A 113,757-nucleotide genomic window follows, 5' to 3' on the forward strand; every position below is an offset into this window, starting at 1 on the left:
GTGGCGACGATCAAGCGCAGCGATTTCGGCGTCGGTGCGTACGCGCCGAACGTCAGCGACGACGTCGAACTGCGCATCACCACCGAGGCCGTCGTCGCCGAGGGCGCCGCCCCGGCCGCGCCTGCCGCACAGTAAGATTCCGCGTCACGACGCCGGCGCACGGGTCTCCTGTGCGCCGGCGTTTTCGTTTCCGCGTTCCGGATCCACCGTCATGAAAGTCCATCGTCCCGCCGACCAGCGCGGCCGCACCACGCTCGGCGCCCGCACGCGCCTGTGCACGTTCTCCAGCGGCGATTTCCACGATCCCGAGTGGCTGGGGTTCGGCGCGCTGCGCCAGCTCAACGAGGAACACCTGCCGCCCGGCGCGACCGTGCCCGCGCAGCGCGTGGCGAACATGGAACTGCTCACCCTGGTGCTCGAGGGCACGCTGGTCCGCGAGGGTGTCGCGCTCGAACCCGGCGCGCTGGCGTGGACCGGCGCCGGCCACGCCAGCGACACGCCGATGGAGACCGCCGGCGTGGACGGGGCACGCGTGCTGCGCATCGCGATCCAGCCAGGCCGGGTCAATCTGCCGCCCGCAACCGACATCACCCGCGCCGCCGGCGCCGAGGGCTGGACACTGCTGGCCGCGCCCGAAGCTGGAGGAAACGGCCTGCCGATCCGCCAGCAGGCCTGGCTGCGCCGTGCGCGTCTCGCGCCCGGCGCGCATCTGGACCTGACGCTCGACGCCACGCAGCGGCACTGGCTGCAGATCCTGCGCGGTGGCGTCACCGTCGACGGTCACGCGCTGGCGGCCGGCGATGCGCTCGGCGTCTACGACGCCGGCATCCACGCCGAGCTCGTCGCCACGGCCGCGGGCGCCGAAGCGCTGCTGATCACCCTGCCGGGCTGAGCCCGTCCTGCACGGCCGCGCGGTAGAATGGCGGCCTCCACGTTGATGAAACCCGCCGTCATGACCGCAGCCCCGACGCAAGCCAACGCCGCCCAGCGCTACGAAGTGCGCCGCGCCGATCTGCCGCTGAGCTGCCCGCTGCCGTCGATGGCGCTGTGGAACTCGCATCCGCGCGTCTACCTGCCGATCGAAGCCGAGAACGGCGAGTCCGACTGCCCGTACTGCGGCGCGCACTTCGTCCTCGTCGACTGATCCCGGCGCGTCAGGCGCCCGCATGCGTCGACCGCTGACCGTCATCCAGCTGCTGCCCGCGCTGTCGTCGGGTGGCGTCGAGCGCTCCACGATCGAGATCGCGCAGGCGCTGGTCGCGGCGGGCCACCGCGCGATCGTCGTCTCCGCCGGCGGTCGCCTCGTGCCTGCGCTGGAGGCGACCGGCGCAACCCACGTCACGCTCGACATCGGCGCGAAATCGCTCCGGGTGCTGCGCCATGTGCGACGCCTGCGCCGCCTGTTCGCCGAGACCGGCGCCGACATCGTGCACGCCCGCTCGCGCCTGCCGGCCTGGATCGGCTGGTGGGCGTTGCGCGGCATGCCCGCGGCGCGCCGTCCGCATTTCGTCACCACGATGCACGGGCTCAATTCGCCGTCGCGCTACAGCGCGATCATGGCGCGCGGCGAACGGGTGATCTGCGTGTCGGACACCGTGCGCGATTACCTGCTGCGGCATTACCCGGCGACGCCGCGCGAACGCCTGCGGGTGATCCCGCGTGGCATCGATCCCGCGCAGTTTCCGCCCGCGCCGCGCCCCGATGTGGCGGCGCGGGCCGACGTCTCCGCGCGCTGGCCGCAGCTCGGCGGTGACGGCCCGCTGTTGCTGTTGCCGGGGCGCGGCACGCGTCTGAAGGGCCATCACGATGCGATCGCGCTGCTCGCCGACCTGCGCGCCGGCGGTCTCGATGCGCGGTTGTGGATGCCCGGCGCACGCGAGGCGGGTCGGGAACCTTACATCGCCGAGCTCGAACGCGAAGCGCAGGCGCTGGGCTGCGGCGATGCGCTGGCGATGACCGCGCCCACCGACGCGATCGCACGCGCCTACGCGGCCAGCGATCTGGTGCTGCAACTCTCGCGCAAACCCGAAGCCTTCGGCCGCACCGTGCTCGAGGCGCTGTCGTGTGCGCGGCCGGTGGTGGGCTGGGCGCATGGCGGCGTCGGCGAACTGCTCGCGCAGCTGCAGCCCGAAGGCGCGGTGCCACCGTTCGATCGCGCCGCGCTGGCGCACGCCGCACGCGCGCTGGTCACGCGAGCGCCGGCGCGAGCCGGTACGATGCCCGACACGCTGCGTACGATGCAGGAGGCGACCCTCGCGGTCTATGACGAGTTCGACGACGACAACTGAGCCGACGACCGGCGCGCAGGCACCGCGGCCCGTCGGCTGGCGCTGGGCGCCGCACTGGGTGCTGGCCTTCGTGATCCTGTGGCCTGCGCCCGGTTACGCCGAGGGCGTGATGGTGCTGGGCGCGCTGGCCGCGATCATCCATCTGCTCGCGGCCCGATTCCGTGGCGGCGCGGCGTTGCTGAGCGCGCCCGCGTGGGCGCTGACCAGCGTGCTGTTCTTCGCCTACTGGCTGCCGCAACTGCTGTCGGCGGTGGATTCGGTCGATGTCGGACGCGCGCTGCGCGAGGCGCTGGTCGATCTGCGTTATCTGCCGTTTTTGTGGCTGGTGGCATCCGCGGTCGCGACGCGTCGTGGTCGGCGCATCACGCTCGGCGGGCTCGCCGTGATCGTCGCGGTGTGGACGCTCGACGGCCTGGCCGAAGTCGTGTTCGGCACCAGTCCGCTGTTCTTCGGCATCGACCAGCTCAAGCAGCTGATCAGCAACCGGCCGATGTGCACGCTCGAACAGGTTGCCGCCGCAGACCGGCTCGGCGGCGTGCTCGGCCCCTGCAATCTCAAACTCGGCGTGGTGCTGGCGAGCCTGTCGCCATTCGGTCTGTACTGGGCCGGTCGCCGCTTCGGCGCCAGCGGCTGGGTGATCGCGAGCGCGGCAATCGGCATCGTGCTGCTGTTCGCCGGTTCGCGCGCGTCGTGGCTGACCTATGCGCTGGTGCTGCTGCTGTCGGGCTGGCGCCTGCTCGGCTGGCGCCGCCTGCTGGCGGTGTTCGCAGCCGGTGTCGTCGTCGCCGTGGTGGCGGCACTCGTTTCGCCGCAGGTCCGCGAGCGTGTCGAGCGCACCGCGATGGGACTCTCGACCGATGCCTCCGCCGTCGACGACGCACTCGCGGGCCGCGCCCGTATCTGGGACGCGTCGCTGTGCATGATTCGCGAGAACCCGATCAACGGTGTCGGCGCACGCGGCTTCCGCGAAGCGTTCCCCGGATGCGATCCACGTCCCGACGAGATGGCCGCCTGGGGCGACGGGCCTGCGTTTCACGCCCACCAGATCGTGCTCGAGATCGGCAGCGAGACCGGACTCATCGGTCTGCTGATGTGGCTGGCCGGCGTCGCGATGGCCTGGCGCGCCTGGCGCTTCGCCACGCCCGAGGCGCGCGAACAGGCACGCCCGGCGATGCTCGCGCTGGTGGTCACGGTGTTCCCGCTCAACACCCATCTCGCGTTCTATTCGACGTTCTGGGGCGGCTTCACGCTGCTGCTGTCGGCCCTCTACGCCGGCAGTCTGCTGGCACGCGTGGAACCGGTGCGGCCGGAAGACGGCGTGCTGCGCTGAGCCAGTCCGTAGGACGGGTCGAGCGCAGCGAACCCCTCTCGGTGATGCGCGCGCTCGCGACCGCAGTCGTCGAAGCGGACGCGCGCATCTGCAGGCGATGGTCTGTCGGTTCGTGACGCTGGGTGTCGCTGCGCGCGACCCGTCTTCCGAGTAGTGAAGCCCTCGCCTCAGTACAGCGATCCACCGTCCGGCTGCCGCTTGAAGCGCCGGTGGATCCACAGGTACTGGTCGGGCGCGGCGCGGGCCATGTCTTCGATGCCGGCCATCACCGTCGCGGTGTCCGCGGTCGCGTCCGCGGTCGGATACGGCTCGGGCGCCGGCGACAGCGTCAGCGTGTAGCCGCCATCGTCGCGGCGCACGTGGCGGTAGAACACCACCGCCGCGCCGGACAGGCGCGCGAGCGAATGGGTCGAGGTCAGGCTGTGCGCGGGGCGGCCGAAGAACGGCACGTAGACCGCATCGCCGCCGCTGGGATCCTGGTCGGGGGCGTACCACAGCAAGCCGCCGCGCTTGAGATGCCGCACCACGCCGCGCACGTCGCGCTTGGGGAACATCGCCGCGGCGTACCGCGCGCGGCCACGGCGCACCGCCCACTCCATCGCCGGCGCCGTGTGCGGGCGATACATGCCGGCCAGCGGCACGTAGTCGCACATCAGACGGCCGCAGACTTCCAGCGTGGTGAAGTGACCGGACACGACGATCACGCCGCGTCCTGCCGCGCGCGCGGCTTCGACGTGCTCGACGCCTTCGACGATCAGCCCGCGCTGCAACGGTGCGATCGAGCCCCACCAGGCGCGCGCGAACTCGAACAGCCCGATGCCCAGCGCATGGAAGTGCCGACGCAGCAGCGCCTCGCGCGCAGACGCATCGAGATCCGGGAAACACAGTTCGAGATTGCGCGCGGCCACGCGGCGACGGCTCGCCAGCGCAATGCGCAAGGCATTGCCGAGACCGCGACCGAGCGCGCGCTGCAGCGGCCACGGAATCCGCGCGGCCAGCGCCATCAGGCCGATGCCGATCCACGCCGGCCAATGACGGGGTGCGAGCGGCGGGCGGGGCAGGGGCGTCGTCGACATCGGTCCATTGTAGAAGGTGGCGCCGTGCAGGCATCCGCTATCCTGTGCGGATGCGGGCCGACACCACAGAACGACTGCTGCGCGGCCTCTACTCGGCCCTGCTCGTCGTGCTCGCGCCGATCACGGTCTATCACCTGATCTGGCGCGGCTTCCGGCAGTCGGCGTACCTGCTGCGCTGGGACGAGCGTTACGGCATCTATCGCACGCCGCCGCTGACCGCGCCGGTGTGGGTGCACGCGGTCTCGGTCGGCGAGGTCAACGCGGCCGCGCCGCTGATCAATGCACTGCTCGCGCGCGATCCCGCGCGCCGTCTGCTGGTGACCACGATCACGCCGACCGGTTCGGAGCGCGTACGCGCGCTGTGGGGCGATCGCGTCGAGCACGTGTATCTGCCGTATGACCTGTCGGGCGCGGTGCGGCGTTTCCTGCGCCATTTCCGCCCGCAGATCGGCCTGATCGTCGAGACGGAGCTGTGGCCGAACCTGCTGTTCTGCTGCCGCGATGCCGGCGTGCCGACGGTGATCGTCAACGCGCGGCTGTCGGCGCGCTCGCTGCGCGGCTATCGCGTGCTGCGCCCGCTGGTCGGGCGTGCGCTGCGCACGGTGCGCCGCGTCGCCACGCAATCGGCCGACGACGGCAAACGCTTCGTGAAGCTCGGCGCGCTGCGCGAGGCGGTGATCGATACCGGCAACCTGAAATTCGACATCACCCTCGACGAGGCGAAGATCGCGACGCTGGTCGCGGATTTCCGTGGCCGTGCGGGCGCGCGGCCGGTGTGGATCGCGGCGAGCACGCATCCCGAGGAGGAAGCCGCGGTTATCGACATCCACCGCCGTTTGCGCACGCGCTGGCCCGACCTGCTGCTGATCTGGGCGCCGCGCCATCCCGAGCGTTTCCGCAGCGCGATGCAGCTCGGCGTCGACGCGGGCTGGCGCGTGGCCACGCGCGCGCTGACCACCTGGCCCGATGCCGGCGACGATGTTTTCGTGCTCGACACGCTCGGCGAACTCGGCCTGTTCTTCGCCTGCGCCGATGTCGCCTTCGTCGGCGGCAGCCTGCAGGACATCGGCGGCCACAACCTGCTCGAGCCGGCCGCGGTGGGTACGCCCGTGGTCACCGGTCCGCATCTGCAGAACTTCGCCGACATCGCGAAGCAGCTCGGCCGCGCGGAGGCGCTGCGCATCGGCGCGGACGCCGACGCGGTGCACGATCACATCGCCGCGTTGCTGGCCGATGCGCACGCGCGCGAGGCGATGGCCGCGGCCGGCCGTGCGCTCGTCGCCAATGGCCGCGGCGCACTGGCGCGCACGCTGGCGTTGATCGAGTCCGATCTGCCGGTGCCGGATACGAAAACGGCGCGGATCCTGCGATCCGCGCCGTCGTCGATCTGACCGGACCGCTTACTGCGGCGGCGGAGTCGCCGCGCCGGCGCCGGTGGACGCACCGACGCTGTTGACGTCGACGGTCAGCTGGCGGTTCACGTCCTGCAGGTTGCCGATGTCCAGCGTGCCCGCGGCCTGCTCGAGCAGCAGACGGCTCTGCAGGAAGTTGTACTTCGCGAAGGCATAGGCCTGACGCGCCGAGAACAGGTTCTGCTGGTTGATCAACACGTCGATGACCGTACGCGTCCCGACTTCCAGGCCGACCTGCGAGGCCTCGTAGGCGCTGTTGGCCGAGACCAGGGCGAGACGGCGCGCCTCGACCTCGGTGATGCCGGCGACGAGGTTCTGGTAGGCGCTGCGGGTGTTGCGTTCGATCGCGCGACGCTGCGCTTCGTACTGGTCACCGGCAATGTCGCGCTGGGCGATCGACTGGCGCACGCGCGACTGGGTGATGCCACCGCTGAAGATCGGCACGGTCAGCGTCAGGCCGATGCTGTTGGTCTCGCCTTCGCGACCAACGGAGAACTCGTTGGTCCGGCCCCAGCTGTCACTGCGTCCATAGCTGGCGCCCAGATCGAGCGTCGGCAGGTGGGCCGACTTCGCTGCGGTGACGTTGTACTCGGAGGCCGTCACCTGATACCGCAGCGCCTGCAGCTGCGGGTTCTGGTCGATCGCGGTGGCGACCCAGGCCTCCGCATCGCGGCCTTCCGGCAGCTGCGGGGTGAAATCGTCGGGCAGGCCGCGCAGGTCGCGGATTTCCGAGCCGGTGATCTCGGCCAGCGCCTGGTAGGCATCCTGCAGCGCGTTGCGCTGGACGATCGTGTTCGCGCGCGCGCTGTCGTACTGGGCGCGGGCTTCATGCACGTCGGTGATCGGGGCCAGGCCCACTTCGAGGCGCTTGTCGGCGAAGTCGAACTGGCGCTTGAACGCGGTCTCGGCGGCTTCGGCAGCGGCCAGCGTCTCGTTCGCGACCAGCACGTCGAAATAGGCCGCGGCAGTGCGCGTGATCAGCGAGTCGTTGTCGGCGTCGAGCTGGAAGTCGGCCGCCGTGCTCAGCGCGCGCTGCGAACGCAGCGTCGCGATCTGGCCCCAGTCGAACAGCACCTGGCCGGCATTGATACCGTAGCTGCGCGTGCGTGCCTTGCCGGACTGGCCAGCGACGCGGCTGTCGGTCAGCGACGCGCTGCCGTTGATCTGCGGCAGCAATGCGCCCCGGGCCTGGACCGCGCCTTCCTTGGTCGACAGGCGCTGCGATTCGGCGATCGACAGCGTCGGGTCATTGGTACGGGCCAGCTCGTAGGTCTGGACGAGATCGGCGGCCAGCAGCGGGCTGGACGTCAGCGCGAGTGCGAGCGACAGGAACAGGGGGCGGCGGAACATGGAGGATCCTTGGACGATCAGAGAGAGAACTGCGGCACCGGCGCGGCGCCTGCGAGGTAGGTGAGTCCGGTCTCGAACAACGATTCGATGCGCGTCGCGTTGACAGCCTCGCCTTCGCGGCGCGCCAGCACGGCTTCCATCGCGGGCGCGCGACCGCGGACGATGAACATGCGGCCGCCGGGACGCAGCCACTGCACGAAACGCTCGGGGATCACGTCGACCGCGCCGCACACGCAGATCGCGTCGAAGCGGCGGTCCGTGTTCCAGGCAAAGGCGTCGGCGGTGATCACCTCGACATTCGCGATGCCCTGCGCCTGCAGACGGCCGCGGGCGGCGTCGGCGAGGTCGTCGTGACGCTCGAGGCTGACGACGTCACGGGCCAAGTAACCCATGCACGCGGCGAGATAGCCACTGCCGGTGCCGATCTGCAGCACTTCATCGCCCTGTTCGAGCTTCAGCGCCTGCAGCGCACGGCCTTCGACCACGGGCTTGAGCATCAGCTCGCCGTGGCCGAGCGGGAGTTCGAGGTCGGCATAGGCCAGTGCGCGGCGCGACTCGGCCACGAAGGACTCGCGCGGCAGGCGCGAGATCGTTTCGAGCACGCGCGCATCGAGCACGTCCCAGGGCCGGACCTGTTGTTCCACCATCGCCGCACGGGCCTTGGCGTAGTCGATCGTCATTATTGCGGGTTCCTTCGTTCGCCAGCCCGCAATTCTAGCGGTGCGGGGGCGGGTTCATCATCGCGGGGGTGTTGCAGTGGACGCAGTGCCGGAAGTCATCGGCCCAGACGGCATGCAGCGGGCACGTGTGACCGCGTTCAGCGACGCCCGTAGGCGCGCAGGAACATGTCCACCGAGGCTTCCAGGTGCGCGCGCCGTTGGCCGGCGCACTGGCCGGCGTCGTCGCAGTCGAACACCATGCGCTGGTGGAGGTCGCCCTTGAGCAGCACGAAGAACTGCGCCGCCGCCGTCGGCACGAGGGCCTCGTCGAGATCGAGATCGCCGGTTTCGATCCGGCGCCGGAGCATCGCCGCGAACGACGACTGCACGCGCTCGGGACCGCCCTTCCAGAACCGCTGCGGCAGGCGCTTTTCGACCATCTGCGGGGTGCACAGCAGGCGGTGGCCGGCGACGGCTTCGGGCGAGGACACCATCGCGAAGAACGCTTCGGCGACTTCCAGCAGGCGCTGGCGCAGCGGCGTGGCCGGTGCGGGCTCGAACACCGAATCGGGCATCTGCTGCTCGCAGTAGCGCGCCGCGGCCTCGGTGAACAGGGTGTCCTTGTCGCCGAAATGGCTGTAAACGGTCAGCTTGGACACGCCGGCCTCGGCCGCGATCTGGTCCATGCTCACGCCTTCGAAGCCCTGCTGCAGGAACATGCGCTCGGCGGCTTCGAGGATCGCCGCGCGCTTGGCCAGATCCTTCGGGCGGCCGGGACCCGCCGGCGCCTTTTCGGGCGTCGGGGCAGGGGGCAGCGAGGACGGACGCGTCGACATGGCGGGGAATACTATACCAATCAGTTCTGAAAATATACGATACGGCTCCGTATCCCCACTGCTGGACGGTCGCCATGCGCCGCCTGACCCCGATCCGCCCCTCCCGCCTCGCGCTGCCGGTGCTCGCCGTCTGCACGCTGATCCTGGCTGCCTGCGGTGACAGCACGGCGCCCGAGCCGGCGGCGCGTCCGGTGCTCGTGGTCACGCCGGCATCGGCGGCCGACAGCGGCGCGTCCGCGTTCCCTGGCGAGATCCGCGCTCGCGAGGAAAGCGCGCTGGCCTTCCAGGTGGGCGGACAACTGCTGCGGCGCGATGTCGATGCCGGCGCGCACGTGCGGCGCGGCCAGGTGCTGGCCGAGATCGATCCCGGCGATCTGCGCCTGCAGCAGCAGTCGGCGCAGGCGCAGGTCGCCTCGGCCGAGGCGGAATATGCGCGTACCCGCACCGATCGTGCGCGCTACGCCGCGCTCGTGGACCAGCAGCTGATCAGCCGCTCGCAGATGGACGCACAGGACGCGGCCTACACCGCGGCGCAGGCACAGCTGCGCGCCGCACGCGCGCAGGCGGACGTCGCCGGCAACCAGGCGGGCTACACGCAACTGCGCGCACCGCGCGATGGCGTCATCGCCAGCCGTGAGGCCGAAGCCGGACAGGTGGTCGCCGCGGGCCAGGTGATCTTCATGCTCGCCGGCGACGACGGCCGCGAAGTCGCGATCGCGTTGCCGGAATCGCGCATCGCCGGCTTCGCGATCGGCCAGCCGGCGGAGATCGAACTGTGGAACCGGCCGGGCGTCCGCGTGCCGGGCACGATCCGCGAGATCGCCGCGGCCGCCGATCCGCAGGCGCGCACCTACGCCGCGCGCGTGGCGATCGCCGACGATGCGGTCGGAGGCCTCGAACTCGGGCAGAGCGCCCGCGTGTATATCGCCGCGGCGACAGCTGACGCCGATCTGCAGGTGCCGCTGACCGCGATCCAGCCGGGCGCGGATGGCGGCAAGGCGGTCTGGGTGGTCGATCGTGCCGAGGGCATCGTGCGTTCGGTGCCGGTCGAGACCGGTCCCTACGGCGCACGCAGCGTGCCGGTGCTGTCGGGGCTCGCGGCCGATGCACTGGTGGTTGCGGCCGGCGGCCATCTGCTGCGCGAGGGCCAGCGGGTGACGCCGGTGGATCGCGAGAACCGGCCTGTGCAGGTGCAGGCGGCGCATCCGGCGGCAGCCGAATGAACCGGCTTGCGTTCGCAGAACGCGCGTCGCACATGCAGGCGGCGCAGCGATGAGCCGTTTCAACCTGTCCGAATGGGCGCTCGGCAACCGCACGCTGGTGCTCTACATGATGCTGGTCGTCGCGGTGGCCGGCATTTTCTCGTACGGCCGCTTGGGCCAGTCCGAGGATCCGCCGTTCACCTTCAAGGCGATGGTCATCCAGACCCAGTGGCCGGGCGCGACCGCCGAGCAGGTCTCGCAGCAGGTCACCGAGCGCATCGAGCGCAAGCTGATGGAGACCGGCGACTACGAGTTCGTGAGCTCTTATTCGCGCCCCGGGGAATCGCAGATCGTGTTTCATGCGCGCGATGACATGCGCTCGGCCGACATTCCCGATCTCTGGTACCAGGTACGCAAGAAGGTCGCCGATCTGCGTCCGTCGCTGCCGCAGGACATCGTCGGCCCGTTCTTCAACGACGAGTTCGGCGACACCTTCGGCAACATCTACGCGCTGACCGGCGAGGGCTTCGACTACGCGATCAAGAAGGACTACGCCGACCGCATCCAGCGCGAGCTGCAGCTGGTCGACGATGTGGGCAAGGTCGAACTGGTCGGGCTGCAGGACGAGAAGGTCTGGATCGAGGTCAGCAATACACGCCTGGCGACGCTCGGCATCCCGATGGCGGCGGTGCAGCAGTCATTGGCGGAACAGAATGCGCTGGCGTCGGCGGGCTTCTTCGAAACCGACAGTGTGCGCGTGCAGTTGCGCGTCGATGGCCCCTTCGATTCGGTCGATGCGATCCGCGATTTTCCGATCCGCGCGGGTGATCGCACCGTGCGCCTGGGCGATATTGCGACCGTCGAGCGCGGCTTCGCCGATCCGGCCGCGCCGCGCATGCGCTTCATGGGCCAGGACGCGATCGGCATCGCGGTCGCGATGCACGAGGGCGGCGACATCCTCGAACTCGGCAAGCGTCTGGAAACCGAGTTCGCGCAACTGCAGGAGACGCTGCCGGCCGGCATGGCGCTGCGCAAGGTGTCCGACCAGCCACGCGCGGTGCGCGATTCCGTCGGCGAGTTCGTCAAGGTGCTGGCCGAAGCGGTGATCATCGTGCTGCTGGTGAGCTTCGTGTCGCTGGGCCTGCGCACCGGTCTGGTGGTCGCGGTGTCGATTCCGCTGGTGCTGGCGATGACCTTCATCGCGATGGACCAGTTCGACATCGGCCTGCACAAGATTTCGCTCGGCGCGCTGGTGCTCGCGCTGGGACTGATGGTGGACGACGCGATCATCGCGGTGGAGATGATGGCCGTGCGCATGGAGCAGGGCGACAGCCGGCTCGCGGCGGCGAGCTACGCATGGACGCACACCGCGTTCCCGATGCTGACCGGCACCCTGATCACCGCGGCCGGCTTCCTGCCGATCGCGACGGCCGCGTCGAGCACCGGCGAGTACACGCGCTCGCTGTTCGAAGTGGTGACGATCGCGCTGGTGGTGTCGTGGATCGCGGCGGTGCTGTTCATTCCGCTGCTCGGCGAGAAGATGCTGCCCGATCTCGCCAATCCACAGCCGCCGCGCCCCGGTTCGCTGCCCGCGCGCTGGCGCGACACGCGCAGCCGCATGGCCACGCGCTGGCCGCGGTTCGCATTCGCACTCGCGCCGAAGGATCCGCAGACACATGACCACGATCCCTACCAGCGTCCGTTCTATCGGCGCTTCCGCGGGTTGCTGGACTGGTCGTTGACCCATCGCTGGATCGTCATCGGCGCGACGGCGGCGTTGTTCGTCGCATCGCTGTTGCTGTTCCGCTTCGTGCCGCAGCAGTTCTTTCCGGATTCGACGCGGCTGGAGCTGATGGTCGACGTGGAACTCGCTGAAGGCAGTTCGCTGCGCGCGACCGAAGCCGCCGCCGCGCGGCTCGACGCGCTGCTCGAGGCGCGCGCGGGCATCGAGTCCCGCGTGTCCTATGTCGGCAGCGGCTCGCCGCGTTTCTATCTCCCGCTGGATCAGAAACTGCCGCAGGCGAACTTCGCGCAGTTCGTCGTCACGACGACCGATGTCGCGGCGCGCGAGCAGGTCCGCGTCTGGCTCACCGACGAGGTCGCGCCGCATTTCCCCGCACTGCAATTACGCGTGACGCGGCTCGAGACCGGGCCACCGGTCGGCTACCCGGTGCAGCTGCGTGTGTCGGGCGAGCACGTCGAGCGTGTGCGCGGCATCGCCGATGCAATCGCCAACCAGGTGCGCACGAATCCGAACGTCGCCAACGTCAATCTGGACTGGGACGAACCCAGCCGCATCGTGCGTCTGGTGGTCGATCAGGAGCGCGCGCGCGTGCTCGGCGTGAGTTCGCAGAACCTCGCGCAGTTCCTGTCGAGCTCGCTGTCAGGCCTGCAGGTCAGCACCTATCGCGAAGGCAACGAACTGATCGGCATCGTGATGCGCGGGCCGGACGACGAACGCGGCCAGCTCGACATGCTTGAAAGCCTGGCGATCCCGACCTCGAACGGGCAGTCGGTGCCGCTCGGCCAGATCGCCCGGCTGGAGCCGACGTTCGAGGACGGCATCATCTGGCACCGCGACCGGCTGCCGACGATCACCGTGCGCGCCGACATCCGCGGCGACGTGACGGCGCCGACGGTCGTCGCGCAGATCCTGCCGACGCTCGACGGCATCCGCGCGTCGATGCCGGACGGGTATCGCCTGGAAACCGGCGGCACCGTCGAGGATTCGGGCAAAGGCCAGGATTCGATCAAGGCCGGTCTGCCGCTGTTCCTGTTCGTCGTCGTCTCGCTGCTGATGCTGCAGCTGCGCAGCTTTTCGCGCACCGCGCTGGTGCTGCTGACCGCGCCGCTGGGCATGATCGGCGTGACCCTGTTCCTGCTGGTGTTCCGCGTGCCGTTCGGCTTCGTCGCGATGCTCGGCACGATCGCGCTGGCCGGCATGATCATGCGCAACTCGATCATCCTCGTGGACCAGATCGAGCAGGACATCGCCGCCGGCCACGCGCGCTGGGATGCGGTGATCGACGCGACGGTGCGCCGCTTCCGCCCGATCGTGCTGACCGCGCTCGCGGCGATCCTGGCGATGATCCCACTGTCGCGCAGCGTGTTCTTCGGCCCGATGGCCGTCGCCATCATGGGCGGCCTCACCGTGGCCACGCTGCTGACACTGACCTTCCTGCCGGCGCTGTACGCGGCGTGGTTCAAGGTGAAGCGGGACGACGACGCACGCGCCTGACCGGCGCGCGCGTCTGCAGATCAGCGCCCGCCGGCGGCCTTGCGCACTTCGGACGCGACGCGCGCCCTGATCGCATCGGTGGCGCGGCTGTCGAGAGCGCCGTAGTCGAAGGCCTGGATCACGAACGCGCTGTGGTCGTCGGCGCTCAGGCAATACGACACCAGCGCGCGTCCATCGTCGATCGAACTGCGGCGGGCAAGTGTCACTCAGTCGCCGAGCATCGCAAGATTGCGCACCGCGCCCTTGTCGGCGCTGGTCGCGAGCAATGCATACGCCTTCAGCGCGGCAGTGACCTTGCGTGGACGCGCCTCCGCAGGTTTCCAGCCGAGTGCGTCCTGTTCGGCGCGACGCGCGGCGAGGGTGGCATCGTCGACCAGCAGCTCGATGCGCCGTTGCGGAATGTCGATCCGGATACGGTCGCCATCGCGCACCAGTCCGATCGTGCCGCCGGCCGCGGCTTCCGGGGATGCGTGTCCGATCGACAGGCCCGAGGTGCCGCCGGAGAAGCGTCCGTCGGTCAGCAGCGCACATTGTTTGCCGAGGCCTTTCGACTTCAGATAACTCGTCGGATACAGCATCTCCTGCATGCCCGGCCCGCCCTTCGGGCCTTCGTAGCGGATCACCACCACGTCGCCCGCCTGCACATCGTCGGCGAGGATGCCCTTTACCGCGGCGTCCTGGCTTTCGAACACTTTTGCCGTGCCCTCGAACACGTGGATCGACGCATCCACGCCCGCGGTCTTGACCACGCAGCCATCGGGCGCGAGGTTGCCGCGCAGCACGGCGAGGCCGCCTTCCTGCGAGTACGCATGCGCCACATCGCGGATGCAGCCGCTCGCGCGGTCGTCGTCGAGCGTGTCCCAGCGCGTCGCCTGGCTGAAGGCGGTCTGGGTCGGAATGCCGGCGGGGCCGGCCTTGAAGAACGTGCGCACCGCGTCGTCACCGGTGACGGTGATGTCCCATCGCGCGATGGCATCGCGCAGCGTGCGGCTATGCACCGTCGGCTGGTCGACATGCAGCAGCCCGCCCCGTGCGAGTTCGCCGAGGATCGAGACGATGCCGCCGGCGCGATGCACGTCTTCCATGTGATAGGTCTGGATGTTCGGCGCGACCTTGCACAGCTGCGGCACGCGGCGCGACAGGCGGTCGATGTCGTGCAGATCGAAGTCGACTTCGGCCTCCTGCGCGGCGGCGAGCAGATGCAGGATGGTGTTGGTTGAGCCGCCCATCGCGATGTCGAGCGTCATCGCGTTCTCGAATGCCTCGAAGGTCGCGATGCCGCGCGGCAACGCGGTGGGATCCTCGGCGCCGTACCAGCGATGACACAGCTCGACGACGGTACGCGCGGCCTGTAGGAACAGCTGCTCGCGATCGGCGTGCGTCGCCAGCATCGAGCCGTTGCCGGGCAGCGCCAGCCCCAGTGCTTCGGTCAGGCAGTTCATCGAGTTGGCGGTGAACATGCCGCTGCAGGAACCGCAGGTCGGACACGCGCTGCGCTCGTAGGCCGCGACCTTCTCATCCGAAGCCTCCGGGTCGGCGGCGACGACCATCGCATCGACCAGGTCGAGCCCGTGTTCGGCCAGCTTCGTCTTGCCGGCTTCCATCGGTCCGCCGGACACGAACACCACCGGAATATTCAAGCGCAGCGCGGCCATCAGCATGCCGGGCGTGATCTTGTCGCAGTTCGAGATGCACACCAGCGCGTCGGCGCAATGCGCATTGACCATGTACTCGACGGAATCGGCGATGATCTCGCGGCTCGGCAGCGAGTACAGCATGCCGTCGTGGCCCATCGCGATGCCGTCGTCGACGGCGATGGTGTTGAACTCCTTCGCCACACCGCCGACGCGCTCGATCTCGCGCGCGACCAGCTGGCCGATGTCCTTGAGATGCACGTGACCCGGCACGAACTGGGTGAACGAATTCGCGACCGCGACGATCGGCTTGTGGAAGTCGTCGTCCTGCATGCCGGTCGCGCGCCACAGCGCGCGGGCGCCGGCCATGTTGCGGCCGTGGGTGGAGGTTCTGGAACGGTACTCGGGCATCGATGACTCGCAGGTGCGGCGGGCGCGGGGCTGGCGGCGTGTGTGTGGGGGTGTACGCGATCGAGCGCGGCGCGCTATCCGGCGATCTGCGCGGGCGCCGCGATGCGAGCGAGCACCGCGGCGGCGGCATCGCGTGTCGACACCGAGGTGCCGTCGGATGCCAGGTCGGCCGTGAACACACCGGCCTCCAGCGCCTCGTCCACAGCCTGTTCGATGCATGCGGCTTCCTGCGACAGGCCCAGCGAATAGCGCAGCAGCAGCGCGGCGCTGAGGATCGTGCCGTAGGGATTGGCGATGCCCTTGCCGGCGATGTCCGGCGCCGAACCGTGGATCGGCTCGTACATGCCGACGCAGCCTTCGCCCAGCGATGCGGAGGGCAGCAGGCCGAGCGAGCCGGCCAGCATCGAGGCTTCGTCGGTCAGGATGTCGCCGAACATGTTCTCGGTCACGATCACGTCGTAGGCGCGCGGCTTCGACAGCAGGTGCATCGCCATCGAATCGACCAGCTGGTGTTCGATGGTGATGTCGGGAAACTCATCGCGCGCGATGCGGCTGGCGACATCGCGCCACAGCCGCGAGGTCTCGAGCACGTTGGCCTTGTCGACGGATGTCACGTGACCGCGGCGGCCGCGCGCCAGCAGACACGCACGGCGCACGACGCGTTCGATCTCGCTCACGGTGTAGCGGCACAGATCGCTGGCGCTGTCGGCATCGCGGGTCTTGTCGCCGAAATAGATGCCACCGGTCAGTTCGCGCACCACCAGCAGGTCCACGCCGGCCAGCAGATGCGGCTTGATCGGCGAGGCGCCCATCGCGGCTGGATGCGGCCTGGTGGGACGCAGATTCGCGTACAGGCCCAGCGCCTTGCGGATCGCCAGCAGGCCCTGTTCGGGGCGCACGCTCGCGTTGGGATCGGACCACTTCGGCCCGCCCACCGCGCCCAGCAACACGGCATCGGCGTCGCGCGCGGCGGCCAATGTGTCGTCGGGCAGCGGCTTGCCGGTGGCGTCGATCGCGGCGCCACCGATCAGATGTTCGTGCAGCGAGAAGCGATGGCCGAAACGCTGGGCGATCGCCTGCAGCACGTCGACCGCGGCCGCGGTCACTTCGGGGCCGATGCCGTCTCCGGGCAGAACGACGATGTCAGCGTGCATGGTGCGTGTCCTCGTAGTTGCGGATGTCGGCGCCGCGCGCCAGCAGAAAGCCCATTTCGTCGACGCCTTCGAGCAGGCAGGTGCGTGCGAACGCCTCGAGCGGGAAGGCGTGGACGGTGCCGTCCGGTGTGCGCAATTCGCGGGCGACGATGTCGAACGTCAGCACGTCGTCGGGACGCGTCATCAGATCCTGCACCACCGCCTCGGGCAGCACGACCGGCAGCACGCCGTTCTTCAACGCGTTGTTGCGGAAGATGTCGGCGATCTCGCTGCTGACCACGACCTGCAGGCCGAGATCGCGCAGTGCCCACGGCGCGTGTTCGCGCGAGGAGCCACAGCCGAAATTGCGCCCGGCCAGCAGCACCACACGGCCGACATTGTGCGGCTGGTTGAAAGCGAAGTCCGGATTCGCGCTGCCGTCGTCGCGCCAGCGCCAGTCGTTGAATGCGTGCTTGCCCAGGCCATTGCGCTCGGTCGTCGACAGGAAGCGCGCGGGAATGATCTGGTCGGTGTCGATATTGCTCTGGGCCAGCACCACGCTGGCCGAGCGCACCGGGAACTCGGGAATGTGCGCGGCGGACATCAGGCCACCTCCCGGCGGTCGTCGAACAGTTCGCGTGGATCGGCCACGACGCCGCGCACCGCAGCCCAGGCCGCCGTCGTCGGCGAGGCCAGCAGCGTGCGCGCACCCGGGCCCTGACGGCCCTCGAAATTGCGGTTGCTGGTGCTCACGGCCAACTGGCCGGGCGCCACCAGATCGCCGTTCATCGCGATGCACATCGAACACCCCGGCTCGCGCCATTCGGCGCCGGCCTCACGGACGATCGCATCGATGCCTTCGGCCTCGGCCTCGCGCTTGACGATCTCCGAGCCCGGCACGACCAGCATGCGCACGCCTGGCGAGACGCGGCGGCCACGCAGCACGTCCGCCACCTCGCGCATGTCGCGCAGGCGGCCGTTGGTGCACGAGCCGACGAACACCACATCGACCGGCATGCCGGCCAGCGACTGTCCGGCGACGACGCGCATGTAGTCCTGTCCCTTCTGTTCGGCTGCATCGATCGCGGCCGGCACCGGCACGTCGACGCCGATCGCGGTGCCCGGATGCGTGCCCCAGGTCAGCGTCGGGCGGATGTCGGCAGCATCGATGCGGACTTCGGTGTCGAAACGCGCGCCGTCGTCGGTGCGCAGTTCGCGCCAGCGCGCGACCGCGGCGTCGAAGTCGGCGCCTTTGGGACCACGCGGCGTGCGCGCGATCCAGGCGAACGTGGTGTCGTCCGGCGCGACCATGCCGGCGCGCGCGCCGGCTTCGATCGACATGTTGCACAGGGTCATGCGCTGCTCCATGTCCATCGCCTCGATGGTGGAGCCGCGGTACTCGATGACGTGTCCGGTGCCGCCATTGACGCCGATGACGCCGATCGCGTGCAGGGTCACGTCCTTGGCGCCGACGCCGGGCGCGAGCGGGCCGTCGACGGTGATCGACATCGTCTTCGGCCGCCGCTGCAGCAGGCACTGCGTCGCCAGCACGTTGCCGACTTCGCTGGTGCCGATGCCGAACGCCAGCGCGCCGAACGCGCCGTGCGTGGAGGTGTGGCTGTCGCCGCACACGATGGTCATGCCGGGCAGGGTGAAGCCCTGTTCGGGCGCGATCACGTGGACGATACCGCGCTGGTCGGATGACATGTCGAACAGCTCGATGCCGAACTGCGCGCAGTTGCGTGCCAGGGTGTCGACCTGCTTTTCCGACGCTTCGCTGGCATAGGGCAGTCGGCCATCAGGGCCAGCCGGCAGCGTCGGCGTGGAGTGGTCCATCGTCGCCTTGGTGCGGTCCGGGCGGCGCGGGACGAGGCCACGCGCGCGCAGTTCGGTGAAGGCCTGCGGCGAGGTGACTTCGTGGATCAGGTGCAGATCGATGTACAGCACGGCGGGCGCGGCGTCGGACTCGGGGGTCACGATGTGCGCGTCCCACAGCTTGTCGAACAGGGTGCGTGGCGGTCTGGCAGTCATTGCTGGCGGTGTGTCCGGAATGCGAAAGGGAATGCGTGGTGCGTCAGGCGTGCGCGGCCTGCGGCGCCGGCGCGGCGCGCGCGCTGCGCAGGATACGGTTGGCAACGTCCAGCCAGGCGAGCGCGCTGGCTTCGATGATGTCGCGGCTGGTGCCGGTGCCTTCGTGGATCTCGTCGCCGTGGCGCACGCTGACGCTGGCTTCGCCGCGCGCGTCGCGGCCCATGCCGACGCTGTGGACCTGGTAGCTCTCCAGCGCCAGCTCGACGCCGGTCGCAGTGGCCAATGCGGCGAACAGCGCATCGACCGGGCCATCGCCCAGAGCGCTCTCGCTGACCTTGCCGCCTTCGGGATCCGACAGTTCGACCTGGGCGCTCGCGCGCTGGCCGCGGTCGCTGACGGTCATCGACGCCAGACGCCAGCCCTGGCCGTCGACGTCGCCGTGCATCAGCGCTTCCAGATCGTCGTCCTCGACCACGCGCTGGCGCTCGCACAGATCCTTGAACGCGGCGAAGACCTGTTCCAGCTGCGCTTCTTCCAGCGTGTACCCCAGCGCGCGCAGGCGATGGCCGACCGCGGCGCGACCACTGTGGCGGCCCAGCACCAGCTTCGAATCGGGCCAGCCGACGTCGGACGGATTCATGATCTCGTAGGTGCCACGGTGGCGCAGCATGCCGTGCTGGTGGATGCCGGATTCGTGGGCAAATGCGTTCTCGCCGACGATGGCCTTGTTGCGCTGGACGGCCATGCCGGTCAGGCGACGCAGCAGCTGGGAGGTCGGGACCAGGCGGCGCGTGTCGATCTGCGTGTCGAGGGTGTAGAACGCGTTGCGGACCTTCAGCGCCATCGCCAGTTCCTCGACCGCGCAGTTGCCGGCGCGCTCGCCGATGCCGTTGATCGTGCACTCGACTTGGCGCGCGCCGCCTTCGATCGCGGCCAGCGAATTGGCGACGGCCAGTCCCAGATCGTTGTGGCAGTGCGCGCTGAAGATCACGTCGCGTGCGCCGGGAATCGTCTCGATCAGACGCTGGAACAGCGCGCGGGTTTCCTCCGGCGTCGCATAGCCCAGCGTGTCGGGCACGTTGATCGTGGTCGCACCGTTGGCGATCGCGACGGCGATCACCTCGGCCAGGAAATCGTCTTCGGTGCGGGTCGCGTCCTCGGCCGAGAACTCGACATCGCCGATCAGCCGACGCGCGTGGGCGACGCTGGTCGCGGTCATGTCCAGCACTTGCTGCCGGCTCATGCGCAGCTTGTGCTCGCGGTGCAGCGGACTGGTCGAGATGAAGACGTGCAGGCGCGGATTCGCGGTGCCGTCCAGGGCGCGCGCCGAGGCTTCGATGTCGGCGGGCAGGCAGCGCGACAGCACGGCCAGCGTCGGCCGGCGGACCTCGCGCGCGATCAGCCGTGCGGCTTCGCGGTCGGATTCGGAGCTGGCCGGAAAGCCGGTTTCGATGATGTCGACGCCCAGCGCATCGAGCGCGCGCGCCATCACCACCTTCTGCTGCGGGGTCATGCTGCAGCCGGGCGACTGTTCGCCGTCGCGCAGGGTGGTGTCGAAAATCCGGATGGTGTCGGAAGCGGTCATGCGGGGAGTTCCTCGGGAATTGCGTGTGGCGTGCGTTCGATGCGGGCGGCGGTCGCGCGTCGAAGTCGCGGTTCGCCGCCTCCGGACGGCGCGGATGCGGCGAGGTCGTTGCGGCGACGCGGCGTCGCCATGTGCGCGGCGGGTGCGAAGGCCGCAATGGCCGGCACCTCGGGCGCGGTTTCGCGAATGCGACGGCGCGGCTTGCGCGGCGGGCGCGGACGCACGTCCGACAGCAGCTGCGCCAGCACACCGGCATCGACGTTGCCGCCCGAGACCACCGCGACCTTGCGCTTGCCGGCGACGCGGCGGCCGGCGGCCAGTGCCAGCGCGCCGGCGCCCTCGGCGATCACGTGTTCTTCCAGCGCCAGACGCACCAGCGTTTCACGCAGTTCGGCCTCGCGCACGATCACCACGTCGTCGAGCAGATCGGCCAGCAGCGCGCACGTCAGCAGGCCGGGATCCTTGACCCGCACGCCGTCGGCCAGCGTCGCCGCGGGCGAGAACGGCGAATGATCGCCGCGCAGCACGCGCGCCATCGCATCCACGCCTTCGACCTGTGCGCCGACGATGCGCACGCCCTGCGACTTCAGTGCCAGCGCGACGCCCGAGGCCAGGCCACCACCACCGATCGGCACGATGACCACGTCCGGCATCAGCACCGAGGCGATCTCCAGCCCGACGGTGCCCTGACCGGCGATCACGTCGACATCGTCGAACGCCGACAGCAGACGGAAGCCGTTTTGCGCGGCCAGTTCGGCGGCGAAGGCCTTGGCTTCGTCGTAGGTCTCGCCATGCAGGCGCACGGTCGCGCCCCAGTGGGCGACGCCGGCGACCTTGGTCGCGGGTGCGTTCTTCGGCATCACCGTGATCGCCGGCACGCCCAGGCGATACGCCGCCCACGCCATACCCTGCGCGTGGTTGCCGGCCGAGGCGGTGATCACCGTGCGGTCGTCGCCGCGCTCGCGCGCGGCCATCAATGCGTTCAGTGCGCCGCGCACCTTGTAGGAGCCGGTGCGCTGCAGGTTCTCGAGCTTCAGCCAGCAGCCGAAGCGTTCGGCGTAATGCATCGGCGTCACGTCGAGATGCCGACGCAGCCGCGCCTGCGCCGCCAGCACATCACTGGCGGTCGCTCGCGGGGCGCGGCCTACGTCGGGTTCGGACATGCTCAGACTGCCGTCAGCCAGCCGCGCGCGACTTCCGCCTCGCCGCGCACGACGCGCGCATACAGCGCGGCCAGTTCGCGGGTGACCGGGTTGTCGCCGTAGCTGCGGTCCTCGACGCCGTGTACCGGCGCCACTTCGGCTGCGGTGCCGCAGGCGAAGACTTCGTCGGCGTCGTACAGCTCGTCGATGGTGACAGCGCGCGACTCGGCGCCGCTCAGCGTCACCAGCGTGTCGCGGGTGATGCCCGGCAGCGCGTCGCGATGCTGGACCGCGGTGACGCGGCCCGCCTTGACGATGAAGACGTTGGCGCCGGTGCATTCGACGACGTAGCCGTCGGCATCGGTGAACAGTGCCTCGTCGAAACCGCGCGACTTGCTCTCGCGCTTGGCCAGAATGGAATTGACGTAGGCGCCGCACAGCTTCAGCGGCGGCAGCGAATCGGCGGGATTGCGCCGCCACGTGCTGATGCCCAGTCGAGCGCGGGTGCCGCCCAGGTGCACCTGGGTCGCGGTGGTCGCGACCATCAGATGTTCGGTGTGGCCCTCGACATCCAGGCCGAAACCGCCTTCGCCGAACCAGGCCAGCGGGCGGATATAGGCATCGCGATGGCCATTCGCGCGCAGCGTCGCCAGCACCGCCTCGGTAGCCTGCGCGGGATCGAAGCGCATGCCCAGCAGCGCCGCGCCTTCGCGCATGCGCGCCATGTGTTCGGGCAGGCGGAACACCGCGGCGCCGTCGGCGGTCGCGTAGCTGCGGATGCCCTCGAACACGCCGCTGCCGTAATGCATCGCATGCGTGGTCAGGCCGGCCTGCAGCGCGTCGATGTCGCACAGCGCGCCGTCGAACCAGGCCTGCGGACGCGCGGACGTTGCGGTCTCCGCGATCGACGGTGCCTGCGCCGGTGCCGCCTCGGCGGTGGCGTTCAACGACACGGCGACACCTCCACCGACAGGCAGTCATAGAGCTTGGCCAGCTGGCCCTGCAGGGCGATCGCGGCGCGGTCACCCTCGACGGTCATGCGCAGGTTCCATCGGTCGCCGTCCGCGTGCGCGTCGCCCTCGAACGACACCGGGCGGAAGCCGCGACGTTCGGTAGTGCCCAGCACGCGCACCAATGCGCCTTCGGCGCGGCGCAGGGTCATTTCAAACTGGTAACGCATGGCTCGATTCCTTGGCGGACGTGGCGGCAGCGGGTTCGGTGACAGGCGCGACGGCGTCGCCGACATCGAGCGAGGTGGCCTCGTCGGCATCGAGCATCTGCGCGTTGTTGTGGTTGGGCGGCACCAGCGGCCAGACGTTGGCGGCGGTGTCGATGGCGACGTGCAGCAGCGCCGGGCCGTCGGCGGCCAGCAGCGCGGCCAGGGCGGATTCGACATCGGCGGCCTTGTCGACCGACAACGCCTGGATGCCGAACGCGCGCGCGACCTGCGCGAAGTCCGGGTTGTCGGACAGGTCGATCTCGGAATAGCGGCGCTCGAAGAACAGCTCCTGCCACTGGCGCACCATGCCCAGCGCCGAGTTGTCGAGCAGGATGATCTTCACCGGCACGCGGTAGCGCTTGAGCGTCGCCAGCTCCTGCACGTTCATCATGAAAGATCCGTCCCCGCTGACGCAGACCACGCGCCGCGACGGGTCTTCCATCTGCGCGCCGATCGCGGCCGGCAGGCCGAAGCCCATCGCACCCAGCGCGCCGCTGGTCAGGTGCTTGCGCGGATGGTCGAAGCGCCAGTGCTGCGCGACCCACATCTGGTGCTGGCCGACGTCGCAGGCGACGGTCGCATCGGGCGCCAGTTCGCTCATGCGCTTCAGCAGCGCGGGCGCGAAGACCTTGTCGCCGGGTGCGTCGTAACGCGCGGCGAACTTCTCGCGGCGCTGCGCGCACAGATCACGCCACGCGGTGCGCGCCGCCGCATGTCGGCCCTGCATCTGCGCCGCGCACGGCGCGCCCAGGCGCGACAGGCTGGTGGCGACATCGCCGCACACCGACACGTCCGCCGCGCGCAGCTTGCCGACCTCGCAGCTGTCGCCGTCCAGATGCACGATGCGCGCCAGCGGCGCGAACTCCGCCAGCTTGCCGGTCGCACGATCGTCGAAGCGCGCACCGACGACGATCAGCAGATCCGATTCCTGCACTGCCAGATTCGCCGCGCGCGAACCGTGCATGCCCAGCATGCCCAGATTCGCCGGATGCGCCGGCGGCAGCGCGCCCAGTGCGCGCAGCGTCAGCACGGTCGGGATCTGGGTCAGATCGGCGAACTCGCGAAACGCGTCCAACGCGTCGCCCAGGATGATGCCGCCGCCGCCGTAGACCACCGGCCGCTCGGCCTGCGAGATCAGCGCGGCTGCTTCGTGCAGCGCGTGATCGGCGCAGGCCGGCATGACATCGGCCGTCGAGGGAATGTGCGCGCCCAGATGCGCGGCATCACCGATCTGCACGTCCTTCGGCAGATCGATCAGCACCGGGCCGGGACGGCCGGACCGCGCGATGCGGAAGGCTTCGGCGACGACGTTGGGCAATTCGTCGACGCTGCGCAGCAGAAAGCTGTGCTTGACGATCGGCAGGGTCATGCCGAACACGTCCAGTTCCTGGAACGCATCGGTGCCCATCAGCGGTGTCGCCACTTGGCCGGTGATGATGACCATCGGCACCGAGTCCAGCATCGCGTCGGCGATGCCGGTCACCAGATTGGAGGCGCCCGGGCCGGACGTGGCCACGCAGACACCGACGCGCCCGCTGGCCCGCGCGAACCCGTTCGCGGCGAACGCCGCGCCCTGTTCGTGGCGGACCAGTACGTGCTTCAACGATGCGCCGTGCAGCGCGTCGTAGAACGGCATGATCGCGCCGCCCGGATAGCCGAAGATCGTGTCGACCCCCTCGGCTTCCAGCGCCTGCACCAGCCAGCGGGCGCCGTTCATCAGGCGGCCTCGCTCTGCGGTTGTGCCGGCGCGCCGGTCTGCTCGCCCAGCCAGGTCATCTTGGCGCGCAGCTGCTTGCCGACCTGCTCGATCGGATGGTCCTTGTCGGCCTGCTGGAACTTCTTGTAATTCGGCAGGCCGGCGTCGTATTCGGCCTGCCAGTTGCGGGTGAAGGTGCCGTTCTGGATGTCGGTCAGCACGTCCTTCATGCGCGCCTTGACGCTCGCATCGATGACGCGCGGGCCGCTGACGAAGTCGCCGTACTGCGCGGTCTCGGAGATGAATTCCAGCATGCGGGTGATGCCGCCCTCGTAGAACAGGTCGACGATCAGCTTCAGCTCGTGCAGCACTTCGTAGTACGCGATCTCGGGCTGGTAACCGGCTTCGACCAGCGTCTCGAAACCGGCCTGCACCAGCGACGACGCGCCGCCGCACAGCACCGCCTGTTCGCCGAACAGATCGGTCTCGGTTTCTTCCTTGAACGTGGTCTTGATGATGTTGGCGCGCGCGCCGCCCAGGCCCGCGGCATAGGTCAGTGCCAGCTGTTCGGCCTTGCCGGTGGGGTCCTGGTGCACGGCGTAGATGCAGGGCACGCCGCGACCGATCTCGTACTCGCGACGCACCAGCGCGCCCGGGCCCTTCGGCGCGACCAGCACCACGTCCAGATCGGCACGCGGCGCGATCATGTCGAAGTGCACGTTGAGGCCGTGCGCGAACAGCAGGCAGGCGCCCTGCTTCATGTGCGGCGCCAGTACGTCGGCATACAGCTGCTTCTGCACCATGTCGGGCGTCAGCACGGCGACCAGGTCGGCATCGGCGACCGCGTCGGCAGGCGCTTTGACGGTGAAGCCGTCGGCCTTCGCCTTCTGCTCGGTCGGGCCGCCGGGACGCAGGCCGACGACGACGTCGAAGCCGGAATCGCGCAGGTTCAGTGCGTGCGCGCGGCCCTGGCTGCCGTAGCCGACGATGGCGATAGTGGGGTTGGCATTGCTCATGGGTAGTGGTGTCCGATCTGCGGGTGGAAAGGGGGAGGGCGGGCGGCTCACGCGGCAATGCGTGAGGCCCGGATGTGGAAAAGGCCGGCGGGCGAGGGCGTTGCCCCGTCCCGACCGGCCGTCGCATGCACCGCGTCTGCGGTCGCGGAGGCGGTGGCGCCGCATGCCTCCGGACACGCGGCCGACGCACGCGCTGCGCTTTTCGGCGTGGCTTGCTGGTGGTTGCGGGCGTCGGCGGGATGGCGATGCATGGCGGGACGGGCTCTGGTGCGGGAGGTTTTGCGAGGGGCCAAACAAAAACCCCGCGCCTTTCGGCGCGGGGTTCAGGTTCTTTCGACCTTGTGGGGTGTCGTCTTGCTACACGAACCCCATCCCCGCGCCATTCCGGACGGTAATAAGGAGTACGAGTACGAGGAGAATGGCCGAGGTGAGCGCGACCGGCAGGCGCACGTCGCGCACGCGGAGGCGTGCGGCGATGGCGGTCTGGCGGGGGTTGTTGCGCTGCGTCATGGAGTCGAGAAAAACACGCCCGTGTCGGACGTGTCAACAGTTACTTCGACAACGGTTTGCCCGCCGGACGCTTGCGATGCCGCTGACGCAACAGCTTCAGCGCGGCCGCTTCCCACTGGCGTTCGCCGCGCGCGTTGCCCGACGCGCGCTGCAGTCCGCCATCGCGCCAGGCCTCGTAGAGCACCGGATCGATGTAGGCCTTGCGGCACACCGCGACCGTATTGCCGAGCGCATCGGCGACGTCGGCGATGACGATCTTCTCCTGCGTCGCCAGTGCACGCTCGCTGGGCTCGCCGCCCTTCCGGCCTTCGGGCAGCGGCATCGCCGCGAACCGGCGGAACGCCATCAGCGTGCCGCCCCAGGTGCGGAAATCCTTGGCCGTGAACGCGCCGCCCATCGCCTCGCGCAGATAGTCGTTGACCATGCCGGAATCGACGCCGTGGCGTTCGCCGTCGTCGTCGACGTACTGGAACAAGGCCTGGCCCGGCAGCTGCTGCACCTTGCGCACCAGCGCGGTCAGCTTCGCGTCGTCGAGTTCGATCTCCTGCTCCTGTCCGCTCTTGCCGCGGAACTTCAGACGCGCACGCCCGCCACGCACGAGTTCGAAATGGCGGTTGCGCAGCGTCGTCAGACCGAACGACCCATTGCTGCGCGTGTAGCTGTCGTTGCCGACGCGCACGAAGGTCTGCGCCATCAGCGAGACGACGATCGCCAGCACCTTGTCGCGCGGCATGCCCGGCAGTTTGAGATCGCGCCCCAGTGCACGGCGCAAACGCGGCAGCGCGGTCGCGAACGCGACGATGCGATCGAACTTGCCGTGGCCGCGCACTTCGCTCCAGTCCGGGTGATAGCGGTACTGCTTGCGTCCGCGCGCGTCGCGACCGGTGGCCTGCAGATGTCCGTTCTCGAGTGCGCAGATCCACACGTTGCGATACGCGGGCGGGATCGCGAGCATGCGCACGCGGTCGAGCGTTGCGCGATCGCGCACGGCCTTGCCATCGGGATCGCGATAGCTGAATCCCTTGCCTGCGCGGCGCCGGCTCAGTCCTGGCAGGTCGTCGCTGACCCAGCGCAGTCCTGCGAGGCGCGCAGCGCGCACGTTGTCGTCGTCGTTCACGGATTTGCCCGTCAGCTTCATGAGCGGCTGATAACAAGCGCGGGATCAGTACCTCGTGAACAGGCCGCGCTTCACCCCCTCGGCACGCAGGCGTTCGCACACTCCAGCTACACGAATGCACGAGGAACACGCCATGAAGACGATGCACAGGACCCTGATGGGCGCCGCGATTGCCGGCGCGATGCTGATCTCGGGCACGGCTGCTGCGCAGCAGATGCAGGAACGCGGCGACCAGACCGTCGCTGCGAAGACCGATTCCGATCAGCCCGTGTCCGATACGTGGATCACCACCAAGGTCAAGGCCGATCTGCTCGCGTCGAGCGACGTTGCCGGCCTCGACATCGGTGTCGAGACCGCCAACGGCATCGTGAGCCTGTCGGGCGACGTCGAGTCGCAGGCGCAGATCGATCGCGCCAAGGCGATCGCCGGGGAGATCGAAGGCGTCCAGCGCGTCGACAGCGCGCAGCTGAAGGTCGGGCACGCCGACCACAAGAACTGACTTCGGTTCCGTAAAGCACTGCAACCGGAGGGCCTCCCATGTGGAGGCCCTTCTTCATGCGTCGGCCGCGGGCATCGCCGCTCAGGAGCGGCCCGTGTCTCCGACCAGCACGCGGGTGAGTGCGTCGTAGGTGTTGCGCAGGTCGACGCCATGCGCCGGGCGCGCCAGGCATTCGGCCAATGCCGGCGGCAGGTCGACCCGGCGCGCCACCAGCGGCTCGACGATGGTGTCGAACTTGGCGGGGTGCGCAGTCGCCACGACCGCCCAGTCGCGCGTATCGCCGTCCGCGCGCAGGGTTTCGAGCAGATGCAGGCCCGTGGCGGTGTGCGGGCACGGCACGATGCCGTGGCGCCCAGGCGCTTCGTGGATCGTCGTACGGATGGTCGCGTCGTCCACCGAGCGCGCGACGAACGCGGTGCGCAATGCGGCGTCGTCGGCATGCCAGTGGCGCAGCCGTTCGAAGTTGCTCGGTGCGCCGACATCCATCGCGTTCGCGAGCGTGGCGCGCGTGGGTTGGGCGTCATAGTCCGCGCCGTCGAAGAACCGTGGCAGCGTGTCGTTCGCATTGCAGGCCAAGCGGATCTCGCCCAGCGGCGCGCCCATCGCCCGCGCCACGAACGCGGCGGACGCATTGCCCAGATTGCCGGTCGGCACGATCTGATTGAGCGCCTCGCCGGTCGCGGCATTGTGGTGCGCGGCGGCATGCGCGTAGTACGCGGCCTGCGGCAACAGGCGGCCGAGGCTGATGCTGTTGGCGGTGCCCAGCTTGATGCGCGCGCGCAGCGCCGGATCCGACAGCGCCTGCTTCGCGAGTCGCTGGCAGTCGTCGAAACTGCCGTCGACGCGGTATGCATGCACGTTGTCGCCCCAGCATTCCAGACCGTGCGCCTGTCGCGGCGACACGCGTCCGTCCGGGTACAGGATCACGACCGAGAAACCGGGCCGGCGATGGAATGCGGAGGCGACGGCTGCGCCGGTATCGCCTGATGTCGCCACGAGAATCGTCGTGTCCGGCGCCGCGGGATCGCGCAGTGCGCCGAGCGCGCCGGCGAGGAAGCGGGCGGCGTAATCCTTGAATGCCGCGGTCGGACCGTGGAACAGCTCGAGCAGATGGTCGCCCGGACCTGCGAGCGGACGCAGCGGCGCGTCGAATGCGAACGCCGTCGCGCAGAGCTCGGTGAGTTGCGACTCGATCCGCGAACCGGTGAACCACGGCGCGAGGGTGGTGACGGCGGTGTCGACGAGGGTCGCACGCGGGGTGACGAGATCGATCGTCGGAATCGATTCGGGCACGTACAGGCCACCATCCGGCGCCAGACCGGCGACGAGCGCATCGTCGATGCCGACGGCGGGTGCGTCGCCGCGGGTGCTGACGAACTTCATGCGGCGTCTCCATCGAGCAGATCGGCGCGCGGACCTGCGACCGGCGAGACATAGGCCTGCGCTTCGATGCCGGCACCGGTGAAGCCGGCGCGCATTGCAGGGGCAGCGCGTTCGGCCGCTTCGCGCGAATCGAACCACGCGAACACGCTGGGTCCGCCGCCGGAAATGCTCGCGCCCAGCGCGCCATGCGCAAGTGCTGCGGCCTTGACCGCAGCGAATCCGGGAATCAGCGGCGCGCGGCGGGGTTCGACCAGCACGTCGTGCAGGCCGGCGCGGATGAGGTCGCGATCACCGCGCTGCAGGCCGGTCAGGAACAGCGCGAGATGCGTGGTGTGGTTCACCACGTCGTGGAGTGCGTACGGGTCCGCCAGCACCGCGCGCGAGCGGCGCGTTTCCAGCACCTGGTCCGGATGCACGACCACGGCGAACAGCCAGTCGGGCACGTCGAGTGCGATGAGCCGATCGGCGGTCGACAGCGTGACGGCGCCGAGCAGCATCGGCGCGACGTTGTCGCCGTGCCGCGCGCCGGACGCGACCGATTCACCGTCAAGCGCGAACGGATACAGCGCCTCGCGCGACAGCGGGGCGTCCAGCAATGCATTCGCCGCGACCAGCGCCGCGACGCAGGACGCGGCCGAGCCACCGAGCCCCGAGCCGAGCGGAATACCTTTCTCCAGCGTCAGCGCGAAGCCGAACGGCAGCGACAGCGCCGCGCGCAGCGATTGCAACGCGCGGCCGGCGGTGTTGTCGGCAGCTGCCAGAGGCAGGCGATCGGCGCCTTCGACCGCGCCGCCGATCGAATCGATGCGCACCTCGGGCGTGTCGATGCGACGCACGTGGGCGACGTCGCGCGGGCCGTCGATCACATGGCCGAGCACGTCGAAGCCCACGCCGATGTTGCCGACGCTCGCGGGTGCGAACGCGCGCGCGGATGCAGGCCTGTCGCTCATGCGTGGCGCCATCCGGTGCGCGCACCGAGTGCGTGGGCGATCGCGAGCACGTCGCCGAACACGCCGGCGGCGGTGACCTGCGGGCCGGCGCCCGGGCCCTGCACGACCAGCGGATTCTCGGCGTAGCGGGCGGTGGTGAACTGGACGAGGTTGTCGGTCAGGCGTGTATGCATACACGCATGATCGGCGGGAAGTGCGCGCACGCCAACACTCGCGTCGCTGCCGGCGCCGAGCCGGGCGATGTGGCGCAGCCCGCACCCGTCCGCGCGCGCGGCATCCAGACGCGCCTGCATCGGCGCATCGAGTTCGGACAGTCGATCGAGGAACACGTCCAGCGGCACCTCGCGCAGCGCTTCGGGCACCAGGCTTTCGACGTCGACATCGGCCAGCGACAGCGGCCGGCCGGCTTCGCGGGCGAGGATCACCAGCTTACGGGCGACATCCAGCCCCGACAGATCGTCGCGCGGGTCCGGCTCGGTGTAGCCGAGCGCGCGCGCCTCGCGTACGAGGTCGGAGAACGGCCGGCTGCCGTCGAAACTATTGAACAGCCACGCCAGGGTGCCCGACAGCATGCCGTCGATCGCGTGCAGCGTGTCGCCCGTATCGAGCAGATTGCGCAGCGTCACGATCACCGGCAGGCCGGCGCCGACCGTCGCTTCGTACAGAAAGCGGCTGTGACCGGCGACGCGTGCCTCGGCGATCCGTGTATAGCGCTGCCAGTCGCCGCTGCCGGCGTGCTTGTTCGGGGTGACGACATGGATGCCGGCGGCGAGCCAGTCCGCGTACTTCGCCGCGACGCCATCACTGGCACTGCAGTCGACGATCATCGCGTGCGGCAGATGGTCGGCGCGGACGTGCGCGGCGAAGGCGTCGAGATCACAGGCGTGCGCGTGGTCGTCGAGCAGCGCGCCTGCGGCGTCCGGATCGAGTGCGGCATCGCTCAGATGCATGTGCCGGCTGCTGGCGACCGCGCGCAAGCGCAGATCGACTCCGGCACGCGCACGCAGCGACGGGATCACCTCGGCCAGCTGCGCCAGCAGCGCGCGGCCGACGTTGCCGGGGCCGATGACGCCCACCGAGACCGTCTGCGGCGACAGCCAGAACGCGGCGTGCGCGGCGCGCAAGGCGCGTGTGGCGTCGTCTTGGGCGATGGCGACCGAGATGTTGCGCTCGCTCGCGCCCTGGGCGATGGCGCGGATGTTGACGCGGGCCTGCGCGAGTCCATCGAACAGGCGCGCCGCGACGCCTTGGCTGCCGACCATGCCGTCGCCGACTGCTGCGAGCACGCACAGGTCCGTCGTCACCGCGACCCCTTGCGCCTGGCCTTCGGCGATCGCATCGGCGAAGGCTGCGGTGATCGCGTCATGGCCGCGCGTCGCCTGCTCGGCGCGCACCACGCAGCAGATCGAATGCTCGGACGAGCCCTGCGAGATCATCGTCACCGACACGCCGGCGCCGTGCAGCGCCGCGAACATGCGCTCGGCCATGCCGGGCACACCGACGAGCCCATTGCCGACGAGTTCGAGGACGGCGACATCGCGCACCAGGCTCAGGCCCTTGACCGGCGACGCCGCGGGGGCGGCCTCCAGCGCGATCAAGGTGCCCGGCGCTGCGGGATTGCGACTGTTGCGGATGCGCACCGGCGTGCCGCGCGACTGCACCGGCGCCAGCGTCTGCGGGTGCAGCACCTTGGCGCCGAAATAGGCGAGTTCGCAGGCCTCCGCGTAGGACATCGCGTCGAGGCACACGGCGTCGGGGACCAGGCGCGGATCGGCGGACAGCACGCCGTCGACGTCGGTCCAGATCGTCAGCGCGTCGGCATCGAACAGGTTGGCGAAGATCGCCGCGGAGTAATCGCTGCCGTTGCGGCCCAGCGTGGTGTCGCGGCCGTCGGCATCTCGCGCGACGAAGCCGGTGATGACGACATCGCGTGCGCCGTGAGCGAGCCGCCAGGTCGCGAGCCGTGCGCGGCTGGCATCCCAGTCGACGACGGCGCCCATCTCGGCGGCGTGGACGACCAGCACCTCGCGCGCGTCGAGCCGGTGCCAGTCCGGGCCGAGTGCGGCTTGGGCGAGCCGCGACGAAAGCTGTTCGCCGCAGCCGTGGATGCGCGCGAGGCGCGCGTCGTGCGCGTGCGGATCGACACCGGAAGCGTGGTCCTGCAGATCGCGCGCCAGCGCAGCGAACTCCATCTCCAGCGTGACGTGCAGCGGGCCACCCGCTTCGGATTCGAACGCGTCCGCCGTCTCGAGATGGCGCTGGCGCAGTGCCTCCCAGCCCGGCTTCCAGTCCACCCCGGCAGCGGCCGCATCGCCGAGTGCGACCAGCGCATTCGTCGTGCCGGCCATCGCCGAGACCACGACCGGCCGCAGGCGCGCGTCGGCGGGCACGAGCGCGGCGAGCCTGCCGATATGCGCGGCATCGGCCAGGCTGCTGCCGCCGAACTTGTGCACGTGGCAGGCGAGCGCGGCCGATGCCGCGGGGGCAGGTGAAGCGAGTGGCGCGACAGCGGACATCGGAGAACTCCTCATGGAGCTCCGCAGCCGGCAGGGCGCGGGACGTGGCGTCCGCACCCCGGGTCGGGATGCGGAGCGGGCGGTCAGATCAACTGGCGGCGCGCGTCCACATCCCGTGGCCGGTGGTACCGGTGCCGGTAATGGTGCCGCGCGTGGTGATGGACGCCGCGCCCGCACGCACGGCGACGGTCGCCGGGGTGGCGATCAGGCGGGCAGTGCGGTGGTTGGTGCGGTGCGTCATTTCTGCAGGGAATCACGGCGTCGCGCGGAGTGTCAACGGTTTTCGCGGTAACGATCGGCGCGTGCACACGCGCCGGACGCTGCGTGATGCCCGAAAGCCGACCGACGCTATTGGGGCAGGCGCGCGCGTCATGCTCTAATCCGCACCGAAGCGGGGGTACCGGCATCAGTCGGTTGAGACAGTCCCTTCGAACCTGATCCGGCTGATACCGGCGTAGGGAAGCTTCGCAGGACCTGCCGCAAAACCGTCTTCCGCATGTGTAAGCGGGCGTGGGTGCGTCGGGCCCGCGCCGCCGCTTCGTCCGCGAGAAGGAGAGCCCGCCCTCGGGTTCCCGTCGCCACCACAGGACGAATGCCATGAATGCCGTGCCTTCCACGCTGCTGCAGCAGACCGATCAGCTCTCCGGATCGGTGACGCGCCCGATCCCCGGCTCGCGCAAGATCCACGTCGAGGGCTCGCGCCCGGACCTGCGCGTGGCGATGCGCGAGATCGTGCAGACGCGCACGCCGACGCTGTTCGGCGGCGAGGAGAATCCGCCGATCACCGTCTACGACCCGTCGGGTCCGTACACCGATCCGGACGTCACGATCGATCTCGCCGCGGGCCTCGCGCCGCTGCGCGCACGCTGGATCGAGGAACGCGGCGATACCGAAGCGCTGTCGGCATTGACTTCGGCATTCGGCCGTGGCCGCGAGCACGATCTGAAGCTCGCCCACGTACGGTTTCCGTCGCGCACGTTGCCGCGCGTGGCGAAGGCGGGCGCCAACGTCACCCAGATGCATTACGCACGCCGCGGCATCGTGACGCCGGAGATGGAATACGTCGCGATCCGCGAGAACCAGCGCCTCGAACTGGTGCGCGATGCCCTGCTGCGCCAGCAGCATCCGGGCGAGGCCTTCGGCGCGCACATCCAGCAGGTGATCACGCCGGAGTTCGTGCGCGACGAGATCGCACGCGGCCGCGCGATCCTGCCCAACAACATCAACCATCCCGAAAGCGAGCCGATGATCATCGGCCGCAACTTCCTGACCAAGATCAACGCCAACATCGGCAACAGCGCGGTGAGTTCCGGCATCGCCGAGGAAGTGGAGAAGCTGGTGTGGTCGATCCGCTGGGGCGGCGACACGGTGATGGATCTGTCGACCGGCAAGCACATCCACGAAACGCGCGAGTGGATCATCCGCAACTCGCCGGTGCCGATCGGCACGGTGCCGATCTACCAGGCGCTGGAAAAAGTAGACGGCCGCGCCGAGGAGCTGACGTGGGAGATCTTCCGCGACACGCTGATCGAGCAGGCCGAGCAGGGCGTCGACTACTTCACGATCCATGCCGGCGTGCTGCTGCGCTACGTGCCGCTGACCGCGAAGCGCGTGACCGGCATCGTGTCGCGCGGCGGTTCGATCATGGCCAAGTGGTGCCTCGCGCATCACCGCGAGAGCTTCCTCTACGAGCACTTCGAGGACATCTGCGAGATCATGAAGGCCTACGACGTGGCCTTCTCGCTCGGTGACGGCCTGCGCCCGGGTTGCATCGCCGACGCCAACGACGCCGCGCAGTTCGGCGAGCTGGAGACGCTGGGCGAGCTCACGAAGATCGCGTGGAAGCACGACATCCAGACCATGATCGAAGGCCCCGGTCATGTGCCGATGCAGCTGATCAAGGAGAACATGGACAAGCAGCTGCGCGAGTGCGGCGAGGCGCCGTTCTACACGCTCGGCCCGCTGACCACCGACATCGCGCCGGGCTACGACCACATCACCAGCGCGATCGGCGCGGCGATGATCGGCTGGTACGGCACGGCGATGCTCTGCTACGTGACGCCGAAGGAGCACCTGGGCCTGCCGAACCGCGAAGACGTGCGCGACGGGATCATGGCCTACAAGATCGCCGCGCACGCGGCCGATCTCGCCAAGGGCCATCCCGGCGCGCAGGTGCGCGACAATGCGCTCAGCAAGGCGCGCTTCGAGTTCCGCTGGCAGGACCAGTTCCATCTCGGCCTCGATCCCGAGAAGGCCGAAGCCTTCCACGATGAAACCCTGCCCAAAGACGCGCACAAGGCCGCGCACTTCTGCTCCATGTGCGGCCCGAATTTCTGCTCGATGAAGATCACCCAGGACGTGCGCGAGTACGCGGCCGAGCACGGCGTCGACACCGGGGATGCGCTGGCGGCCGGCATGGCGGAAAAGTCCGAGGAGTTCCGCGCGCAGGGCGCCGAGGTCTATCGCCCGGGCTGAATGCACCACGGCCGGATGAATCGTTCCTTCGGCCGTCGCATCCGCGCGACACGCCGCCGCGTATGTTCAGTAACGGTATCGGGACAGCGCGTCACGATCCGCCCCAGAACAGGGAGATCCGATATGAAGACTTCGACGTCCCGCGTCGCCGCCTGGCTCGTGGCGCTGTGCGGCCTCGTGCTGCTCGCCGGTTGTGCCACCGGCCCGCGCATCACCACCGAGGCCGATCCGCGCGCCGACTTCTCGGCGTACCGCACCTGGTCCTTCTACACGCCGCTGGCGATCGAGAAGGAAGGCTACGAAACCCAGACCAGCGAGATCGCCAAGGCGGCGGTGCGCGCCGAGATGGAACGCCGTGGCTACCGCTACAGCGAGGCCAATCCGGACCTGTGGGTGAACATCAATGCCTACATGGAACGCCGCACCGACGTCAGCAGCTATCCGACGGTCGACTACGCCTACTACTACAGCTACCGCGCGCGCGGCTACTTCGCGGTGCCGTACTGGAACGAGCGCACCAGCGTGTACCGCTACACCGAGGGCACGATGAACATCGACCTGGTCGATGCGCGCGCGAAGCGTCTGGTGTGGGAAGGCATCGCGGTCGGCCGCGTCTCCAACAACAAGCCGGATCAGCGTGCCCAGCGGATCAACTCGACGATTGCCGAGATCTTCGCGAACTATCCGCACCAGGCCGGCGCACGCGCCCAGGCGATGTAAGCGGGGCGCATTTCTGCAGTGAAAAAGAACGGGCCTTGCGGCCCGTTTTTTTGTGCGTGCAATGCAAGCTTCAGTACGCGTCGGTGCGATCCGCGCCCAGGTCCTGTGCGAGCCGCTGCAGCCAGCCGCGCCAGGTGGCGCCGTCGCGGGTCGGATCGTACTCGCTGCCCAGCGCGGCGATCCGCTGGCCCAACGCGTCTTCGTCGAGCCCTTCGCCGAGCAGCGCCTCTGCCTCGGCGCGCGCGCGGGACACCTGCTCCGGTGCTTCGCTGCCGCGGTAATAGGCGATCACCGCTTCCGGCGTGTCGTGCTCCATCGCCCAGTCCTGGTGGAAGTAGGCGGCGAAGAAGTTTTCCAGCGTCGGATAGGCGCTCATCGGGACGTCGACTCGTCAGGGCTTGTTGGGATAGCCGGTCACGATTCTATAGTCGATGTCGAGCTGGTTCGAACGCTCCAGGACCAGGCGTACCGAGAACACATCGACTGCGCTGGTGTCGCCACGGCTGACCGAAATCCCGGTGCTGGCGTCGAACGTGGTGTCGATGACCAGACGGTTGCCGCCGCTGCCGTCGGCCCAGGCATCGACGCGGGCCTGGTGGTCGGCGATCGTCGCGGATACGAAACGCTCCGCCTCCGGCAGATCGCGGAAGCTGGACGCCGCGCTGATGTTGTCGCGGCTCACCCGGTCGAGCAGCCACTGCTCGCTCTTGCCGACGTGACGCTCGATCAGGTGCCCGCCGGCCTCCTCATGTGCCTCGAGTCCGCCGCCCGGGACTTCGGCAGGCGCATCGGGGCCATCGGGCGACTCGACGCTGCCCAGATAGGTCTCGATCCGGCCGACCGTCGCCTTGACCGCGTCCCGCTCGACGCGCGACAGCGCCTGCGCCGGCAACGCATTCAGCGCATCCCGGATGTCACCGAGCAACGGAGCGAGCTCGTCGGCGAACACCGGGCTGCGTTCGGCGAGGGTGACCGCGTCACCGGTCTCGGCCAGGAAGCCGGTCAGCTCGCCGGCATCCAAGCGGGCGGTGATGTGGCTGTCGAGGGCATCGCGGCCCATTGCAGCGAGTCCGCCCGAAGCGCCAGCGCCCTCGGGCCGTGGGGCCGTTGCCGACCAGCTGGCCTGGGACGGGGCGAACGATGTGGCGGTCACATCCATCGGAATTGATGTCCTGTCATGGGATCGAAGGACACTAGAGTGCCGCCGCGCTGCCGACAGCCTCGGGCGGACCCGAGGTCGCGGGGACCGTCCATGACCTGTGGCCCGCGCGTTGTGCGGAATCTGGCTCCAGACTGCACTTCATTCAGCCTGCCTTGGCTACCCTCGCTCACCTGCAAACTGGTGGTCCGATGCCAAACCCGATGTCGCCCGACGAGCCGACGCCCCTGCGTCTTCGCGTGGGCGACGGCGTCGTCGATCTCGCGACGCGCGAAATCCTCATGTCCGGTGCGCGTGGTCCGCGCCGCGTCACGCCGAAAGCGATCGGTGTGCTGCGGATGCTGGCCCGCGTGCCGGGTGCTGTCGTCGGTCGGTCGGAACTGCTCTCCGAGGTCTGGCGCGACACGCTGCCGACCGATGACGTACTGACGCAGGCGATCACCCAGCTCCGCAAGGCATTCGGTACGGGCATCGCTGGCCCCGAGGCCGGCAAGCGTTACATCGAGACGATCGCGAAGGGCGGCTATCGCCTGACAGTCTCCGTCGACGTCATTCCTGAACCTGGATCAGTCCCGTCTTCGCATGCGTCGATGCCCGGAAACGACACTGGCGAAACGATGCTGCCTGCATCGGAGAAACATCCGCGGCCGGTCGGCACTCGGCGTCGCTGGTTGCTGACGGTCGCTGCTATGGTGGTGCTGCTCATCAGTGCGCTTGGTCTCTGGACGACCTTCGAAGCAATGCGGGTGGCCGGCGATGTCGTGGCCGGCAGTCCCGGGCCATCGCCGGTCAGTCTGCCTTATCGACTGATCACCAATGCGGCGGGATTCGAGCTGTCGCCCTCGCTCTCGCCAGACGCTTCGATGATCGCCTACTCTGCCTCCGGTGTAGGGGACGCCACGCGACAGTCGACGATCATGGTGCAGACGACGTCGAGCGCCGCGCCGCGGCCGCTGTCGCGACCGCCGCCGGGCGCGCGCGACGATCTGCCTGCCTGGTCTCCGGACGGGCGCGAGATCGCGTTTGCACGCTGGGAAGCAAACGGCGCCTGCCGGGTTCTCCTGGCGCCTGCCGCCGGCATAGGTGATGAGCGGGAGATCGCAAGATGCGATGGCAGCGATCTGCTCAGCTTCAGCTGGCTGCCGGATGGCAGAGGGCTTTTGTTCGGCACCATGACCTGGGCGGGCAGTGAGACGCGTCTGCGCATTCTCGATCCGACCAGCGGCCGTTGGCGAAGTCTCGATTATCCTGGCACGGCGGGTGACCTCGACTATGCGCCACAGGTTTCACCGGACGGCCGCTGGATCGGATTCATCCGCAACCCCCAGATGGGCGATCTCTGGCGCGTTCCGTTCGAAGGGGGCATCCCCGAGCAGATTACCCATCTGGGCGCGGAGTTCCGCGGGTGGAGCTGGGCGCCGGACGGGAATGCGATGGTGTTCGGCCTGCGGGTGGACAGCGAAGCGCGTCTGTATCTCGCGCAGATCGAAGATGGCACCGTCCTGGATCTCGGTATCGAAGACGCGCAGACGCCATCCATTTCGCCGGCCAACGGCATGATGGCATTCGTCCATCGCAGGCCGGAGTTCGGTCTGTATCGCGTGGATTCGGAAAGCGCAGCGTGGCACCGGCTGTTTCCATCCTCAGGCCGGGATTCGCAACCGACGCTTTCGCCGGACGGTCGGCAGATGGTGTTCACCTCCGATCGAGCAGGGCGGTTCGAGTTGTGGTGGGCACGTCTGGATGCACCGGACTCGCTCCGGCCGATAGAAGGCGTGCGTCCCGACACCCGGCAGCCGCCCATCTGGTCGCCCGACGGGCGTCACCTTCTGGTGACCGCGCTCGACAACGCCAACGCGCCGATGATTCTCGAGATCGAGCCGGCCAGCGGCAGCGTTGAACGCCTAGACATCCCGACGGATCGGCCTGCCCAGGCGGAGTATGGGCCCGGCTCGACGCTCTTCGTGATCGAGGGCGCAGTTGGCGAAGGTGGGACGGCACTGGTTGCGTACGATCGCGAGACGTGGGCCGCGAAGGGACGCATCGCCGACGTGTCGCAGATCCGATTTGACCGTGCAAACGGGAGGCTGTTCTACACACGGCTCGATGCAAATGGGCTGTGGGCGATTCCACCGTCCCTTGACGCGACCTCGATCGTGCGTCTGAGCGGTGCCATACCATCGCGCTGGCGCTATCGGAGCTGGTCGCTGAACGAGCGCGGCAGCATCTCGTACCTGGACGTACAGCCCTCCTGTCGCTCTCGGATGTCGCAGTTCGATGTTGTGGGAGACCAGCTCATCGAAACCGACAGCATGTGCGTGGACCCCGTGGTCTACAGCGCCACCAACGGCTTCTCTGTTGACCGTGGCGTTTGGCTCCTGTCGCTGGCCTCCGAAGACGGGAGCGACATCGGGTTCATGGCGTTGCCGTCCTCACGGACAACGCACGCGGGTCTTCTCAAGTGGTTGATAGGACTAAGAAAAAAAGCGTCGTAACTAATTCGTGAATTCATTCGCCACGATTTCGGCAAACTCTAGTGGCGATTTCGGGCAAAGGTTCTTTGTACACGGCAAAAGGTGCGCATCCATCATGAGGATGCACCTATGTCGAATAGTCTTTGGGCCGCGCGCGGTCAGATGCTGGCATTTGAAGGGCTGGACCAGGCGTCGCAGTGCCTGGGAACTTCGAGACTGGGTGGCATCCAGATGTCCGCGCCCGCATTCAATCTTTGGATTCAGGTGAGAGGCGATGGCTGGATCGAATCCCGAGAGGGCCGTTTCCGCATGCGTCGGGGCGACTGGATGGCGTTCGAAAAGGAATCGGCGCCCATGGTCCAGAGTGGTCCCCAAGGGCTATGCATTGGTATCGTGCTCGACAGCAGCGCACTCGAATCACTGCAGTCGCTGAGTGACGGCAGCCTGTACGCGGGACGAGGGCGTCTACCTACGCGCGAGCTGCGGACACTGTTCCGACTGTGGAGAGAAGCCGCACATTCCGACGGCGGCGTGCTGACGGTTCGCCCGCTGTTGCTTCAGCTGGCCTACGTCCAGCGTGATCTCGCTGCACGCGTGCGTCGCTGCCCGGGCCGCTCTCGGAGCCGCAAGCGCCAAGTGTTCGGCCGCATGCAGCGCGCGCATCTGTATCTGGAGGGCAACGCGGATCGGGTAGTCCGGATCAGCGAGCTCGCCGATCTCACCAGTTTCTCGAGCTGGTACTTTTCCAAGGCCTTTCACGCGCTGTACGACGAAAGCCCGCAGACCCTATCGGTACGCCTACGTCTTGAACGCGCTGCCCTGCTTCTGCGGACGACCTCGATGATGGTCGGCGAGGTGGCGGCCGCTACCGGTTTCGACAACTGCTGCAGCTTTGCCAGAGCGTTCAAGAACCACCATGGAACACCGGCGAGCCGCTACCGCGTTGCTGAGCGCACTGCGCGGGCGCGGACCACCAACGAGATCGATGCATCGGCTTAACACTTGGGTGTGAAGCCAACTCGCTAGCAGGCGGCCTGTCCAGACCAAACGACAGATTCGGCAAAGCGAGAGGTTGGCAGCGGCAAGGCGTTAGAAGTCGTTCCAGACGTAACGTGCGAATGGCGTCTTAACGCCTCAGTAACACACACACTCTGGAGAGAGACTTTGAAGAATTTTCGCACTCCCGCACTGCGGAAGGGCTTGCTGCCAGCCGCGATCCTGACCGCGATCGTGCCGGGTGCCGCTTTCGCTCAGGCGCAGACCTCGGAAGCCCCGACCACCCTCGATCGCATCGAAGTCACCGGCTCGCGCATCCGCCAGGTCGATCTGGAAACCGCCCAGCCGGTGTTGCAGATCACCCGTCAGGATCTCGAGACCCAGGGTTACAGCTCGGTTGCCGACATCCTCGAGAACATCACCTCGGCGGGTTCGCCGGCCATCAGCCGCGCCGCGCCGCTGAGCTCCGGTGAGAACGTGGGTGGTACCTACATCGATCTGCGCAACTTGGGCCCGCAGCGCACGCTGGTGCTGGTCAACGGTCGCCGTCTGGGCATCACCACGAGCGGTCTGCAGGACGTTTCGGGCATCCCGACCTCGATGGTCGAGCGCATCGAAATCCTGAAGGACGGCGCCTCGACCATTTACGGTTCGGACGCGGTCGCCGGCGTGATCAACATCATCACCCGCCGCAACTTCGACGGTGCCGAAGTCGGCGCGTACTACGGCCAGTGGGGCGAGGGTGACGGCGCGGTCGAGCGTTACGACATCGTCGTCGGTTCGAAGGGCGAGCGCACCTCGCTGACCTTCGGCGCCGAGTATGCGAAGGAAGACCCGGTGTTCGCGCCGGACCGCTGGTTCTCGCGGGATACGTTCCCGACCGGTCCGAAGAGCGACCCGATCCCGGGTGGCGCATCGGGCACCCGCAAGGAAGGTCAGTTCACCTTCGGCGGGCAGAACTACACGCTGCGCCGTGATGTCCCCAATCTCAATCCCGCTCTGTTCTCCAGCTACCGTCTGGTGGATCCGGCGCGCGACGTGACGTTCCCGAGCGAGCAGTCGACCGTCTACAGTGGCATCGAGCGCAAGTCGGCGTTCCTCAACTCCATCATCGACGTCACCGACAACATCACGCTCGAAACCGACGTGCTGTACTCGGACCGCGATTCGTTCGCGCGTAACGCCGGCTATCCGTTCCGCAGCGCCGACTTCGCGAACTCTTCGGTCGCAGGCGGTTCGGGTCTGTCCGCCGGCAGCGTGTTCAACCCGGTCGGCGTCGCGGTGAACTACGCGCGTCGTGGTTGGGAGCAGCCGCGCGAAGTGCGCAACAGCCTGACGACGTTCCGCATCAGCAACGCGCTGAAGGGTTCGTTCGAATTTGGCGACAACCGCGTGTTCGATTGGGACGTCGGCCATCTGTACAACCAGAACAAGGGTGTCCAGATCAGCACGGGTAATCTCAACACGCTGAATGTCCGTCGTGCCACCGGCCCGTCGTTCCGCAACGCGGACGGCGTCGTCCAGTGCGGTACCGCAGCCAACCCGATCACCCTCGGCACCGGTCCCAACGCCTGTACGCCGTGGAACCCGCTGATCCCGTTCGGTTATGCCGCCGAGAACAGCCTCGCCGATCCGAATGTGCAGGCCTATCTGTACAAGCCGGGCCAGGCGCTGTCGGAAACCGAAACCCGTGCCTACTTCGCCAACCTCAGCGGTTCGATCTTCGAGCTGCCGGCCGGCGACCTGGGCTTCGCGGTCGGCGTGGAGCATCGCCAGGAACGCGGTTCGTTCTCGCCCGACGCGCTCGCGCAGACGGGTGACTCGACGGATCTGGCCGCTGGCCCGACCGGCGGTTCCTACAGCCTCGACGAAATCTACGGCGAGCTGCAGATCCCGCTGCTGTCGGACGTCCCGTTCGCGCAGGAACTGAGCATCAACCTCGCGTCGCGTTACTCCGATTACGACACCTTCGGTGACACCACCAACAGCAAGGCCGGCTTCACCTGGAAGCCGTTCGAAGCGTTGCTGGTCCGCGGCACCTGGTCGCAGGGCTTCCGCGCGCCGACCATCAACGATCTGTTCGGTGGCGAATCGCAGTCGTTCGAAACCTACTCGGATCCCTGCGATACGCGCTTCGGTATCGCTGCAGGCAGCGCCCGCTGTCTGGCCGACGTGCCGGCGAACTTCCGTCAGCGCGCCAATTCGGCGAGCGGTTTCTCGGAAACGCCGGCCGCGCAGTCCGACCGTGCCTTCACGTCCGGCTCGAACCCTGGTCTGACGCCGGAAGAGTCGGTCAGCAAGACACTCGGCCTGGTGTACAGCCCGTCGCAGGTCGAAGGCCTGAACGTCGCGCTCGACTGGTGGAACATCCGCATCGACAACACGATCGTGGGCGATGCGCCGACGACCGTGCTCGACGACTGCTACGCCCGTGGCATCGAGTCGCGCTGTTCCGATCCGACCGGCTCGCGCTTCACGCGTGATGCGAACGGCGTGATCACCTCGTTCTTCTACGCTGGTATCAACGCCGGCTTCGTGGAAACGGAAGGTTACGACCTCGACGTCAACTACGCGCTGTCGACCGACTACGGCAACTTCCGCGCGTCGTGGCTCAACACCTACGTGTCGAAGAACGAGATCAAGACCGACAGCGATGCGGCGACGCCGCCGTCGCAGTCCAACGGCTTCTCGGGCGGCGGCGGCATCAACTTCCGCCTTCGCTCGAACCTGAGCCTGGGCTGGGAGCTGGGCGACTTCGGCATGACGTGGACCACGCGTTACTACTCCGGCGTCAAGGAAAGCTGCCTCGACGGTGACAGCCTGCCGGAACTGTGCAGCCTGCCGAACTACACCGCACCTGATCTGTCCGGCAACATCTCGCCGCAGAACGAGATCGGCTCCAACACGTTCCACGACGTCCAGTTCCGCTGGACCGCGCCGTGGAATGCGACGGTCTCGGTCGGTGCGAACAACGTGTTCGAGCACTACTCGGCGCCGATGTACTCGAACCCGGCTTCGGGCTCGGCCTACTACGGCGGTTACGACATCGGTCGTTTCCTGTACATGCAGTACAACCAGCGCTTCTGATCCATCGAAGCCCTGTGTGATCCGCTACGGCCCCGAAAGGGGCCGTAGTTCTGTGGGGCGCTGTCGCTCTGCGGACCGCTCTTCCAGCTGAAAAAAAGCCGCCCGAGGGCGGCTTTTTCTGTTTCGATGCAAGCCGGTCGACGCGCGGATTCGAGCGCAAGCGGGCGCCGCGTCGATGTGCCGACCCTCGAATGCCGGCTGTGCGCCGCCTCAGGTCACATCCTGGCGGCGAGGGCAGGGACACGCGCCGATCAAATCGCTCTGCGTTCCGATCCGAACGCCTCGCTGCCGATTGTCAGACGGCCTGCGCCTGCCCCAGGCCCCGCAACCGGTCGGCATGCGCGCGCCAGTCGTCGAGCCTGTCGAGGACGCCGGTGCGCTGCAGGTACTCCTCGCGTACCGGCTCGCCCGAGGCGAGTGCGGTCGCGACGTGGACGGCGCCGGTGATCCAGAAACTGCGCGTGCCGGCGCGGACCGGGTCGCGCTGGAATGCCACCGCCTCGATGATCGGCATCGGCAGTCCCCAGAGCCCGAGCAGATAGGCGCCCGCTTCGGTGTGGCCCGATGCGTCGGACGGCTGGCTGTCGACGGGCGCGCGCTCGTCGCGGACGCCCGGCAACAGCAGGCCGATGTCGGCCAGCAGGGCCGCGGTGGCGCCGAGTTCGGTGCTCGATTCCGGCAGCATGCGGCGCGCGAGCTGCGATGCCATCAATGCACGTTGCTGCATCGCCGGGCGATCCAGGTCGCTGCGCGCGGCATAGGCGAACACTTCGCTGGTCAGCACCAGATCGCGCATCGTCACCATGCCCAGCCGGGTCACGGCCGAGCGCAGGTCGGTGATGGTGCGGCCGAACGAGAAGTACGCCGAGTTGCACAGCTGCAGGACGCGGGCCGCGATGGCGGGATCGCCCGAAATCAGCTGCGCGATGTCGGCGGCACTGGTGTCGTCGGAGTCGAGCGCGTTCGCCAGCGCGAGATAGGTCTGCGGTGGTGACGGGAGCCTGTCGATCCGGCCAATGCGCTCGCGCAGCATCGGGTTGTCGAGCAACTCGCGCAGTTCTTCTAGGCTGGCGATCGCTTCGAGCAGCTGGGCCTCGCCGACCGGCATGGGCAGGAAGCGGTGCGCGAGCGACAGCAGGCGCGCTGGCGGCTGACCGCTGACGACCGCGATGCGCGAGGCTTCCGGGTGCAGCGTGCGGATCCGGCCGAGCAGGGTGTCGACCGGCATGTCGGGCAGCATCGGCGCGACCAGCACCACGTCCGGTGACGCCTCTGCGATCGACGCCAGGGCGGTCGCGCCATCGAACGCGCGCTGCACCTGCCACGTCGCATCCATGTCCGCGACGAGCGCAACGAGATCGGACGGCAGGCCGTCCTCGCCACCCACGAAAAGAATGCGCACGCAGGACGTCCCCGGATGGCCGCAGCACCCCCGTGGCGTCGGCTCGCGGCGATGTTAGCAACCACGCCGCGCGGGTTTCGGCGGCGTGTCGCAAACTGTGACGGCGGAAACGCCGTCGCAGCGATTACTCGGCCTTGTAGGCGGCGATGGCGTCGTTGAGCAACGCCTTGGCTTCCGCCGCGTCGCCCCAGCCGCTGATCTTCACCCACTTGCCCTTCTCGAGATCCTTGTAGTGCTCGAAGAAGTGGCCGATGCGCTCGAGCCAGTGGGCCGACACCTTGTCGAGGTCGTCGACGTGGGCATAACCGCCGAACACCTTGTCCACCGGCACGGCGAGGATCTTCTCGTCGCTGCCCGCCTCGTCGGTCATCTTCAGCACGCCGACCGGACGGCAGCGGATCACCGAACCCGGGATCAGCGGCAGCGGCAGCACCACCAGCACGTCGGCCGGGTCGCCATCGCCGCAGACGGTGTTCGGCACGTAGCCATAGTTGCAGGGGTAGCGCATCGGCGTGGACAGGATGCGGTCGACAAAGATCGCGCCGCTTTCCTTGTCGACCTCGTACTTGACCGGCTCGGCGTCCTTCGGGATTTCGATGATGACGTTGATTTCGTCCGGCGGGTTCTTGCCGGTGGAGACGGAGCCAAGGCCCATAGCGATGCATTTCCAGTGGTCGATAAGGACGCCCATTTTACGGCCAACGATGTTGCGGCGCAGCGCTGATCGCGGGCGATGGTTTCCGATGCAACGTCGGGCGCGGACACCGACCAAGGGTACGCCCCAGTATGGTCGTGCCATACGGGGGCGTACATATGGACACCGACTTCCGCAGACGCAGGCCCGTTCCGATGACCACGCTCGATTCGCTGTCCCCGACCGCCACCGCCGCGCAAGGCTACTGGCAGAACCCGCTGGCCCCGAACGACACGCATACGCATGACGGTCCGGCTGCCGGCGGCGTCGACGACCATGCCGACATCGGGGGTCTGGACGACGGTCCGGACATCGCCACGCGGGAAGCGCCCGAGCGCGCGCCCAATGGTGCGATCGGCATCGACGGGGGCAGCACCAACTCCACCGGACGCACCACCGGCAGCACGCCGGACGGCAAGCCGGTCGTCAGCGACAAGCTGCACAGCGACGCCCAGGTCGACGTGACCCGCGAGCGCACCCAGGCGCAGGGCTACATCAGCCGCGACCAAGTGGTGTTCACCACCGGCACCGGCGACGACAACGTCGGCGTGAGCCAGCGCGACGACGGCACGCTGGACGTGTCGGTCAACGGCGAGAGCTACGAAGTGCGTCTGGCCGAAGGCCAGGAGCTGACCCTGCGGACCGGGGCCGGCAACGACACCATCCAGGTCGCGCCGAACGTCCAGGTCAACGTCGTCGTGGATGCCGGCGACGGCAACAACGACATCAACGTCGAAGGCGACGGCGACAACCGCATCAGCAGCGGAGACGGCGACGACACCATCCGCGCCACCGGCAGCGGCCGCAACGACATCCACACCACCGGCGGCACCAACGAGATCTTCGGCGGCAGCGGCGTCAACGTGATCTACGGCGGCGACGGCAGCGACACCATCCACGCCGGCAGCGGCACCAACTACATCGAAGGCGGCCGCGGTGACGACGTGATCCACGGCGGCGGCACGTTCGACATTCTCTCCGCCGGTGGCGGCGACGATGTGGTCAACGTCGGCGACGGGCGCACGACGGTCTATGCCGGCGCCGGCAGCGACACGATCGAAGGCGCGAACGCGCAGACCACGATTTATTCGGAAGCCAGCGACATCGTCAACGCGGCGACGGGCGCGCGTCCGACCGTCGTGAATGTCGAGATCGACAACACCGTCGGCGATCGCGGCGTGCGCGTGCAGGGCTCCGATGCCTTCGTGCAGCGCATGCAGTCCGAACTGGATTTCCTGCGCGCCTCGCCGAACGGCCAGCAGATGATGGCGGAATTCGACAAGGCCGCCGAGGCCAAGGGCAACACCGTGACGATCCAGGAACTGTCGAACGAGGACAACGGCTACGCCCAGACCTTCAGCAATGACGCCGACATCGTCAACGGCCGCCCGGGCGCCGGCGGTGACGTGACGATCAGCTACAACCCGTCCTTCCACATGGATGCGTTCCCGGCGCCGTCGGTGGTGCTGTTCCACGAGATGTCGCATGCCTACAACGGCGTCAACGGCACCTTCCTGCAGGGCACGTATCGCGGCACCGGTCCTGACAATGGCCAGGTGCCCAATGCCGAACGACAGGCCGTGGGACTGGAGACCAGCGCCAGGCCGTACGACTTCGACGGCACCGGTGCGATCACCCACAACCCGATCCACCTGACCGAGAACGGCATCCGCCGCGAGCTGGGCATGCCCGACCGTCCGAGCTACGCGCTCTGACATCTGACAATGATGCGGGGGCGGTGCATGCGTGCACCGCCCCTTTTCTTTCAGGGCGCCTGCATCGGGCGTCGTGAAACGCCGACGGGATCAACGCGCCGATGATCGAGACACCTCGCGCGCGCATCAGTGCGCCGCCCTCACGCTTGCGGGACCATGCTGCGGTCCGCAGCGCCGTTGCCGTCGCGTGTTTTGCCTGCGCCGTACTGCCGGCACCGGCGGTGTCCAGCGAGTCCCCAAGTCCTGCCTCGAGGTCTGCAATGCCCCCCAGCGATTCCGCGCGCGCCCACGTCGATGCCGAAGGCGTCGTGCTGGAGGCGGTGTTCGCGCGCGACGGCGAGGGTGTGCGTGTCGACTACCGGATCCGCAACACGGGCACGGTGCCGCTGGTCGTGTTCGACCGTGGCGATCGCCATGCGGTGCTGACGAAGCGCCAGACACCCGGCGCTGTCGGTGTGCCGTCATTGCGCGAATATGCCGGCACGCGCGCAACGCTTTCGCACGTCGCACGCGCGTTGCCGACACCTGCGCCGACCGTGCCGCCCACGCCGCTCGCGCGCCGCGTCGAGCCGGGCGCGAGCGTCGATGCCACCTTCCGCTTCTCCAACTGGCTCGCCTCGACGCCCGCGCAGGTGCAGTGGTGCGTCGGTGTCGGCATCGCCGACGACGCGCGTCTGTTCGCGTCAGAAGACAGTGGCGACGTGCAGGTCTGGCAGGCCGACTTCGGCTACGCCGAGGACCAGCAGGTGCTTTGCACGCCGTGGTTCGATATGGCGACAGGGACGTTCGAGAAATAGCCGGCGAGCGATGGAGCCGTGGGACGCATCAATCGGATACATCGCCGGATCACCGCGTCTGTGTTGCTGATCACGCTTCGCAGGATGGGTAGAGCGCAGCGAAACCCATCAACGTGTGGACGCGTGGGTGCCACGTGTTTTTTCGCGGGCTCGCTTAGACGCGCTCGGGGCGGGCCCTCACCCCAACCCCTCTCCCGAAGGGAGAGGGGTCAGATGCAATGCGAAGTGAGGCGCTCGGTTAAAGCAGCGGCACCAGCAACAACGCGACGATATTGATGATCTTGATCAACGGATTGATCGCCGGCCCCGCGGTGTCCTTGTAGGGATCGCCGACGGTATCGCCGGTCACCGCGGCCTTGTGCGCTTCGCTGCCCTTGCCACCGTGGTGGCCGTCCTCGATGTACTTCTTGGCGTTGTCCCAGGCGCCGCCGCCTGTGGTCATCGAGATCGCGACGAACAGACCTGTGACGATCGTGCCGATCAGCAGGCCCCCGAGTGCGCGGATGCCGGCGCCCGGTCCCATCAGCGCGTTCATGCCGAGCGCGACGACCACCGGCACCAGCACCGGCAGCAGCGAGGGCACAATCATTTCCTTGATCGCCGATTTCGTCAGCATGTCGACCGCGCGCGAGTAGTCGGGCTTCGCGGTGCCGGCCATGATGCCGGGGATCTCGCGGAACTGCCGGCGCACCTCCTCGACCACCGCGCCTGCCGCGCGGCCCACCGCTTCCATCGCCATCGCGCCGAACAGATACGGAATCAGCCCGCCGATGAACAGGCCGATGATCACCGCGGGATCCGCGAGATCGAAGCGGAACTCGGTGCCCGGATACTTCGCTTCCAGGTTGTGGGTGAAGTCGGCGAACAGCACCAGCGCCGCGAGCGCGGCCGAGCCGATCGCATAGCCCTTGGTCACCGCCTTGGTGGTGTTGCCCACCGCGTCCAGCGGGTCGGTGATGTCGCGGATCTCCGATGGCAGCTCGGCCATCTCGGCGATGCCGCCGGCGTTGTCGGTGATCGGCCCGTAGGCATCGAGGGCCACGATCATGCCGGCCATCGACAGCATCGCCGTCGCCGCGATCGCGATGCCGTACAGACCCGCGAACGAGAAGCACGCCCAGATCGCGAAGCACACCGCGATCACCGGCATCGCGGTCGATCTCATCGACACGCCCAGGCCCGCGATGATGTTGGTGCCGTGCCCCGTCGTCGACGCCTGCGCGATGTGCTTGACCGGTGCGTACTGCGTGCCGGTGTAGTACTCGGTGATCCAGACGATCGCGCCGGTCAGCACCAGGCCGATCAGCGCGCACAGATAGAGGTTGGTCGCGCCGTGCGTGTTGTCGGCCATCAGCTGCGTGGTGATCGGCCAGAACAGCGCCGCGGCGATGACGCCCGAGACGATCACGCCCTTGTACAGCGCGCCCATGATCGAGCCGCCCGCCTGCACCTTGACGAAGAACGTGCCGACGATCGATGCCAGGATCGACGCGCCGCCGAGCACCAGCGGATACAGCACGCCGTTCGCACCGACGGTCGGGGCCATCAGGAAACCGAGCAGCATCGTCGCGATGACGGTGACCGCATAGGTCTCGAACAGATCGGCCGCCATGCCTGCGCAGTCGCCCACATTGTCGCCCACGTTGTCGGCGATCACCGCCGGATTGCGCGGATCGTCCTCGGGAATGCCGGCCTCGACCTTGCCGACCAGATCGGCGCCGACGTCGGCGCCCTTGGTGAAGATGCCGCCGCCCAGACGCGCGAAGATCGAGATCAGCGAACTGCCGAACGCCAGGCCCACCAGCGCATGCAACGCGGCCTCACCGGCGATGCCGAAGTGCGGCAGCAGCATCCAGTAGCCGGCCACGCCGAGCAGGCCCAGGCCCACGACCAGCATGCCGGTGATCGCGCCGCCGCGGAATGCGACGTCCATCGCCGGTCCGATGCCGCGGCGCGCGGCTTCGGCCGTGCGCACGTTCGCCTTCACCGACACGTTCATGCCGATGTAGCCGGCCGCGCCCGACAGCACCGCGCCGAGCAGGAAGCCGATGCCGGTCGCCCAGCCCAGGAACACGCCGATCAGCACGAACAGCACGACGCCGACGATGGAGATCGTCAGATACTGTCGATTGAGATACGCGCGGGCGCCTTCCTGGATCGCGCCTGCGATTTCCTGCATCCGTGCGTTGCCGGCAGGTTGCCGGTTGATCCAGCCGGCGGAAATCACGCCGTAGAGAATCGCGATGGCGGCACAGCCCAGTGCCAGCCACAAACCGTGTTGCTCGAGCATGGAAACCCCTCCCAGAGTCGGTATGCCAAGACGGACAGCGGTGATGCGGTGATGCGCGCCGACTATCGCACAGCGCGCGCGGACCGGTGCACTGGGGTGAGACCGGATGCCCCGGGGCAAGCGATGCGCGCGATGGGCGACCAGTGCTGGTCGCGGTGATGCCTAGCCGGCCATCGTCAGCGCGAGCGTGCCGTCGGCATCGGTGCGGATGCGCACCGGTGCGTCGTAGGCCTGCGACAGCAGCGCGTCGGTCAAGACCTGCTCGCGCGGGCCGTCGGCGAGTACGCGGCCCGCGCGCAGCAGCACAACGTGGCCGATCTCCGGGACCAGTTCTTCGAGATGATGGGTGACCAGCACCAGCGTGGTGCCGGCGCGCGCGATCGCGCCGATCCGCGTCATCAACTGCGCGCGGGCCACGACGTCGAGTCCGCTCGAAGGCTCGTCGAGCAGCAGGGCGGCCGGCGCGTGGAACAGTGCACGTGCCAGCAGCACGCGGCGCGCTTCACCTGCAGACAGCGTGGCGTAGCGACGCCGGGCGAGATGCGCCGCCTGCATCTGCTGCAGCGCCGCGAGTGCCCGTGCATGCAGCGCCGGATCGGCTGCGTTGGCGTCGGCGATCGCACCGAGGCGCGCGCCGGCGACGACCGCGCCCGCGGTCAGCGACGGCAGCGTGCGCAGATCTTCGTGCAGGCGCTGGGTCACGATGCCGAGCTGTCCGCGCAGGCTGCGCACGTCCCACCGATGCGCGCCAAGCACGCGCACCGGCGCGCGACCGTCCGCATGGGCGAGCGGATGCACCTCGCGGGTCAACAGCTGCATCAGCGTGGACTTGCCGCTGCCGTTCGCGCCGAGGATCGCGGTATGCCGGCCGAGCGGGATTGTCAGATCGAGCGCATCCAGGGCGGCGCGGGTGCCACGACGCACCGTGGCGCGATCCAGCTCCAGCAGGTGCGCAGGGCTCCGATTCATGCGGATGCGCGCTGCACCGTCGCATGAATGCGACACGCGTAGCGAGTCTGAATCGCGAGGTCATCCATACGTTGTCGGAGGGATGGAAAGGGGGCAGCGATGCCGCCATGATGCATGGGTTCACGCCTTTTTGACGCGCCCATGTCTTCTACGACTCTCGAGTTCCTGTCCGGTGGCCTGCTGCAGTTCGGCTGGGGGGCGATGCTCGTCTACCTGCTGGTGGTGACGCAGCTGACGATCTTCGCGGTGACCCTGTATCTGCATCGCAGCCAGGCGCATCGCGGTGTCGACTTCCACCCCGTGATCGCGCATTTCTTCCGCTTCTGGACGTGGCTCACCACGTCGATGATCACGCGCGAGTGGGTGGCGATCCATCGCAAGCACCATGCGAAGTGCGAGACCGAGGACGACCCGCACAGCCCGCGCTTCAAGGGCATCAAGACCGTGTTCTGGCAGGGCGTGGAGCTCTACCGCGAAGCCCGCGCGCAGCGCGCCGACATCGAGCAGTACGGCAAGGGCGCACCCAGCGACTGGATCGAGCGCAGGCTCTACACGCCGCACGCCAATCTCGGTCCGACCTTCCTGCTGCTGTTGAGCGTCGTGCTGTTCGGCTTCAAGGGTGTCGCGGTGTGGGCGATCCAGATGGCGTGGATTCCGTTCTGGGCCGCGGGTGTCGTCAACGGCCTCGGTCACTGGTGGGGCTACCGCAATTTCGAGACCACCGACACCGCGACCAATCTGACGCCGTGGGGCGTGTGGATCGGTGGCGAGGAACTGCACAACAACCACCACGCATTCCCGAGTTCGGCGAAGTTCGCGCTGCGCAAGTGGGAGTTCGACATCGGCTGGGCGGTCATCCAGGGCCTGGCGTCGGTGCGTCTGGCGAAGGTGCTGCGCGTCGCGCCGTCGCTCGACATCCGTCCCAATATCCACGTGCCGGATACCGATACGATGCGCGCGCTGCTCGCGCACCGCTTCCAGGCGATGACCGATTACCAGCGCAATGTGCTCAAGCCCGCGCTGCGCGAAGAGGCGCAGGCCGCCGGCGCGCGTCTGCGCGCGCTGTTGCCGCGCAAGCTGCGCAAGGGCCTGGTCGACGACGGTCGCTGGCTGCAGCCCGACGCGCGCCAGCAACTACAGCAATGGGTCGACCAGCGTCCGCGCATCCGCACGCTGGTCGAACATCGCGCGCGCCTGACCGCGCTGCTCGAAGCACGTTCGCAGAACGCCAGCGAAGCGCTGCACAACCTGCAGGTGTGGTGCCGCGAGGCCGAGGCCAGCGGCATCCGCGCGCTGCAGGAGTATTCGGCCCGGCTCAAGGGCTATTCGCTGCAGAGCGCGCACGCCTGAAACCGCACGCTGTGATCGCGAGACGACGGCCGGTCCTGCCACGGACCGGCCGCCTGCTATGTGCGGTGTGCGCGCTCGTCGCCGTCACCGCCGGCGCGCAGGTCACGCGTACGTCCGAGTATCTCGAGCACATGGACACCGACGGCGATGGCCGCGTTTCGCTCGCCGATTACCAGGCGTGGATGCGTTACGGCTTCGACCAGATGGATCGCAACGGCGATGGCGTACTGACGGCCGACGAACTGCCGGGCGGCAAGGGCCGGCCGGTGACGCTGGCCGAGCACATGGCCCGGATTGCCGCGACGTTCAACCGGCAGGACACGAATCGCGACGGTTATCTCGACGCACGCGAGCTGGCGGCACCGCCGCAGAAATAGCGGCGCGTTCTCCCGCGTGATCGCGCGATGGATGCGAGCGGCGTGCGCTCGATGGCGCCTGCGCACTATTTGCGTCCTGGCGCCCGGAACCGACGTTGCTATCCTCGGGCGGTGATCGATCCGGTCCGCTTCAGGGAGGAAGACATGACGCATCTCGCGCATCTGCGCCGCGCCGTCGGCTGGTTGCTCGTCGCGCTGCTCGCCACGGTGCTGCTGGTGAATCTGATCGGATTCCTCAGTCCGTTCTGGGGCCACATGCGACATCCCGGCGACGCCTCGCAGTCGCGCGTCCTGCTGGACGCGGTGGCGCCGTGGACGGCCGTGCTGTCGTTGCTGTACCTGCTGCCCGCTTGGCATCTGTCGCGCTCGCTCGCGTCCCCGTTTGCGCGGAGCGTCGTGCTGGTGATGGGCGCGCTCGTCGTGGTTGCGGATGTGTGGGTGCTGTCGCTCGCACCGTTGCGCGACGACTCCCTCGTCGCGCAACTGGTCTCGAGCGTGGCGGCGGCCTATCCATTCGCCGCGTTGCTCATGTTCATCGGGCTGGTCTGGCGCGCGCTGCGCATCGAAATTGCGCCGGTCGAACGCTGATCGGACCGCATTGCGCCGGTTTCAATCCAGCGGCATCTCCGTTTCGATCCAGCGCGTCACCGAGTCGTGGCGCGGTGCCCAGCCCAGTTCGCGGCGCGCGCGCGGGCCGCGGACGCGGCTGTTGGAGCCGAACGAGTAGCGCGCATGGCCTTCGCCCCAGACCTGCGCGGCCTGCGCGACGGTCCAGGATTCGACCGGTCCCAGTCCGAGCCGCGTCGCGATCGCCGCGCCCAGTTCCGCGTAGGACGCCTCGCCGTTCTCGACGAAGTAGAACGCGCCAGCGGGTGCGTTCGCGAGCGCGAGGCGGTACAGCGCGACGACATCCTCGATGTGCACGTTCGACCAGCGGTTGACGCCGCTGCCGACGATACGCACCACGCCGCTGGCCTGCGCCTGCTGCACCAGCGGCGGAATCTGCACGCTGTCGCGCGCCAGGCCCGTGCCGCTGCCGTAGATCATCGTGTTGCACAGCACGACGCTGCGGACACCGTCGCCGGCGGCGGCACGGATCGCGGTGTCGACCGCATGACGCGCCTGCTTGCCGGCTTCGACGATCAGCGGCGTGTCCTCGTCGAAGACGTGCGGCGACAGCGCGTTGCCCGCGACGTCGTCGCCGATGACGCTGGACCCGCTGGTGTGCAGGAAGGCTTTGCCGGAGCCGCGCAGTCCGTCGAGCAGCGCGTCGACCGCGCCGCGGTGATCGCTGCTGGCGGCGTTGATGACCGCGTCCGCGCGCTGCGCCTCGGTGTTCAGGAGTTCGCGGTCGTCGAGCGTGCCGAGCACCGGCACGATGCCGAGCGCTTCGACCCGCGCCGCGGCGTCCGGTGATCTGACCAGGCCGCGGACCGTGTGGCCATCCTGCAGCAGGGCGGTGGCGAGCGAGCCGCCGATGAAGCCGGTCACGCCGGTGATGAAGAGGTCCATGGGTGATCTCGATGTGGGGAAGGCGGCCAGTCTGCGCGTGTCGATTGCGGTCAGAAACCGGCGATTCGGGAGATGTCTTTTGATTTCTGGTCAATAATCGGGGCCAGATCCGCTGCGGCACATCGCCATGAAGACCACGCTGGACGAACTGCAGGCATTCGTGACCGTCGTCGACAGCGGCTCGATCACCGCGGCCGCACGCCAGCTCGAACAGACGGTTTCGGGCATCAGCCGGGCACTGGGTCGACTGGAAGACAAGCTCGGCACGACGCTGCTGCAGCGGACCACGCGGCGGATCGCGCTCAGCGAGGAAGGGCGCGCGTTCCTCGACGACGCACGCGACGTGCTCGCGCGCATGGACGCTGCCGAGGACCGCATGCGCGGATTGCGCGACGGACCGTCGGGTGTGCTGCGCGTCGATGCGGCGACGTCGTTCCTGTTGCACGTGCTGGTGCCCCGCGTCGCCGCATTCCGTGCCGCCTATCCGAAGATCACGCTGGAACTCACCAGCAGCGATCGCACCATCGATCTGCTCGAGCATCGGACCGACATCGCGATCCGCGTCGGTGCGCTGAAGGATTCGAGTCTCGTCGCGCGGCATCTGATGGACAGCCGGCTGCGGGTGCTCGCCGCGCCGGACTACCTCGATGCGCACGGCACGCCGGCATCGGTCGCGGCACTGGCCGATCACGCCGTGCTGGGCTTCACCGGCCTGCCGCATCTCAATGTCTGGCCGCTGCACGGCCCCGATGCCGAGGCCCTGACGATCGTGCCGACGATCGCCGGATCCAGTGGCGAGACCGTGCGCGCGCTCGCGGTGTCGGGCGCGGGCATCGCCTGCCTGTCCGATTTCACCACCGAGGACGATCGACGCGCAGGGCGGCTGGTGGAGGTGCTCGCGAGCGAGACACTCGACGTGCGCCAGCAGGTGCACGCCGTGTACTACCGCAACTCCGGCGTGTCGTCGCGGATCCGTGCGTTCGTCGAGCATCTGGCCGCGTCGCTGGCCGATGCGTCGCGGCCGTCGGATCGCTGAAACGAAGAACGCCGGCCCTTGCGGGCCGGCGTCCGGGTGGAACGCGCGGGAGACGTGGTCCCGCGCGGGTGCCGCACTTACTTGGTGATGTCGACGTCCTTCGTCTCGCGCAGGAAGATCGTGCCGATCACCAGCGACATCAGTGCGATGCCGATCGGGTACCACAGGCCGTAGTAGATGTTGCCGGTGGCCGCGACCAGGGCGAACGAGATCGCCGGCAGGAAGCCGCCGAACCAGCCGTTACCGATGTGGTACGGCAGCGACATCGAGGTGTAGCGGATGCGGGTCGGGAACAGCTCGACCAGATACGCCGCGATCGGGCCGTAGACCATCGTCACGAAGATCACCAGGATCCACAGCAGGAAGATCGTCATCGGGATGTTGATCCGATCGGTGTCCGCCTTCTCCGGATAACCCGCGGCATTGAGCGCGCCGCGCAGTTCGGTGCCGAAGCTGCCCTGCTGGGTCTTGAGCGCATCGCCGGCCAGGCCTTCGGCCTCGTACGACGCGACAGTATTGCTGCCCACGCGCACTTCGGCCAGCGAGCCCGCCGGTGCGGCTTCCACGCTGTAGGGCACACCGGCATTCGCGAGCGCGGCGGTCGCCACGTCGCAGGAGCTAGTGAACTTGCGCGTACCCGTCGGATTGAACTGGAAGCTGCAGGTGCTGGGATCAGCCACCACCAGGGCCGGAGACGTGGCCACGGCTTCTTCGATCGCCGGATTGGCGAAGTGGGTCAGGCCCTTGAAGATCGGGAAGTAGGAGATCGCGGCGATCAGACAGCCCGCCATGATGATCTTCTTGCGGCCGATCTTGTCCGACAGCCAGCCGAAGAACAGGAAGAACGGCGTGCCGAGCAGCAGTGCTGCCGCGATCAGCAGGTAGGACACCGTCAGATCGACTTTGAGCATGCTCTGCAGATAGAACAGCGCGTAGAACTGGCCGGCGTACCAGACCACGGCCTGGCCGGCGGTGGCGCCGAACAGCACCAGCAGCATCAGCTTGAGGTTGCCGCCCTTGACCGAATCACGGAACGGCTGCTTGGAGCCCTTGCCCTCGGCCTTCATCTGCTGGAACAACGGCGACTCGGCCAGCTGCAGGCGGATCCACACCGAGACGCCGAGCAGCACGATCGAACCCAGGAACGGCAGACGCCAGCCCCAGTCCTCGAACGCTTCGACGCCCAGAAGCCAGCGGCACAGCAGGATCACGGCCAGCGACAGGAACAGACCGAGCGTCGCCGTGGTCTGGATGAAGGCCGTGTACAGACCGCGCTTGCCCGGCGGGGCGTGTTCGGCGACGTAGGTGGCTGCGCCGCCGTACTCGCCGCCCATCGCCAGGCCCTGGGCCAGACGCAGCACGATCAGCATGATCGGCGCCGCGATACCGATCGTCGCGTAACTGGGCAATACGCCGACCAGGAACGTCGACACGCCCATGATGATGATCGTGACCAGGAACGTGTACTTGCGGCCGATGCGGTCGCCGAGGCTGCCGAAGAAGGCTGCGCCGAACGGACGCACGAAGAAGCCGGCCGCGAACGCCAGCAGGGTGAAGATCATGCCCGTGGTCGGATTGACGCCACTGAAGAACTGGCGCGACAGGATGATCGCGAGCGAGCCGTACAGATAGAAGTCGTACCACTCGAAGACGGTGCCGAGGCTGGACGCGAAGATGACCTTCTTGTGGCCCTTCGTCAGCGCGGGCTTGGGTGCCGGGTTGGCGGTCGTGCTGGACATGGGAAGCTTCCCCTCCGAAGCGTTCGTGATGTGTGCGGGGCCGGCGGAATGCCGGCGACCCGGTCAGGCGTGCTGCATGCGGTCGCGGAACAGACGGTGGTGCGGGTGGGGGCCGCTCGCACGCGGCGGTGAAACGCAACAGGGACGGCGCGTGGCCGTCCCTGTCGGGTGGATCAGAACGAGTAGCGGGCCATCGTGTGCAGGCGCATCAGCTCGCCGTCGGCGCCGGATTCGAGCGTGCGCTCGCCCCAGATCGCCTCGACGCCGAAGTCGAGCTTGGGCACCGGCGACCAGATCATGTTCGCGTGCACCGAATGCACCTTGCGGGTCACGCCCAGGCCGGTCCATGCAGTGTCGTTGTCCCACTGCGAGCGCGAATAGAACAGGTTGCCGCGGACCTTCGGGGTGAACACCTGGCGCAGGCCGAAGTAGCCCGCCCAGCCGCCCAGCGCATTGATGTTGCCGGCGCCGTCTGCGATCACGTCCTGCTGCACCGTAGCCAGACCGATGTAACGCCCGATGCCTTCGCCGCCGCTGACCTGGTAGCGGATGTCGGTGCTGTCACCTAACTTGACCAGGCCACTGACCTGCGCGCCGAAGCCGGTGTCGGTGTTGTCGTTGCCGATGACGGGTTCGTACTTGAGCTGCCGCGCCATGCCCGCGAAGCTGACATGGCCCCAGTCGCCCTTGTGGGTGTAGCGGGCGATGACGTCGGGAATCGCACTGTTGTCGCCGGCGATCACGCGCGCGCCGCCGCCGAAGGGCTGCACGGTGGTTTCCGGGCTTTCGAGCGACACCACCCACGGGCCGCTGGTGTAACGCAGCTGCGGCTGGCGCACGAAGGCGACGCCGTCGGTCGGGCCGACGAAATCGACCGCGTCGAGCAGCGCGTTGGTGTCCATGAAGTTCGACCACGTCTGACCGACCAGCCAGTTGTTGTAGGTCAGGTAGGCGTGGCGCAGCGTCGCACCGTAGGTATTGGTGGCCGCCGAATTGCCGAGCGCGCCGCCGAAGAAATCGAGTTCGACGCGCGCGCCGAGCTTGTCGCCCGAATCGAGCACCGTGCTGGCGTCGAACCACAGGCGCGAGAACTTCAGATGCGCATCGGAATACGTGTCGGGCGCATTGCCGCCGACCGGGATCGCGCCGGGCACGTAGAAATCGCGGCCCGCGGTGCCCTTGGCGATGTCGCCGTCGGTGGTCTTGGTGACCATCGCATCGGTGCGGATCATGCCGCCCACGGTGAACTTGGTGCCGGGATTGGCGGTCGGCGTGATCGTCGTCGTCTGGATCGGCGCGGCGGCGCCGGTGCCGGCAACGGGGGCGGCGGGCTGCGCGGCCTGGGCCGTGCGGACCTCGGTCACCACGGTTTCGGTCTGCTGCTGTTGCGTGACCAGCTGCTGGACCATCGCTTCGAGCTGGGCGACGCGCGCTTCGAGCTCGCGTTCCTTGGCGCTCTGCGCGAAGGCGACGCCGGGCAGGGTGAGCGCGGCGAGTACGGCGGCTGCCAGAAGGCGCGGACGTACCTGTTTGATCTGTGTCATCGGGTCTCCCCTCCCAAGGGATGGCGTGAGCAAGTGGTGCAAGGCGGAACGGGTGGAGCGCCCAGTGCGGCACGATCCATTTCACGCAGACTGCACGTTGCAGCGGAGCACGCCCATTCCCCATTGGTCGATACTCCGCCGCGCGCCGGTTAGACCAAGGTCTAGCGTGGCGCTCCGGTGAATCCGGCACACTGGCCGGACGTGTTCCCGGAGGCTTCCCGATGTCCAACCCCGCAGAAATCCATCCGGCGCCGGCCGGTTTCGCCGGTCCCGACACCATCACCGCCGAGGCCTATGCGCGCGACTACGCGCGCTCGGTGCAGGACCCGGACGCGTTCTGGGGCGAGGCCGCCAAGCGCCTCGACTGGTTCAAGGCACCGACGAAGATCCGCAACGTCAGCTACGACCTGCAGGACTTCCGCATCCGCTGGTTCGAGGACGGCGAGCTCAACGTCAGCGTCAACTGCCTCGACCGGCACCTGGCGACGAAGGGCGACAAGACCGCGCTGATCTGGGAAGGCGACAGTCCCGACACCGCAGCGCTGCACGTCAGCTACCGCGATCTCCATGCGCGCGTGTGCAAGCTCGCCAATGCGCTGCGCAATCTCGGCGTCGGCAAGGGCGACCGCGTCACCATCTATCTGCCGATGATCGTCGAGGCGGCCGTCGCGATGCTCGCGTGCGCGCGCATCGGCGCAGTGCATTGCGTGGTCTTCGGCGGCTTCTCGCCGAATTCGATCGCCGATCGCGTCGCCGATTGCGGCAGCAAGCTCATCATCACCGCCGACGAAGGCCTGCGCGGCGGCAAGTCGGTGCCGCTGAAGGCGAACGTCGATGCGGCGCTGAAACTGCCGGGCACCAATACCGTCGAGACCGTGCTGGTCGTGCGCCACACCGGTGGCGCGGTCGACATGCAGATGCCGCGCGACCGCTGGTACGACGCCGTCGTCGACGACCAGCCCGACACCTGCGAACCCGAGCGCATGAACGCGGAAGACCCGCTCTTCATCCTCTACACCTCCGGTTCCACCGGCAAGCCGAAGGGCGTGCTGCACACGACCGGTGGCTACCTGCTGTTCGCCAGCTACACGCACGAGGCGATCTTCGACCTGCGCGACGAGGACGTGTACTGGTGCACGGCCGACGTCGGCTGGGTGACCGGCCACAGCTACATCGTCTACGGCCCGCTGGCGAACGCCGCGACCTCGCTGATCTTCGAAGGCGTACCGAACTATCCCGACGTCTCGCGCTTCTGGAACGTCATCGACAAGCACCAGGTCACGATCTTCTACACCGCGCCCACGGCGATCCGCGCGCTGATGCGCGAGGGCGAAGCGCCGGTCAAGAAGACCTCGCGCAAGTCGCTGCGCCTGCTCGGCAGCGTCGGCGAGCCGATCAATCCCGAAGCCTGGCGCTGGTATTACGAAGTGGTCGGCGACAGCCGCTGCCCGATCGTCGATACCTGGTGGCAGACCGAAACCGGCGGCATTCTGATTTCGCCGCTGCCCGGCGCGATCGACACCAAGCCCGGTTCGGCGACCAAACCGTTCTTCGGCGTGCAGCCGGCGCTGGTCGACGCCAACGGCGTCGTCCTCGAAGGCGCGGCCGAGGGCAACCTCGTTATCACCGATTCCTGGCCCGGCCAGATGCGCAGCGTCTACGGCGACCACCAGCGCTTCATCGACACCTACTTCAAGGCGTATCCGGGCAGCTACTTCACCGGTGACGGCTGCCGCCGCGACGAGGACGGCTATTACTGGATCACCGGCCGCGTCGACGATGTCATCAACGTCTCCGGTCACCGCATCGGCACCGCGGAACTGGAGAGCGCGCTGGTCGCGCATCCGAAGGTCGCCGAGGCCGCGGTCGTCGGCTTCCCGCACGACATCAAGGGCCAGGGCATCTATGCCTACGTGACGCTCAAGGCCGGCGAGGAGTACAGCGAAGAGTTGCGCAAGGAACTGGTCAAGCACGTGCGCAGCGAAATCGGCCCGACCGCATCGCCGGACCACATCCAGTGGGCGCCGGGTCTGCCGAAGACACGCTCGGGCAAGATCATGCGTCGCATCCTGCGCAAGATCGCCGAGAACGCACCCGACCAGCTCGGCGACACCAGTACGCTGGCCGATCCGTCGGTCGTCGACGCCCTGGTCAAGGAGCGGTACATCCCGCAGGCATGATGGTGGAGCGGGTGATGCCCTTGGATATGCGCGCGAAGCAGGGCGGCGCCCTGCTTCCCTCCGGGTGGACCGCCGGTGGCGCGGGGCGTGCACCGCGCGCCTTGCCCTGGCGGTCGGCCAGGGCGGCGTCACGCGATACCCGCCGCACGCCACCGACGACCTACGCATCACATCTCCAAAGGCATCACACGCTCCAATGACCACCCTGCTGATTGCCGACGATCACCCGCTGTTCCGCGAGGCACTGCGCGGCGCGATCTCCCGCGCCGTGCCGAACGCGCGCCTGCGTGAAGCGCACAACGTCGATGCGCTGTACGCCATGGTCGAATCCGAACCGGATGCCGACCTGCTGATGCTCGATCTCAACATGCCCGGCGTGCACGGTTTCAGCGCGCTGGTGCATCTGCGCGCGCAGTTCCCGCAACTGCCGGTGCTGATGGTGTCCGCGCGCGAGGAGCCGGCGGTGATGCGCCGTGCACTCGATCACGGCGCATCTGGCTTCGTGCCCAAATCCGCCGATGCCGAAACGCTGGCCCGCGCCGTCGCGCAGGTCCTCGACGGCGACCGTTTCGTGCCGGAAGCCGCCGCGTCCGCCGCCGGCGTGTCCCCGGGCGAACACGACGTCGCCGCGCGCCTGCGCGATCTCACCCCGCAACAGTTCCGTGTGTTGCAGATGCTCGGCGACGGCATGCTCAACAAGCAGATCGCCTACGAGCTCGGCGTGTCCGAAGCGACGGTGAAAGCGCACATGACCGCCGTGCTGCGCAAGCTCGGCGCGTCCAACCGCACGCAGGCGGTGCTGATCGCCGGCAAGCTCGCGGTCGATCCGGATCTGGACGGGATTCCGGCGGACGCGCGCTGAGGTCCACGCGCGCCGAAGCAGGCGCTCGCCAGAATCCGAGCCCCGTCATCCCAGCGAAGGCTGGGATCCATTTTCGCGATCAAGCGTAGCGACGAAGGTCATGCTGCCTGTCGCGGTGTCGGCTTGATCGCGAAAATCGAAATGGGCCCCAGCTTGACCGGACCTTCGTACGTTGAAAGCCGCTGGGGCGACGGGCAACAGCGGCGCTCCCATGAGGAGCGCCCCAAGCATCAACGCTTCCGATACGCCCGCGGCAACCCACCCTCGTTCGCCGGCGTTGCCGGACGCAGATAGCGATCCCGCAGTTCCGTCTGACGCGAGCGCATTTCGATCGCGCGGCCGTCGAACCACACCTGGTCGGCGGTGCTGGTGACGTCGAGCGGATCGCCCGACCACAGCACGAGATCCGCGGTGCGACCGACCGCGATCGTGCCGATGGAGTCGCCGACACCGAACGTCTCCGCCGGCACCCGCGTCAGGCCCGCGAGGCCTGCATCCCACGGCAGACCGTGCGCGACGGCGTTGCCGGCGAGCTGACGCAGCTTGCGCGCGTTGTGCGAGGCGTCGCTAGCCTGGGCGAAGCCGACGCGCACGCCGGCGGCCTGCAGGCGCGCGGCGTTCTCGAGCGTCGCGCCGATCTGATCGAAGTCCGACGGCAGGTTCACCAGCGGGTCGACGAACACCGGCACGTTCGCCGCGGCGAGGTCCGATGCGACGCGCCAGCCTTCGGCACCGCCGCGGATCGCGATGCGCAGGTTGTGGCGCTTCGACCAGCGCAGCAGCTGGCGGATGTCGGCCGCGCGATTGACGCCGACGACGATCGTGCCGCGTCCATCGAGATAGGGCGCCAGTGCGCGCTTGCCGGCCGGCGTCAGCGCGGCGACGTGCGAGTCGGCCGGCAGGCGGCCACGCGCTTCGTCGATCAGCTGGTCGAGCAGCATCCATTGCGCCGCGCGCGAGGATCCGCTCTGCTCCGCGCCGTCGGCGCCGAGCGAGAGATACAGCACCTTCGGGCCGGCGGGATCGACGCTGCCGTCAAGACGCATCACCGCGCCCTGGCCGCCGATGATCGAACTCGCACTGCCGGCCGAGATCAGCGTGAAGCCGATGCCTTCGACGCGCGCGACCGGAATCACGATCGAATCGGGATTGAACGCCAGCGTGACGTCGAACTCGGGCCGCACGGCCATGTCGCTGGCCTCGCCGAGCGACAGGCGATCGTCGCGCGTGCCGCGCTCGCCGGAGACTTCCTCGATACCGACGCCGGTCACGCCGCCGAACAGCGTCGGCGTCAGCGGACGGCCGTTGGCTTCGACGACCTGCGCGTCACCCGCGGCCAGGCCCGTGCCGACCGCGGCCACGCGGCCATTGCGCACCAGCACGTCGGTGTTCTGCAACGAACCCTGCGGACCGGCGGTGTGCACGGTCGCGCCGCGGATCAGCACCGACTGCGCGGCGACCGGCAGGGTGGCGGCGAGCAGCGCGCCGGTGACGATCAGGCGCGCCACGGCGCGCGGCAGACGGCGGCTCATCGGGCACCTCCATTGGCGGCGGCGCCCTGGCCGAGCATGAAATCCGACACCGGCTGACGCGCCGGATCGAAGCGGTCGTAGACGTGCGCGCCGTCGATCCACACCTGTTCGGCCAGCGCGTAGACGGTGAACGGGTTGCCGTTCCACAGCACCGCGTCGCCCATCTTGCCGGCGGTCAGCGTGCCGGTCTGATCGAGCACGCCCAGCGACTTCGCGGCGTTCTCGGTGAGCCAGCGAATCGCGTGTTCGGGCGTGATCTCGATGCCCGCGCGGTGTGCGCTGGCGATGACCTTGGCCGCTTCCTGGTTGAGTCGCTGGATGCCCTCGTCGGAATCGGAATGCACGATCGCGCAGCCACCCGGCGCGCGGTCGACGATCGCGATGTTCTCCTGGATGCCGTCGAAGGCTTCCATCTTGAAGCCCCACCAGTCGGCCCACAGCGCGCCGCAGACGCCCTCGGCGCCGAGACGGTCGGCGATCTTGTAGGCCTCCACGCCGTGGTGGAACGCGGCGACCTTGAAGTCGAATTCCTTCGCGAGATCGAGCATCTGCGCCATTTCGTCGGCGCGGTAGCAATGGATGTGCACGAGGATGTCGCCATCCATCGCACCGGCCATCGTCTCGACCTTGAGGTCGCGCTTGCCCGGCGAATCGCCGGCCTGCTTGCGGCGGTATTCGGCCGCGTCGATCAGCGCCGCGCGATAGCCCGCGACGTTGCCCATGCGCGTCGCCGGGCCGCCCTTCTGGCCGTAGACGCGCTTGGGGTTCTCGCCGCAGGCCATCTTCAGGCCGTAGGGCGCGCCGGGAAACTTCATGTCGGTGACCATCGTCGCGGCGACGTTCTTGAGCGTCACGCCGCGGCCGCCGATCAGATTCGCCGAGCCGGGCAGGATCTGCAGGGACGTCACGCCCCCCGCGAGCGCCGCGCCGAAGCCCGGATCCTGCGGCCACACCGAATGCTCGGCCCAGACCTGCGCGGTGTTGGGCGCGGTCATCTCGTTGCCGTCGCTGTGCGCGCTGGCGCCGGGGCTCGGATACACGCCCAGATGCGAGTGCACGTCGATGATGCCCGGCGTGACCCACTTGCCGGTGCCGTCGACGCGCTGCGCGTTCGCCGGTGCATCGAGGCCGATGCCGACCGCGGCGATACGCCCGTCCTGCAGCAGCACGTCCGCGCCCTCCAGGCGCTGGCCGTCGCCGACCAGCACGGTGGCGTTGGTGATCAGCACAGGCGCCGATGCGATCGGCGCATAGGTGCTGGCGTAGGCGGTCGCACCGACGTGCGAGGTATCGGACGACGCGGCAGGTTTGCCGGACGTGGACGTGGTGGCGCAGCCACCGAAAAGCGCGACCGCGAGCGCGGCAGACAACAGGCGGGACATCGGTAACTCCCCGAAAGCGTGTGGACGGATGGATTTCCCCGGCACGCCGGCGAGGCGGCGTGCGACAGCGTCCGAGTGTACCCGCGGCCGTGCGGCGCGCGCTGGGACCGGCGGCGTGTTCCGCGAAGCGCCGCGGGCCACATGCGAGAATGGCCGCGTACACGGAGAAGAAGACGATGAAAGAAAAAGAACAGATCGTCGAGAACTGGCTGCCGCGCTACACCGGCGTGCCGCTGGACCAGTTCGGCGAACACATCCTGCTGACCAATTTCAGCGGCTACCTGCATCACTTCGCCCGGCTCACCGGCGCCCAGGTGGTCGGTCTCGACCGGCCGATGCCCAGCGCCACGGCGGACGGCATCACGATGATCAACTTCGGCATGGGCAGCCCCAATGCCGCGACGATGATGGATCTGCTGTCGGCGATCATGCCCAAGGCCGTGCTGTTTCTCGGCAAGTGCGGCGGTCTGAAGCGCAAGAACCAGCTCGGCGATCTGGTGCTGCCGATCGCGGCGATCCGCGGCGAAGGCACCAGCAGCGATTACCTGCTGCCCGAAGTGCCGGCGTTGCCCGCGTTCGCCCTGCAGCGTGCGGTCTCGACGATGATCCGCGACCTCGGCCACGACTACTGGACCGGCACCGTCTACACGACCAATCGCCGCGTCTGGGAACACGACGCCGCGTTCAAGGAACGCCTGCGCGCGATGCGCTGCATGGCGATCGACATGGAGACGGCGACTGTGTTCGCGGCCGGCTTCGCCAATCGCATTCCGTCGGGTGCGCTGCTGCTGGTCAGCGACCAGCCGATGATTCCCGAAGGCGTCAAGACCGAAGCGTCGGACGCACTGGTGAGCGCGGACTTCGTCGAGCGGCACATCAACATCGGTATCGAGGCACTGAAGCTGATCCGCCGGCACGGCAAGTCGGTGCGGCATCTGCGGTTCGACGAGTAGCGCCGGGCAGCGTCTCCAGAGGGTGAGATCGTTCGAGCATCGAGCACCTCTCCCTCCGGGAGAGAGCCTGCCCCGGACCTGATCCGGGGTCGACGCGCAAAGTGTGTCGGGTGAGGGCATGTAGTGAGGTACATCGAAAAGCGCCCTCACCCCCATCCCTCTCCCGGAGGGAGAGGGACTCGACACAATGATCGAACGCGCGCCCACGAAAAAGCCCGGCATTCGCCGGGCTTTTTCGTACCACCACCGCGACTCACTCAGTTCGCCGCGGGGCGCTTCACCGCGTAGATCAGACCATCGGCGTGCGCCTTGATCAGATCGGCCTTGGCGATCTGGATCTGCTCGCTCTCGTCGAACTCGATCGTCGAGAGATCGCCCTTGATGTCGCTGCGTGACACCGACTTCTCGGCCGAGGCCGCGTTCTCGGTGATCACCACCACGCCAGCGGCATCGGCGGAGACGACCTTCATCAGGCCGTAGGCCGGATCGATCGGCTTCTCGGCGTCGTCGGTGAATTCGTAATCGGAGAACTCGCTGAGCTGCGCGGCGTAGAGGTCGCCGACGGCTGGCGCTTCGAGCAGCGCCTTGTCGGCGTCTCCACGCTGGCAGGCGGCCAGCAGCATCACACCGGACAGGACGAGCAGGGCAGGCAGCAGCAGGCGGATCGGGCGACGCGTCATGGAGCACTCCGATGGATGGGATGGATGATCGCGCCGAGTATAGGGCGCCGTGGCGGCGAAACCACACGTGGTGCGCGGTCTGGACGGCCGCGCTAGTCTGCGCGCCATGGATACGATCACACCCGATGATGTCGTCGCCTTCTGGCGACAGGCCGGCATGCAGAAATGGTTCCAGGGCGGCGATGCTTTCGACCGCGAATGCGACGAGCGCTTCCGCGATGCGCACTTCGCCGCGGGCCGTCGCGAGCTGGAAGACTGGCTCGAGACCGCCGAGGGCGGACTCGCGTTGTTGATCCTGCTCGACCAGATTCCGCGCAACATCTTCCGCGACAGCGGCCACGCCTTCGCGACCGACAGCCTCGCGCGCCATTATGCGCAGCGCATGATCGACACCGGCCACGACCGCAGCTTCGATGCCGACCTGCGCGGCTTCGTCTACCTGCCGTTCGAGCATTCGGAAGACCTGGCCGATCAGCGACGTTCGGTCGCGCTGTTCGCCGACGTCGACAACGCCGAGTACCGCAAGTACGCGCAGGCCCATCTCGACGTCATCGAACGCTTCGGGCGGTTTCCGCACCGCAACCGCGCGCTCGGCCGCGTCAGTACGCCGGACGAGCAGACTTGGCTCGACGAAGGCGGCGGCTTCTAGCGCGCCGCTAGAGTCAGAGAAACGAATCCGCCAGGCGCGCGATGCCTTCGACGCTGCGCCGCCAGGTCGGCCTGCGCGCCCACGCGTCTGCTTCCAGCACGTCCGACTCGCGCAGATAGTCCTGCTCGATCTCGCGCAGCCGCGCCACGACACCCGCGTCGAAGCACAGCAAGCCGGCTTCGGCATTGAGCATAAAGCTGCGGATGTCGAGATTGCTCGAACCGACGAGCGCGATGTCGTCGTCGATGCTCAGATGCTTGGCATGCAGGAAGTGCGGCCGGTACAGCGCGATGCGCACGCCGGCGGCGAGCAGTTCGTCGTAGAACCCGGCCTGCGCCCACGCGGTCAGGCGCTGGTTGTTGGTCGCCGACAGGATCAGCTGCACCGACACGCCCGACAACGCGGCGACACGCAGGGCGCCGAGCGTCGCCTCGTCGGGCACGAAGTAGGGCGTGACCAGCACCGCCCGCCGGCGCGCACGCTGCACGAGCGCGACGAACACATCGCGCGCGTTCTCGAACGGATACGCGGGACCGCTCGGCAGCAATTGCGCGGGCACCTGGCCACTGGGCGCGATCGGTGGCGCGTCGACTTCCAGCACTTCGCCGGTCTCGATGTACCAGTCGCTGGCGAACAGCGCCTGCAGTTGCGCGACCACCGGCCCGCGTACGCGCGCGACGACCTCGCGGTTGGGATGGCCGGGCACGAAGTCCGGATCGGCAAGATTCTGCGAGCCGGTCAGCGCGAGGCGGCCATCGATCACCGCGATCTTGCGATGGTTGCGCAGGTCCATCCGCGCACTGCGACGCCATGCCAGGCCACCGGCCAGTGTGGCCTGCACGCTGACGCCGGCATCGCGCAGCGGGCGTCGGAACGCGCGCAGTCCAGGCTTGGCACCGACCGCATCGAGCAGCAAGCGACAGCGCACACCGCGGCGTGCCGCACGTTCGAGTGCCGCGGCGACCGCGCGGCCGGCGGTGTCGTCGCGCATCAGGTAATAGAGCAGATGCACCTCGCGCGTCGCCGCGTCGATGTCGTCGATCAGGCGCTGCAGGGCGCCTGCGTAATGGTCGAGCAGCTCGACCGCATTGCCATTGGTCGGCATGAAATCGCCCAGCCGCTCCACCAGCCGCGCGGCATCGGCGGGCGCGGAGAACGCATCGGGCGGACACCAGCGCAACGCGGTCAAGGGCGCCTGCCGCTGCCGGATCAGCCGCGACGCCCGCGCCTGCCGCTCGCGCCGCAGCTTCGACAGCCACGGATGACCGAGCAGCAGATAGGCGGGGAGTCCGAGCAAGGGCACGAAGCCGATCAGGAGGAGCCAGCTGCGCGCGGCCGACGGACGCGTGCGTGCGGGAATCCACAGCAGGGCCGCGATCCGGATCAGCCAGTCGGCCACGAGGATCCACAGGCCGATGTGCAGGTCGTGATTCGACATGCGTTCGAGTGTGGCATGCGGGTGTGGCGGGGATGGGTGAACCGGTTTCTTCGGGCCTGCAGTTCTCTAATCGCGCTGGCGCCGTGAGCCCCTCTCCCTCTGGGAGAGGAGTTGGGGTGAGGGTCGCGCGCTGTGCGGGCCTTGGGGCCCTTCACCAGATTCTCGAATCCCAGACACACAAAACCCGCCTTGCGGCGGGTTCTGCATTGAAAGCACTGGATCCCAGCCTTCGCTGGGATGACCTACCGGCAGCCACGCGCGTTGCGCGCGGGCCGCACAAACACAAAACCCGCCTCGCGGCGGGTTCTGCTTGAAGACACTGGATCCCGGCCTGCGCCGGGATGACGCAACGTCAGCCGCGCTGAAGCGCGGGTCGTTGCGTCACTTGATCTTGCCTTCCTTGTAGATCACGTGCTTCCGGACGACGGGGTCGTACTTCTTGAACTCCATCTTGCCGGGGGTGTTCTTCTTGTTCTTGTCCGTGGTGTAGAAATGCCCGGTGTTGGCCGAGGAAATCAGACGGATCTTGTCGCGCTTGCCTGCCATGTTCTAACTCCTCAGACCTTTTCGCCGCGGGCACGAAGCTCGGCGAGGACGACGTCGATGCCGTTCTTGTCGATGGTGCGCAGGGCCTTGGTGGATACACGCAGCTTGATCCAGCGGTTTTCGCTGGCAACCCAGAAACGACGCTCATGCAGGTTCGGCATGAAGCGGCGACGGGTCTTGTTCATGGCATGCGACACGTTGTTGCCATGCGTCGTACGCTTGCCAGTGACTTGGCAGACTCGGGACATTACGCACCTCGAAGTATTGGAATCGCCCTTAGCCAGGGAGATGGCGGCCCCGATGGCGTGGCCATCGCGCGGTACGGGAAGGAATTCTCGCTGCACCACTGCCGGGAATCGCGCTTCCGGAAGGCAGGTCAGGCCATGTCGCCATGGGCTGGACGCAACGAGCCGGCCATTCTGCTGAAATTCCCCTTGCCGCGCAAGGCCTTGGCGTGAAAGGGCATGAGTTGCCCCCGGTAGCCACGCGTTTGGGCGATTGGCATTTGTCGATGGAGCCGGCTCAGCCCCGCTTGCGCGCCCGCGGCTTCGCCCGGGGCTTCGCGCCCGCCGCTGGCGCGGTCTCCTTGCCGGTCAGCACGCCGGCGTCCTGCAGGGTCTCCAGCCAGGACAGCGTGTCCACATAGGCCAGGAACTGGCGCAGGTACTCCGGCGACAGGCCGCCCATCAGGGTCAGCGCGCGATGGGCGAGGGCGGCCGAGTTCAGTGGGCCGGCGCCGGTCGGCACCTCCGCCAGCGACTTGCGGACCTGGCTGCCGGTGCGCAGCGTCGACCACAGCGCGCGGAAGTCGTCGACGGCAGGCAGCTCGGGATAGACCGCATTCGATGCTGCGCTCTCTGCGCGTGCCGTCATGCCGTCGACCAGTGTGCCCAGCGCACTGCGCGTCGGCGCCGAACCGTGCGCGTCGCGCGATCTGCGTTCGACATCGCGCGCATACGCATCGATCCGCGCCGCCAGCGTCGCATCGAGCGCCTGCCACGCGGCGCCGTGCAGCGTGGATGCGCGCCGGTGCAAGGCGGCGATGCGATGGAAGCGCAACGGGTCCATGCGGTCGGCGCCGGTCGCACGCCAGCCGTCGAGCACCGCGTCGATGTCGATTCGATCAGCGGCCATCGGGCTGGGCAGCGGCCTGCAGGCGCGGCACCGGCGCCATCTCCACGCGGCGGTTCTGCGCGCGGCCTTCCGCATCCGCGTTGGAGCCCACCGGCTGCTGCGCACCGAACGCTGCGGCGAACACCGATTCGGCCGGGACGCCTGCGGCGATCAAGCCGCGGGTCACGTTCAAGGCGCGCTGCGCCGAGAGCTCCAGGTTGTCGGAGAACCGGTTGCCGTCGCGCACCAGACGGTCGTCGGTGAAGCCGCTGACCATCAGGATCTCGTCCCGCGACGCCAGATACTCGCTCAGCGGCCCGGCCAGGCTCTGCAACAGCTCGCGGCCTTCGGGCTGCAGCTGGTCGGACGCGTCGGAGAACAGCACGCTGCCGCGGATCCCGATGCGGCCGTCGACCAGGGTGATGCGGCCCGCGGCCAGCGGCGCGGCCAGCGCCTGTTCCAGCGTCTGGCGGCGCTGCGTCTCGGCCTCGCGCTGGGCGATCTCCGCATCCAGCTTGAGTTCCAGCTGCAGCTGCACGCCGATCACGCCGACCAGGATCAGCACGAACGCGCCCAGCAGCACCGACATCAGGTCGCCGAACGCGGCCCAGATCGGCGCGGACGATTCGTGATCGCCTTCCAGCTCGACGCTCATGCGGTGGCGGCGCGCGTTGCGCCCAGCTGCTGCAGGTCTTCGATGATCTGCTTCTGCGCCAGCACGCTGAGGTCCACCACCTCACGCGCCTGCGCCACGTAATACGCCAATTGCTCGTCGCTGCGCGCCAGCGATTTCTCCAGCGCGTCCTCGATGCCCTGCAGGCGCGTCGCGAGCTGCTGGTTCGATTCGCCGAACACGTCCACCGCTGCGCCGAAGGCCTCGCCGAGACTCGCGACCTCCGCCGCGCCGACGCTGAGCGTCGTCGCCACGCCGTCGAGCTTGCCGGTCTCGGCAGCGATGTGATCGGTGAAGCGGGTGCCCACGCGTTCGAGCAGATCGGCCGAGGTCGCCACCAGCGCATCGATCGCCGCGCGCTGTTCGGTCGACGCGTGGTTCACCGCGCTCAGCAAGGTGTCGAGCGTCGACAGCATCTGCGTGCGTTCCTCCAGCATCGCGGTGTCGCGCACCATGCTCTCCGACAGCGACTGGCGCAGTTCGGCGATGACTTCGGCGGCCGCGCGCGGCGCTTCCGACGCGGTGTCGACCAGGCGCGAGATTTCGGCGATGGTCTCGCTGGCATGCGCCTGCGTCTGCGCGCCGATGGTGTCGGCCGTGGTCGCCAGCGTGTCGCAGATCGCCTGCTGCTGGCGCGTGGTCTCGGCGCCGGCCTGCGCCCAGTCCTCGCGCAGCGCGGCGCCCATCGCGGTGAGGCTGTCGGTCCACGCGGCCAGTCGCTGCGCATCCTGCGCGGCGAGCGCGGTCTGCAGGCCGGCATGCGAACTGTCGAGTTGCTGCAGCAGGGCGGCCGAGTGGGTTTCGAACGTCGCCGCGGCCGCGGTGAGCGCCTGCTGGTGCTGTGCGCTCATCGCATCGTTCGTGGCGGCCTGCTTCGCGAGTGCATCGTGCCAGGCGGCACTGACCGTGCCGGCGGTCGTGTCGAGACGCGTAGCGACGCCGTCGACCAGTGCGGTGGCGCGCTGCGCGAAGGTGTCGCCGATACCGTCGAGCGCGCTGCGCAGATCAGATGTCAGCGTGGCATGCGACGCCTGCTGCGCGGCCAGCGCGTCCTGCCAGCGTGCGACCACGCTTGCCGTCGACGCGTCGAAGCCGGTCGTCAGCGCTTGCAGCTGGCGGTCGACGGCGCCGGTCACCGTCTCGTGCAGCGCGGTGGTCTGCGCGCTCGTCGCATCGAGACGCGTGGTGACGTCGCCGAGCAGCGCGTCCGCGCGCTGCCCGAACGTCGTGTTGAAACCGTCGAGCGCGCCACGCAGATCGCGCGCCAGGGTTTCGTTCGACGCCTGCTGGCCGTCCACCGCCTGCTGCCAGCGATCGGCCACAGTCGCGGTCGAGGCTTCGAAGCCGGCGGTCAGCGTCTGCAGCTGGCGCTCGACCGCGTCGGAGACCGTCGCCTGCAGCGCTGCGGTTTCGCGTGCCAGCGCGGCCATCGTCGTTTCGAACACCGGCTGCAACGCGGCCGTCGCGGCGCGCGCGCTGTCGGCAACGCTGGTCTGCAACGCGCGTTCGACCGAGCCGGCCAGCTGCGTGTAGACCGCTTCGGTGCGGCCGTGGAAGGCATCCTGGCTGGCGGCGTGGCGCTCACCCGACGCGGCGTGCTGCTGCTCGATCGTCGCCATCATCGCGCCCAACCGCTCGACCAGCGCCGGCATCACTTCGGTCTGCTGCTGCAGCAGACGCAGGGTTTCCTCGCGCTGGTGCGCCTGCGAATGCGTGCGCAGCGTCGTCGCGGCGGCCACGTCCAGCAGCTGCACGACGTGCGCGCGTTCGCGGCGCAGCAACGCCGAGGCCAGACCCAGCATCGCCGAGGTCGCGATGCCCGCGATCGACGTGCCGAACGCGAAGCCCAGGCCCTTGACCGGCGCGGCCAGCGAATCGCGGATCGCCTGCAGATCGGTCGCCGTCTCCAGCGCCATGCCGGTGCCGCGCAGCATCACCATCATGCCGAGCAGGGTGCCCAGCATGCCGAGCAACACCAGCATGCCGACCAGATACGGCGTCAGGGCCGGCACCGGCAGCGCGACGCGCTCGCCCTCGATGCGCAGGCGCATCGCATTGCGCAGACCGGCGTCCAGCCCGCCCAGCCAGTCGCCCAGCGACGCCGGCGGTGCGTTCAACTGCGCCACGCCATCGGCCAGCGTCTGCGTGGCCTGCCGGTAGCGCAGCAGTTCCAGCCCGCCGGCGACGTAACAGGCGCCGATCAGCAGCGTGACGGCGAGCGCCAGCGTGTTCGAACCGATGTAGCCGATCGCGATCCAGCCGACCACGGCCAGGCCGAGGGCGAACACGAACGCGGGAAGGAGAGTGGTGTGGCGACTGCTTGGGGACATAAGGACTGCGTCAGTGGGTGCGAAGCGCTGCGAGCAGCCCCTCGACCGGTTGGAAACGGACATCCAGCTCGGCGATCAGCACGCCCTGCATGTCCCTGCGAAAACCATCGAGCCAGGCCGCGGACGGATCCGTGGCCGACACACCTGCGGCGGCGCGCAGCCGCTCGAAGTGCGTTTCGAGCAATGCCGGCACCGCACCGAGCAACGCGTGCTCGCGCGGGCTCAGCGCGCCCTCCATCACCGCGTCCACCTCGGCCAGCCGCGCCATGTCGGCGGAGCGCTGCGCCAACCGGTCACGCAGATCGCCGCGCAATCGCCCGGTTGTGATCAGCATCGACCGCTGCAGTGCCAGATACCGCTGGCGGAACGGCGCGAAGTCGATGGCAACTGCCGGTGCGGCATCGGCGTCGTCATCGTTCGAAGCCACAGCCGCCTGCGGTTGCGGAATCACCAACTCCGGCGCTTCCGTGATGGACGCCAGCAGCGTCGCCCGTGCCTTGGCACACACCGCCGCATCATCCCGATCAACGACTTGCGCGTCTTGTTCAGCCTCGGACGCCTTCGCGTCCAGCACCTTCGACAGCACCACCGCCCGCGTCCAGTCGATCCACTGGCTCAAACGCTCGGCCGGCGCCGGGCCGCCTTGCGGCAGCGTGTCGTCGGTCAGGCGGGCCAGCAGCCGGATGAAGGTCGGGCCGCGGAAGGCGGGGCGGGGCGGGGCGTCCAATAGCGAAGCGAGCAAAAGACGGGCATTTTACAGTGCTGCCGGTAACCGGCGGGCTGGTCATCATTCGAATCAGTCCGCCGCCCTGGAGCACAAACGAAGGGATGCAGCATGCAGCGCATGAAACGGATCGCAGTGGTCGTCGGAAACGCCGTCGTCTTGGCCGCGCTCGGCGCATGCTACGCGCGTATTCTCGATTATCTTCTCGTACCTATCGCCAGTGTCTTCGGCAGCGCGCTTTCCACGGCGGAAAAGATCGCGACAATCGCCATGTCGGTCGGACTCGCATGCGCCGCGGTGTTCGTCTTCAACCGGCTCATGACGCGCCAGCACATGCTGGTCTTGGGATGCAGCTGCGCGCTCTTCGCGTACGTCCACTTCTACGTCCTGATGTTCTGGCCCGATCTTTCGGCGACGTTTCTCGCGTTCTACTCGGTCCACGGCTTATTCGCACTGCTGTCGTGCACCGGTGCGCCCCTCATGACAGGCATCATCTGGCATCGTCGCACGCGTTTGAATGGATTCGGTGCGCTGATCCGCTGAGCCTCGTGTGGTACCGGAGAATCTGTCTGATAGCCGCATCGCAACATTTTTCAGGTTGCGGCCGGATCGCGAACTGAGGGTGCTCGTCTCGATGATGGTGGCCGCACCGGGACGGGCCATGGCAGATCGCGGCATCGCATTCGCGCGCCGCCGGCGCAGGCCGCGTCATCCCCTGCAGAACGATCAGCGAGCGACATGCGGCGCTCGCATGGCCCGAGTCGTCCACGGCGTAGAGCCTTCCCGGACGCACGCTCGCGCGACACCGCCACGCCTGCGGTGTGATCATCGGCATTCGCGTCGCGGGGCACTCCATCGGCGCGTTCCATCCCCAGGGAACCGCCCGATGATCCGTCTGCTGCTGTCGTGTCTGCTGTTGCTGTGCACCGTGCCGCTGCTGGCGCAGGAACGCATCCTGTCCTACGACAGCGATCTGCAGCTCAATGCCGACGGCAGTCTGGACGTGACCGAGCGCATCCGGGTCCGCGCGGAAGGCGAGCAGATCCGCCGCGGTATCTATCGCGATTTCCCCACGCATTACCGCGACCGCTACGGCAACCGGGTCGTGGTCGACTTCGAAATGCTGGGCCTCACGCGCGATGGGCAGCCCGAGCCGTTCTTTCTGGAAAACAGGTCGAACGGCGTGCGCATCAACACCGGCAATGACGATTTTCTGCCGGTGCCGGCGGCGTTCACGTACACGCTGCGCTTTCGCACGTCGCGGCAGCTGGGCTTTTTCGACACGCACGACGAGCTGTACTTCAACGCGATCGGCCACGGTTGGGCGTTTCCGATCGAAACCGGCGGTGCGACGCTGCGTCTGCCACGCGACGTCCCCGCCGCCGATCTGGCCGCCGAGTGCTACACCGGCGCGCAGGGTGCGACGACGCAGGCCTGCACGGCCGAGGTCACCGGTCCGGGCGCCGCGCGCTGGACACTGACTGCACCGTTGCAGCCGGAAGAAGGGCTGACCACGGTGCTGTCGTTTCCGAAAGGCCTGTTCGTCGAGCCGACCCGCGCGCAGCGACTGCGCTGGATGCTCGACGACAACCGCGCGGCGCTGATCGCGCTGGCCGGACTGATCGTGATGCTGGCCTTCGGCCTGATGCGCTGGCGCAAGGTGGGGCGCGACCCGAAGGCAGGCCCGGTGGTGGTCGAGTACGACCCGCCCGACGATCTGTCGCCCGCCACGCTGCGCTACATCGAGAAGATGCACATCGACACGCGCGGGTTCTCGGCCGACGTGCTGTCGCTGGCCGTGGCCGGGCATGTCGACATCCATCGCGACGAGAAAGTGCTCAAGCAGGACGACTGGCGCGTGCAGCGTGCCGCCGGACCGGGCCGACCGCTTGCGCCGGGCGAAGCCGCCTTGCTGGCGGACCTGTTCGAGGACGACGATGCCCTGACCTTCGACCCCGGCAACGCCACACGCATGGTGCGCATCCTCAACGCGCACCGGGTGCGCATCAAGCAGGCGATGGCCACGCGCTTTCCCGGCGGCCTGTACCGCTACAACGGCGGCAGCATTGCGTGGATGGCACTGCTGCTGGCGGTGTTCTCGATCGCGACGGTGATGTTCGGCATCGGCACCGGTTCGGGCCTTGTGCTCGCGTTGCCCTTGCTGATCGTCATGGTGGTGGTGTTCCTGGTGTTCGTGTTCCTGCTGCCGACGGTGACGCCCGCAGGCCGCCGCATGCGCGACCGCATCGAAGGCTTCCGGCGCTATCTGACCGTGGCCGACAAGCAGGATCTGCAGCGCCTGACAGCACCGGATGCGGACGCGCCCACGCTGGATGCGGGCCGTTTCGAAGTCCTGCTGCCGTATGCGGTGGCGCTGCAGGTCGAGGATGCGTGGACGAAGAAATTCACCGCCGCCGTGGGCGCGAGCGCGGCGGCGGCAGCGACCGCGTCGATCGGCTGGTACTACGGAAGCAGCGCGCACGGCGCCCCGGGCATTTCCGACATCGCCGGTTTCAGCAAGGCGATCGGCAGCGGGTTCACCGGACAGATCGCGTCGTCGGCGTCGCCGCCCGGGAGTTCGTCGGGAAGTGGGGGCGGTGGGTTTTCGGGTGGGGGCGGTGGAGGTGGGGGCGGCGGCGGGCGGTGAGCGATGCGTTGTGTCGCCGAGAGCGCCCCCACCCCAACCCCTCTCCCTGAGGGAGAGGGGCTCAAGGGCCAGTCGGTCGCGCGGGGTGCGGGCCGCCGAAAAGGCACATCCCTCTGACCCGCGACTTCAAGTCCGATCGGCCCGCCGATGCACCCACCGATACAACACCGGCAACACGAGCAGCGTCAGCAGCGTCGACGAGAGGATGCCGCCGATGACCACCGTCGCCAGCGGGCGCTGCACTTCCGCACCGGCGCCGACGTTGAACGCCATCGGCACGAAGCCGAGCGAGGCGACCAGAGCGGTCATCAGCACCGGACGCAGGCGCCCGAGTGCGCCTTCGACGATCGCGGCGTGCAGATCGAGGCCGTCGTCGCGCAGCTTGCGGATGAAGCTCAGCATCACCAGTCCGTTGAGCACGGCGACGCCTGACAGCGCGATGAAGCCGACACCGGCAGAGATCGACAGCGGAATGCCGCGCGCCGCCAGGGCGAGCACGCCGCCGGTGAGCGCGAGAGGAACGCCGCTGAAGACCACCAGCGCATCGCGCAACGAGCCGAACGCCATGAACAGCAGCGCGAGGATCACCGCCAGCGTCAGCGGCACCACCAGCGACAGTCGCCGGCTGGCCGACGCCAGTTGTTCGAACGTGCCGCCGTAGTCGATCCAGTACCCGGTCGGCAGCGTCACCGAAGCGGCGACGGCGCTCTGCAGCTCGCCGACGAAGCCACCCAGATCGCGCCCGCGCACGTTGGCGGTGACGACGATGCGGCGTTTTCCGTTCTCGCGGTTGATCTGGTTCGGCGCGAGCTGCGTGCCGATGGTCGCGACTTCGCGCAGCGGCACCGTGCGGGGTGTGCCACTGGCCCAGCTGCCGCCGCGATCGGATTCGTCGGCGCTGTCGGCGGCGGCGCCCGGGAGCGGAATCGGCAGGTCGGCCAGCGCTGCAGGATCACCGCGCAGTGACTCGGGCAGCCGCACGACGATGTCGAAACGGCGGTCGCCATCGAAGAGCTGGCCCGCCGTCTCGCCGCCGATCGCCGCGGCGACCACGCGTTGCACGTCGCCCGGGTTGAGCCCGTAGCGCGCCATCGCGCGTGGATCGGGCGCGATCTCCAGCAAGGGCAGGCCGTCGACGGCTTCGATGCGCACGTCGGCGGCACCGTCGATGCCCTGCAGCACGCGTTCGATGTCGGTGGCGACCGCCTGCAGGCGCTCGAGATCGTCGCCCTGGATCTTCACCGCCACGTCGCTGCGCACGCCGGAGATCAGCTCGTTGAAGCGCATCTGGATCGGCTGGGTGAACTCGTAGTTGTTGCCGGGCAGGGTCTCGGCGATGGCTTCGAGCTCGCCGACCAGCGTGGCGCGTGGCTTGCGCGGATCGGGCCAGTCCGCGCGCGGCCTGAGGATCAGGAACGTGTCGGCGACCGACGGCGGCATCGGGTCGTTGGCGACTTCGGCGGTGCCGATCTTCGAGAACACGCGTGCGACCTCGGGCACCTGCAGCAGGCGGCGTTCGAGCGCGCGCTGCATCGCCACCGACTGTTCGATGCCGGTGCCAGGCACGCGCATCGCATGCAGTGCGATGTCGCCCTCGTCGAGGCCGGGAATGAACTCGCTGCCCATCCGCGTGGCCAGCCAGCCGCAGGCCAGCACCAGCACCAGCGCGCCGCCGACGAGCCAGCGTCCGTGTCGCAGCGCCCAGTCGAGCGCGGGCGCATAGCCGCGACGTGCGGCGCGCATCACCCGGTTGTCGTGCTCGGCGACGCGGCCGCGCAGCAGCAACGCGATGGTCGCCGGCACGAAGGTCAGCGACAGGAGCATCGCGCCGGTCAATGCCAGCACGACGGTGATCGCCATCGGATGGAACATCTTGCCTTCCACGCCTTCGAGCGCGAACACCGGCAGATAGACCGCGGCGATGATGCCGAGCCCGAACAGGCTGGGCCGGATCACCTCGGCGCTGGCCGAGGCCGCGACCGCGTGCCGCTCGCGCGTATCGAGCAGGCGGCCGAGCCGCTGCTGCGCTTCGCCGAAGCGGCGCAGGCAGTTCTCGACGATGATCACGGCGCCGTCGACGATCAGCCCGAAGTCCAGTGCGCCCATGCTCATCAGATTCCCGGACACGCCGCCCTGGCGCATGCCGATGACGGTGAACAGCATCGTCAGCGGAATCACCAGCGCGGTGAGCAGCGCCGCGCGCACGTTGCCGAGCAGCAGGAACAGCACCACGATCACCAGCAGGGCGCCTTCGATGAGGTTTTTGGCGACCGTGCGGATGGTGCGGTCGACCAGCGCCGTGCGGTCGTAGACCGCGACTGCGCGCACGCCGTCGGGCAGGCTCGCATTCGTTGCCTCCAGCCGCTGCGCCGCGGCCTGCGCCACGGTGCGGCTGTTCTCGCCGAACAGCATCAGCACCGTGCCGAGCACGACTTCCGCGCCGTTCTGCGTGGCCGCGCCGGTGCGCAGTTCGCGGCCTTCGCCGACGCTCGCCACATCGTGCACGTGGATCGGCACGCCATCGCGCCGCGCCATCACGATGTTGCCGATCGCTTCGACATCGGCGACCTGGCCGGACACGCGTACCAGCAGCTGCTGGCCGTTGCGTTCGATGTAGCCGGCGCCGACGTTGCGGTTGTTGTTGGCGACCGCAGTGACGACGTCATCGAACGTGAAGTCGAGCGCGACCAGCAGCGCGGGATCGGGCGTGATGTGCACTTCCCGCGCGAAACCGCCGATGGTGTCGACCTCGGTCACGCCGCGCACATTGCGCATCTGCGGCCGCACCACCCAGTCCTGCAGCGTGCGCAGATCGGTCGCGGTGTAGGGCGTGCCGTCCGGCTTGCGCGCATCCGGCTCGGCCTCGACGGTGTACATGAAGATCTCGCCGAGCCCGGTCGCGACGGGACCGAGAGTCGGCTCGACATCGTCCGGCAGCTGCCCCTGCACCTGCTGCACGCGCTCGGCGACCTGCTGCCGCGCGAAGTACAGATCGGTGCCGTCTTCGAACACGACGGTGACCTGCGACAGGCCATACGCCGACAGCGAACGCGTGTAGTCGAGCCGCGGCAATCCGGCGAGCGCGGTTTCGATCGGAAAGGTCACGCGCTGTTCGGTTTCCAGCGGCGAATAGCCCGGCGCGGCGGTGTTGATCTGTACCTGCACGTTGGTGATGTCGGGCGTCGCATCGATCGGGAGTTTCGTGAAACTCCAGCTGCCGACGGCGACGAGCAGGAGCGTGGCGGCGAGTACCAGCCAGCGGTGGCGGATGGAGGCGTGGATGAGGGATTCAAGCATGGAGGGTTCCGTCGCGCTTGCTCACGAAGCGGATGCCTTGGCGCCTCGTGCAGACGGTGAGGCTCGGCGTGAGCCGGACGCCGTCCCCGCGCGTGCGCGATGACGTCGCGATACCTGATGCCGCATCACCGTCATTCCCGCGGCAGCGGGAATCCATTCTGATCTCGGCGGACTGCGTGTGGGCGCGACATCCGTCCAGCGAGAGCGAGAATGGATGCCTGCTTGCGCAGGCATGACGGGGCGCGCGGGTTGCGGGAAGCACGCGGGCCGAACGGATGTCACGCGATACCGCTGCCTCAATGCGCATGACCCGCCCCCGCCTTCTCCAGATCCGCCTTGATCGTGTAGCTCTGTGCGATCACCACGTCTTCGCCCACCGCCACGCCCTCGACGATCTCGACCTGGCGCGCATCACGCCTACCGAGCGTCACCGTGCGTTTCTCGTAGCGATCGCCCTCGCGCACGAACACCACGTCGCGGCCGTCCATCTGTTGCAAAGCGGTCAGCGGCACGACGAGATCCGCCGGCTGGGTCGACACGGTGACCATCGCGCGCACGGCAGAGCCGGGGCGCCACTGGCCGTCGGCGTTGTCGAGCGTGGCGCGGGCGATCGTGCTCTGGCTCGCGGTGGCGGTGTCGGGCAGCACGCGATCGATACGCGTGTCGGCAGTCGCGCCGTCGCCGAGGCGACTGATCGTCACCGGCGAGCCGGCGGCGAGATGCTCGGCATCGCGTCCGAAGACATGCAGGTCGACCCACAGCGTCGACAGATCGGCGATCTCGTACAGCACCGCGCCTTCGTTGGCGCTCTGGCCGACGGACGCGTTGCGCGCGAGGACGGTGCCGGTGATCGGCGCGGCGACCGTGTACGTCGACAGGCTGAGATTGCTCTCGATCGTCGCCAGCGCCTGGCCGGCGCGCACGCGGTCGCCGACTTCGGCGTGCAGCCGGCGGATCGGCCCGGGGAAGCGTGCGGTCACGCGGGCGTTGCCGCTTTCCAGCGTGGTCAGCAGGCCCTGCACTTCGTGCTGGTCGGCGATGGTGCCGGCCGCGGCGGGCGCGACGCGGATGCCGACGTCGTCGGCGATGTCGGCTGCGATGGTCGTGGCGTCGTCTGCATGCGCCTCGTCTGCGTGCCCGTCATCGGCGTGCGCGTCCGCGGGTGCATCGGCAGGCGCACCGGACGTGTCGGCAGCCAGCGGCGTCGACGGTGCGCTGCACGCGGGCAACAGCAGCAACAGGGCGAGCGCGAACGATGCGGCAGTGACATGGTGGAACGTCCTCATCGGGCGTCTCCTTCGAAGGGGACGGGCGTCGCATGCGCGACGACGAGGGACTGGCCGGTCAGGCGCTGCAGTTCGATCAGGGCGATCTGCGCGGCTTCGGCGGCGTCGAGTTGCTGGCGCAGCGCATCGCTGCGCGCGTCCTGCAGTTGCGACCATTCGAGATACGACACCGCGCCTGCGCGCCACGCACGCTCGGTGGCGCTGGCGGCGCGATCCAGGCGCGGCAGCACGTCGCGCGCGAGCAGCGAGACCGCCGACTGCGCGACGCGATAGCGGCCGTGCGCGTCGGCCAGCGTGGCCTGCAGTGCACGATCACCGGCATCGCGCTCGATCGAGACCAGTGCGAGTTCCGCGGCTGCGGCGCGGATCGCCGGCTGCGCACGCGCGCGACTGCCCAGCGGCACGACGAGGCCGCCGACCAGCGAGGTGTCGCCGTTCTCGCGCTGATGGCGGATGCCGGCCTGCCAGCCGATGTCCGGCGTGGCGTCGCTGCGCGCGAGCTGCAGCCGTGCTTCGGCGATGCGTGCCTTGTCGTTGAATTGCAGCAGTTCCGGCGATCGCGCAAGCAAAGCGCGCAACGTCTCGAAGTCGGAAATGTCCGGCAGCGCCAGCGGATCGCTGTCGGCGACGACGACTCCACCCTCCGGATCGCCCCACAGCATCGACAGGCTGCGCTGCGCGGTCTCGATCTCCAGTCGCGCATTGGCGGCCTGCAGTTCGGCCTGCGCCTGCGCCGCCTGTGCGGTGAGCACGACCGCTTCGGGTGAGGCACCGGCGGCGAAGCGCTGGCGCGCCGCGGCCACGAAGCGCGTGCGCTGCGCGACGTCGGCCTGCGCGATTTCCAGGCGCCGCATGGCGACGACGATCGCGAGATGGCGACGCGCGGTGTCGGCCAGCAGATCGACGCGTGCGGCTTCGCGCTGCAGGGCCAGCGCATCGATACGGGTCTGCGCGAGCGCGCGGCGTGCATCGGGCTTGCCGCCGCGTTCGAACACGCCGGCCAGCGTCAGTGTGGTCTCGAGTGTGCGCACGGGCGCATCGCGGCCGAGGTTCTCGATCTCGATGCCGGCTTCCAGCGGCGGTCGCAGCGCGGCGACCTCGCGTTCGGCATCGAACACCGCGCGCTGGCCGTCGAACAGGCGCAGATCGGGATGGGCATCGGCGACACGCGCGAACGCGTCATCGAGGGTCAGGGCCTGCGCGCTGGCGCGCACGGGTACGGGCGCCGACTGCGCGGCCACGAGGCACGGCGCAGCGGCGAGGGCGGCCAGGGCCGCCAATCGCAACAACATGGGAACGCTCCAATTCCGGAATGACGAAAAGCCGGCCTCAGGCCGGCGCGCGCGTCATGCGGAAATCGGCGGGCGCAGCAGGGAATCGGGCACGCGCGCGGGCGCGGAGTCGGACACGGGCAATGCGGGGTGCGACATCGCCAGCGGTGCCAGCAGCGATGCCACCGGCGGGAGCGCGGGCGTATGCGCGCCACAGGTGGCGCAGTGCGCGACCGCGTGCAGCAGGTCGCCGCCGTCCTCGTGCGTGTCGGGTGCGTGGTCGTGCTGCTCGGCGGTCTCGCCGTGCGAGGCCTCGTAGGTGTTGCCCATCGCCACCAGCACCGGCGCTGCCATCAGCCCGAACACCAGCAGCGCCAGCAGCAGCCGGCGCGACCAGGACAGGGAGTTGGCGAAGCGATGCATCCGCGCAGCCTAGGCGCTGCGCACGGCGTTACACAATTCCAGCACACGCGTGCGCAGCGCGGTGGACCGTTCGTGGCGCTTTCTGCGTTGGATGGGAAACGGGCCGGATTCGCGCGCAACCGCCAGCCCACCATCGCGCTTCGCGCAGCGACCGAGAGACCGCCATGACCCGATCCCGCCTGCGACATGCCGTGCCCGCGTTCGCGCTGGGCCTGCTGTGCCTGACGGCCGCCGCCGCGCCACCGCCGACCGACAGCCGTGAACGCGATCCGGACATCGCCGACCGCCTGCCGCGACCGGAGGTCCCGGCACTGCGCCGGGTCTGCGCGCAGCCGTTCGAGAACCGCGGCACCTTCGTCATGGGCGCGAACGTCACCGGCGCCGGCGCGTCTTCGGACTTCGTGCCCGAGAACCGGTATCTCGAAATCCGCCAGGTCCGCGCCACGCTGCGCGGGCCGGGATTGTCGGCCGGCGATCTGTCCGCCAGCGTGTCGGGCGAGAGCGGCTGGTACGACATGCGGTTGTCGAACGACGCCATCATCTGGACCGCTGCCGCGGACGGTCCGCTGTATGCGGACCGCGGCAGCCGGATCAAGTTCGTGGCGTATCGCAACAGCGGCAGTGATCGCGCAGTGACCGGCGATTACGTGATCCGCGGCTGTCTGGTGGACCGCGTGCCGCAACGGATCACGCGGCCCGACATCGATGTGCCGCGCCTGCCGAAGAAGCGGCTGACGCCACGCGAGCCGGTGGAGATGACGCCGCTGCGGCGGCCGGCGGTGCCCGCCGGCGGATGACGCCTCAGGCGCGCTGCGCGCGCAGGCGCTCGAGCACGCCGTCGAGCGCTTCGAGATTGCCGTAGTGGATCACCAGCCGGCCCTTGTTGCCGCGGCCGTTGGCGATCGACACGCGCGTGCCCAGCGTTTCCGACAGTTCGTTCTCCAGCGAGACGATGTCGGCCTGCGGGCGCGCCTTGTTGCGCGCGACGGTGCGCGTGTCGCCGCCCGGCACGCGACCGGCGGCGAACTGCTGCGCGCGATGTTCGACTTCGCGCACCGACCAGCCGTGCTCGACGGCGTCGCTGGCGAGCTTGCTGGCGAGTTCGGGCGAGAGCGTCAGCAGGGCGCGGGCGTGGCCCATTTCCAGCTGCCTGGATTCGACCAGGATGCGGATCGCCGGCGGCAGTTCCAGCAGACGCAGCAGGTTCGACACTGCGGCGCGCGAGCGGCCGACGGCCTCGGCGGCCTGTGCGTGGGTGAGGTCGAATTCGTCGATCAGCCGCTGCAGCGCCTGCGCTTCTTCCAGCGGGTTGAGGTCTTCGCGCTGGATGTTCTCGATCAGCGCCATCGCGACGACTGTGCGGTCCTCGACGTTGCGCACGACCGCCGGCACTTCGCTCAGGCCGGCCTGCTTCGACGCGCGCCAGCGCCGTTCGCCGGCGATGATCTCGAAGGTGCGGTCGGGGCGCTCGCGCACCACCAGCGGCTGGATCACGCCCTGCGCCTTGATCGACTCGGCCAGCTCGGTGAGCTTGTCGGCGTCCCAGTGCTTGCGCGGCTGGTACTTGCCGGCGCTCAGCGCATCGATCGGCAGCACGCGCAGCGTGTCCTGCTCGGTCGCTTCCAGGCTGGCCGGCGCCTCGGCTGCGGCCTTCGGGCCGAGCAGGGCTTCGAGGCCGCGGCCCAGACCGCGCTTCTTGGCGGGCGTCTTCGCAGCGGTCATGCCGGCGTCTCCATGGCAGTGGCGTCCTGATTGCTCTTCTGTGCGTCGCGTTCGCGCTGGCGGCGGATCACTTCGCCGGCGAGACCGAGATAGGCGATCGCGCCGCGCGAGCCCTTGTCGTAGCCGACGATGCTCTGGCCGTGGCTGGGCGCCTCGGCCACGCGCACGTTGCGCGGCACGATGGTGCGGAACACCTTGTCGCCGAAGTGGTTCGTCAGCTCGCCCGACACGGCATTGGCGAGGTTGTTGCGCACGTCGAACATCGTGCGCAGCACGCCCTCGACCTCGAGCTTCGGATTGAGGTTCTGCTTGATCGCATCGATCGTCTGCAGCAGTGCGGTCAGGCCTTCGAGCGCGTAGTACTCGCACTGCATCGGCACGAGCACCGAATCGGCGGCGGTCAGCGCATTGAGCGTCAGCAGCGACAGCGCCGGCGGACAGTCGATCAGGATGTAGTCGTAACGCGCGCGCAGCGGTTCGAGCACGCGCTTGAGGCGCTGCTCGCGATCGTCGGCGCCCATCAGTTCGAGCTCGGCGGCGGTGAGATCGGTGTTGCCGGGAATCAGGTCGACCTCTTCCTCGGTCTGCACGATCGCATCACCGGCCTCCACCTCGCCCAGCAGCACGTCGCAGGTCGACACCGGCACGGCGCCCTTGTCGATGCCGCAGCCCATGGTCGCGTTGCCCTGCGAATCGAGGTCGACCAGCAGCACACGCTTGGGCGTGCGCGCGAGCGCCGCGGCCAGGTTCACGGCCGTCGTCGTCTTTCCGACGCCGCCCTTCTGGTTGGCGATGGCGATGATGCGGGCCATGGGCTCCGTGCGAGGTTCAGGAAGGGAATCGGCCACCGCGGGCGGCGGCCGGACCGGGGATTATGCCCCCCAAGGGTCGCTTGGGGACACCGATCCGGCCGCGCGTCGGCATCACCGGGGCGAAGCGGTTGCAGATGAACCGGGGATGCGCGGCCGGGTGTCGCGGATGTCCCGCGTGCGCTGCGGGACAGCCGCTCAGGCGCGTGCGACGACGACCAGGTGCCGTTCGGCGTCGAGGCCGGGCACCTCGAGCGGGGTGACCGTGTCGAGCCGCCAGCCGGCCGGCAGCGCGGCGATCTCGTCGGCCGGGTGCACGCCCTTCATCGCCAGCAGGCGGCCGCCGTCGGCTTTCGGCAGATGGCCGCCGACGGCGAGGATGTCCGGCAGCGTGGCCAGCGCGCGCGCGGTGATCGCGTCGAACGCTCCGGGCCGGTCGACGGCTTCGATGCGCGATTCGGCGACGTCGGCATTGGTGAGTTTGAGCTGCCGCACCGCCTCGCGCAGGAAGCGCGCCTTCTTGCCGTTCGACTCGACCAGAGTGACGTGCAGGCCGGGCAGCGCGATCGCCAGCGGAATGCCGGGCAGGCCGGGGCCGGTGCCGAGATCGGCGAGCGTGGCGAGGCCGTCGACGTGCGGCACCATCGCCAGCGAATCGAGCAGATGCCGCACCACCATCTCGCGCGGATCGCGCACGGCGGTCAGGTTGTAGGTCTTGTTCCAGCGCACGAGCAGTGCGAGATAGGCGAGCAGCGGGTCGGCCAGCGTCGGCGCGAGGCCCAGCGTGCGCAGCCCGGCGTCGAGTTCGGCGCGCAGCGCGGTGTCGTCGGAGAGTTCCATGGCGCGCATTGTAGAAGCTGGTGCGGCGCGTGGTCTGTGGATCGAGCCCGATGACCGCTTCCTCGCGTGCGCTTGCTGAGCGCGGGTGTCCAGTGGGCTCGAACGTCCGGATTGCAGTGCGCCTCGTCCTTCCCCCTCTGGGGGAAGGTGCCCGGAGGGCGGATGAGGGTGCGCGCCGACCTCTCCCAGAGGGAGAGGTGAAGACGCGTTGGCAGGTCGGGAGACGACCTTGATCGCGAATCAGATCTGCGAATCAGCCACCCCAACGCCCGCTCGATCCACCCGCCGCCAGGCGACCGTCGCCAGATAGCCCGGCAACGGCGCGAATGCATGCAGATGCCAGTCCGCCGGTGTGCCGAGCGCGGGATCGCAGGCGACCAGCGCCCAGCCTTCGTCCCGCGCGGCGAACTCCAGCCGGTCGAGCCCGAACGAGAGCCCATGCCCGTGCGCTTTCAGCACGGCTTCCTTCGCGCACCACAGCTGCACGAAGGCGGCCTCCGCAGCGTCGGGGGCGCGCGTCGCCAGCGCCGTGGCTTCGCCCGCAGTGAAGAAACGCTGCGCCAGGGCCATCGCCTGTGGCCGGGGCCGCATCCATTCGATGTCCACGCCCACCGCCACGCCGTCGCCCAGTGCGACCAGCAAGGCATCGCCGCTGTGGCTCCAGTTCGCGTCGAGGCCCGGTTGGCCGGGCACCTGCAACTGCGGGCGGCCGCGTGCGTCGCGGTCGAGAACGAGGTCGGACCCGGGGCGGCCGAGCGTGTCGGCCAACCAGGGGCGCACCAGGGATTCGGCGGACTGGCCGCGGCGGTAGTCCCGCCACGCGATGCGCACCGCCCCGGCGGCCAGACTCATGGTTTCGCTGAACATCCCTCGCTGAACATCCGAACTTGGCATCCCGCAGGCCGTCCAGCGTAAGCTAAAACCGCTGTTCCGCGGGCCGGACACGGCGTACGGAACAATCTTCGGAGTCGCAACACGATGTCGGCAGTGGGTGTGGAACAGGGCGCGTCGCGCATCGATGGCCTGCAGGGCGCAGGCGAGTACCGGCCGCTGGTGGGCGGCGATCCGTCGCGCACGATCGCGTTCGGCGCCGGTGGCGTGGTGACGCTCGACACCTTTCTCGCGCACGTGCGCGGCGTCGCCGCGCTGCTGCCCGATGCGCCGTTCGCACTGAACCTCTGCGAAGACCGCTACCGCTTCCTCGTCGCGTTCTGCGCCGTCGCGTTGCGCGGGCAGACCACGCTGCTGCCGCCGGCGCGCACGCGCGGTGCGATCGACGACGTGCGTGCGCGGCATCCGCACAGCTACTGCATCGGCGATCGCGACGACTGCGGCTGCGACGCGCCGCACGATGTCGGCCACGCGCCCGCGCCGCCGCATTACGTGCGCCTGCCCGATGCGCTGCCGACGCGCGATGGCGACGTGCCGCAGATCGCACTCGACGCGCTGGTCGCGATCGGATTCACCTCCGGCAGCACCGGCGTGCCCGGCGCCAATCCCAAGACCTGGGCTACGTTTCACGCCTGCACGCTGCAGAACCTCGCCGCGCTCGCCGATCTGCACGGCGCGGCCACGTTGCCGGTCGTGGCGACCGTGCCGCCGCAGCACATGTACGGCATGGAGCTCTCGATCCTGCTGCCGCTGCTCGGCAATGTCGCCGTACACGGCGCGCGGCCGTTCTTTCCCGAAGACATCGCGGCCGCGTTGCGCGATGCACCGCGTCCGCCGTTGCTGGTCACCACGCCCGTGCATCTGCGCTCGCTGGTCGAATCGGGCGTCGCCCTGCCGCCGCTGGCCGCGATCGCCACCGCGACCGCGCCCCTGCCGCAGGCGCTGGCCGCCGAGGCCGAAGCGCGGTTCGGCTGCGAGGTGCGCGAACTGTTCGGCTCCACCGAGACCTGCATCTTCGCGCGCCGCCGCACCGCGCTCGAGCAGGCCTGGACCCCGTTCGACGGCGTGCGTCTGCAGCCCGTGCCCGACGGCACCCTCGTGCACGCGCCGCATCTGCCCGAGCCGCGGCTGCTGGCCGACATCGTCGAACTCGATGCCGCCGGCCGGTTCGAACTGCGAGGCCGCCAGGCCGACATGATCGAGATCGCCGGCAAGCGCGCCTCGCTCGCCGACCTCACCCGCCGCCTGCTCGCCATCGACGGCGTCCGCGACGGCGTGATCTGCCAGAGCGCCACGCCGGATGCGACCGGCGTGCGCCGGATCATGGCCGCGGTCGTGGCGAGCCCGGCACTCGACGATGCCGCGCTGCTGGACGCCTTGCGGGCCAGCATGGATCCGGTGTTCCTGCCGCGCCGCATCCGCCGCGTCGACGGGCTGCCGCGCAACGAGACCGGCAAACTGCCCCGCGCCGCGCTGGACGCTCTGTTCGGTCCTTCGGCCGGCTGAATACCGACATCTCCGTCACGGACCGGGCCGGATGCTGGCGCCGGCCTTCGGGCCTGCACGCGCCACTTCCCGATTTCCCGAGTTCCGCACTGGAGCATTCCGCATGAACTTCCTCATCTACATCATCGTCGGTGGCATCGCCGGCTGGCTCGCCAGCATCCTGATGCGCACCAACGGGCAGCAGGGCATCCTGCTGAACATCGTCGTCGGCATCATCGGTGGCTTCATCGGTGGCTGGCTGCTGCCGATGCTGGGCGTCTCGCTCGGCGCAGGCTGGATCGGCTTCCTGCTGACCGCGCTGATCGGCGCGATCATCCTGCTGGCGATCGTCAACCTGTTCCGCCGCGGCAGCGCGCGCTGATCGCAGCGGGATCGATGTCAAAAAAAGGCCCGGCATTGCCGGGCCTTTTTTCTTCGTCCCGGGGTATCGACGCTGACGCCATCGGACCTGCGGCAGCGCCGCGGGACGCGTCAGTCCGAGAGGGTGACCCAGGCCGGCGCATGGTCGCTGGGGCGTTCCCAGGTCCGCGGTTCGCGATCGATGCCGGACGCGACGGCCTGATCCCGCAACGCATCCGACACCAGCGTCAGATCGATCCGCAGGCCGAGATCGCGGCGGAAACCCGCCTGGCGGTAATCCCACCAGCTGAAGACGCCCGCGTCGTCGTGATGCAGGCGGAACGCATCGTGCAGACCGAGGCCGAGCAGGCCGCGCAGGGCGTCGCGCTCGGCGGTCGAGGTCAGGATGTGGCCGTCGTTCCAGACCGCGGGATCGTGCACGTCGCGGTCGTCGGGGGCGATGTTGAAGTCGCCCAGGACGACGAGCTTCGGATGCGCGGCGAGTTCGCGCTGCACCCAGTCGTGCACGGCGGCGAGCCAGCGCAGTTTGTAGGCGTACTTGTCGGTGCCGACGTCCTGGCCGTTGACGACGTAGAGGTTGATGACGCGCACGCCGTCGATGGTCGCGGCGATCACGCGCTTCTGTTCGTCCTCGAATCCCGGGATGCCGATCTGCACGTCGTCGAGTGCGCGGTCGCGGGCGAGCAGGGCGACGCCGTTGTAGGTCTTCTGGCCCGCGAACACGGTGCGGTAGCCGAGCGCGGCGAGCGCGGTGTCGGGGAAGCGCGCGTCCTCGAGCTTGGTTTCCTGGATGCCGACCACATCGGGTTGCGCATCGCGCAGCCATTGCTCGAGGTGCGGCAGGCGGACGTTGAGCGAGTTGACGTTCCAGCTGGCGATCTTCATCCGGGAATTCTAGCGTCCGCCGCCTCGCCGGTCGCGCGCATGCGCAGCGTGGCGGTGGTGCCGCCTTCGGGCGAGGAGCGGATGTCGAGCGCCCAGCCGAGGTGTTCGCAGACGCGCGCGATGAGTTCCAGGCCGATGCCGTCGCCGGTCGGCACGCCGGTGCGTGCCATGCGCGAGTACACGGCGCTGATCTGCTCGGGCGTCATGCCGTGGCCGGGATCGCGGATCACGACGGTGGCGTCGGCGCGCAGTTCGATGTCGATGCGGCCGCCGTCGCTGTGTTCGATCGCGTTGCGCAGCAGGTTGCCGACCGTCGCACGCACGACCGCCGGTGGCGCAAGCAGGGTGCAGGGCTGCGCCGTGTGCAGCACGATCTCCAGTGCCTTGTCGCGGGTGAGATGGCGGTGGTCGTCGATGATCGCAGGCAGCAGCGTCGCCAGCTCGATCGGCTGGCCGGCCTGCAGCAGGCGCGCGGGATCCTTCGCCAGCGCGAGCAGCAGGGCGATCATCCGGTCCATGTCGTCGGCGGTGCGCTGGATGCGGCGCAACTGGTGCGCGGTCACGGCTGGCACGTCGGGCGGCGCCAGTGCGAGTTCCGCGGCGCCGGACATCACCGCGATCGGCGTGCGCAATTCATGGCTGGCGGTGTTGATGAAGGCGCGCTCGCGATCGACGAACTGCTCGTTGCGCTGCAGGTAGTCGTTGAGCGCGTTGGCGATGACCAGCAGCTCCGAACTCGCGCGCGTCTCGGGCACGATCCGTTGCCCGGCGCGATCAGGCGACAGCGCGGCGATGTCGCCGGCCAGCGTGGTCAACGGCCGCAGCGTCCGCCCGAGACCCAGCGCCATCAACCCGCCCATCACCGTGACCAGGACGACCGACGAGCCGAGGATGAAGAGCGTGAGCCGGTCCTCCTCGCGCTCCATGTCGGTGATGTCGAGGGTCAGCACATGGCGCACGCCGTCGACGTGCTCGACCAGCACCAGGATCTCGGTGCCGTTCGGCAGCTCGACCTCGTCGTGGATGCCGTCGGGCAATGCCGCGGTTTCCGGCGGCGCGCCGCCGTTGACGTACAGACGCAGGCTGTCGGAATCGCTCCAGCGATACGACGGATCCGCCGCGCTGCGTTGCAGATGGTGGGTGAACTCGGTGCGGAGCATGGAATCCCACAGCAGGCGTTCGGCGTACTCGTTGACGAGAAAGCCGTGCAGCGAGACGCCGGCCGCGAGCAGCAGCGCGTAGACGGCCAGCCAGTACAGGATGCGGCTGCGCAGGCTGCGCGCGCGGCTCATGCCGGCGCGCCGGTGTCGGCGGGCGCCGCCAGCCGGTAGCCGTAGCGCGGCAGGGTCTGGATCAGCTTGATCGCGAACGGGCCGTCGACGCTGCGGCGCAGTTCGTAGACGTGCGAGCGCAGCATGTCGCCATCGGGCGGCGCGTCGGCCCACAGCGCGTGCTCCAACTGCTGGCGTTCGACCGCGGCGGGACTGGCCTGCATCAGCACTTCGAGCAGCTTGCGGCCCGCGGGGTAGAGATGCAGCGGCTGGCCGGCGCGGCTGGCTTCGAGCGTGTCGAGGTTGAGGCGCAGGTCGTGCACTTCCAGCGTGCGCGCGCTGCGGCGGCCGCGCGCACGCGCCAGCACGGCGTCCAGCCGCACTTCGAGTTCCGGCAGTGCGAAGGGCTTGGTCAGATAGTCGTCGGCCCCGGCGCGGAAACCGGCGATCTTGTCGGGCAGTTCGTCGCGGGCGGTGAGCATGATCACCGGCGTGTCGATCGCATGTTCGCGCAGGCGCTGCAGCAGGGCGCGGCCGTCGAGGCGCGGCAGCATCCAGTCGAGGATGATCGCGTCGTAATGCTGGGTCACCGCGAGGTGCAGGCCCACGATGCCGTCCGGCGCGGCGTCCATCTCGTGGCCACGCGGCTCGAAGTAGTCGAACAGGTTGCCGACCAGGTTACGGTTGTCCTCGACCACCAGCAGTCGCATCGGTTCTCGTCCTGGGCGCAAAACGTGCCGGCCGATGATACGGCGCGGCGGCGCGGCGTTCCGACAGGCTTCCGACATGCCGGCGTCGATCCTGTACGGGCCGCGGATCGCGTGGCGGGTGGATTCGGACATGACGCTACGGACTGCGATGACGCGCCTGAAACCGGTGCTGGGCATGGCCATGCTCGGCCTCGTCGTGCTCGGCGTGTCGCGGCTGGGGCTGGCGCTGTGGCAGCGGGCGGCGGTGGACGAGGTCCATGGCTGGGTGCCGGTGCTCGTGCAGGGCCTGCGCGTCGACGTCGCCACGCTGTGCCTGCTGTTCGTGCCGCTGGCGGCGTTGCTGCTGTTGTTGCCCGCTGCGGTCTACGACGCGCGCTGGGTGCGCCGCATCGCGGCGGGCTGGCTCGCGCTCGCGACGACGCTGCTGGTCTGGCTCGAGCTCGCCACGCCCGGTTTCATGGCCGAGTACGGCCTGCGGCCCGACCGCGTGTTCGTCGAATATCTGGTCTATCCGCGCGAAGTGCTGTCGATGCTCGTTGAAGGCCGGCCGCTGGAATGCATCGGCGTGCTGCTGCTGACCGCGGCGGCCGCCTGGGCCAGCCTGCGGCTCGCACGACGCGGGTGGCCCAGTCAGCCGACGCCGACCGGCGGCGTGCTGCTGCGCGCCGGTCTCGCGGTGCTGGTGCTCGGCGTCGGCGCGCTCGGTGTGCGCTCGACGCTGGGCCATCGGCCGATGAATCCGGCGATGCTGGCCTTCAGCACCAATCCCACCGTCAATGCGCTGCCGCTGAACTCGTTCTACTCGCTGGCGTTCGCGATGCGCGGCTGGCTGCAGCACGAGGAGACCGCCGAGTCCCTGTACGGCGAACTGCCGGCGGAGACGGTACTTGCGTCGGTCCGGGCGGGCACCGGCCTGCCGGCCTCGGCGTTCACCGACCCCGAGCGTCCGACGCTCGCCGCGCGCGCGCCGGTGTGGCGCGGCAAGCCGAAGAACCTGGTGATCGTGCTGGAGGAGAGTCTCGGCGCGCAGTTCATCGGCAGCCTCGGCGGGCGGCCGCTGTCGCCGGAGTACGACCGCCTCAGCGAACAGGGCTGGGCGTTCGAGCGGCTGTACGCGACCGGTACGCGCTCGGTGCGCGGCATCGAGGCGGTGGTCGCCGGCTTCGCGCCGACGCCGGCGCAGGCGGTGGTCAAACGTGCGCGCAGTCAGCAGGGCTTTTTCACCCTCGCCGACGTGCTGCGCCGGCGCGGTTACGACACGACGTTCTATTACGGCGGCGAAAGCCATTTCGACAACATGCGCGGCTTCTTTCTCGGCAACGGCTTCGGCCGCGTGGTCGAGCAGCGCGACTATCGCGCGCCGGCGTTCGTCGGCTCCTGGGGCGTGTCCGACGAGGATCTGTTCGCGCGCGCCGACGAGGAATTCGCGCGCCTGCATGCGGACGGGAAGCCGTTCTTCGGTTTCGTGTTTACCTCGAGCAACCACGATCCCTTCGAATTCCCGACCGGCCGCATCACCCCGTTCGAGCAGCCGCTGGCCACGCGCAACAATGCCGCGAAGTACGCCGACCACGCGCTGGGCGGCTTCTTCGACAAGGCGATGGCCAGCGACTACTGGAACGACACCGTGTTCCTCGTCGTCGCCGATCACGACTCGCGCGTGTTCGGCCGCGATCTGGTGCCGGTCGACAACTTCCACATTCCCGGCCTGATCCTCGGCGCGGGCATCACGCCGCGTCGCGACGACCGCATCGCCAGCCAGATCGATCTCGGGCCGACACTGCTGTCGCTGATCGGCATCGCCGATGCCACGCCGATGACCGGCCGCGATCTGGCCGATCCGGCGATGCGCTTGCCCGGGCGCGCGCTGATGCAGTACGACCGCAACTTCGCGTGGTTGCAGGGCAACGATGTGGTGGTGCTGCAGCCCGACAAGGTGCCGAGCCAGTACCGTTACGTGCCGGGCCAGGGCCGCCTGCAGCCTGCGGCGCTGTCGCCGCTGCTGGCACGCGAGGCGCATGCGCAGGCGCTGTGGGGCTCGCTGGCCTACGAACGCGGCTGGTACGGATTGCCGCGGGTCAACGCGCGAGAAAATCGACCAGCTTCGCGATCCGCGCATACGGCGGTCGCAGCCAGTCGGTAACCGCGACGCGCGACTGCCACAGCACCGGCAGTGCCTTGGTCATCGCGTCGAAACCGGCGCGGCCGTGATAGGCGCCCATGCCGCTCGGGCCGACGCCGCCGAACGGCAGGCGGTTCGCGGCGAAATGCAGCAGGGTGTCGTTGACGGTCACGCCGCCGGCGACGGTGCGCGCGAGGATCGCCTCGGCCTGCGCGCGATCGCCGAAGGGATACAGCGCCAGCGGGCGGTCGCGTGCTTCGACGAAGGCGATGGCGTCGTCGAGCGAATTGTAGGAAATCACCGGCAGGATCGGCCCGAAGATCTCCTCGCGCATCACCTCGCTGTCGTCGCCGGGCTCGACGACCAGCGTCGGTGCGAGGGCGCGCGCGCCATCGACCTCGAGCAGCGGCAGCACGGTCAGTCCGCGTGTGCGCGCATCGTCGAGCAGACCGGTCAGGCGCGCATGCTGCGCGTCGCTGACGATGTGCGTGTAATCCGACGCGCGGGTGCCGGCATCGGCATAGCGCGCCTGCACCTCGAAACGCAGCGCCTCCAGCAGCGCGTCGCGGCGCGCGGCATCGACCAGCACGTAATCCGGCGCGATGCAGGTCTGGCCGGCGTTGAACAGCTTGCCGGTGACCAGCCGCGACGCGGCCTTGTCGAGCGGATAGCCGGGGCAGACGATCGCCGGCGACTTGCCGCCGAGTTCCAGCGTCAGCGGGGTGAGGTTCGGCGCTGCCGCGGCCATGACCTTTCGGCCGACTGCGGTAGAGCCGGTGAACACCAGATGGTCGAACGGCAGGCCGGCGAACGAAGCGCCGATGTCGGCATCGCCGAGCGCGACGGCGACGCGGTCGGCCGGAAACACTTCGGCCAGCAGCGAGCGCAGGAACGCGCTGCTGCGCGGCGTGTGTTCGGACGGCTTGAGATAGACGTGGTTGCCGGCGGCGATCGCGGTCGCCAGCGGAATCAGCGCCAGATTCACCGGGTAGTTCCACGGCGCGATGACACCGACCACGCCCAGCGGCACCGGCCGCACTTCGGCGCGCGCCGGCCACAGCTTCCAGCCGGCGCCGACGCGGCGCGGCCGCATCCAGCCACGCAGATGGCGGCGCAGCGCATCGATCTCCGACAGCACGGTCATGCCGTCGGCGATCAGCGATTCGGAGCGCGCGCGATGGCCGAAGTCGGCCGAGATCGCGTCGGCCATCTCGTCCAGGCGCCGCGCGAATGCGGCGCGCAGGCGGGCGAGATCGTCGCGGCGCTGCGCGGCATCCGGGCGACGGCTGCGCCAGGCCGCGCGCAAGGCATCGAGGGTCGGTCGCAGGTCGGCGACCGGCGTCGCGGCGGGTGTCGGATCGGTCGGGGCGGCATCCATCTCCGCAGTGTAGCGCCGGCGTCGCGGCATTCCGGCAGGGCCGCAGGTAGACTCCGGCGATGGACTTGAGACCCTATCGGAACACCGCCCCGCGCCTCGGCGCACGCGTCTATGTGGACCCTGCAGCAACGGTGATCGGCGATGTCGTGCTCGGCGACGACGTGTCGGTGTGGCCGGCGACGGTGATCCGCGGCGACGTGAACCACGTGCACATCGGCGCGCGCACCAGCGTGCAGGACGGCACCGTGATCCACGTCAGCCACGCCGGCCCGCATGCCAAGCGCGGCGGCTTCCCGACATTGATCGGCAGCGACGTCACCATCGGCCACAAGGCGGTGATCCACGCCTGCACGATCGAGGACGCGGCGCTGATCGGCATGGGCGCGCTGGTCCTCGACGGCGCGGTGGTGCGCAAGCACGCGTTCGTGGCCGCAGGCGCGGTGGTGTCACCGGGCAAGGTGGTCGGCGAAGGCGAGCTGTGGGTCGGCAATCCGGCGCGCTGTGTGCGCAAGCTCGACGATGCGCAGATCGAAGGCCTGTACTACAGCGCCGCGCACTACGTGCGTCTCAAGGACGAATACCTCGCCGCGCTGGCGGGCTGAGCAGCGCAGGGGCAGACACGACGCATGACGCACCGGGACGACGCGCATTCGCGCATGACCGCATGGAGCCGCGGCGCCTGATGCTCGATACGGTCCGCGAGGTCCACACCCCCGAGGGCGTCGCGCTGCGTCTGCCGGCCGCAGGCCCGGTGCCGCGTGCGGTGGCGTGGCTGATCGATCTGGCGATCCGCGGCGCGCTGCTGATGGCGATCTCGATCGTGCTCGGCATGCTCGGCAAGTTCGGATCGGGCCTGTACATGATCGTGCTGTTCGTCGTGTTCTGGGGCTATCCGGTGGTGTTCGAAGCGCTGTACGGCGGGCAGACGCCGGGCAAGCGCGCACTGAGCCTGCGCGTGGTCTCGGCCGACGGCGCGCCGATCGGCTGGATGGCGAGCTTCGTGCGCAATCTGATGCGCACCGTCGACATGCTGCCGTTCGGCTACGGCGCGGGTCTGGTCGCCAGCCTCGCCGATCCCTGGAGCCGGCGGCTCGGCGACATGGTCGCCGGCACGCTGGTGATCCATGCGCCACGCGAGCGCACGCGCATCGACGCGTTGCAGATCGCGCCGCAGGCACCGGCCGCGCCGTTGCAGGCGCACGAGCAGCTCGCGGTGATCGCATTCGCCGAACGCGCGCACGCGTTGACCGGCGAACGCCAGCAGGAACTGGCCGACCTCGCCACGCCAGTCACCGGTGCCCGCGGCGAAACCGGCGTGCTGCGATTGCTGGGCGTGGCCAACTGGCTGCTGGGGCGGCGCGCATGAGGCAGGACGCGTTCGTCGCCCGTCACGAACCAGAGTGGGACGCGTTCGAGCGCTGGCTCGATGCGCGCGAAGGCAGTCCGCGCCGCGCGCGTGCGACGCGGCGCGACTGGGACGGCCTGGTCGACGAGGACGTGCCCTCGCGCTATCGACGCCTGTGCCAGCAGCAGGCGCTCGCCCGCCGTCGCGGTTACAGCCCGCAGGTCACCGCGCGCTTGCAGGCGCTGATGCAGCGCGGCCACAACGTGCTCTATCGCCCGCCACCGCCGCCGTGGCGCCACGCGCTGCGGTTCCTGCTCGCCGATTTCCCGCGCCTGGTGCGCGCGCAACGCGGCTGCCTGTGGGCCGCGCTGGTGCTGTTCGCGGTGCCGCTGGTGCTGATGTTCGTGCTGATCCAGCAGTGGCCGGAACTCGCCTACGGGGTGATGTCGCCCGAGCAGCTGGCGCAGATGGAAGGCATGTACGACCCGGCGCGCGCGGCCGAGCGTTTCGCGCGTGAGAGCCAGAGCGACATGGAGATGTTCGGCTACTACATCTGGAACAACGTCAGCATCGGCTTCCGCACCTTCGCCAGCGGTCTGCTCGCCGGCGTCGGCACGATCTTCGTGCTGATCTTCAACGGCATTTTCATCGGCACGGTCGCCGGACATCTGCAGGCGATCGGCCATGGCGGTCCGTTCTGGCGCTTCGTCGTCGGCCATTCGGCGCCGGAGCTCACCGCGATCGTGATCGCCGGTGCCGGTGGTCTGCGGCTCGGGCTCGCGCTGGTCGCACCGGGTCAGCTGCGCCGCGTCGATGCGCTGGTGCAGGCGGGTCGCGATGGCGGCCGGCTGTGTCTGGGCATCCTCTTCATGCTGGTGTTCGCGGCGTTCGTCGAAGCGTTCTGGTCGTCGACCGGCGCGATTCCCGATCCCGTCAAGTTCGGTGTCGGTGGCGGCCTGTGGCTGCTGACCGGGCTGTGGCTGTGGCGCGGTGGACGCGGAGTCGCCGATGCGCGTTGAGACCGTGCAGGTGGAACTGCGACCGCGCACCGCCTGGGAAGCGATGGAGCTCGGCAACGCGCTGGTGCGCCGCCACGCGCTCGCGATCTGGGGCCCGTCGCTGCTGCTCGGGCTGCCGGTGTTCGTCGTGCTCAACGCCCTGGGCTGGGCGATCGACCAGCTGTGGCTGTCGGCGCTACTGCTGTGGTGGCTCAAGCCGGTGTTCGATCGCGTGCCGCTGTTCGTGCTGTCGCGCGCGGTGTTCGGTGCGGCGCCGGGCATGCGCGCGACGCTCGATGCGCAATGGCGCTGGGGTTGGCGGCCGCTGATCGGGCATCTGACCTGGCGCCGCTTCAGTCCCTGGCGCGCGGCGACGCTGCCGGTGGATCTGCTCGAAGGTCTGTCCGGCGCGCCGCTCGTGCAGCGGCGCCATCTGCTCGCCGACGGTATCGGCGGACACGCGCTGCTGCTGACCATGATCTGCCAGTTGTTCGTGGCCGCGCTGCTGCTGTCGCTGTCGACGCTGGTGCTGATGTTCGTGCCCACCGAGCTGCTGTCCGAATCGGCGCGCGCGATGTGGGCGCTGGTCTCCGAGCAACCGCCGCGTTGGGTGCAGGTGCTGGGCAATCTCGCGTTCTGGATGGCGATCGGGCTGGTCGAGCCGTTCTACATCGGGGCCGGCTTCGGTCTGTATCTCAACCGTCGCACGCAGCTGGAAGCCTGGGATCTGGAGATCGCGTTCCGGCGCCTGCGCGCACGTCTGGCGCCTGCAGCGACGCTGGTGCTCGGGCTGCTGCTCGCCGGCCTGATGCTGGCGCCGGTCTCCGGACAGGCGCAGGACCCGGCGACCGCCGGCGACGACGGCACGCGCGAGATCAATCCGACCAAGACCTGGCGGCCTGGCGAACGCAAGCAGGACGTCGCGCAGGACGAAGCGGCGCAGACGCCGACGCTCCCGCAGGTCTTCGGACGCCTCAAGGACGGCGCCGCGTTCCAGCGCGCGATCGAACGTGCGTATGCCGATCCGCTGCTCGACAACAAGCGCGAGGTCACGCGCTGGCAGCGCAAGGACGCGGACGAGGACAAGAAAGACGACACGGCTCCGCCGATACCGAACACCGGCCTGCTGGCCGCGATCGGGCAGGTCTTCGCGCTGATCGCCGAGTACGGTCTGTGGCTGGTGCTCGCGATCGTCGTCGGCGTGCTGGCCTGGACCGCGCGCCGCTGGTGGCCGTGGATGCGCGACACCCTGGGACCGGTGCGCGAACCAAGCGAGATCGTGGTCGAAGCTGCACCGCCGCCGCCGGAAAACCTGCCCGCCGATCTGGTCTCCGAAGTGCGCCGGCTGTGGGCCGAGGGCCGGCATCGTCGCGCGCTGGCGCTGCTGTATCGCGGCGGCGTCGAGGCGATGGTCGCGCGCGCCGGCGTGACCCTGGTGCCGGGCGCGACCGAGGCGCAGGTGCTGCGCGCGTCGCGTCGCCTGCCCGATGCCGAAGACCGCGATGCGTTCGCCGAGATGGTGCGCGTCTGGCAGCGCGCCGCCTACGGCCAACGGCTGCCGGATGATGCCGGCCTGGATGCGCTGCTGGCGCGTCTGGCGCCGCGTTTCGGATGGTCCGCCTGATGCGCTGGCCCACCCGCATCGCCCTCGCCGCACTCGGCGCGTTGATCGTCGCGCTGGGCGTCGCCTGGTTCCTGCATACGCACGAGCGCGTGGCCGACACTGTCGATCTGCCGCCGCGCGGCGAGGCCGCCTACAACCCGCTGTACGCGTTGCGCGAAACGCTGCGCGCCGATGGGGTGGAGGCGCGTTCGCGTCAGCGTCTGCAACTCTCCAGCGTGCCGCTGGGACCGCGCGACACCGTGCTGCTCTACAGCGAACCGCGCACGCTGCTGCCGTCGGAAGTCGAAGCGCTGCTCGGCTGGGTCCAACAGGGCGGACATCTGCTGGTGCGCACGCCGTTGCCACGCCGTCGCGCGGATGCCGCGCGTCCCTGGGATCTGCTCGAACGCCTCGGTGTGCACACCGTCGACGGCCGCACGCAGTGCGAACCGCTGCTGGTGACCGGGCAGGGCGGCCATGTCGAGTTCTGCAACGGCCGCCGGTTCCTCGTCGATGCGGAGCCGCTGCTCGAATGGGGTGACAGCGGCGAGGACGGTCTGGTGTTCGCGCGACTGGCGCATGGCGCCGGCAGAGTCGACGTGCTCGCCGACTTCGATTTCATGCGCAACGCCGATCTGCGCGAAGTGCCGCACGCGCTGCTGACCCGGCAGCTGCTGGCGCCGAACTGGGGCGCGGGCACCGTGCATCTGGTCTACGCCGCCAGCGTGCCGCCGCTGTGGTACCAGATTCTCACCCGCGGCTGGATGGCGTGGGGGCCGTTGCTGCTCGCGCTGCTCGCCTGGTTGTGGATGCGCACGCAGCGGCTCGGTCCGGTATCGCCGGCGCCGCCGGTCGCACGGCGCGCGCTGCTCGAACACGTCGCCGCGAGTGGCGAACATCTCGTGCGCTACGGCCGCGCGCCGCTGCTCTACGACGCGGTGCGCACGGCGTTCCTCGATCGCCTGCGCCGGCGCGATCCACTCGCCGCCGCGCTCGAAGGCGAGGCCGGCATCGAGGCCATCGCCGCGCGCACGGGCGTGTCGCCACGCGATGTCCGCCAGGCGCTGCAGGCGCCCCGACCCGATGATGCGACGGCGTTCCGTCAGCGCATCGCCCGACTGATCCAGATGCGCAACCACCTGTGAGCCCGACCATGACCGAACTGCCCGTGCCCCCGTCCGCGCCGATCACCGGCGAGGCCCTTGCCGCGCGCGTCGCCGCCGTGCGCGATGAAGTCTCCAAGGCCTTCATCGGCCAGCCCGAGGTGCTCGACCAGATCCTGGTCGCGCTGCTCGCCGGCGGCCATGTGCTGATCGAAGGTGTACCCGGCCTCGGCAAGACGCTGCTGGTGCGCGCGCTGTCGGCGGTGCTCGGCTGCAACTTCGCGCGCGTGCAGTTCACGCCCGACCTGATGCCCAGCGACGTCAGCGGCCACGCGGTCTGGGACACCAAGAGCGAGACCTTCGTGGTCCGCCGCGGCGCGATCTTCACCAATCTGCTGCTGGCCGACGAGATCAACCGCGCGCCGGCCAAGACGCAGTCCGCGCTGCTCGAAGCGATGCAGGAACAGCAGGTCACGATCGAAGGCCACAGCTTCGAACTGCCGCCGCCGTTCATGACGCTGGCGACGCAGAATCCGGTCGAACAGGAAGGCACGTATCCGCTGCCCGAAGCGCAGCTCGACCGTTTCCTGCTCAAGGTGCTGATCGACTATCCCGAGCATGCCGACGAGGTCGCGATGGTCACCGCGATCAGCAGCGGCAAGGTCGCTGCCGATTTCGACCTGTCGCAGCTCGCAACCGTTCTGCAGCCGGGCGAGATCGTCGCGCTGCAGCAGGGCACCGCGGCGACGGTGGTCGATGCGGCGGTGATCGACTACGCGGTGCGCATCGCCGCGGCCACGCGAAAATGGCCGGGCATCGCTCTCGGCGCCGGCCCGCGCGGCAGCCTCGCGCTGGTGCGCGCGGCGCGGGCGCAGGCGGTACTGTCGGGCCGCGATTTCGTCACGCCGGACGACATCCGCGAGATCGCGACGCCAGCGCTGCGTCATCGCATCGCGCTGGCGCCGGAGCTGCAGATCGAAGGCCAGGATGCCGACCAGGTGCTGCAGGCGCTGCTGGCCCGCGTGGAAGCGCCGCGCAAGTGAGAAACTGCGCAATGTCCTGCTGCGCTTGCCAGCTGACGCGCGTGCGGTGCTCGGCGTGCTCGCGTACCACATGCACGCTGCGCCTCCTGCGCTCCACCACGCGCCATCTGGCGGCGCTCGCGACGGACCTTGAACTGTTTCGACACCCGTCGCGACGCCCGCACATGAGCCGCCCCGCATGAGGCCGACGATCGCGCTCGTCGTGCTGCTCGTCGTCTGGGGAATGGGCGGCGTCGCCGCGTCGCTGTGGCCTGTCGCGGTGCTGCCCTGGAACGTGTTCGGCACGGCATTGCTGCTGCTGTCGATCCTCGATCTCGTGCTGCTGTTGCGGCGACCGACCCCGGATGTCGTCCGCACGATGGCCGAGGCCTGGCCGATCGGCATCGCGCGACCGGTGTCGCTGCAACTCGAGGGCGGTCCACAGGTCCAGCATCTCGAGGTCTTCGATCTGCATCCGCCGGGCTGGCGCGTCGATGGCCTGCCGCGACGCCTGCGCCTGGCGCCGGACACCGTGTCGCGCGTCGACTACACGCTGCAGCCCGACATGCGCGGCGCGGCGGTGTTCGAAGGCGTGCAGCTGCGGTTGCGTTCGCCGCTCGCGCTGTGGCGCCAGCGGCGCGACGCCGGCACCCGGCACCAGGTGCGCGTGTTCCCGAACTTCGCACCGCTGACGCGCTTCGCCCTGCTCAGCGCCGACCGCGCCTCGCGCCTGGTCGGCGCGCACATCAAGCGCCGTCGCGGCGAAGGCACCGATTTCCATCAGATGCGCGAGTACCGCGTCGGCGACAGCCTGCGGCAGATCGACTGGAAGGCGAGTTCGCGCGCACGCAAGCTGATCTCGCGCGAGTACCAGGACGAGAAGAACCAGCAGCTCGTCGTCGTGCTCGACACCGGCCGCCGCATGCTCGCCCAGGATGGCGCGCTGTCGCATTTCGACCACGCGCTCGATGCGGCGCTGGTCGTGTCCTATCTCGCATTGCGCCAGGGCGATGCGGTCGGCCTGTTCGCGACCGGCGGCGAGAGCCGCTGGATGGCCCCGCAACGCGGCATGGGCGCAGTCGACACGCTGCTGTGCATCAGCCACGACCTGCAGCCGCAAGCGGTCGCGACCGACTATCTGGCCGCTGCGACCGAACTGTCGCTGCGCCAGCGCCGTCGTGGCTTGTTGATGCTGGTGACCAATCTGCGCGACGAGGACATCGAGGACGTGCTGGCCGCAGTACGCATGCTGCAGAAACGGCATCTGGTGATAGTCGCGTCCCTGCGCGAACGCGCGCTCGACGAGGTGCTGTCGACCGACGTGCACGACCACGACGACGCCATCCGCGCCGGCGCCACGGCCCGTTACCTCGCCCAGCGCAAGGCCGCGCACGATGCACTGCGCAACCACCGCATCGCCGTGCTCGATGTCACCGGCGAAGAACTGCCGTCCGCGCTGGTCGAGCGCTATCTGGCGGTGAAGCGGGACGGCTTGCTGTAGGGGACGCTCGACCTGCGCCCGCAAGCGGGGATGGCTCGAAGTCAGGCGCCTTTCACCCGCCGTGAATGGAATCCCCGCTAGAAACAGAGCGCGCGCACCGGACGCTGCGCAGGGGGAGTGGTCCGGGGCCGCGCGATGCCAGCCATCCGACGAGGCCTTGCCATGCACACCCACACCCCTGTGACTCCGCCCGCGGCGCGTCTGCCGCGCCTCTTTCGTTCGCTCGCTCTGCTCGGTGCCGCCGCGCTGCTGTCCGCGTGCGCGGCGACGGTGCAACGGCCCGCTGCCGCGCCCGTCGATCCGGTTGCGATCAACGGCGACGTGCGCCAGGTCGTGCTGGTCGTCGAAGGCAGCGATACCGCGCGGGCGCAGGAGGACTGGGCGGATTTCCGCGCCCTGTGGAACGACGCGATCCGCACGTCCGCCACCGCCGCCGGCATCCAGGGCAGCGTGCGCGACAGCCGGCCGGCGTCGCTGGACCCGCCGGGTGTGGTCGTGGTGGTGCGTGTCGACAGCTTCCGCTACGTCTCCACCGGGGCGCGCTACGGACTCGGCGTGATGACCGGCAATGCGCACATCAAGGCCAGCGCGCAGTTCATCGAAGTGCCCGGCGGCAAGGTTGCGGCGACCCGGACCTACGACACTGCGTCGAGCGCGTGGCAGGGCATCTTCGCGCCGATGACGGTCAAACAGGTGCAGGCGATCACCGACCAGATCGTCGCCGAGGCGCGTGGCGGCTGACCCGCGCCCGCCACACGATCGACCGGCGTACAGTGCGCCTGGGCGGTACGCCGCCGGGGCCATGGGCCGGGAGGACGCGATGGGGGAGCGCGATGCAGGAGCAGGCGCCGGGCATGCCGGTACGGGCGGCCGCGCATCGCTGCAGCGCATCCTCGCGCGGGTTTCGCGCGAGGCCCTGCAGGACGGCGCGCTCGACGGCGTGATGCAGCGGATCGTGGATGTCGTGGCGGCGGAACTGCCGGTCGCGGTCGTCAGCATCATCCTGCTCGACGAGGCCGGCGAAGCCTTCGTGCAGGAGGTCTCGGCCGGGACCATCGATCTGTCGCCGATGACCTGGCCGTGGCCGCTCAGTGTCGGTGCTGCAGGCCGCTGCGCGCGTCTGGGCGAGCCCCAATTGATCATGGATGTCGATACCGACACGGATTATCTCGCCGGCAATCACGAGGTGCGCTCCGAATACCTCGTGCCGATCCGCCACCGTATGCGTCTGCACGGCGTGCTCAATGTCGAGAGCGCCGATTCCGCGTTCTTCGACGACGACATGCGCGAGGCCTTCGATGCGATCGCCGACCAGATCGCCGGCGCCATCCATTTCGCGCGCATCGCCGCGGCGCTGGAAGTCGCGAATGCGCGGTTGCAGCAGATGTCGATGGTCGATGGCCTGACCGGCATCGCAAACCGGCGTGCGTTCGACCAGGCGCTCGACGCGATGCTGCGTCGCTTGCGACCCGCCGGTCAGTCGATGGTGCTGCTGCTGGCCGACGCCGATTACTTCAAGGCGCTCAACGATGCGCTGGGGCATCTGCACGGCGACGAATGCCTGCGCGCGATCGCCGGCGTGTGCGCGGCCGCGGCGGCGGACGCCAACGGCCTGGCGGCGCGTTTCGGCGGCGAGGAATTCGCGGTGCTGCTGCCCGGCCACGATGCGGGCCAGGCCTGGCATGCGGCGGAATCGCTGCGCACGCGCATCGAGGCGTTGGCGCTGCCGAATCCCGCGTCGTCGCTGGCGCAGGTGGTCACCGTCAGTGTCGGCGGCGCGGTATCGGGGCCGGACGACACGCGCGAGGCGAAGGCGTTGATCGACGTGGCCGACCGCGCGCTCTACGTCGCGAAAGCGTCCGGGCGCAATCGCGTGCAGATCTGACGCAACGCGCCGCGCGTGCGCTCAGGCGCCGACGCGCGTCCGTACAAGCCCGACATCGCGCACGGGGCGCACTTCGATGCTGCCGGTGCGCGCCCACGGGAACTCGCCCGCGATGCGCAACGCCTCTTCCTCGCTCTCGGCCTCGATGAGGTTGAAGCCGGCGAGCATTTCCTTGGTCTCGGAGAACGGACCGTCGAACACCTGCGTGCGACCGCCGCGCGTGCGCACGGTCTTGGCGGTGCTCGCATGTTCGAGCTGCTGGAATCCGAGCAGCGTGCCATCCGCCTGCAGCGCGTCGGCATGCTGCAGGCAACCGCGCATCATCGTGTCGTATTCGCCCTCGGCCAGACCGTCGAGCAGGGTGTCGTCGGTGTAGATCAGCAGCAGGTACTGCATCGGGCGCGTCCTCGGATGGGCGGGTCAGGCTTCCAGATGGAAGTAGGGTTCCACGGTGCCGCGCAGCTTGACGGTCAGCGGTTGGCCCCGGCGATCGAGCGCGCGGCCGGCAGCGACGCGGATCCAGCCTTCGCTGACGCAGTATTCCTCGACGTCGCGACGCTCGTTGCCGTTGAAGCGGATGCCGATGCCGCGATTCATCGCCGCCTCGTTGTAGTGCGGGCTGCGCGGATCGTTGGAGAGATGGTCGGGCGGCGTATCGGTCATGGCGTCGGATTGCGGTGTGGAAACTGCGCGCAGGATACCGCCGCCGGGTGCCGGCTTCACCTACGGCGCCTCGCCGCGTCCCTGCCGGCGCGCATTCGCGATCACCGCGCGCACGAGCGCACGATCGTGGTGGCGCGAGATCGGCATCGCACCCAGTGCGATTGCACGCGCGCGCATCGCCGCTGTCACGTCGTAATGCGCGCCACTGGTGCGGTCCTGGAATGCGCGTCGCGGCATACCGAGCAGGGCCGCGAAAGCATGCAGTTCGTCGAGTGTGTCGGCGAGCAGATGCGCCCAGCGCTCGCCGCGCCAGGGATGGACCGCATCGTCGACGTAGACGGTCATGAACGTGCCTGCACATCGGCATCATCGCCGTTCATGGATCATAGCGCCCGCATGTGGCGACGCATGCCTCGGGCCTTGCGCCCGGCCATCACAGTTTTCTCCCCGCCGTGCCTTCGCCTGCAGACGTTTCGTCCGGCGGATGGAGGCGCGTGCGCGTTGCATATCCATGGACGCGTGAAAACCCCTGTTTTCAAGCCGTTCTCCGCAGTTTTGAAACGTCGCGCGTTTGGGGATTCGTGCAGAAATCGTTAAGATGGCCGGTCTGCATTGCGTTTACGAATCTATCGAGGAGGGCAGACCCGTCGTGATTTCGCGCGGTTTCAAGTGGTTGTTGTGTGGTGTTTTCGTGGCTGCGGCGCCCGCAGTGTCGGCTGAAGATGGCGCCGACGAGACACCCGGTTTCGAACTCGGCGGCGCGGTCCGCTTCAATTACGGGTGGCTCGATTACGGCCCCAGCAGCGGTCCCGAACTCGAACTGTTGCGGGTCGATGCACGCGGCAACGCCGGTCCGGCGTTCTTCTCGCTGCAATACCGCTGGTACGACGGATTCGACGCCGTGCACCACGCCTACGCGGGCTGGAAACTCGAGGACGGCCGCGACGGCGCCACGTCCGACATCCGCGCCGGTATCCAGCAGGTGCCGTTCGGTCTTCTGCCCACCGCCTCGCACAGTTTCTGGTTCGGTTCGGGCTACTACCTCGGCATCGAAGACGATTACGACCTCGGTCTCGTGTGGCAGCGCCAGTCCGGCGCGCACCAGTGGCACGCGGGTGTGTTCGCGGGCGACGAGTACGGCACCGGCGCGAACTTCGACCGCTATTCCTTCGATGTCGCGACGACGGACGATCTGCCCTACCGCGAGCGCGAACGCGGCATCGTGCGTTACGAGCACACGAGCGAAGCCGATGGGTGGGAAACGACCTGGGGCGCATCGGCCTTCGCCGGACGCATCGAGAACCGTTTCGATGGTGGCAAGCACGATCACACCGGCGCCGCCGTGCACGGGCAGTGGGTGCGCGGTCCGCTGACGCTGCAGGCGCAGTGGGCGCGCTACCGCTACGACAATCCGGAATCGCGCATCGCGATGTCGGCTTTCATGTTCCCGTTCGAGATCGCCTCGCAGGCCGACGTGCCGACGTTCAACGTCGCCTACGACGTGCAGCGCACCGGCTGGTTCGACAGCATCACCTGCTACAACAACGCCAGCGCGACCCTGCCGGTCGGCAACGATCCCGGGCTGCGCGATTCGATCCAGAACGTCACCGGCTGCAGCTTCGGCAAGGGCGTGATGCTGACCTATGTCGACTGGATCGCCGGCAAGAACATGTGGTTCGCCGGCGGCCCCGGCATCGGCGTGCGCGATCCGGCCAACGACGGCTGGCACTCGCGGCTCAACGTCAACGTCGGCTTCTACTTCTGATCCACGGCCGGGCGCTGCCCGGCCGCATCGATACGCCGCCGGTCGCCGGCGGTTTCACCTGGACGCGGCTGCTTCTGATCCACGCTGTCACCGCGCTGTCGCGTCCTGTCATGAGGACTTTCCATGAACGATCCCACCGTGCGTCCGGACACTGATCCGGCCGCGCCGCCAGAACGCTGGCACTCGCGCATTCTTGGTCCCGTGTTCTATCCCTCGGCGCTGATCGTGCTGGCGCTGATCGTGATGTCGTTCATCGCCCCCGAGGCGATGGAATCGATGTTCGGCCATGCCAAGACCTGGGTCGCCGACGAGGCGGGCTGGTTCACCGTGCTGACGGTCGCCGGCTTCCTGGTCTTCATCGTCGGCATCGCGATCAGCGGCTTCGGTCGCCTGAAACTCGGCCCCGACCACAGCAGTCCCGATTACAGCTATGCGACCTGGTTCGCGATGCTGTTCGCCGCCGGCATGGGCATCGGCCTGATGTTCTTCGGTGTCGCCGAACCGATCATGCATTACGCCGAACCGCCGGTCGGCGATGCGCAGACGGTCGCCGCCGCGCGACAGGCGATGCGCATCACGTTCTTCCACTGGGGCATCCACGCGTGGGCGATCTACGCGGTGGTCGCGCTGTCGCTGGCGTACTTCGCGTATCGCCACGGCCTGCCGCTGCGCATCCGCTCGTCGCTGTATCCGCTGATCGGCGATCGCATCCATGGCCCGATCGGCCACGCGGTCGACACCTTCGCCGTGCTCGGCACGATCTTCGGCCTGGCGACCTCGCTGGGTCTGGGCGTGATCCAGATCAACGCCGGTCTGAACTACCTGTTCGATACGCCGGTCGGCACGACGACGCAGGTGATCCTGATCAGCTTGATCACGCTGATCGCGACCGGTTCGGTCGTCAGCGGTCTGGACAAGGGCGTGCGCCGTCTGTCCGAGCTCAACATGATCATGGCGGTGGCGCTGCTGGCGTTCGTGCTGATCGCCGGCCCGACGGTCTATCTGATGCAGACCTTCGTGCAGAACACCGGCATGTACATCTCGAACGTGTTCGCGATGACGTTCAACCTCTACGCCTACGAATCCCGCGGCACCTGGCTGGGCGGCTGGACGCTGTTCTACTGGGGGTGGTGGATCGCCTGGTCCCCGTTCGTCGGCATGTTCATCGCGCGCATCTCGCGTGGCCGCACGATCCGCGAGTTCGTCATCGGCGTGCTGCTGGTGCCGCTGGGCTTCACCTTCCTGTGGATGACGATCTACGGCAACACCGCGCTGCACATGGTGATGGTCGACGGGGCAACGCAGCTCGTCGACGCGGTGGCGGCCGACAGTTCGGTCGCGATCTTCCAGTTCCTCGAGAACCTGCCGTTCTCGACGATCACGTCCGGCCTGGCGACCGCACTGGTGGTGATCTTCTTCGTGACCTCGTCCGACTCCGGCTCGCTGGTGATCGACATGCTCACGACGAAGGGCGAAGAGGAGTCGCCGGTGTGGCAGCGCATCTTCTGGGCGCTGGCCGAGGGCATCGTCGCGATCGCACTGCTGCTCGCCGGTGGTCTGGCCGCGCTGCAGGCGGCGACGATCGCCTCCGCGTTGCCGTTCACCGTGGTCATGATCCTGATGTGCTGGGGCATGGTGCGGGCGATGCGTCTGGAAGTGGTCAAGCGCACGAGCCTGCGCGACGCACGCGTCGCACCTGTCGGAATCGGCGCGGGCGGCGACTGGAAGGCCCGTCTGCGCTCGCTCGCGCATCATCCGATGCAGAAGGAAGTGCTTACATTCCTGCAGACGCAGGTCAGACCCGCGTTCGAGGACGTGGCCGCGGAGCTGCGCAAGCAGAACCTCGAAGTCGCGGTCGAGGAAGGCGACGACGGCCGTGTCTGGCTGCAGGTCGGTCACGGCGAGGAGATGGACTTCTTCTACTCCGTGCGCCCCGTGCCGTACGAGCCGCCGAGCTTCATGTTCGAAGATCCGCGCCGTCGCCGGAAGGAGACCGACCGCTTCTACCGCGGCGAGGTCCATCTGCGCGAAGGCGGCCAGGATTACGACGTGATGGGCTGGCGCAAGGACGAGCTGATCCACGACGTGCTCGACCAGTACCAGCGGCATATCCACTTCCTCAACGTCGTGCGTTGAGAACGCACCGCCTCCGGTGCGTATGCATCGAAGGCGGTGACTGACGCGGTGACATCACGCGTCAGGTGGATCTGATGAGAAAGGCCGCGTGTTCGCACGCGGCCTTTTCTTTTTGAATTCGACGGATGCTGAGCCGTCGGCTTGCTCTGCTTCCGCTTTGTGTCTTGTGCTTTGGTTTTGGCCTTGGCCTCTAGCTTTTGACTTGAATCGAGCTGTAAAGCGAGCCGAGCATCGCAGGGCGGCGGGGTCGAAGAGCAGCCCATGTCTGAGCGCAGCGAGTTTGGGCTGCGTGCCCCGCTGCCCGAGAAGCGCAGGGGACCACCGCGGCTGTATCGCGGCGGATCGCGTCCGGCGAAGGGACCTTTTGGTTCCTTCTGGGTCCATCCAAAAGGGACTCGCACGCGCAGCGGGCGAAAGCCCTGCACTTGCTCCGGCTTCTTTGCTCGTCGCTTTGCGACTTTGATTCTTCGGCTTGAGGGAGACGAATGAACGCCGAGAGAGAAGATCAAAGACAGGGCTTCCGCGCTGTCGCGCGGCTCACTTTTGTCTTGGCAAAAGTAAGCAAAACCGTCTTCGCCGGACGCAAGCCGATGCGATGAAGCCGCATCGGTTCCCTCCGCTCCTCGCCTGACGCGGCACGCAGCCCAAACTCGCTGCGCTCAGACATGGGCTGCTCTTCGGCCACGTCAGGCTCCGGTGCTCGGCTCGCTCTACGGCTCGATTCAAAAGCGAACAGCCAAAGCCGAAGCCAAAGCCAAAGCCAAAGCCGAAACGGAAGCGGAAGCCGAACGAAACCGGAGTGCGTGCCGGCGTCACATCCAGAGTGAATAGAAGAGGACGCGCGAACCGCGGCTGACGTAGCCGAACGCGCGGAGATCACGACGCGGACAATCCGGTCGCGAGGCGCCTGGCGCTCGAGCGAAGCGCATCCTCATCGCCAGAACGGGCGATGCGCGCGCAACAAAAAAGCCGCGCAATCGCGCGGCTTCTTCAAGTCCACAGACCTCAGCGCTGCGCGATCGCAGGCCGCAGATCGCGTCGCAGCCAGTCGTCGATCAGCTGCTTCTCGTAACGCAGCGCATCGCTGTTCATCGCGGATCCCGCGCGGTTGAGAAAGCCCATGTCGCGCAGCTCGCGCGGGCCTTCGGCGATCACGGTGCCGTCAGCGTCGCGCAGCACGAAATCGAGATCGATCCGTGGCGGGTAATGGTCCTTGATGATGCGCACGTGGTCGAAGCGCGGGCCGTTCCACGGCTCATACATGCCGGCGCGGCGGATGTCGCGGATGGTCACGTCGAGCGTGCTGCCGGCCGGCAGCTCGCGCTCCGCGCGCTGGCGCACGTAACGGGCGATCTGCTCGACCCAGTCGCCGCGACGCGCTTCCCAGCGATTGCCGCTGAGGCGGATGTCGGAGAACGCTTCGGGATCCGTCCACTGCACCGCGACAGGGCTGTCGCCGGTCAGGCTGCGTGGCAGCTCCGGATCGGTGACGTCGTTGCCGGCGAGCGCCGGCATCGCGAGGGCGCTCAGCGCGGCGGCGAGCAACAGGGGCAGGGATCGGCGATTCATCGCGGGTACTCCCGACTGCGGGCGATGCGCGCAGGATGGATGACTGGAGTTCGATCATGCGCCGGGTGGGCTTAACCGGCAATCAAAGGATCCGGGCGGTTCAGTCCAGCAGAAACGCGTGTGGGCTCGCGCGGAAGCGTCGCAGCGAAACGCGTGCAGCCATCAGATAGGTCGCCGTCAGCGTGATCCAGAGCGCTGCCCAGACAGCAGGGGACGATTCCACAGGAAGCGGGATCACGGCGACCATCGCCGACGCGATTCCAGCGATCAGCAGCGGCAGCAGGATGAAGAATGTACGCATGCTTGCGACGTCCATCCGGGTGAGCGCGATCGCGCACAGCAGCACGCCGCTGGCACAAGTGCCGGCCAGTACACCCAGCAGGAGCACGACATGCGGCCAGGTGATGCCGCGGATCCAGGCCAGAAGCAACACGCCTGCGAGCGCGAACAGCATCAACTGCCCGAGCCGGACCATGACGCTGCGCTGCAGTCGCGTGGCGGCTTCGGCCGGCGTGCCCAGTCCCGGCAACAGCGCCAACTCGGCCAGTTCACCTGAGACGCGACGACGTTGCCGGTCCAGCCGGAGGGCCAGCGTCCAGCCACCGGCGAACAGTCCGACCAGCCCGCCGATCAGCAGCGCGTCGCGCACCATCGGCGTGTCGCCGCGGAACGGAATCACCAGCACCGCGATGACGCAGAGCGCCAGCAGCGCCCACTGCTTCAGGACCGCGCGCCGCGCGACGTATCCCATCGGTCCGGCCAACAGCGTGTCGATCGCCGCGCGCGGCGCGTGTGGCCCGGCGTGCTCCGGTCGAGGCAACGCGACCAGCCAGCCCTGGTGGACGTGCGGCGCATCGGGGCTTGCGGCGATCTTCGAGTCGGTCCACGCCACCATGCCGCCGGGCGCCTGCAACATCACCGGACGACGCCAGGCAGGAATGTCCGCCGGGTCGGACGTTCGCATGATCGAGCGGACGCACGCGGCCAGCACCAGGACGCCGAGGACGGCGGCCGCCAGCAGATGCGGGGTGCCCATCGGCGGCAGGACGCTTGCCAGCACCCGCGACAGCCCCGGCAGGGTCAGCAGGGCCACTGCGGCAGGCCAGGGCAGCACCGCGAACAACAGGCCGCCGAACATGCCCAGCGCCGCCGCACCCAACGCGGTTGCAAGGGGGACACCCAGCGCGAGCAGGAGCGAGGCCGGCAGCAACAGGGTCACAACGGCGGCGCCTGCCAGTGCAGACAGCACTGCAACCGTGATTCCGGGCGTGCGCAGACCGGCGGCCTGCGACTGCATCAGCAGCAGGCGTGAGAGCCAGCCGCCCCAGATCGAGAAATTGGCAATCAGGACGAAGAACGCCAGCCCGTTGGCGCGTGAGGCTGCGTCGTCGGACGGAACGAGAACGCCCAGCAGGGCGGCCGACGCCAGCAGCACGACGTACACCGCGAGCATCCAGAACCGGTGACGCAGCGTGGTGCAGGCGCGCAGCGCGGCGATCGCCGGTCCCACGCCGGTGGACCCCGGCTTCGGCATCACGGCGGCGTTCATGCCGACACCTCGATGAAGAGATCCTCCAGCGGCAGCGCTTCGGCGCGGACGCCGGGCACCTGGAGCAGGTCGGGCCAGGGCGCGTCTTCACCGCGCAACACCGTGATCGACAGGCCTCCGTAGGGATGCGGCCGTCGCGACACTTCGCCGGGCACATCCTCGCGCAGCTGCACTGCAACTGCCTCGGGCACGTGCAGGCGCAGATTGCGTTCCTTGAGGCTGTCGAGTTCGCTGTGCAGCAGTAATTCGCCCGCGTGCAGGAACGCGACGTGCGAGGCCACGCGTTCGAGGTCGGACATGATGTGGGTCGAGAACAGCACCGTGGTGCCGGACTCGCCGGCGCGCGATGCGATCTCGCGCAGCAGTTCGCGGCGGCCGACGGGATCGAGCGCCGATGCGGGTTCGTCGAGCACCAGCAGTTCCGGACGCGGCGCGAGCGCGCGCAGGATCGCGACGCGTTGTCGCTCACCGGGTGAGAGTTTGGCCAGCACGCGGTTGCGGGGCAGCTGCCAGCGTTCCAGGGTGGCGTCGACGTAGGCGGCATCCCAGCGCGGATAGAAGCGGCCGATGAAATCCAGCATCTCGCCGACCTGCAGCCACGCCATCGCCTCGGGCTGCTGCGGCACATAGCCGAGCCGCTGCTTGATCGCATCGGTCAGGCGCAGGGCCGGCACACCCCAGACGGTCGCGTGGCCGGCGTCGGGTTCGATCAGACCGAGCATCGCGCGGATCAGCGTGCTCTTGCCGGCGCCGTTGCGGCCGATCAGGCCGAGAACCGTGCCCGGCTCGATGGTCAGAGACACGCCCTTGAGCACGTTCTCGTGATCGTACTGTTTGATCAGGCCGTCCGCCGCGAGCGGGGCAGCAGCGCCGAACGCAACCGGCGTGGCGACAGCGGAGATGGAACGGTCGAGTATCGCGTTCATGGCAGGTCTTCCTTGAGTCGGGACTTGAGCCGGTCGAGCAGCGCCCCGGCCGGCAGTTCGAGTTCGCGCGCCTGGCGTGCCAGCGCGTCGAGTGCGGGATCGATCAGCGCCCAGCGCGCGGCAAGATCGGGTGGCGCGGCGAGATCGGCGACGACCATCCCCTTGCCGCGCAGCCGCAGCAGCACGCCTTCGGCTTCGAGCTGGCTGTAGGCCTTGGACACGGTCATCGGGTTGATCGCGTGCAGCCCGGCCACATCGCGGACCGAGGGCAGGGTCTCGCCAGGTCGCAGCACCCCGCCCGCGACCAGCCGCCGGATCTGACCGGTGATCTGCCGGTACAGCGGCTCGGCGGCATTGGGCTGGATCGAGAGCAGGCTTGCGTCCATGTGTATCAATACAACAATACACTTTGCCCGGTGTCAAGCGCGGCCGTGCGGCGCCGACGCACCCGCAAAAAAAAGGGCCGCTCCAACCGGAGCGGCCCTGGCGCGACATCGCGTGCCGTATCAGCCCTTCACACACACGACCTGCCGAAGCGTGTGCACGATTTCCACCAGGTCGGACTGCGCGGCCATGACCGCCTCGATGTCCTTGTAGGCAGCCGGTGATTCGTCGACCACTGCCGCATCCTTTCGGCATTCGA

The 113,757-nt window shown here is 68.7% G+C and carries 100 protein-coding genes and 1 riboswitch (2 of these 101 cut by a window edge); of the genes, 41 read left to right on the top strand and 59 right to left on the bottom strand.

Annotated features, from left to right (window positions below; all coding sequences use genetic code 11):
* The 5 genes from V3391_RS08595 to V3391_RS08615 form a co-directional block, all read left to right on the top strand.
* Positions 1-135 carry the final stretch of a YceI family protein gene (locus V3391_RS08595; protein ID WP_332078021.1) on the top strand. Its footprint begins 582 nt before the window's first position, so 135 of the gene's 717 nt are visible here — the last part of the coding sequence; the start codon falls outside the window, past its left edge; the stop codon is at positions 133-135.
* A 76-nt stretch (positions 136-211) separates the two neighbouring features.
* A complete protein-coding gene (locus V3391_RS08600) occupies positions 212-892 on the top strand; it encodes a pirin family protein (protein WP_332078022.1) in 681 nt (226 codons plus the stop codon).
* Positions 893-952: 60 nt separating this feature from the next.
* Positions 953-1,144: a zinc-finger domain-containing protein gene (locus tag V3391_RS08605; protein WP_159682038.1), complete on the top strand. Its 192-nt coding sequence runs from the start codon at positions 953-955 to the stop codon at positions 1,142-1,144.
* A 22-nt stretch (positions 1,145-1,166) separates the two neighbouring features.
* On the top strand, positions 1,167-2,288 hold the full coding sequence (locus V3391_RS08610) for a glycosyltransferase (RefSeq protein WP_332078023.1): 1,122 nt from the start codon (positions 1,167-1,169) through the stop codon (positions 2,286-2,288).
* The gene (locus V3391_RS08615; RefSeq protein WP_332078024.1) at positions 2,263-3,618 is read left to right on the top strand and encodes an O-antigen ligase family protein; all 1,356 of its coding nucleotides are present in this window, start codon (positions 2,263-2,265) and stop codon (positions 3,616-3,618) included. The genes V3391_RS08610 and V3391_RS08615 overlap by 26 nt, the downstream gene beginning before the upstream one ends.
* Positions 3,619-3,785: 167 nt before the next feature.
* Here V3391_RS08615 and lpxL read toward each other — a convergent pair whose 3' ends face one another.
* The gene (gene lpxL / locus V3391_RS08620; RefSeq protein ID WP_332078025.1) at positions 3,786-4,694 is read right to left on the bottom strand and encodes an LpxL/LpxP family Kdo(2)-lipid IV(A) lauroyl/palmitoleoyl acyltransferase; all 909 of its coding nucleotides are present in this window, start codon (positions 4,692-4,694) and stop codon (positions 3,786-3,788) included.
* Positions 4,695-4,744: 50 nt separating this feature from the next.
* Between lpxL and waaA the strand changes: the two genes are divergently transcribed.
* A complete protein-coding gene (waaA, locus tag V3391_RS08625) occupies positions 4,745-6,085 on the top strand; it encodes a lipid IV(A) 3-deoxy-D-manno-octulosonic acid transferase (RefSeq protein ID WP_332078026.1) in 1,341 nt (446 codons plus the stop codon).
* Between the two features lie 9 nt (positions 6,086-6,094).
* On the opposite strand, the gene V3391_RS08630 is transcribed toward waaA, so the two are convergent.
* The 3 genes from V3391_RS08630 to V3391_RS08640 form a co-directional block, all read right to left on the bottom strand.
* Positions 6,095-7,456: a TolC family outer membrane protein gene (locus V3391_RS08630; protein ID WP_332078027.1), complete on the bottom strand. Its 1,362-nt coding sequence runs from the start codon at positions 7,454-7,456 to the stop codon at positions 6,095-6,097.
* Positions 7,457-7,473: 17 nt separating this feature from the next.
* Positions 7,474-8,136, bottom strand: a complete 663-nt coding sequence (locus V3391_RS08635) for a protein-L-isoaspartate O-methyltransferase family protein (RefSeq protein WP_332078028.1) — start codon at positions 8,134-8,136, stop codon at positions 7,474-7,476.
* Positions 8,137-8,273: 137 nt separating this feature from the next.
* Positions 8,274-8,951 (bottom strand): TetR/AcrR family transcriptional regulator, encoded by a 678-nt coding sequence (locus V3391_RS08640; RefSeq protein WP_232137576.1) that lies wholly within the window; start codon positions 8,949-8,951, stop codon positions 8,274-8,276.
* A 74-nt stretch (positions 8,952-9,025) separates the two neighbouring features.
* Here V3391_RS08640 and V3391_RS08645 point away from each other — a divergent pair, with 74 nt between their 5' ends.
* Together V3391_RS08645 and V3391_RS08650 are read left to right on the top strand one after the other, a co-directional pair.
* Positions 9,026-10,174, top strand: a complete 1,149-nt coding sequence (locus V3391_RS08645; RefSeq protein ID WP_332078029.1) for an efflux RND transporter periplasmic adaptor subunit — start codon at positions 9,026-9,028, stop codon at positions 10,172-10,174.
* 49 nt (positions 10,175-10,223) lie between these two features.
* The gene (locus V3391_RS08650) at positions 10,224-13,391 is read left to right on the top strand and encodes an efflux RND transporter permease subunit (protein ID WP_332078030.1); all 3,168 of its coding nucleotides are present in this window, start codon (positions 10,224-10,226) and stop codon (positions 13,389-13,391) included.
* Between the two features lie 20 nt (positions 13,392-13,411).
* Here the strand turns inward: V3391_RS08650 and V3391_RS08655 are convergent, their stop codons facing one another.
* The 12 genes from V3391_RS08655 to V3391_RS08710 form a co-directional block, all read right to left on the bottom strand.
* Positions 13,412-13,597: a DUF6180 family protein gene (locus V3391_RS08655; protein WP_332078031.1), complete on the bottom strand. Its 186-nt coding sequence runs from the start codon at positions 13,595-13,597 to the stop codon at positions 13,412-13,414.
* Complete coding sequence (ilvD, locus tag V3391_RS08660) at positions 13,598-15,436, bottom strand: dihydroxy-acid dehydratase (RefSeq protein WP_332078032.1); 1,839 nt, start codon at positions 15,434-15,436, stop codon at positions 13,598-13,600.
* A 74-nt stretch (positions 15,437-15,510) separates the two neighbouring features.
* Complete coding sequence (leuB, locus tag V3391_RS08665; protein ID WP_332078033.1) at positions 15,511-16,590, bottom strand: 3-isopropylmalate dehydrogenase; 1,080 nt, start codon at positions 16,588-16,590, stop codon at positions 15,511-15,513.
* The gene (gene leuD, locus V3391_RS08670; protein WP_332078035.1) at positions 16,580-17,173 is read right to left on the bottom strand and encodes a 3-isopropylmalate dehydratase small subunit; all 594 of its coding nucleotides are present in this window, start codon (positions 17,171-17,173) and stop codon (positions 16,580-16,582) included. The genes leuB and leuD overlap by 11 nt, the downstream gene beginning before the upstream one ends.
* The gene (leuC, locus tag V3391_RS08675; protein WP_332078036.1) at positions 17,173-18,600 is read right to left on the bottom strand and encodes a 3-isopropylmalate dehydratase large subunit; all 1,428 of its coding nucleotides are present in this window, start codon (positions 18,598-18,600) and stop codon (positions 17,173-17,175) included. Before leuC ends, leuD begins: the two co-directional genes overlap by 1 nt.
* A 43-nt stretch (positions 18,601-18,643) precedes the next feature.
* A complete protein-coding gene (locus tag V3391_RS08680; protein ID WP_332078037.1) occupies positions 18,644-20,185 on the bottom strand; it encodes a 2-isopropylmalate synthase in 1,542 nt (513 codons plus the stop codon).
* Positions 20,182-21,348 (bottom strand): threonine dehydratase, encoded by a 1,167-nt coding sequence (locus tag V3391_RS08685; protein ID WP_332078038.1) that lies wholly within the window; start codon positions 21,346-21,348, stop codon positions 20,182-20,184. The genes V3391_RS08680 and V3391_RS08685 overlap by 4 nt, the downstream gene beginning before the upstream one ends.
* Before the next feature lie 2 nt (positions 21,349-21,350).
* Complete coding sequence (locus tag V3391_RS08690; protein WP_332078039.1) at positions 21,351-22,280, bottom strand: aminotransferase class IV; 930 nt, start codon at positions 22,278-22,280, stop codon at positions 21,351-21,353.
* On the bottom strand, positions 22,271-22,507 hold the full coding sequence (locus tag V3391_RS08695) for an ACT domain-containing protein (RefSeq protein WP_332078040.1): 237 nt from the start codon (positions 22,505-22,507) through the stop codon (positions 22,271-22,273). The genes V3391_RS08690 and V3391_RS08695 overlap by 10 nt, the downstream gene beginning before the upstream one ends.
* Positions 22,491-24,263 carry an acetolactate synthase 2 catalytic subunit gene (ilvG, locus tag V3391_RS08700; RefSeq protein ID WP_332078041.1) on the bottom strand — a complete coding sequence of 591 codons (1,773 nt, stop codon included), beginning with the start codon at positions 24,261-24,263 and terminating at the stop codon, positions 22,491-22,493. The genes V3391_RS08695 and ilvG overlap by 17 nt, the downstream gene beginning before the upstream one ends.
* On the bottom strand, positions 24,263-25,258 hold the full coding sequence (gene ilvC / locus V3391_RS08705) for a ketol-acid reductoisomerase (protein WP_332078042.1): 996 nt from the start codon (positions 25,256-25,258) through the stop codon (positions 24,263-24,265). Before ilvC ends, ilvG begins: the two co-directional genes overlap by 1 nt.
* 550 nt (positions 25,259-25,808) lie before the next feature.
* Positions 25,809-26,906 carry a DNA topoisomerase IB gene (locus tag V3391_RS08710; protein ID WP_332078043.1) on the bottom strand — a complete coding sequence of 366 codons (1,098 nt, stop codon included), beginning with the start codon at positions 26,904-26,906 and terminating at the stop codon, positions 25,809-25,811.
* A gap of 112 nt (positions 26,907-27,018) precedes the next feature.
* Here V3391_RS08710 and V3391_RS08715 point away from each other — a divergent pair, with 112 nt between their 5' ends.
* Positions 27,019-27,384 carry a BON domain-containing protein gene (locus tag V3391_RS08715; RefSeq protein WP_425497224.1) on the top strand — a complete coding sequence of 122 codons (366 nt, stop codon included), beginning with the start codon at positions 27,019-27,021 and terminating at the stop codon, positions 27,382-27,384.
* Between the two features lie 81 nt (positions 27,385-27,465).
* On the opposite strand, the gene thrC is transcribed toward V3391_RS08715, so the two are convergent.
* From thrC to V3391_RS08735, 4 genes are all read right to left on the bottom strand, one after another.
* Positions 27,466-28,767, bottom strand: coding sequence for a threonine synthase (gene thrC, locus V3391_RS08720; protein ID WP_332078044.1), 1,302 nt, complete (start codon positions 28,765-28,767; stop codon positions 27,466-27,468).
* Complete coding sequence (locus V3391_RS08725; RefSeq protein ID WP_332078045.1) at positions 28,764-29,717, bottom strand: homoserine kinase; 954 nt, start codon at positions 29,715-29,717, stop codon at positions 28,764-28,766. The genes thrC and V3391_RS08725 overlap by 4 nt, the downstream gene beginning before the upstream one ends.
* Entirely contained in the window at positions 29,714-32,233 is a 2,520-nt protein-coding gene (thrA, locus tag V3391_RS08730; protein ID WP_332078046.1) for a bifunctional aspartate kinase/homoserine dehydrogenase I, read from the bottom strand. Before thrA ends, V3391_RS08725 begins: the two co-directional genes overlap by 4 nt.
* Before the next feature lie 88 nt (positions 32,234-32,321).
* A complete protein-coding gene (locus V3391_RS08735) occupies positions 32,322-32,474 on the bottom strand; it encodes a hypothetical protein (protein WP_332078047.1) in 153 nt (50 codons plus the stop codon).
* A gap of 142 nt (positions 32,475-32,616) precedes the next feature.
* Positions 32,617-32,712: riboswitch (TPP riboswitch) on the top strand.
* A gap of 118 nt (positions 32,713-32,830) precedes the next feature.
* Here V3391_RS08735 and thiC point away from each other — a divergent pair.
* Both thiC and V3391_RS08745 read left to right on the top strand, forming a co-directional pair.
* The gene (gene thiC, locus V3391_RS08740) at positions 32,831-34,708 is read left to right on the top strand and encodes a phosphomethylpyrimidine synthase ThiC (protein ID WP_332078048.1); all 1,878 of its coding nucleotides are present in this window, start codon (positions 32,831-32,833) and stop codon (positions 34,706-34,708) included.
* 123 nt (positions 34,709-34,831) lie between these two features.
* The gene (locus tag V3391_RS08745; protein WP_332078049.1) at positions 34,832-35,428 is read left to right on the top strand and encodes a DUF4136 domain-containing protein; all 597 of its coding nucleotides are present in this window, start codon (positions 34,832-34,834) and stop codon (positions 35,426-35,428) included.
* A 70-nt stretch (positions 35,429-35,498) separates the two neighbouring features.
* Here the strand turns inward: V3391_RS08745 and V3391_RS08750 are convergent, their stop codons facing one another.
* Together V3391_RS08750 and V3391_RS08755 are read right to left on the bottom strand one after the other, a co-directional pair.
* Entirely contained in the window at positions 35,499-35,804 is a 306-nt protein-coding gene (locus V3391_RS08750) for a contact-dependent growth inhibition system immunity protein (protein ID WP_332078050.1), read from the bottom strand.
* Between the two features lie 15 nt (positions 35,805-35,819).
* Positions 35,820-36,488 (bottom strand): RNase A-like domain-containing protein, encoded by a 669-nt coding sequence (locus V3391_RS08755; protein WP_332078051.1) that lies wholly within the window; start codon positions 36,486-36,488, stop codon positions 35,820-35,822.
* A gap of 302 nt (positions 36,489-36,790) precedes the next feature.
* Here V3391_RS08755 and V3391_RS08760 point away from each other — a divergent pair, with 302 nt between their 5' ends.
* From V3391_RS08760 to V3391_RS08770, 3 genes are all read left to right on the top strand, one after another.
* Entirely contained in the window at positions 36,791-39,082 is a 2,292-nt protein-coding gene (locus V3391_RS08760) for a winged helix-turn-helix domain-containing protein (protein ID WP_332078052.1), read from the top strand.
* 108 nt (positions 39,083-39,190) lie between these two features.
* Positions 39,191-40,060: a helix-turn-helix domain-containing protein gene (locus V3391_RS08765; RefSeq protein ID WP_332078053.1), complete on the top strand. Its 870-nt coding sequence runs from the start codon at positions 39,191-39,193 to the stop codon at positions 40,058-40,060.
* 201 nt (positions 40,061-40,261) lie between these two features.
* Positions 40,262-43,144, top strand: a complete 2,883-nt coding sequence (locus tag V3391_RS08770; protein WP_425497225.1) for a TonB-dependent receptor plug domain-containing protein — start codon at positions 40,262-40,264, stop codon at positions 43,142-43,144.
* Positions 43,145-43,439: 295 nt separating this feature from the next.
* Here the strand turns inward: V3391_RS08770 and V3391_RS08775 are convergent, their stop codons facing one another.
* Complete coding sequence (locus tag V3391_RS08775) at positions 43,440-44,546, bottom strand: HDOD domain-containing protein (protein ID WP_332078054.1); 1,107 nt, start codon at positions 44,544-44,546, stop codon at positions 43,440-43,442.
* Between the two features lie 124 nt (positions 44,547-44,670).
* Positions 44,671-45,201, bottom strand: coding sequence for an inorganic diphosphatase (gene ppa, locus V3391_RS08780; protein WP_332078055.1), 531 nt, complete (start codon positions 45,199-45,201; stop codon positions 44,671-44,673).
* Positions 45,202-45,395: 194 nt separating this feature from the next.
* Here ppa and V3391_RS08785 point away from each other — a divergent pair, with 194 nt between their 5' ends.
* Positions 45,396-46,955 carry a M91 family zinc metallopeptidase gene (locus V3391_RS08785; protein WP_332078056.1) on the top strand — a complete coding sequence of 520 codons (1,560 nt, stop codon included), beginning with the start codon at positions 45,396-45,398 and terminating at the stop codon, positions 46,953-46,955.
* A gap of 260 nt (positions 46,956-47,215) precedes the next feature.
* The gene (locus V3391_RS08790; protein ID WP_332078057.1) at positions 47,216-47,752 is read left to right on the top strand and encodes a hypothetical protein; all 537 of its coding nucleotides are present in this window, start codon (positions 47,216-47,218) and stop codon (positions 47,750-47,752) included.
* A 238-nt stretch (positions 47,753-47,990) separates the two neighbouring features.
* On the opposite strand, the gene V3391_RS08795 is transcribed toward V3391_RS08790, so the two are convergent.
* A complete protein-coding gene (locus V3391_RS08795) occupies positions 47,991-50,042 on the bottom strand; it encodes a sodium-translocating pyrophosphatase (protein WP_332078058.1) in 2,052 nt (683 codons plus the stop codon).
* A gap of 162 nt (positions 50,043-50,204) precedes the next feature.
* A complete protein-coding gene (locus V3391_RS08800; protein WP_425497226.1) occupies positions 50,205-51,047 on the bottom strand; it encodes an ABC transporter ATP-binding protein in 843 nt (280 codons plus the stop codon).
* A gap of 105 nt (positions 51,048-51,152) precedes the next feature.
* Between V3391_RS08800 and V3391_RS08805 the strand changes: the two genes are divergently transcribed.
* From V3391_RS08805 to V3391_RS08815, 3 genes are read left to right on the top strand one after another with little or no spacing between them, the layout of a single operon-like run.
* Positions 51,153-52,361, top strand: a complete 1,209-nt coding sequence (locus V3391_RS08805) for a DesA family fatty acid desaturase (protein ID WP_425497227.1) — start codon at positions 51,153-51,155, stop codon at positions 52,359-52,361.
* Between the two features lie 14 nt (positions 52,362-52,375).
* Entirely contained in the window at positions 52,376-52,738 is a 363-nt protein-coding gene (locus V3391_RS08810; protein WP_425497246.1) for an EF-hand domain-containing protein, read from the top strand.
* A 27-nt stretch (positions 52,739-52,765) separates the two neighbouring features.
* A complete protein-coding gene (locus V3391_RS08815) occupies positions 52,766-53,326 on the top strand; it encodes a hypothetical protein (RefSeq protein WP_332078061.1) in 561 nt (186 codons plus the stop codon).
* A gap of 21 nt (positions 53,327-53,347) precedes the next feature.
* On the opposite strand, the gene V3391_RS08820 is transcribed toward V3391_RS08815, so the two are convergent.
* Complete coding sequence (locus V3391_RS08820) at positions 53,348-54,250, bottom strand: NAD-dependent epimerase/dehydratase family protein (RefSeq protein WP_332078062.1); 903 nt, start codon at positions 54,248-54,250, stop codon at positions 53,348-53,350.
* 127 nt (positions 54,251-54,377) lie between these two features.
* On the opposite strand from V3391_RS08820, the gene V3391_RS08825 reads away from it, so the two are divergent.
* Positions 54,378-55,286 (top strand): LysR family transcriptional regulator, encoded by a 909-nt coding sequence (locus V3391_RS08825; protein WP_332078063.1) that lies wholly within the window; start codon positions 54,378-54,380, stop codon positions 55,284-55,286.
* 77 nt (positions 55,287-55,363) lie between these two features.
* Here V3391_RS08825 and V3391_RS08830 read toward each other — a convergent pair whose 3' ends face one another.
* The gene (locus V3391_RS08830; protein ID WP_332078064.1) at positions 55,364-57,025 is read right to left on the bottom strand and encodes an MFS transporter; all 1,662 of its coding nucleotides are present in this window, start codon (positions 57,023-57,025) and stop codon (positions 55,364-55,366) included.
* Positions 57,026-57,198: 173 nt separating this feature from the next.
* Positions 57,199-58,569 carry a DcaP family trimeric outer membrane transporter gene (locus V3391_RS08835; protein WP_332078065.1) on the bottom strand — a complete coding sequence of 457 codons (1,371 nt, stop codon included), beginning with the start codon at positions 58,567-58,569 and terminating at the stop codon, positions 57,199-57,201.
* Between the two features lie 221 nt (positions 58,570-58,790).
* Between V3391_RS08835 and acs the strand changes: the two genes are divergently transcribed.
* Together acs and V3391_RS08845 are read left to right on the top strand one after the other, a co-directional pair.
* A complete protein-coding gene (gene acs, locus V3391_RS08840) occupies positions 58,791-60,749 on the top strand; it encodes an acetate--CoA ligase (RefSeq protein ID WP_425497228.1) in 1,959 nt (652 codons plus the stop codon).
* A 196-nt stretch (positions 60,750-60,945) separates the two neighbouring features.
* Positions 60,946-61,611, top strand: coding sequence for a response regulator transcription factor (locus tag V3391_RS08845; protein WP_332078066.1), 666 nt, complete (start codon positions 60,946-60,948; stop codon positions 61,609-61,611).
* 230 nt (positions 61,612-61,841) lie between these two features.
* Here the strand turns inward: V3391_RS08845 and V3391_RS08850 are convergent, their stop codons facing one another.
* Both V3391_RS08850 and V3391_RS08855 read right to left on the bottom strand, forming a co-directional pair.
* Complete coding sequence (locus V3391_RS08850; RefSeq protein WP_332078067.1) at positions 61,842-63,143, bottom strand: amidohydrolase family protein; 1,302 nt, start codon at positions 63,141-63,143, stop codon at positions 61,842-61,844.
* A complete protein-coding gene (locus V3391_RS08855; protein ID WP_332078068.1) occupies positions 63,140-64,525 on the bottom strand; it encodes an amidohydrolase in 1,386 nt (461 codons plus the stop codon). The genes V3391_RS08850 and V3391_RS08855 overlap by 4 nt, the downstream gene beginning before the upstream one ends.
* Positions 64,526-64,701: 176 nt before the next feature.
* Between V3391_RS08855 and V3391_RS08860 the strand changes: the two genes are divergently transcribed.
* Positions 64,702-65,478 (top strand): AMP nucleosidase, encoded by a 777-nt coding sequence (locus V3391_RS08860; protein ID WP_332078069.1) that lies wholly within the window; start codon positions 64,702-64,704, stop codon positions 65,476-65,478.
* A 257-nt stretch (positions 65,479-65,735) separates the two neighbouring features.
* On the opposite strand, the gene V3391_RS08865 is transcribed toward V3391_RS08860, so the two are convergent.
* Complete coding sequence (locus V3391_RS08865; protein WP_332078070.1) at positions 65,736-66,158, bottom strand: hypothetical protein; 423 nt, start codon at positions 66,156-66,158, stop codon at positions 65,736-65,738.
* Between the two features lie 106 nt (positions 66,159-66,264).
* Between V3391_RS08865 and V3391_RS08870 the strand changes: the two genes are divergently transcribed.
* Positions 66,265-66,807 carry a DUF924 family protein gene (locus V3391_RS08870; protein WP_332078071.1) on the top strand — a complete coding sequence of 181 codons (543 nt, stop codon included), beginning with the start codon at positions 66,265-66,267 and terminating at the stop codon, positions 66,805-66,807.
* A gap of 13 nt (positions 66,808-66,820) precedes the next feature.
* Here the strand turns inward: V3391_RS08870 and cls are convergent, their stop codons facing one another.
* From cls to V3391_RS08905, 7 genes are all read right to left on the bottom strand, one after another.
* Positions 66,821-68,245, bottom strand: coding sequence for a cardiolipin synthase (gene cls / locus V3391_RS08875; RefSeq protein ID WP_332078072.1), 1,425 nt, complete (start codon positions 68,243-68,245; stop codon positions 66,821-66,823).
* Between the two features lie 381 nt (positions 68,246-68,626).
* Positions 68,627-68,791, bottom strand: coding sequence for a 50S ribosomal protein L33 (rpmG, locus tag V3391_RS08880; RefSeq protein WP_096296520.1), 165 nt, complete (start codon positions 68,789-68,791; stop codon positions 68,627-68,629).
* A gap of 11 nt (positions 68,792-68,802) precedes the next feature.
* Positions 68,803-69,039 (bottom strand): 50S ribosomal protein L28, encoded by a 237-nt coding sequence (gene rpmB, locus V3391_RS08885; RefSeq protein ID WP_096209782.1) that lies wholly within the window; start codon positions 69,037-69,039, stop codon positions 68,803-68,805.
* A 274-nt stretch (positions 69,040-69,313) separates the two neighbouring features.
* Complete coding sequence (locus V3391_RS08890) at positions 69,314-69,925, bottom strand: DUF2894 domain-containing protein (protein WP_332078073.1); 612 nt, start codon at positions 69,923-69,925, stop codon at positions 69,314-69,316.
* The gene (locus tag V3391_RS08895) at positions 69,915-70,559 is read right to left on the bottom strand and encodes an OmpA family protein (RefSeq protein WP_332078074.1); all 645 of its coding nucleotides are present in this window, start codon (positions 70,557-70,559) and stop codon (positions 69,915-69,917) included. The genes V3391_RS08890 and V3391_RS08895 overlap by 11 nt, the downstream gene beginning before the upstream one ends.
* Positions 70,556-72,907: a DUF802 domain-containing protein gene (locus V3391_RS08900; protein WP_332078075.1), complete on the bottom strand. Its 2,352-nt coding sequence runs from the start codon at positions 72,905-72,907 to the stop codon at positions 70,556-70,558. The genes V3391_RS08895 and V3391_RS08900 overlap by 4 nt, the downstream gene beginning before the upstream one ends.
* Before the next feature lie 10 nt (positions 72,908-72,917).
* Positions 72,918-73,649 carry a DUF3348 domain-containing protein gene (locus tag V3391_RS08905; protein ID WP_425497229.1) on the bottom strand — a complete coding sequence of 244 codons (732 nt, stop codon included), beginning with the start codon at positions 73,647-73,649 and terminating at the stop codon, positions 72,918-72,920.
* Between the two features lie 102 nt (positions 73,650-73,751).
* On the opposite strand from V3391_RS08905, the gene V3391_RS08910 reads away from it, so the two are divergent.
* Both V3391_RS08910 and V3391_RS08915 read left to right on the top strand, forming a co-directional pair.
* Positions 73,752-74,174, top strand: coding sequence for a hypothetical protein (locus tag V3391_RS08910; RefSeq protein WP_332078077.1), 423 nt, complete (start codon positions 73,752-73,754; stop codon positions 74,172-74,174).
* A 343-nt stretch (positions 74,175-74,517) separates the two neighbouring features.
* Positions 74,518-76,278, top strand: a complete 1,761-nt coding sequence (locus V3391_RS08915; protein WP_332078078.1) for a DUF2207 domain-containing protein — start codon at positions 74,518-74,520, stop codon at positions 76,276-76,278.
* Between the two features lie 126 nt (positions 76,279-76,404).
* Here V3391_RS08915 and V3391_RS08920 read toward each other — a convergent pair whose 3' ends face one another.
* The 4 genes from V3391_RS08920 to V3391_RS08935 form a co-directional block, all read right to left on the bottom strand.
* Positions 76,405-79,575: an efflux RND transporter permease subunit gene (locus V3391_RS08920; RefSeq protein ID WP_332078079.1), complete on the bottom strand. Its 3,171-nt coding sequence runs from the start codon at positions 79,573-79,575 to the stop codon at positions 76,405-76,407.
* 296 nt (positions 79,576-79,871) lie between these two features.
* Positions 79,872-80,861 (bottom strand): efflux RND transporter periplasmic adaptor subunit, encoded by a 990-nt coding sequence (locus V3391_RS08925; protein WP_332078080.1) that lies wholly within the window; start codon positions 80,859-80,861, stop codon positions 79,872-79,874.
* Entirely contained in the window at positions 80,858-82,153 is a 1,296-nt protein-coding gene (locus V3391_RS08930) for a TolC family protein (RefSeq protein ID WP_332078081.1), read from the bottom strand. Before V3391_RS08930 ends, V3391_RS08925 begins: the two co-directional genes overlap by 4 nt.
* A gap of 54 nt (positions 82,154-82,207) precedes the next feature.
* Complete coding sequence (locus tag V3391_RS08935; RefSeq protein WP_332078082.1) at positions 82,208-82,555, bottom strand: DUF2946 family protein; 348 nt, start codon at positions 82,553-82,555, stop codon at positions 82,208-82,210.
* Positions 82,556-82,719: 164 nt separating this feature from the next.
* Here V3391_RS08935 and V3391_RS08940 point away from each other — a divergent pair, with 164 nt between their 5' ends.
* On the top strand, positions 82,720-83,352 hold the full coding sequence (locus V3391_RS08940; RefSeq protein WP_332078084.1) for a hypothetical protein: 633 nt from the start codon (positions 82,720-82,722) through the stop codon (positions 83,350-83,352).
* Positions 83,353-83,356: 4 nt separating this feature from the next.
* On the opposite strand, the gene V3391_RS08945 is transcribed toward V3391_RS08940, so the two are convergent.
* The 4 genes from V3391_RS08945 to V3391_RS08960 all read right to left on the bottom strand — a co-directional run bounded on the left by V3391_RS08945 (position 83,357) and on the right by V3391_RS08960 (position 86,793).
* On the bottom strand, positions 83,357-84,277 hold the full coding sequence (locus V3391_RS08945; RefSeq protein WP_332078085.1) for a ParB/RepB/Spo0J family partition protein: 921 nt from the start codon (positions 84,275-84,277) through the stop codon (positions 83,357-83,359).
* Positions 84,274-85,089 (bottom strand): ParA family protein, encoded by an 816-nt coding sequence (locus V3391_RS08950; protein WP_332078086.1) that lies wholly within the window; start codon positions 85,087-85,089, stop codon positions 84,274-84,276. Before V3391_RS08950 ends, V3391_RS08945 begins: the two co-directional genes overlap by 4 nt.
* Before the next feature lie 195 nt (positions 85,090-85,284).
* A complete protein-coding gene (gene rsmG / locus V3391_RS08955; protein WP_332078087.1) occupies positions 85,285-85,926 on the bottom strand; it encodes a 16S rRNA (guanine(527)-N(7))-methyltransferase RsmG in 642 nt (213 codons plus the stop codon).
* Positions 85,927-86,166: 240 nt separating this feature from the next.
* Positions 86,167-86,793, bottom strand: a complete 627-nt coding sequence (locus V3391_RS08960) for a 4'-phosphopantetheinyl transferase family protein (protein WP_332078088.1) — start codon at positions 86,791-86,793, stop codon at positions 86,167-86,169.
* Positions 86,794-86,904: 111 nt separating this feature from the next.
* On the opposite strand from V3391_RS08960, the gene V3391_RS08965 reads away from it, so the two are divergent.
* Entirely contained in the window at positions 86,905-88,323 is a 1,419-nt protein-coding gene (locus V3391_RS08965; protein WP_332078089.1) for an AMP-binding protein, read from the top strand.
* A 103-nt stretch (positions 88,324-88,426) separates the two neighbouring features.
* Positions 88,427-88,684: a GlsB/YeaQ/YmgE family stress response membrane protein gene (locus V3391_RS08970; RefSeq protein ID WP_232137503.1), complete on the top strand. Its 258-nt coding sequence runs from the start codon at positions 88,427-88,429 to the stop codon at positions 88,682-88,684.
* Positions 88,685-88,794: 110 nt separating this feature from the next.
* On the opposite strand, the gene xth is transcribed toward V3391_RS08970, so the two are convergent.
* From xth to V3391_RS08985, 3 genes are read right to left on the bottom strand one after another with little or no spacing between them, the layout of a single operon-like run.
* The gene (gene xth / locus V3391_RS08975) at positions 88,795-89,568 is read right to left on the bottom strand and encodes an exodeoxyribonuclease III (protein WP_332078090.1); all 774 of its coding nucleotides are present in this window, start codon (positions 89,566-89,568) and stop codon (positions 88,795-88,797) included.
* Complete coding sequence (locus V3391_RS08980; RefSeq protein WP_332078091.1) at positions 89,565-90,860, bottom strand: sensor histidine kinase; 1,296 nt, start codon at positions 90,858-90,860, stop codon at positions 89,565-89,567. Before V3391_RS08980 ends, xth begins: the two co-directional genes overlap by 4 nt.
* The gene (locus V3391_RS08985) at positions 90,857-91,549 is read right to left on the bottom strand and encodes a response regulator transcription factor (protein WP_332078092.1); all 693 of its coding nucleotides are present in this window, start codon (positions 91,547-91,549) and stop codon (positions 90,857-90,859) included. The genes V3391_RS08980 and V3391_RS08985 overlap by 4 nt, the downstream gene beginning before the upstream one ends.
* Positions 91,550-91,625: 76 nt before the next feature.
* On the opposite strand from V3391_RS08985, the gene V3391_RS08990 reads away from it, so the two are divergent.
* Positions 91,626-93,692: an LTA synthase family protein gene (locus V3391_RS08990; RefSeq protein WP_332078093.1), complete on the top strand. Its 2,067-nt coding sequence runs from the start codon at positions 91,626-91,628 to the stop codon at positions 93,690-93,692.
* Here V3391_RS08990 and V3391_RS08995 read toward each other — a convergent pair.
* The gene (locus tag V3391_RS08995) at positions 93,628-95,049 is read right to left on the bottom strand and encodes a coniferyl aldehyde dehydrogenase (protein WP_332078094.1); all 1,422 of its coding nucleotides are present in this window, start codon (positions 95,047-95,049) and stop codon (positions 93,628-93,630) included. The genes V3391_RS08990 and V3391_RS08995 overlap by 65 nt on opposite strands.
* Positions 95,050-95,108: 59 nt before the next feature.
* On the opposite strand from V3391_RS08995, the gene V3391_RS09000 reads away from it, so the two are divergent.
* From V3391_RS09000 to V3391_RS09040, 9 genes are all read left to right on the top strand, one after another.
* Entirely contained in the window at positions 95,109-95,651 is a 543-nt protein-coding gene (locus V3391_RS09000; RefSeq protein ID WP_332078095.1) for a gamma carbonic anhydrase family protein, read from the top strand.
* Positions 95,652-95,731: 80 nt separating this feature from the next.
* Positions 95,732-96,415: an RDD family protein gene (locus V3391_RS09005; protein WP_332078096.1), complete on the top strand. Its 684-nt coding sequence runs from the start codon at positions 95,732-95,734 to the stop codon at positions 96,413-96,415.
* On the top strand, positions 96,412-97,413 hold the full coding sequence (locus V3391_RS09010; RefSeq protein ID WP_332078097.1) for a stage II sporulation protein M: 1,002 nt from the start codon (positions 96,412-96,414) through the stop codon (positions 97,411-97,413). Before V3391_RS09005 ends, V3391_RS09010 begins: the two co-directional genes overlap by 4 nt.
* Positions 97,403-99,016 (top strand): DUF4129 domain-containing protein, encoded by a 1,614-nt coding sequence (locus V3391_RS09015; RefSeq protein WP_332078098.1) that lies wholly within the window; start codon positions 97,403-97,405, stop codon positions 99,014-99,016. Before V3391_RS09010 ends, V3391_RS09015 begins: the two co-directional genes overlap by 11 nt.
* Complete coding sequence (locus V3391_RS09020; protein WP_332078099.1) at positions 99,016-100,140, top strand: DUF4350 domain-containing protein; 1,125 nt, start codon at positions 99,016-99,018, stop codon at positions 100,138-100,140. The genes V3391_RS09015 and V3391_RS09020 overlap by 1 nt, the downstream gene beginning before the upstream one ends.
* Positions 100,141-100,148: 8 nt before the next feature.
* Positions 100,149-101,141 (top strand): AAA family ATPase, encoded by a 993-nt coding sequence (locus V3391_RS09025; protein ID WP_332078100.1) that lies wholly within the window; start codon positions 100,149-100,151, stop codon positions 101,139-101,141.
* Between the two features lie 178 nt (positions 101,142-101,319).
* Positions 101,320-102,621, top strand: coding sequence for a DUF58 domain-containing protein (locus V3391_RS09030; protein WP_332078101.1), 1,302 nt, complete (start codon positions 101,320-101,322; stop codon positions 102,619-102,621).
* Positions 102,622-102,783: 162 nt separating this feature from the next.
* Positions 102,784-103,362, top strand: a complete 579-nt coding sequence (locus tag V3391_RS09035) for a DUF4410 domain-containing protein (RefSeq protein WP_332078102.1) — start codon at positions 102,784-102,786, stop codon at positions 103,360-103,362.
* A gap of 61 nt (positions 103,363-103,423) precedes the next feature.
* A complete protein-coding gene (locus V3391_RS09040) occupies positions 103,424-104,506 on the top strand; it encodes a GGDEF domain-containing protein (RefSeq protein WP_332078103.1) in 1,083 nt (360 codons plus the stop codon).
* A 21-nt stretch (positions 104,507-104,527) separates the two neighbouring features.
* On the opposite strand, the gene V3391_RS09045 is transcribed toward V3391_RS09040, so the two are convergent.
* The 3 genes from V3391_RS09045 to V3391_RS09055 are packed head-to-tail and all read right to left on the bottom strand — an operon-like array spanning position 104,528 to position 105,514.
* Entirely contained in the window at positions 104,528-104,902 is a 375-nt protein-coding gene (locus V3391_RS09045) for a YciI family protein (RefSeq protein WP_332078104.1), read from the bottom strand.
* Positions 104,903-104,926: 24 nt separating this feature from the next.
* Positions 104,927-105,169, bottom strand: coding sequence for a DUF3297 family protein (locus V3391_RS09050; protein WP_332078105.1), 243 nt, complete (start codon positions 105,167-105,169; stop codon positions 104,927-104,929).
* A 60-nt stretch (positions 105,170-105,229) separates the two neighbouring features.
* Positions 105,230-105,514 carry a DUF4031 domain-containing protein gene (locus V3391_RS09055; protein ID WP_332078106.1) on the bottom strand — a complete coding sequence of 95 codons (285 nt, stop codon included), beginning with the start codon at positions 105,512-105,514 and terminating at the stop codon, positions 105,230-105,232.
* Between the two features lie 364 nt (positions 105,515-105,878).
* Here V3391_RS09055 and V3391_RS09060 point away from each other — a divergent pair, with 364 nt between their 5' ends.
* Both V3391_RS09060 and V3391_RS09065 read left to right on the top strand, forming a co-directional pair.
* Positions 105,879-106,934 (top strand): hypothetical protein, encoded by a 1,056-nt coding sequence (locus V3391_RS09060; protein ID WP_332078107.1) that lies wholly within the window; start codon positions 105,879-105,881, stop codon positions 106,932-106,934.
* 123 nt (positions 106,935-107,057) lie between these two features.
* On the top strand, positions 107,058-109,070 hold the full coding sequence (locus V3391_RS09065; RefSeq protein ID WP_332078108.1) for a BCCT family transporter: 2,013 nt from the start codon (positions 107,058-107,060) through the stop codon (positions 109,068-109,070).
* Positions 109,071-110,075: 1,005 nt separating this feature from the next.
* On the opposite strand, the gene V3391_RS09070 is transcribed toward V3391_RS09065, so the two are convergent.
* The 5 genes from V3391_RS09070 to V3391_RS09090 all read right to left on the bottom strand — a co-directional run.
* On the bottom strand, positions 110,076-110,639 hold the full coding sequence (locus tag V3391_RS09070; RefSeq protein WP_332078109.1) for a DUF3016 domain-containing protein: 564 nt from the start codon (positions 110,637-110,639) through the stop codon (positions 110,076-110,078).
* Between the two features lie 100 nt (positions 110,640-110,739).
* On the bottom strand, positions 110,740-112,083 hold the full coding sequence (locus V3391_RS09075) for a hypothetical protein (protein ID WP_332078110.1): 1,344 nt from the start codon (positions 112,081-112,083) through the stop codon (positions 110,740-110,742).
* Between the two features lie 101 nt (positions 112,084-112,184).
* The gene (locus tag V3391_RS09080) at positions 112,185-113,114 is read right to left on the bottom strand and encodes an ABC transporter ATP-binding protein (RefSeq protein ID WP_332078111.1); all 930 of its coding nucleotides are present in this window, start codon (positions 113,112-113,114) and stop codon (positions 112,185-112,187) included.
* A complete protein-coding gene (locus tag V3391_RS09085) occupies positions 113,111-113,500 on the bottom strand; it encodes a GntR family transcriptional regulator (RefSeq protein ID WP_332078112.1) in 390 nt (129 codons plus the stop codon). Before V3391_RS09085 ends, V3391_RS09080 begins: the two co-directional genes overlap by 4 nt.
* Before the next feature lie 120 nt (positions 113,501-113,620).
* A protein-coding gene (locus V3391_RS09090) for an RtcB family protein (RefSeq protein ID WP_332078113.1) crosses the window boundary here: on the bottom strand, positions 113,621-113,757 show its end. The gene runs 1,078 nt beyond the window's last position; the window shows 137 of its 1,215 coding nt (coding positions 1,079-1,215); the start codon falls outside the window, past its right edge; it ends in the stop codon at positions 113,621-113,623.

This window comes from Luteimonas flava, assembly GCF_036584485.1.
Taxonomy (GTDB): domain Bacteria; phylum Pseudomonadota; class Gammaproteobacteria; order Xanthomonadales; family Xanthomonadaceae; genus Luteimonas; species Luteimonas flava.

What these genes read in the sequence shown, in the direction of transcription:
- V3391_RS09020 (WP_332078099.1), top strand. Translation starts at nt 99,016, where the DNA reads ATGCGCTGGCCCACCCGCATCGCCCTCGCCGCACTCGGCGCGTTGATC.
- V3391_RS08865 (WP_332078070.1), bottom strand. Translation starts at nt 66,158, where the DNA reads ATGACGCGTCGCCCGATCCGCCTGCTGCTGCCTGCCCTGCTCGTCCTG.
- V3391_RS08710 (WP_332078043.1), bottom strand. Translation starts at nt 26,906, where the DNA reads ATGAAGCTGACGGGCAAATCCGTGAACGACGACGACAACGTGCGCGCT.
- V3391_RS08945 (WP_332078085.1), bottom strand. Translation starts at nt 84,277, where the DNA reads ATGACCGCTGCGAAGACGCCCGCCAAGAAGCGCGGTCTGGGCCGCGGC.
- V3391_RS08995 (WP_332078094.1), bottom strand. Translation starts at nt 95,049, where the DNA reads ATGGATGCCGCCCCGACCGATCCGACACCCGCCGCGACGCCGGTCGCC.
- V3391_RS08725 (WP_332078045.1), bottom strand. Translation starts at nt 29,717, where the DNA reads ATGAGCGACAGGCCTGCATCCGCGCGCGCGTTCGCACCCGCGAGCGTC.
- V3391_RS08820 (WP_332078062.1), bottom strand. Translation starts at nt 54,250, where the DNA reads ATGGACCTCTTCATCACCGGCGTGACCGGCTTCATCGGCGGCTCGCTC.
- V3391_RS08825 (WP_332078063.1), top strand. Translation starts at nt 54,378, where the DNA reads ATGAAGACCACGCTGGACGAACTGCAGGCATTCGTGACCGTCGTCGAC.
- V3391_RS08850 (WP_332078067.1), bottom strand. Translation starts at nt 63,143, where the DNA reads ATGAGCCGCCGTCTGCCGCGCGCCGTGGCGCGCCTGATCGTCACCGGC.
- V3391_RS08795 (WP_332078058.1), bottom strand. Translation starts at nt 50,042, where the DNA reads ATGCTCGAGCAACACGGTTTGTGGCTGGCACTGGGCTGTGCCGCCATC.
- V3391_RS08890 (WP_332078073.1), bottom strand. Translation starts at nt 69,925, where the DNA reads ATGGCCGCTGATCGAATCGACATCGACGCGGTGCTCGACGGCTGGCGT.
- leuC (WP_332078036.1), bottom strand. Translation starts at nt 18,600, where the DNA reads ATGACTGCCAGACCGCCACGCACCCTGTTCGACAAGCTGTGGGACGCG.
- V3391_RS08650 (WP_332078030.1), top strand. Translation starts at nt 10,224, where the DNA reads ATGAGCCGTTTCAACCTGTCCGAATGGGCGCTCGGCAACCGCACGCTG.
- V3391_RS08960 (WP_332078088.1), bottom strand. Translation starts at nt 86,793, where the DNA reads ATGTTCAGCGAAACCATGAGTCTGGCCGCCGGGGCGGTGCGCATCGCG.
- V3391_RS08745 (WP_332078049.1), top strand. Translation starts at nt 34,832, where the DNA reads ATGAAGACTTCGACGTCCCGCGTCGCCGCCTGGCTCGTGGCGCTGTGC.
- V3391_RS08680 (WP_332078037.1), bottom strand. Translation starts at nt 20,185, where the DNA reads ATGACCGCTTCCGACACCATCCGGATTTTCGACACCACCCTGCGCGAC.
- V3391_RS09065 (WP_332078108.1), top strand. Translation starts at nt 107,058, where the DNA reads ATGAACGATCCCACCGTGCGTCCGGACACTGATCCGGCCGCGCCGCCA.
- V3391_RS08765 (WP_332078053.1), top strand. Translation starts at nt 39,191, where the DNA reads ATGTCGAATAGTCTTTGGGCCGCGCGCGGTCAGATGCTGGCATTTGAA.
- cls (WP_332078072.1), bottom strand. Translation starts at nt 68,245, where the DNA reads ATGTCGAATCACGACCTGCACATCGGCCTGTGGATCCTCGTGGCCGAC.
- V3391_RS08935 (WP_332078082.1), bottom strand. Translation starts at nt 82,555, where the DNA reads ATGCATCGCTTCGCCAACTCCCTGTCCTGGTCGCGCCGGCTGCTGCTG.
- V3391_RS08815 (WP_332078061.1), top strand. Translation starts at nt 52,766, where the DNA reads ATGGATGCGAGCGGCGTGCGCTCGATGGCGCCTGCGCACTATTTGCGT.
- V3391_RS08790 (WP_332078057.1), top strand. Translation starts at nt 47,216, where the DNA reads ATGCCCCCCAGCGATTCCGCGCGCGCCCACGTCGATGCCGAAGGCGTC.
- ilvC (WP_332078042.1), bottom strand. Translation starts at nt 25,258, where the DNA reads ATGAGCAATGCCAACCCCACTATCGCCATCGTCGGCTACGGCAGCCAG.
- rpmB (WP_096209782.1), bottom strand. Translation starts at nt 69,039, where the DNA reads ATGTCCCGAGTCTGCCAAGTCACTGGCAAGCGTACGACGCATGGCAAC.
- V3391_RS08900 (WP_332078075.1), bottom strand. Translation starts at nt 72,907, where the DNA reads ATGTCCCCAAGCAGTCGCCACACCACTCTCCTTCCCGCGTTCGTGTTC.
- V3391_RS08755 (WP_332078051.1), bottom strand. Translation starts at nt 36,488, where the DNA reads ATGGGCCGCGATGCCCTCGACAGCCACATCACCGCCCGCTTGGATGCC.
- V3391_RS08990 (WP_332078093.1), top strand. Translation starts at nt 91,626, where the DNA reads ATGCCGGCGTCGATCCTGTACGGGCCGCGGATCGCGTGGCGGGTGGAT.
- waaA (WP_332078026.1), top strand. Translation starts at nt 4,745, where the DNA reads ATGCGGGCCGACACCACAGAACGACTGCTGCGCGGCCTCTACTCGGCC.
- thiC (WP_332078048.1), top strand. Translation starts at nt 32,831, where the DNA reads ATGAATGCCGTGCCTTCCACGCTGCTGCAGCAGACCGATCAGCTCTCC.
- V3391_RS08760 (WP_332078052.1), top strand. Translation starts at nt 36,791, where the DNA reads ATGTCGCCCGACGAGCCGACGCCCCTGCGTCTTCGCGTGGGCGACGGC.
- V3391_RS09005 (WP_332078096.1), top strand. Translation starts at nt 95,732, where the DNA reads ATGCTCGATACGGTCCGCGAGGTCCACACCCCCGAGGGCGTCGCGCTG.
- V3391_RS09085 (WP_332078112.1), bottom strand. Translation starts at nt 113,500, where the DNA reads ATGGACGCAAGCCTGCTCTCGATCCAGCCCAATGCCGCCGAGCCGCTG.
- V3391_RS08910 (WP_332078077.1), top strand. Translation starts at nt 73,752, where the DNA reads ATGAAACGGATCGCAGTGGTCGTCGGAAACGCCGTCGTCTTGGCCGCG.
- V3391_RS09045 (WP_332078104.1), bottom strand. Translation starts at nt 104,902, where the DNA reads ATGCAGTACCTGCTGCTGATCTACACCGACGACACCCTGCTCGACGGT.
- thrC (WP_332078044.1), bottom strand. Translation starts at nt 28,767, where the DNA reads ATGAAGTTCGTCAGCACCCGCGGCGACGCACCCGCCGTCGGCATCGAC.
- V3391_RS08915 (WP_332078078.1), top strand. Translation starts at nt 74,518, where the DNA reads ATGATCCGTCTGCTGCTGTCGTGTCTGCTGTTGCTGTGCACCGTGCCG.
- V3391_RS08785 (WP_332078056.1), top strand. Translation starts at nt 45,396, where the DNA reads ATGACCACGCTCGATTCGCTGTCCCCGACCGCCACCGCCGCGCAAGGC.
- V3391_RS08695 (WP_332078040.1), bottom strand. Translation starts at nt 22,507, where the DNA reads ATGCGTTACCAGTTTGAAATGACCCTGCGCCGCGCCGAAGGCGCATTG.
- V3391_RS08735 (WP_332078047.1), bottom strand. Translation starts at nt 32,474, where the DNA reads ATGACGCACCGCACCAACCACCGCACTGCCCGCCTGATCGCCACCCCG.
- V3391_RS08965 (WP_332078089.1), top strand. Translation starts at nt 86,905, where the DNA reads ATGTCGGCAGTGGGTGTGGAACAGGGCGCGTCGCGCATCGATGGCCTG.
- V3391_RS08870 (WP_332078071.1), top strand. Translation starts at nt 66,265, where the DNA reads ATGGATACGATCACACCCGATGATGTCGTCGCCTTCTGGCGACAGGCC.
- xth (WP_332078090.1), bottom strand. Translation starts at nt 89,568, where the DNA reads ATGAAGATCGCCAGCTGGAACGTCAACTCGCTCAACGTCCGCCTGCCG.
- V3391_RS08645 (WP_332078029.1), top strand. Translation starts at nt 9,026, where the DNA reads ATGCGCCGCCTGACCCCGATCCGCCCCTCCCGCCTCGCGCTGCCGGTG.
- V3391_RS08860 (WP_332078069.1), top strand. Translation starts at nt 64,702, where the DNA reads ATGAAAGAAAAAGAACAGATCGTCGAGAACTGGCTGCCGCGCTACACC.
- V3391_RS08640 (WP_232137576.1), bottom strand. Translation starts at nt 8,951, where the DNA reads ATGTCGACGCGTCCGTCCTCGCTGCCCCCTGCCCCGACGCCCGAAAAG.
- ppa (WP_332078055.1), bottom strand. Translation starts at nt 45,201, where the DNA reads ATGGGCCTTGGCTCCGTCTCCACCGGCAAGAACCCGCCGGACGAAATC.
- V3391_RS09080 (WP_332078111.1), bottom strand. Translation starts at nt 113,114, where the DNA reads ATGAACGCGATACTCGACCGTTCCATCTCCGCTGTCGCCACGCCGGTT.
- thrA (WP_332078046.1), bottom strand. Translation starts at nt 32,233, where the DNA reads ATGTCCGCTGTCGCGCCACTCGCTTCACCTGCCCCCGCGGCATCGGCC.
- V3391_RS08980 (WP_332078091.1), bottom strand. Translation starts at nt 90,860, where the DNA reads ATGAGCCGCGCGCGCAGCCTGCGCAGCCGCATCCTGTACTGGCTGGCC.
- V3391_RS09050 (WP_332078105.1), bottom strand. Translation starts at nt 105,169, where the DNA reads ATGACCGATACGCCGCCCGACCATCTCTCCAACGATCCGCGCAGCCCG.
- V3391_RS09000 (WP_332078095.1), top strand. Translation starts at nt 95,109, where the DNA reads ATGGACTTGAGACCCTATCGGAACACCGCCCCGCGCCTCGGCGCACGC.
- V3391_RS09035 (WP_332078102.1), top strand. Translation starts at nt 102,784, where the DNA reads ATGCACACCCACACCCCTGTGACTCCGCCCGCGGCGCGTCTGCCGCGC.
- V3391_RS09040 (WP_332078103.1), top strand. Translation starts at nt 103,424, where the DNA reads ATGGGCCGGGAGGACGCGATGGGGGAGCGCGATGCAGGAGCAGGCGCC.
- V3391_RS08845 (WP_332078066.1), top strand. Translation starts at nt 60,946, where the DNA reads ATGACCACCCTGCTGATTGCCGACGATCACCCGCTGTTCCGCGAGGCA.
- V3391_RS08605 (WP_159682038.1), top strand. Translation starts at nt 953, where the DNA reads ATGACCGCAGCCCCGACGCAAGCCAACGCCGCCCAGCGCTACGAAGTG.
- ilvD (WP_332078032.1), bottom strand. Translation starts at nt 15,436, where the DNA reads ATGCCCGAGTACCGTTCCAGAACCTCCACCCACGGCCGCAACATGGCC.
- V3391_RS08630 (WP_332078027.1), bottom strand. Translation starts at nt 7,456, where the DNA reads ATGTTCCGCCGCCCCCTGTTCCTGTCGCTCGCACTCGCGCTGACGTCC.
- rpmG (WP_096296520.1), bottom strand. Translation starts at nt 68,791, where the DNA reads ATGGCAGGCAAGCGCGACAAGATCCGTCTGATTTCCTCGGCCAACACC.
- V3391_RS08685 (WP_332078038.1), bottom strand. Translation starts at nt 21,348, where the DNA reads ATGTCCGAACCCGACGTAGGCCGCGCCCCGCGAGCGACCGCCAGTGAT.
- leuB (WP_332078033.1), bottom strand. Translation starts at nt 16,590, where the DNA reads ATGCACGCTGACATCGTCGTTCTGCCCGGAGACGGCATCGGCCCCGAA.
- acs (WP_425497228.1), top strand. Translation starts at nt 58,791, where the DNA reads ATGTCCAACCCCGCAGAAATCCATCCGGCGCCGGCCGGTTTCGCCGGT.
- V3391_RS08940 (WP_332078084.1), top strand. Translation starts at nt 82,720, where the DNA reads ATGACCCGATCCCGCCTGCGACATGCCGTGCCCGCGTTCGCGCTGGGC.
- V3391_RS09010 (WP_332078097.1), top strand. Translation starts at nt 96,412, where the DNA reads ATGAGGCAGGACGCGTTCGTCGCCCGTCACGAACCAGAGTGGGACGCG.
- V3391_RS08855 (WP_332078068.1), bottom strand. Translation starts at nt 64,525, where the DNA reads ATGTCCCGCCTGTTGTCTGCCGCGCTCGCGGTCGCGCTTTTCGGTGGC.
- V3391_RS08750 (WP_332078050.1), bottom strand. Translation starts at nt 35,804, where the DNA reads ATGAGCGCCTATCCGACGCTGGAAAACTTCTTCGCCGCCTACTTCCAC.
- V3391_RS08610 (WP_332078023.1), top strand. Translation starts at nt 1,167, where the DNA reads ATGCGTCGACCGCTGACCGTCATCCAGCTGCTGCCCGCGCTGTCGTCG.
- V3391_RS08970 (WP_232137503.1), top strand. Translation starts at nt 88,427, where the DNA reads ATGAACTTCCTCATCTACATCATCGTCGGTGGCATCGCCGGCTGGCTC.
- rsmG (WP_332078087.1), bottom strand. Translation starts at nt 85,926, where the DNA reads ATGGAACTCTCCGACGACACCGCGCTGCGCGCCGAACTCGACGCCGGG.
- V3391_RS08805 (WP_425497227.1), top strand. Translation starts at nt 51,153, where the DNA reads ATGTCTTCTACGACTCTCGAGTTCCTGTCCGGTGGCCTGCTGCAGTTC.
- V3391_RS08615 (WP_332078024.1), top strand. Translation starts at nt 2,263, where the DNA reads ATGACGAGTTCGACGACGACAACTGAGCCGACGACCGGCGCGCAGGCA.
- V3391_RS08920 (WP_332078079.1), bottom strand. Translation starts at nt 79,575, where the DNA reads ATGCTTGAATCCCTCATCCACGCCTCCATCCGCCACCGCTGGCTGGTA.
- V3391_RS08835 (WP_332078065.1), bottom strand. Translation starts at nt 58,569, where the DNA reads ATGACACAGATCAAACAGGTACGTCCGCGCCTTCTGGCAGCCGCCGTA.
- V3391_RS09030 (WP_332078101.1), top strand. Translation starts at nt 101,320, where the DNA reads ATGAGGCCGACGATCGCGCTCGTCGTGCTGCTCGTCGTCTGGGGAATG.
- lpxL (WP_332078025.1), bottom strand. Translation starts at nt 4,694, where the DNA reads ATGTCGACGACGCCCCTGCCCCGCCCGCCGCTCGCACCCCGTCATTGG.
- leuD (WP_332078035.1), bottom strand. Translation starts at nt 17,173, where the DNA reads ATGTCCGCCGCGCACATTCCCGAGTTCCCGGTGCGCTCGGCCAGCGTG.
- V3391_RS08895 (WP_332078074.1), bottom strand. Translation starts at nt 70,559, where the DNA reads ATGAGCGTCGAGCTGGAAGGCGATCACGAATCGTCCGCGCCGATCTGG.
- V3391_RS09025 (WP_332078100.1), top strand. Translation starts at nt 100,149, where the DNA reads ATGACCGAACTGCCCGTGCCCCCGTCCGCGCCGATCACCGGCGAGGCC.
- V3391_RS08925 (WP_332078080.1), bottom strand. Translation starts at nt 80,861, where the DNA reads ATGAGGACGTTCCACCATGTCACTGCCGCATCGTTCGCGCTCGCCCTG.
- V3391_RS09070 (WP_332078109.1), bottom strand. Translation starts at nt 110,639, where the DNA reads ATGAATCGCCGATCCCTGCCCCTGTTGCTCGCCGCCGCGCTGAGCGCC.
- V3391_RS08830 (WP_332078064.1), bottom strand. Translation starts at nt 57,025, where the DNA reads ATGTCCAGCACGACCGCCAACCCGGCACCCAAGCCCGCGCTGACGAAG.
- V3391_RS09055 (WP_332078106.1), bottom strand. Translation starts at nt 105,514, where the DNA reads ATGACCGTCTACGTCGACGATGCGGTCCATCCCTGGCGCGGCGAGCGC.
- V3391_RS08600 (WP_332078022.1), top strand. Translation starts at nt 212, where the DNA reads ATGAAAGTCCATCGTCCCGCCGACCAGCGCGGCCGCACCACGCTCGGC.
- V3391_RS09015 (WP_332078098.1), top strand. Translation starts at nt 97,403, where the DNA reads ATGCGCGTTGAGACCGTGCAGGTGGAACTGCGACCGCGCACCGCCTGG.
- V3391_RS08985 (WP_332078092.1), bottom strand. Translation starts at nt 91,549, where the DNA reads ATGCGACTGCTGGTGGTCGAGGACAACCGTAACCTGGTCGGCAACCTG.
- V3391_RS08715 (WP_425497224.1), top strand. Translation starts at nt 27,019, where the DNA reads ATGAAGACGATGCACAGGACCCTGATGGGCGCCGCGATTGCCGGCGCG.
- ilvG (WP_332078041.1), bottom strand. Translation starts at nt 24,263, where the DNA reads ATGAACGGCGCCCGCTGGCTGGTGCAGGCGCTGGAAGCCGAGGGGGTC.
- V3391_RS08930 (WP_332078081.1), bottom strand. Translation starts at nt 82,153, where the DNA reads ATGTTGTTGCGATTGGCGGCCCTGGCCGCCCTCGCCGCTGCGCCGTGC.
- V3391_RS08950 (WP_332078086.1), bottom strand. Translation starts at nt 85,089, where the DNA reads ATGGCCCGCATCATCGCCATCGCCAACCAGAAGGGCGGCGTCGGAAAG.
- V3391_RS08635 (WP_332078028.1), bottom strand. Translation starts at nt 8,136, where the DNA reads ATGACGATCGACTACGCCAAGGCCCGTGCGGCGATGGTGGAACAACAG.